The organism is Pseudoalteromonas sp. GutCa3 (assembly GCF_002836155.1).
Taxonomy (GTDB): Bacteria; Pseudomonadota; Gammaproteobacteria; order Enterobacterales; family Alteromonadaceae; genus Pseudoalteromonas; species Pseudoalteromonas arctica.
On record NZ_PJBK01000022.1, the window covers coordinates 1 to 115,343 of the forward strand.

The window sequence follows — 115,343 nt, forward strand, 5'->3', positions numbered from 1 at the left end:
GTAACTAGATGCCCTATGAAACATTTTTAGATGACTCTACTTCGCTAGTTGAATTTACACGTATTTACTTAGCTGTTTTTTATACTTTTGTTGCGGGGTTTTATACATTTAGAATTATTTATAAAAATCGAGATACACCATCAGGCGTTATTTATCCCGGAGATAAGTTTTGTACTAGTTGGTGGAACCATATGGTTTTTAAATTTTTCAGGGCTGCTATTTGGTTTATATGTGTAATTAGAGTGTTTGTACCTGAGTTAGATAGCTACCTTGGGCTATTCCCAATTCTCAATGGCTGGCCAGGTGTATTATTTGGCGATATTTTATTGAGTGCAGGTTTTATTTTGACGATGTTTGTACATTTTCATATGGCGGCACTTTGGCGTTCAGGAATTGATCCTAAGGGACCACATGAGCTTAAAACATCAGGACTATATGAATACTCTAGGAATCCGATGTATTTAGGTGTTGTAGCTGCACAGGTGGGTTTCTTTTTAGCCTTACCTAGTATATTTAGTTTGACTTGTTTGGTTATTGGTTTTATAGCTATATATAGACAGACGTTAGTTGAAGAAGCTCATTTAGCTCATCGCTTTTCAATACAATATAAAGAGTACAAGCACCTAGTCCCTCGCTGGTTATAGCTTGGGATTAAGCTTTAAATACATGAAATTTTAACGCAAGAGTAAAGAAGTGTTCTGTGTTGGCTTGCTAAAATCTAGCAAGATGGACATAAATCAGATCACTTCTTTTTGTTTTATACCAATTCGCTTAATTAAGTGATCTATTTTGAGGATGGAAAAACGTGTTGATAGCTAGGCAAAAAATTTGCTATTTAGTTGTTCTAAATGAGAATTTTTTAACACAGGTAGCGACACATTTAGCCCCGCAAAATGATTAAGTATTATTGCGGATTGGTATTATATACTTTTTCATAAACTCTTGTTTAGTAATTGCCTTTGAAAAAATGTAGCCTTGAATATAATCGCAAGCAAGCAGCTTTAATAGGTCATACTGTTTTTGTGTTTCAACACCTTCCGCTACCACCATTACATCTAGGTTGTGAGCCATAGTTATAATAGCCTTCACGAGAGCAATACTATTATCGTTTGATTCAATATCGCTTATAAATGAGCGATCTATTTTTAAAATATCTATATCTAAGCGCTGTAGATACGCCAAAGAAGAATAACCAACACCAAAGTCGTCAATCGCTATGTCTATATTAATAGTGCTTAAGCGTTTTAATTGTCGCTGTATTGACGAATCTGGATCCATTAAGGTATTTTCAGTGACTTCAATTAAAATAGTGTTGGCGGGTAGTTGGTACTTTTTACTTGCAACAATCCATTCATCCACCCAGCAACCAGCGCGGTCAATTTCAAGAGGTGATGTATTTACACTGACTTGAATTGTCTTTTCACTTAAAACATTGAATAGGACGGTATCTTGAATTGCTTGAGATTTTACCCATTGGCCGATATCGTTTATCAATCCGTTTTTTTCAGCAACAGGTATAAATTCATTGGGCCCTATTAGGCCTCGTTCAGGGTGGTTCCAACGAATAAGGGCTTCAGCTTTAGGTACTGATTTCCCATCAATTGAAAATATAGGTTGGTAATATAATTCAAATTGGTTTTTTACAATTGCAGTGCGTATCTCTTCTATCAGGCGACGCTTCTCTGTGGCTTTTTCTTCGATAGCATAGGAGAAAAACTCATAGCGATTCCGCCCTTTATTTTTAGATAAATACATCGCTTGATCAGCACGTCTAACAAGCTCTTCTACTGTTAAACCATCAGCAGGGAAAAACGTTAAACCTATGCTTGCGGTAACATAGACTGTTTCTTTTTTTATTTTAATGCTCTGCATTAAACTACTTTTTACAGCTTCGGCAATTTTTGATGCTTCATCAGGGCTACTTACACCCTCTAAAATTAATGTAAATTCGTCTCCACCTAAGCGTGCTACTGTATCTTTTGTTGTTATACAGCTTTGCAGCCTCGTTGCTACCTGGTGTAATAATAAATCACCGTAGTCATGTCCAAGGCTGTCGTTTACTTCTTTAAAACCATCTAAATCTATAAATATAAGTGCGAATTTCATTCCCTTAATACTTACTAAGCTTTGTAGTTTCTCGTAAAAATACCGTCTATTTGGTAAATCGGTTAACCCGTCTTGGTAAGCATATTGTTGCAACTGAATATTTGCATTTTCAAGTTCATTAGTACGAAGCCTAACTTGGTTTTCTAATGAGCTTTCTCTTTGCTCAATGTTGTATAGCATATCGTTAAAACAAGAAGTTAACTGTCCGACTTCATCTTGTGATAGTTGTTTAGCGCGTAAACTATAATCATGTGACGTTGTTATTTTATTTGCTGTTTGTGCTAAATATAAAATAGGGTTTAAAAAGCGGCGCCTTAGCAAAAGGGATAAAATGAGGCTGATAGCAAAGGTAAAGACCATCAAAATCATTATAAATTTAAAGTAAAAAGTGATTCTGTCTTGAATGTAACTGTTGTTAGCGCGTATTTTTAATACGCCATAATCATGCATATCGAGCTGAAGGGGGGTATTAACCTCAATGCTTTGTTCTATTTCTTCATTTTCGGCTTGAGCAATAACAAGTTGTTCACCAGTCATACTCGTTACCATTATACTAATAACATCTGAGCGTATAAGTATTGGGTTTATAAGCTCTTGTACTGCATCTATATCATTAAACATAAGTGCAGCAGTTATATTGGGTGAAAGCATTTTAGACAGCGACCCCAGGCTTTCTATTTGTTCTTCTTTAGCGCTGGTGATTTCATAAGCACTAAATACAATGGTTACTGTAGCGGTTGATACAAGTGCGACACTCATTAAGATGAATAATAATTTTTTGCTCATTGTATTTAATGCAAATAGTTTTTTCATTGCATTACCTATCTATAACGCGTGCAAGTCGTAGTACTTTTGAACTCATAGTAATGCCTGCATCTTTAAGCTGTTGTGGTGCAATTTCAAAGCGAATTTTACCACTGGAAAGAAAGAATCTGATATGGCCGCCATTTTCAATAAATGAGTCTGTTTCACCAATGACCATAATATTTTTTAGATCTAAAGGAGTTATGTTTTGCCACTGAGCAAATGTATCTGAGGTGATAAATAGCATGTTACACGCAGATGTTGTGACTTCATCAAGAGTGACTAATTTATTATGTAAAGGTAATTTTTTTATAGTGCGATTTTTTAGAGCGGTGTTAGCCACATCAATAAAGTATTTATCAGGGCTACAAATAGTAAATTGATCAAGGGGCTCTAAATGAGAATCCCAGTGTCCAAAACGTGCAAAGTTATACAAGAAGCCTGCTTTTAGCATGTATTCTTTTTCAACAGCGTCAACGCTGGTACTTAAAAGTACCAAGGCTATTAAGCTTCTGTGAATTAGACTTCTTAATTTAATCATCTAATTAGCTTAGAAATTTGCTGAAATTGTAAACGTAATACATTCATCAATATAGTTTGGTAATGTATAGGTTTCGCGCGTATTACTGTACTCAATATGTGAACCTGAAAATAGGTTTTTACCCGAAACAGCAGTAGACCACACAGGAGTAGCCTGCCAATTCCAACTAATATCTAACGTTGTGTAATTATCAGTATTATATGCATTTGAGTTTACTGCTCGTAATGTCGCAAACACGTTATGGTTGGTTAAAAAAGAATAATCGGCTTTTGCAAATAACTGCCTGTTTTTAGAGTCATACCCGATAGCGGGCTCTACTCTAGGAGGTAAATCGTAGTTATAGTCGGTGTAACTGTAACCAAACTCAGTATTGAGATTATCAATTGGTTGCCATGATACTACTAAGTCGAACCCTTTAGTGGTTGTGTCTGCTACAGATGCAAAGTCTAAATCTATACGAGTCATTGTTAGTGCTTGAAATACTTCTGGAATTCTCCCTGCTAGAAATAAATCAAGTATAGGAGTGAATTGTTCAGCATGCGTATTCATATCAATAACCGCTACGTTTTTAGCATCGGTATAATAAGTAGAAAGATCTAATGACCAATCGTTAGCAGTAAAACGGTAGCCTAATTCATAAGATAGATAGTTTTCTGATTTAACTTTGTCATTACCATTTAGGTAGGTTGCAATTCGGTAGTCGTCTATTTGGTCAAAGCCTGAACTTAAACCGGTAAGATCTTTAATTTCTGTACCATTAACTTTAAAGTTGTCGTTAAACTCAATTAATGTTGGTGTACGTACACTTCGCGATATTGCGCCCCAAGTAAGGTGGTTATCTACTGGTTTGTATATAAGTCTTGCTGATGGTTGATTTTCCCAGCCAGTTAAATCGTTATGATCAAGCTTAGTACCAATAATAAAGTCGAGAGTGTCAGGAGTAACATTGTATTGAGCTTGAACAAGTGCACCATATTGTTTGAGGCTATCAAAGTTTTTATCGCTATCTAAAAATACGCTTTCTGCGAAAGATATAGAATTGTATCGGTAGTTCAACCCCCAATCTAACTGTAGAGATTGATATATAAAATTCATTTGATAATCAATATCTATCGATTCAAAGTCTTCTTTAATATAATTTTGAGAGCCATTTTGTTTAAGCCAAGAAATTTGTAGCATTTGATTCGCATCTGGCGACATTCTGTTTTCAAGGCGCGCCATTATGCGCGAGTCTGTTCGCTTTAAATCATCTGAAAATGAAATGTTTTCGTTGGTTTCATCGACAACACCTCGGTAGTTTTGGCCAAGTGTGGAATGAGTTACATCACCCTGAAGTAGCGCAGACCACTCATCATTAGGGGTAAAGTCAGCTCTAAAACCTAAAGAATTTTGCTTAGTTGTGTCGTTAGGATCGAGTGAGATCCCTTTTTTTGATTCATTAGCATCTTTTAAGTGCCCATACACACGGTAGCTGCCTATGTTACTTATATCACCACCGTAGCGAAGATTAGCATCAACATTTATTTGATTACCAGTTGTTACACTTGCGTGTCCACCGCGAGTATCAATACTATTTTTAGTAATGATATTAATAACGCCATTATTTGCGTTACTTCCCCAAAGTAATCCGCCTTGTCCGCGTATAACTTCAATACGTTCAATATCGTACAAAGGAACGTTGAGTGTTTCCCAATAAACAGCGGCAAACTTTGGGGTATATAAGCTTTGTCCGTCAATCATAACCAATAATTTGCTTGAAAAGCGAGAGGCAATGCCTCTTGAGGAAATAGCCCATTGATTGTTATCGAGCTGACGGACAATTAAACCCGGCACCATTTTTAGTGCTTCAGGTACTGATGTAGCACCAGATTTAGTAATTTGTTCTTTACTTAATACATAAATAGATGAGGCGGTATCAAATGCTGATTGTGCTCTTTTCATCGCAGAAGTCGCTTGCACATCCATACCCATTAAAGCATCAAGATCGAGATCTTCATCTTCAAACGGCTCAGCCGTTATAAGAGGGCACACAAAAAGTAATGGCCAAAATAAACGTTGTGATATTTTCACCCAAAAGTCTCCTGCGCAATCAAAAAATCAAAAACAATGACTGTTTTTGTAATACATGTGATATCACACAATATTAACATACATTAACAGCGTAAAAGTATAAATGCGATTAAATCAAAACAACTAATTTTGTAGTAGTTAAAAATTTAACTTCGGCCAATAAAACAGTAAAATTTAAAAAATAAAGTAGATACATTTTATACAATTACATTTATTAAAGAGTCAAAAAATAGAAGTCACTGAGAGTTATATGATTATACTATTTAAAATTTAGTCTATTTTTGAAGGACTTCAAAGTATTTTGCGCTTATTGATTATTTAACTTTGCATATCATGCTTTTACAAGGGCGATATTAATTATACGTGCACGATTAATCTAACTTTGTATTAACTATTATTGTAGTTTCAATTACCTTTGCTTTTATTAAAGGTATATAGAATACTTAAATTCGCTTGGTTTTGCTTTGAAGGCACCAAAGTATGGAAAAAAATGAATTAATTAATGTAGAAGAAGTACTCGATTTAATGCTTGATGCCGTTTGTGTAGTAGATAAACAAGGCACATTTGTTTTTGTAAGCGCAGCATTTGAGCAAATATTTGGTTATACGGCCGACGAAGTTGTAGGCACAAAAATGATTAATTACGTTTACGAAGGTGATCATTATAAAACGCATAATGCCGTAACTTCGCTGTTGTCTGGCGAAATGGTGAACCCTCGCTTTGAAAACCGTTGGATGAGAAAAGATGGTCAAGTAGTTCATATATTATGGTCTGTTCGTTGGTCAGAGCAACATCAAGTCAGAATCGCTGTCGCGCACGATATAACTGAACGTAAAGTAATGGAAGATCAACTCCATTATATGGCACGGCACGATGTGTTAACTGGCCTACCAAATCGTTCTTTATTGATGAATCGATTAGAAAAAGTAATTATTAGTGCAACTACAAACAACACATTTTTTTCTTTACTGTTTATAGACATAAATGGCTTTAAAGCAGTAAACGATACTCACGGACATGAAATTGGCGATAAGCTTTTATGCGCTATAGCAAAAAGGCTTTCAGCGTCAGTAAGGCATTACGACACAGTAGGGCGTTTAGGCGGAGACGAATTTTTAATTATTTTAGATAACTTAAGTTCTAGCCACGAAACTGTCAGAATCAAAAATAAAGTCCTCACTGAGTTTAAAGCCGTCTTTAAGTTAGATGACGTACTACTAAATATTTCACCCAGTATAGGAATTGCAAACTACCCCGAGCACGGCCAAACAGATCACGAACTCATAAAGTATGCTGATCAAGCTATGTACAAAAATAAGCAACGAGGCTTAGATAACGTAACCTATTTACCTCAATAACTAAGCTGAACTATCACCTTAGGTTAAACAATAGTCACAGCGTCCTTAACTACAATGCCTTACTTGCCGACATATTTTTTAATATCGGTTTGCCAGTGCTGCGCTAAAAAATCTATAAATGCTCTTACAACAGTTTGTTGGTAGTTCCTTGATAAATAGGCTGCCCACAAATCATGTCCAGATGATAATGAAGGCGATTATCGTATCGGCAGTAATACATTTTTTACTAATGATGCAGGCGAAAGCAAGGTATCGGTCACTGATTATGCAACCGCAATGATTGATGAAGCGCAAAATGCGGCGCACGTTAATAACCATATTTGTATGCCTACTAATATGGTTACTAATCAAAAGCGTTTGATTATTTAGATATAACAATACTGGCTCACAAGGTTAAAATAATTTAATCTGAGCGTATTAATACTTATTAAATTATTTGCCTTATGAGCCTTCTTTTTTCTCTTGCGTTAGCAAGCCTTCCCGCTTTACCAGAGCCAGTTGCTAATAATGCTGTGGCTAAAGTTACAGTACAAAACCAAACCTATTTTTTAAGCTTTATGGGGCTGGGGCGCGATAAACAATACTCGTCAGTGCATAACAAAGTGTGGGCGCTTAAAGTTGGCGATTCACAGTGGCAATCTAAAACTGGTGTGCCTTCAAGCTTGCCACTAAAAGGGCGCTTAGCAAGCACCGCAGTCGGTTTAGGCGAGTACGCCTATGTGTTTGGCGGCTATACGGTAGCAGAGGATCATACTGAAGTTTCAAGCCCCGACGTATATAAGTACGACGTAATAAAAGATACCTACACTCATCTTGCGAGCATGCCAGTACCCGTAGACGATAGCGTAGCGCTGAGCTACAAAGCGCGTTACATTTATCTAATTAGCGGTTGGCATAACGATGGCAACGTAAACTTAGTGCAAGTGTACGACACGCAAAATAATACATGGCAACAAGCCTCGCCATTTTTAGGTGAGCCCGTATTTGGCCAAGCTGCTGCAATTAGCGATAATACCATTGTTATTTGTGATGGCGTTAAAACACAAGCTAATCCTGATTCGCGTCGCTCGTTTGCAGGTGTAGCGCAGTGCTTAAAAGGCACAATAGATTCAACTAACCCACAAAAAATAGATTGGCGTACGTTGCCACATCCAACGGGCAGCGCTCACTATCGAATGGCAGCTACCAGCTATAACGGCAATATTTATATGATGGCAGGCTCTAATAACCCATATAACTACAGCGCAATAGGCTACGACGGCAAACCTGCACCAGCAAGTGACCATGTTTGGCGCTTTAGTATCGAAAAAAACGAATGGCAGATTTTATCACCAGTTGAAGTAAAGAGTATGGATCATCGTGGTTTACTTGAGCACAGCGGTATTTTATATCGAATTGGCGGTATTGATAACAGTCAGCAAGTAAGTGCTAACGTACTCGGTTACGAGGCGCCAAAGTGAACACCCTTTACATTACCGGAGCGGGAGTCAGCGCAGCCAGTGGTATTCCCACCTTTAGAGGGGAGGATGGTTATTGGACCATTGGCAGTAAAAATTATACGCCTATGGAAATGGCAACGCGCGCAATGTACCAAAATGCCCCTAAAGAATTTTTAGCATGGTATTACCATCGCTTTGCAACGTATCGCAACCATGGCCCAAACGACGTACACCATTGGCTAAGTGACAAAAACCTAATTACTCAAAACATAGATGGGCTTGATGGCAAAGCGGGTAATAAAAATTACATTGCTATTCATGGCAGGCTTGATCAAATGACCTTATTTCATGAGCAAGGTGAGCCAGCCACGCCACTTGCCACCCCGTGGGATAGTGTAGAAGAAAGCCGCCTGCAAGAGTCTCTTTTTGAGCTATTTAATATTCAACACCAAACGCCTGTGCTAAACCATTCATTTAAGCCCTTTGTTTTATTATTTGACGAATATTACACCGAGCTTTACAGAATAACAGAAGCACAACAGCGTATGCTCAACGCCGATAAAATTGTATTTATGGGCACCTCGTTTAGCGTTAATATTACGCAAATGGCAATTGAAATAGCCCGAAATTACGACATTCCTGTTGAAGTGGTTGACCCTGAGCCTGCACATATTTTGCACGCTAACGTCACATATAAAAAAATGAATGCATTAGATTACATTCAATCTAATTAATAAGTGCTATATTTTAAAGGGATTGATAATGTTTTCTTAAATATTACAATCTCTTTATATAATATTAACGAGTCAAAAATGTTATTATTATCCTGATTATAACAATACTAAAGAGATCTGAATGAGCGACTTAACTGCAATAGCAAACTTGTCCATTTTACTTGTAGAGCCTTCAGAGGTTCAGCAAAAAATAATAATAAAATCGCTTTTAGAAAGTGGTGTAAAACAAGTTGAAACTGCATCTACACAAACACAAGCGCTTAGCTTATTAGCAAGTTATCACCCTGATCTAGTTATAAGCTCTATGTATTTATCTGACGGGACAGCCGACTCACTATTGCAAGAAATAAGATCAAACCCTATCACCGAGCATCAACCTTTTATGCTTATATCGAGCGAGCGTAATAAAAAATACCTTGAGCAATTACGCCAATCAGGTGTGCTTGCTATTTTGCCTAAGCCTTTCAGCGCAAAAGCCATTACCCGCGCTCTTAAAGCAACTTTAGATATTATAAGCGAAGAAGAAGTAGAACTTGATCATTTTGACGTAACATTACTAAGAGTGCTTGTTGTAGATGATAGCCGCTTTGCGCGTAAACACATAATACGCGTACTTGCGGGTATGGGAATACCTGCCCCGGTAGAAGCTGTAAACGGTAAAGAAGCTATTGAGCACTTAAACAACCAATCGTTTGACTTAATTGTAACCGACTACAATATGCCAGAAATGGACGGACGAGAACTAACAGAAACCGTTAGAGGCTCAAATAGTTACTCACATATCCCTATTTTAATGGTGAGCTCAGAGGCAAACGAAACGCACCTAGCAAATATAGCTCAAGCGGGAGTTGATGCTATTTGTGATAAACCGTTTGAACCAGCCACAGTGCGAGAATTATTGTTTAAAATAATGTCTTAAAAGTAAGTACAAGCGTAGGACGGTAGGACGGTTATTATTTGGCCTACGCTTATCTTTAAAATACATTTACTATTACAGTTTTCCTAATCTATAAATGAGTAATGCAGTTTTTTTAATGTTTTTATCAAGGCTGGTTAAATCGGCTGTTTCGTTTTTAGTGTGCGCGCCGCTGCCCATTAAGCCCAAACCATCAAGCGCCATATCAACATGGCTTGCCGCAAACGAAATATCTGCAGCGCCTGCATTACGTGGGTTTGCTGCTACTACTTTGTTGAAGCCTAAATCATGGCTTGCGTCGCTGTATAATTCTAATAGCTTTTTATTGCCATCAGTTAATGCCATTGGCGGGTAACCGTCTTCAAAAATAAGCTCTGCTTTACTGCCATTTAAACTGTTGCTAGCAATAAGTTGCATTGATCTTTTTGCGTTTTCTAATTGTTTTGGTGAAAGTGCGCGTAAATCACCTGCTACATGCACGGTTTGTGCTATTACATTACTTTTACCAAACGCCGTTGCTGACGAATTAGCACTGTCGTAATCGGCATTTGTACCGCCTACAATAAGCCCCGGGTTAAACGTTAAATTAGGTTGCGTGGCAAGCTGCTCTCTAAAATCATTTAAAATACGTGATGTCTCGTAAATAGCGCCATAACCAACGTTTTCGCTAAATATTTGCGAAGAATGCGCCGCATTTGCCGTTACGTTTAGCGTCCAACCGGTATAACCACGGCGCGCCGCCATGGCAGTTTTAATATTGTTATCGCCATTTTCATAACCAAGCGCTACGTCAGCCCAAATTGCCGCATCAACAATAGCTTGTTTAGATAAGCTAAGCGGGCGACCGCTGCTTTCTTCATCGCCGGTTAGTAACACTTTTATGCTTACATTTTCGAGTAAATTAAGGGCTTGTAAGCTTTTAAGTGCAGTAATTATTACCGTGTTACCGCCTTTCATATCGGCAACGCCTGGGCCACTTGCGGTGTTTTCATCAAGCTGTTTGTAGGTAGTAAAGTTATCATTTTTGTCAAATACCGTATCTAGATGGCCGATCATCAGTATTTTTATTGCATCGGGATCATTACTCTCATGGGTTGCTAATACATGTCCTGCGCGGTTAAACGCACTGCCATCAAGCCATTCTACTTTAAAACCTATGGCTTTAAGCTGCTCGCTTGTCAGCGCACCTACTTTTTTTACACCTTCAATATTAAGCGAACCGCTATTAATATTTACGGCTTGCTTTATTTCTTGCAATGCTTGGGGAATGTTTTTATCGACCTGTTTTACTATTTCACGCTCATTTTTGTCAAGCGCAGCATGGCTTGTAAGCGGCAAGGTACTAGCAATTGTGAGAATAAGTGCATGGCTAAATTTTAAAAATGACATAACAGCATAATAAGTGAGAAATAAGAATATTTAATATGAAGTAAAAATCCAGAGTATTCAATAGAAGTAGGTTGCGATTTTTAACTAATTTTATAAGCAATAACGAGTTACAGGTTTAAGGGGGAATGCGTTATTGGTTTAAACACAGGTATTTAAATATAACCACTTAACTAATAATCAACCTGTGCAACTAAACAGCAATTTGCCTGATATTACTGACCTCCACCATTTTGTATTTTTGCTACATTTAGAAAAGTTGAGACTGAACTAACTGTTTACAAATACTTATTTTATAGCTAGGGTAAAACCATTGTAATATAAGAACATTTGTCATTTTTAGGCGACAAATGTCGTAGACTAAATTGTAAGATTTATAGGTATAAACAATGAGTAACTTAGTTGTATTAATAACGGGTGCTAATAGGGGAATCGGTTTCGAATTAGCCAGACAATACCTTATAAATGGATGGACAGTAATTGCTACCTGTAGAGATCTAGAAACGGCGGTTGCTCTAGTTTCATTGAAAGGTAAGTTTCCAAATAAATTGTCTATTGAACTAATGGATATCACTTGCCCTGAAAAAATTAAGACGTTGGCAAGTAAACTTAATGAGGAAAATATTAAATTAGATTTAATAGTAAATAATGCGGGATATTTGGATCGAGAAAACACAAGTATCCATACTATTAATTACGCTAATGCCGAAATGTGTTTTAAGGTGAATTCACTTGGACCACTATATTTAACTCATTGCTTTTTACCTTTAATAAATAAAAAACGCTTATGTAAGATAGCCGTTATTTCTTCTGCTATGGGATCTTTGTCGCTAGAACAAAGTGTGGATTGGTATGGTTATCGAATGTCTAAAGCAGCAGCCAATATGCTAGTAGTGAACTTATCACAAGAACTTGTTAATGATAATGTGGCTGTGGTAGCTGTTCACCCCGGTTGGGTTCAAACCGATATGGGTGGCTCTACAGCAAGTGAAAATGTTGTAGATTCGGCTCTTGGAGTTATGAACGTTATTCTGAATTTATCTATTGATAATACGGGAAAGCTTTATAGTTTTAATGGTGATGAGTTACCGTTCTAATAAATATAACAACACGCTATGAGGTGGATAACTAGTAAAGTCAGCTATTAATTGCAAATTTTAAAACTGCTGAGCCTCTTCGTTTTAAGGCTATTAAATACGTCAATTCATCGTAGGGTGTTAACGCGGTTTAAGATCCATAACCCATTCATGCAGCGCTCTAGGTATGTAAGTGAGAAATAAGAGTATTTAACATGAAGTAAAAATACACAGGATTCAATAGAAGTAGATTGTGATTTTTAACTAATTTTATAAGTAATAACGAGTTACAAGTTTAAGGACCATGGGGTGTACGCATTATTGGTTTAAACACAGATATTTAAAATATAACCTGTTAACTAAGTAGCCATTATTACAACATAGCAATATGTCTTATATTACTGATCTCCACCATTTTGGGGTTTTGCTACATTTAGAAAAGGTAAGGCGAATCTAACTAACTGTTTACAGTTGTTTATTTTATAGCTAGGATAAAATCATTGTAATATAAAGACATTTGTCGGTTTGTAAAACGACAAATGTCGTAGACTAAATTGTTATGTTTGCCAGTACATCAGGAAGCTGAGATTAAAATGAAAGTAAGTAATCCGTTGACGATTATCGCTATATTTGCAGGGCTGGCAGAAACGCTTGCAACAGTTGCTCTTGTTAAACTTCCGCTAGAAATACAACAAATATTTGTCTATTTCGTTATAGCTTTCCCGTCTGGAATCGTCTTGCTTTTCTTCTTTGTACTTTACTTCAAGAACATCGTTTTGTACGCACCAAGTGATTTTGATGATCAAAATCACTACCTCGAAGCAAATCATATTAAGAAAACATTAAATGAGCGCGTTGATGAAATATTTAGTGAAATTAATAAAAATGGAACAAGGCTGACCAACGAAGAAATTGAAAAAGCAAAGAGTAGTTTGGGAGACAGCATTGATAAAACAGTGGCTATATCAAACAGAGAAAGAGACATTCTTGAATTACTCGAGGACGGCCCCGCGTCGCTGGACCGTATTGCTAACCATGTAAATACAAGTCATCAATCAACGGCCAAATTACTCCATAAATTAGACCAAAATGGATATCTTGAGCGTGAAAAAGATGCGACAGGAAATATTACATGGTCACTTGGAACATAACAAACGGCTGCACCGGAAAAATTTCCGCTGTCACCTTTTGTGCAAAAACACGCACAAAAGCCGCCATCAAAAATTTGCTCGGTGAGCCGGGCGTTATAACTCAAGGCCGAAATATTGAGATACAAACACTTCAAACCTCTAATTCACAACTTTACACACTCTTTTGTTGGAGGATGTAATTATCTTGATGATCGTTTTATCTTCGAAGATCTGTTTGACTTAGCGAAGACTAGAGAAGGTAAAAAAGTGATTATTAATTGGCTACCAATAACTGATAGTCATGACTCTGAATTGAGCGAACGTGTGAAAGCTTCGATAGGTTTTTATCAACAATGGCTACCTAAAATGGCAGCGAGCCTAGATGTAGATATCGTGCACTTACTAGATTACCGAACGGAAGTGTATTTGACTAAACATAGAAACATAAATGTGAAAGCTATAGCTCATGATGATAGAGGAAGAGAATACGAGTACTTTGTAGAATGTTGAGTTATAACAAACACATTAAACCTGACTCCGCAAGCAGGCCGGTTTTTGCAAAATTAACGGCGCAAAAAAGCGTCCAACTTGCTCCGCTGTTTATGCGAAGCGTTAGCAATCAGCAGGAAATAATGGTCACTTGGAATTTTAAGAGTTTAAAAAGCCGTATCCAAGAGCAGGTATCTGATACCCAGTATAAGCGTTTAGATCAATACATGAATGCGTTTGATTGGAAAGGTAAAGCTGTCGGATTTCACTTAAATGAAGCACATGTTTGTTTTGAAAAGTTCAGAGATTGTAGCCTTGATAACTATATAACCCTGATGAATAAATTGGTTAATAATGTTCCTTTTCCAGAGTTTCATTCAGCTAAAGCTCATAGAGAAGTATCGATTGTTTCAGCTGCAATGATGGTTCACAGTCTACCAGAAACACTTGCTCAAATATTGGTCGTATGTCTTCAGTTGCCAGCTGAAGATATTCATAAAATATCTGTTTATTCAGTTCGTAAGTCCATGAAGCAATCTAAGATCAAGGAAAAGTTCATAAATTTAATAAACTCTGATGAATATCGCTATATTAATGCATTTGTAAATACTTCAAAGCATATAAGTTTAGTTAAACCGATGTATTCATTTGCTTTCGATGGAACGACAGTTCATAGCATAGCTTTTGATGAGTTTTCATTCAAAGGCACTAATTTTAAGTCTATAAGGGACGAAGTGCTTATTGATTATATACAAAAGTTAAGGACTGCATGTGTAGAAATCGGAGCTGAGATTTAACACAAGCAGCTATCAGGTTTAACATTATTAACATTAAACCTGACAGCCCGAACTCAACCAAGCAACATTTAATTAGTCGGCATTAAATAAATCTCGCGTACGCTGTTGCGCTGGTTTGCTTCAATGGCAAAGAGTACGGCGTCGGCTACATCTTGTGGGTCGAGTTTGTCGGGTTTAGCTTCATCAAAAAATGGGGTGTTTACCATGCCTGGTGCTATGGTTGTGCAGCGGCCATTCCATTCGCTCATTTCCTCAGCTAAGTTTTGTCCAAAGCCATAAGCAAACCATTTAGTTGCACCGTAAATAGAGCCACCAATTGGCTTACGGCCAGCGGCAGAGCTGGTTAATATAAAGTGACCTTTATTTTGGCGTAAATGCGGCAGTGTTAGTTTTGCAGTCCATAGCAGCGCTTTAATGTTTATGTCGATCATGGTTGACCACTCATCTGGGTCACCTTTTTCGGTGCCAGCGGTTGAAACACCCATGCCTGCGTTAGCAAAGGCTACATCCAATCGGCCAAACTTTTCAATGCCTTTTGTTACTACGTTTTCAAGTGCGGTAAAGTCTGTGGCATCTGCAGCTACGCTAAGTGCGTTATTTGAGCCTAATGACTCAACTAATTTAGTTAATTTGTCTTCGCTTCTGGCGGTTAAAATGACTTTGTGACCATTGTTAACCAGCGTTTTTGCGGTTGCTTCGCCAATACCGCTTGAAGCACCTGTAATGAGGACTATTTTTTCTTTCGCCATGATTATTTCTCCTATGTTTACATATTCAAAATTATGAGAATAGTTTTACTAATGAGTTGGTCTTAAATGTATTTCTCTGATGTTATTGCGCTGATTTGCCTCAATGGCAAATAACACAGCATCGGCAACATCTTGCGGGTATAACTTGTCAGGTCTTGCTTCATCAGTAAAAGGGGTATTTACAGCGCCTGGGGTGATGGTTGTACAGCGCCCATCCCACTCACTAATTTCTTGTGCTAGGTTTTGAGAAAAACCATAAGTAAACCATTTGCTTGCACCGTATATAGAGCCTTTAACAGCTCTGCGACCAGTTGCTGAGCTAGTAATAATAAAGTGTCCTTTGCTTTGGCGTAAATGCGCAAGCGTTAGTTTTGCAGTCCACAATAGGGCTTTAATGTTTATGTCGATCATGGTTGACCACTCATTGGGGTCGCCTTCTTCAACTCCTAAAGTGTCTAGCCCTTTACCTGCATTAGCAAAGGCAACATCCAAACGGCCAAATTTTTCAATGCCTTTAGCAACAACGTTTTCAAGCGCGGTAAAGTCGGTTGCATCTGCGGCTACGCTAATGGCGTTATCTGAGCCCAACGACTCTACTAATTCAGTTAATTTATCTTCGCGTCTAGCGGTAAGTATTACTTTATGACCATTGTTGACCAGCATTTTTGCGGTTGCTTCGCCAATACCACTTGAAGCGCCGGTTATGAGTACTATTTTCTCTTTTCCCATAGATAACCTCTTTTGTGAACATTGAAAGCTTAAAATAACCATACCAATAAACGATTAACCTATATTGAATAGGGGCTATAAATTAGCCGTAAATAGGCGGGCTTTACGTATCAAAAACCATAGTTTTAACGGTATTTTTAAAGTTGAAATAAGTGATTAAAAAAGATAGGTTTAAATTTTTTATTCTATATACTCGCGCCACTTCTTTTGAAGTCGGTTTTTATTAGATTTAACCATTATTTTGCTGAGTTTCAGCCACATTTATCGGAACAAACATGAAAGATAAGCTTTTAGCGTTTTGGCAAAGCCATTCAGAAACAATCATCACTTTAGGGTACAAAGTGATTTTAGCGTTGGTGATTTTAGTTGCGAGTGCCTTAATTGCACGCTCGGTTAAAAAGGCGATTAAAAACTCTAAATCGCCATTAAAAAGGGTAGATAGTACGCTACTCCCGCTTTTATCGAGTATTGCTGGTTATTTAGTTTATATAATTGGCGGGCTATTTATTTTAGATATTTTTGGCGTTAATACGGCAAGCTTAATTGCGCTAATGGGCGCTGCAGGTTTAGCGATTGGTTTAGCCCTTAAAAATACGCTGAGCAATATTGCTGCGGGTATTATGCTGCTAATACTCAGACCTTTTAAAATAGGCGACTTTGTTGATGCCAGTGGCACGCTTGGTACTGTGAGTGAAATAAACCTGTTTACCACGATTTTTAAAACCACCGACGGTCTTTATATAGCATCGCCTAACGGCAAAGTATGGGGTGGCAATATTAAAAACTTTACCCGTAACGGCAAAAGACGAATGGACATAGTGGTGGGTATTTCGTATGCCGACTCTATTGATGTTGGCTTAAATGTACTTAAAGAATTAGCAGCATCAGAGAGCCGATTACTTGCAGAGCCTGCTCCTAAAGTAATGGTGACTTCAATAGGCGAAAGCGCAGTAAACATTCAATTACGTGCGTGGGCTGTTAATGGTGATTATTGGCAAACCGTGTGGGATTTAAATAAACGTGTTAAAGAAGCAATTGAAGGCGCTGGGCTGAGTATTCCGTTTCCGCAGCGTACGCTGCATTTATCGGAGTCGATGGCGTCGGCAATAACTGTTAACAAAGATGCTTAAATATGTATTAACATAAACATAAACACGAATAAAAATAGCGAGCCTTTGCTCGCTATTTTTGTATTAGCCTTTGTGCTGACGAGGTATTAACCTTCTAATTGAAAGTCGTACACTGAGCCTAAATTAAGTAGCTGCGTTAGCTCATCAAGTGCTTGGTAGCTTTCGGTGAGTAGGGCTGAATCTGCAAAGTCACTTGCGCCTAATTTGTCGCGGTAGTTACGTTTTGCCCAGTCACACAGTTGTGTGTATTTAGTATCAGTTAAAATAACCTCAGGGTTTACTGCAGCAAGTTCTTGCTCGTTAAGGGCTACACGTAAACGCAAGCAAGCTGGGCCGCCGCCATTTTGCATACTTTGGCGTAAATCAAAAAACTGTACTTGGTTTACTGGGTTATCAGCCATAATCATTTCTTCAATGTAGGCGTTAACCGCGCTGTTGCGTTTACACTCTTGTGGTGCCACTAACAGCATTGAACCATCTTCAAGGCTCACTAGCTGGCTATTAAATAAATAACTACTTACAGCATCGGTAATGCTTACTTTATCGGTAGGTACTTCAATAATGTAAAATTCTTTATTGCCCACATACGCTTCGCGAATATCTTGCAGTGCCAAAGCTTGGTTTAAAAATGCTTGCTGGTGGCACAGTAATACGTTGGCGTTACCTACTGCAATTACATCGTTATGAAACACGCCTTGGTCTATTACGTCTGGATTTTGCTGTAGTAAAATTTGGCTTGAATCTTTTAAGTTATGTAAGCGACAAATTGCTTCTGAGGCTTCGAGTGTTTGCCTTGCAGGAAATTTAGCTGGTTTTGGTAATTGGCTATTAAACGCGCTGGCACCAAATACAAACATTTCAAGGCCTTGCTCGCCGTGGCTGTCACAAAAACGAGTATGGTTTGCTGCACCTTCGTCGCCAAAAAAGCCTTGGTCGGGCAAATGGGTATGATGCGCAAAGTATTTGTCGTTGTTAAACATCGCTTTTAATAAGCGTGTAGTGGTTGCAGGCTCTAATGAACGATGAAACTTATTATTTAAATTAGCTGAAGTAAAATGTACTTTGCCGTCGGTTGTATCAGGAGATGGCGATACCGTAGCGGCATTGGCTGTCCACATTGCTGACGCTGAATAACACGCGCGTAATAAAATAGGATCTGCTTTAAATGCTTTATGAATTACTTGTGCATCGTTACCGGTAAAGCCTAAGCGGCGCAGTACGTTTAAGTCGGGGCGCGCATGAGGGGCAAATACACCTTGAGTTAGGCCTTTGTCGTGCATGGCTTTCATTTTTTCAAGGCCTTGAAGCACTGCCTCTTGAGGATTTGAAAAGCTTGCTGCGTTATTTAACGAGGCAACATTACCATACGATAAACCAGCGTAGTTGTGAGTAGGGCCAACTAAGCCATCAAAATTAACTTCCAAAGCGTGCATACACGTTCCAACTAAAAATTTTCAATAGGGTGCAACAATACAACGCAATAGGGTTGCTTGCAAAGTTATAAACGCAGTGTTTTTACTAATTTTTGATGTTTTTAAATGGGGAATTTATTACAAGGGGGATTGTTTTTATATTGAACGATTAATTTGAAGTTTAACTAAAATGTACATATAAATTTCATAGTGTGTAAAAGCTTAGCCTAAAGTAGGTTTATACATTTAAGCTTTATGCCAAGCCTTTACACAATACGATGTTACTTAACATAGGCGCGCTCTTTATCAGCGGTTGTATGGGTATTTGTTGGATCATTAACTTGCCAAACGCTAATGTCTAAACGCCATAAAAGATAAAGGGTATGGTATAAATTGAACATGGTTTTTCCTTGGTATTTTCACTGAACACATCAGTGTATAGGAAGAAGTATGCCAACATTAACTTGAATATTTTATGAATAAAAATCAGGTATTTAGTATTTGAGTGTAAATACATACTTAAGGATTAGCACCAAAGAGGTGAAGTATTACTAAAAGATGCACCAGTGTGGTGTGTTTTTAGCAAAAAGCCCTGCAACTATTGGGTCACTTAAATGTGCAAGGCTTTTTTAAAAATGTAGTCACTTAAAAAGTAAATTAGCGGCCTACTTTTCCTTTTACTAAAGGCTCGAACGACATTACTTTAAACTTGCCGTGGCTTTGATTTTTGCCATTATTAAGCACTGGAGAATTATGTAAATCGTCAACGGTAAAGTATATTTTATGATCGGCTCCGTAGCTAAAGCCATCAGGCCAGCTTAAGCGTTCGTCCTTAAATAATACTTCGTAGTTGCCAGTGGGTTTAACTACGCCAATTGCGCCATTGGTTATGTCGGTTACATATACGTTACCGCCGCCATCAACAATAATACCGTCTGAAATTGGTTTAGTGCCGTAACGCGTAACTTTGTCTTCAAGTGCTTTAGCCGAAAGGCTCTCGTTATTTATATCGCTGGTGGCAATGCGGTAAACCGACGTGCCCGACATAGAGCCAAAGTAAAGCCAGTCTTCGTTAGGGTCAAGCGTAATTGGGTTAACACCTAAGCGAGCAGGTTGTCCGCCAAGGCTCATTGTGCGCCCATCAATAACCATATCGACATTTTCGGCTGTGGTGTAATGGCTATTTTGTAATACTCTGCGTGCGACACCTGTTTTAAGGTTAACCGTAATAATAGCGGCTTGGCTGCCTTGGGCTGTGTCGGCAATGTATACAACGCCATGCTTATTATCGATGACTAAATCGTTTAAAAACGAGGTGTCGGTAATGGTCGGTTTAGCCAGATAAATAATTTTATGTAGTTGCTCTTTGTTTGTATCCCAACCTACTAAGCGCCCAGCGTGATCGGGCCCTGAAGTGTCGAGCATCCATAAAACGCCATCGCTTGATACGTTTATACCAAGCACATCGTAAAAACCTTTACCGTTATTGTACGCGTATGCCCATTCTTCATTAGGGTAGGGCTTAGTTGTACCATCGCTTAAAAGCTCCATAATTTTTTGCTTTTGGCCAAAAAAGCCATGCACAGATAAAAACTTTCTGCCGGATGGGGTAATAGCAATGTTGCCCGGTGGGTGCTGCGCATCAAAAGTGGCTACTGTTTTTAAATCAGCATTTTGGTTAGCAGTATTAGCAGTTACTGCGTTACTACCTAAAAGTGCCGTGCTACACGCCGCAGCTAATAGTAATTTTTTAATATGAGTCATTTTTAAAACCTTTTAAAACACGTTTATTGTTTAAAAATTAAGAGCCTAATCGGCTAAGTCGTTTACTACTAAATCGAGCAGCTGCATCAACTGCTTCGCTTGTTTTGCATCTACACTATCAAATTTACATAAAATATTTTTAGGGATATCGGCTGCTTTTAATTTAAGTGATTGGCCATGCTGGGTTAGCTGCACTAGGCGTTTGCGTTGGTCGTGCTCATCTTTAATAACAGCTAGTAATGATTTGTCGCTCATTTTTTTGAGTATTTGGGTCATTGCACCGCCGTCTATCGCGGTTTTATCTTTTAGCTCGGCAATTGTTATTTCGTCTTGCTCCCACAGCGCCATCATTACTACGTATTGCGGGTAAGTTAAATTTAGTTTGCTTAAAGGCTCGCGATACGCACGCGCAATGCTGTTAGATGCCATATATAACCGGTGGCATAACTGATTTTTTAACTTTAATTGCTCAAACGGCATAACGTTATCCTTTATTTCGATGCATGTTATTTTAATTTGCATGCAAAGTATTTGCAATCTCTAATTACTTGTTCTATTATTTTGCACACAAACTAAATTGATTGATGTTTTTAAACTTTGGAGTTCATTATGAATGTATTACAAAACGTAGCTTACACTGCAAAAGCAACTGCAACTGGCGGCCGTGAAGGCGTAGCTAAATCTGATGATGGTCGTTTAGATGTAAATTTATCGACACCTAAAGGTTTAGGCGGAGACGACGGACAAGGCACTAACCCAGAGCAATTATTTGCCGCAGGTTATGCAGCATGTTTTATTGGCGCACTTAAATTTGTAGCAGGTAGCGAAAAAATAGATTTACCAAGCGACACACATATTAATTCACAAGTGTCTATTGGTGCTATTGAAGGCGGTTTTGGTATTGCAGTAAAACTTGCTGTATCACTAGGTGATATGGATAAAGCTGCAGCGCAAACGCTTGTAGATAAAGCACACCAAGTATGCCCATATTCAAACGCAACACGTGGCAATATTGAAGTAGAGCTTTCAATTATTTAATAACTAAATAAAGAAAAGTTATAAAAGCACACAACGACAATTAGTCGTTGTGTGCTTTTTTGCGTTTAAGGCATAAAAATTAAATATACGATAAAACGTATATTCACTATTCCATATGTTGTTATTTTGTTTTATTGTGTATGCACTAACACAGTGAGGACAGTATGGAACAATTCAACCCACTCCAATTTTATAAATGCCTAGCGGACGATACGCGTTTAAAGGCAATGCTATTAATTAGCCATCAAGAAGAGCTATGTGTATGCGAACTGGTTGCTGCACTTGAGTTAAGCCAGCCTAAAGTGTCTCGCCATTTAGCGCAGTTAAGACAATGCGGATTATTGAGCGACCGAAAACAAAATCAATGGGTTTATTACAGTATTAATAAAGCCCTGCCAGAGTGGGCTAAAAATGTGTTAACGCAAACCCTGACTGCTAACCCTTCATTTTATCAAAACGATTTAACGCGCTTAAATGTTATGGGTAATCGCCCTGAACGTATTACTAGCTGCTGTAACTAACTAATAAATTAACTTATTAAAGGTATTTAATTATGACTATTAAAGTAGGTATTAACGGTTTTGGCCGTATGGGACGTTTAACACTGCGTGCAGCAGTTGATTGGCCAGAAATAGAGTTTATTAAAGTAAATGATGTAGCGGGCGATGCTAAAACACACGCACATTTAATTGAGTTTGACTCAGTGCACGGACGCTTAGCGCAGCAGGTTACTAGTGATGATAATAGCTTTAGTGTGGGTAAGCACACGATTGCAGTTACCAACAACAAAACCATAAATGAAACTGATTGGTCAGATTGCGATGTAGTAATAGAGGCCAGCGGTAAAATGAAAACCACTGAGCTGTTAAATCAATATTTAGCGCAAGGTGTTAAGCGTGTTGTGGTAACAGCACCAGTAAAAGAAGACGGTATTTTAAATGTAGTAATGGGTGTAAACGATGACCTATATAACCCAAGTGAGCATAAAATTGTTACAGCTGCTTCTTGCACAACTAACTGTTTAGCGCCAATAGTAAAAGTACTCCAAGAAAAAGTGGGTATTAAGCACGGCTCAATGACCACTATTCACGACATTACTAATACCCAAACGATTATAGATGCCCCTCATAAAGATCTACGCAGAGCGCGTTCATGCGGTACTAGTTTAATACCAACAACAACAGGCAGTGCAACAGCCATTACGCATATTTTTCCTGAGCTTAAGGGTAAATTAAACGGCCATGCTGTGCGTGTACCTCTTACTAACGCGTCAATTACCGATTGTGTTTTTGAGCTAGAGCGAGGTGTTACACAAGATGAAGTAAACACTTGGTTTAAAAATGCTGCAAATAACGAGCTTAAAGGTATTTTAGGTTATGAAGAAAGACCGCTTGTATCTATAGATTATAAAACAGATCCACGTAGTTGCACCATAGATGCGCTTTCAACTATGGTAATTAACAACACTCAGCTTAAATTATACGCTTGGTATGATAACGAATGGGGTTATGCAAACCGTACCGCTGAGCTAATGCTTAAAGTTGCACAAAGTGATGTGGTTTAATCTCGTTTTAAAAGGTTTAAATTCATGCTTGCGCAGTTAGCTAATTTACCAAGCTCTATAAAACAATATTTAATAATTACCGGTAATTACTGGGCATTTACCCTTACTGATGGCGCACTAAGGATGCTGGTGGTGCTGTATTTTCATCAGTTGGGTTATGGTGCATTTGCGATCGCCATGTTGTTTTTGCTTTATGAAATTTTTGGCGTAATCACCAATTTAGTAGGTGGTTGGCTTGGGGCACATTTAGGGTTAAATAAAACCATGAATGTAGGGCTTGGGCTACAGCTTGTAGCTTTAGCCATGCTTTGCGTTCCTGGAGATTGGCTAACCGTTGCCTATGTTATGGCAGCGCAAGCACTGAGTGGCATAGCTAAAGACTTAAATAAAATGAGCGCAAAGAGCGCCATTAAGTATTTAGTACCACAAGACGATGCAGGGCAAAGCCAATTATATAAATGGATTGCCATACTTACGGGCTCTAAAAATGCGTTAAAAGGAGTGGGCTTTTTTTTAGGTGGCTTGCTACTTACCGTATTTGGTTTTGTGGGGGCATTAATAAGCCTAATTGCTTTACTTAGTGTTGCGTGGGTTATTAGTTTAATTTTTTTAAAAGGCGATATTGGTAAAGCTAAAAACAAACCTAAGTTTAAAGAATTATTTTCTAAATCGCGGGCAATCAACTTACTTAGTGCAGCGCGTTTATGCTTATTTGCGGCGCGCGATGTATGGTTTGTGGTTGCATTGCCGGTTTACTTAGCCGCTCAGTTTAACTGGGATCACTGGTGGGTAAGCGGCTTTATGGCTTTGTGGGTAATTGCTTATGGATTGGTGCAGTCGCAAGCACCGCGTATAACAGGGCAAAGTGATTCAAACTCACATTCAGTCAAAAAAGCGTATTGGTGGGTTGCTCTATTAAGTGGCGTAACTGGCATTTTAGCGTTGTTGATGCAATTTGATGTAGCGGTACATTTTACGCTTGTAATCGGCTTACTTATTTTTGGTGGTGTATTTGCTGTAAATTCATCGCTGCATAGTTACTTAATAGTAAGTTTTGCTAAAAACGATGGGGTGTCGCTCGACGTTGGCTTTTATTATATGGCCAATGCGATAGGGCGTTTGCTTGGTACGGTGCTTTCTGGCTGGGTTTTTCAAGTATATGGGCTTAGTGCGTGTTTATGGGTAAGTGTATGTTTATTAATTGCAGCCTCAATTACAACGGCACGTTTGGCTAAACTTTAAAAAACTCAACGTATTGTATTAAATTCAATTTGTTTAACGATATTCATAGCTTCGTTGGTTAGATCTACTAAACTGTATCAGTAGTTTTAATTTAAAGGGTGTGATGAATGCGAGAAATATCGTTAGCAAAAAAGTTACTCTGGCTAAGTGTCGGTAGTATATTTATAACTGTACTAGTGCTATCAGGCATTTTGTGGTGGCAGTTATCATCAAGTAATAAGCAGTTAGCGACCAAATCCGAAGAGTACATTATTGTAGAAGTAGAAGAAAAGCTTAATGCTCATGCGGCTGGATACGGAGAAAAAATTGCTGGCTTTATTAATGAAGCTTACCGTGTTCCTTATTCATTAGCGGCACTACTTGGCGATGCAGCAAAACAAAGCACTTTAGACCGAGATACAGTTGTCAGTATAAATAAAGCGGTTTTAGAACAAAACACTCTCTTATCATCTATTTATTCTCAATTTGAACCAAACGCTTTTGATGGGCAAGATTCTCAATATCAACAAGGGTATAAGCATTCAGTAGATAGTGCTGGTACGTTAGAGGTATATATAACTCGCGATCAAAAAGGCGTAATTGAACAACAAAAAGTAGCGAATGCTGCCGATAAATATATTACCTCTTTAAATGAATTTGGTATTCGCGAAGCGCAGTGGTATTTGTGCGCAAAAGACACACTTAAGCCTTGTATTATGGAACCGTATTTATACGAAATCCCATCGGGCGATTCGGTAATGCTAACTTCGTTAACCGTGCCTATTTTAAAGTCAGGCCAGTTTATTGGTTTAGCAGGCGTTGATTTAACTCTACCAACCTTTCAAGTAATGACTGAGCAGCTTTCTAAGCAGCTTTACAATGGTCAAGCTAAAGTAACCTTATTAAGTGATTTAGGTTTAGTTGTAGGCAGCAGTCATTATAAATCTAAATTAGGGCGCCCAATTAAAGAGGCTGTTAGTTCTACTATATTTAATGATATTGAAAAGTCTAAAGGGCAAAGCGGTATTTTTAAAACAAATAGTGAATATTTAGTAAATTATCCAATTGATATAAAACTAGCAAACACTCAGTGGTCATTAATCATAGAAGTACCTACAGACCTAGCACTTGCAGGGCCTGAAGCGCTAGAAAAAAACATGCAAGAAACAGCAGCATCACTCGGGTTTATTATTTTAATTACAGGCTTAATAATTGCTGTGGTTGCTTTTGTTATTATGAAATTAGTAATTGCAGGTGTAATAGCGCCGCTACAACAAATTCAACAGCGGGTTGATAACCTCGCAAGTTCTGAGGGTGATTTAACGCATACATTGCATGTTGATAGCCACGCAGAACTTATTGCATTAGCTGGTGGGTTTAATCGATTTTTAGCAAAACTACGTGATTTAATTTCTGAACTAAAAGCGGTGTCTGAGCAAACTAAACAGCAAGGCGAAATAGCACAACACATCGCTATTGATACTAAGCATAATGTTCAATCTCAATTTCAAGAAATTGAAAGTGTGGTAACGGCTATGAACGAAATGAGCGCAACAGCACTCGAAGTAGCCAGAGCATCAGAGCAATCAGCCCAACAAGCCGATGAAATAAATAGCTTGGTAGTAAGCAGTGAGTCGAGCTTATCGTCAGCGATGACACAAGTTAAAACGATGTCTGAAGAAATTAAAGAAGCTAACCAAGCAGTTGAAAAAGTCGCTTCGCGTAGTAAAGACATTACGCAAATATTAGATGTAATTCGTACTATTTCAGAACAAACAAACTTACTTGCACTTAACGCAGCCATTGAAGCTGCGCGCGCTGGTGAGCATGGGCGAGGCTTTGCCGTTGTTGCTGATGAAGTACGTGCACTCGCTTCTAAAACGCGTTCATCAACAGATGACATAAGCCAGTTAATTGATAGTTTATTATCTGAAGTGGGTAACGCATCTACCGTTATTGAAAAAGGCGTAGTACGTGCACAAAATGCCGTTGATGAAACATCAGTAGCTTTTGATGCTCTGCACAGTGTTGTCGTTAAAGTTGATGAAATAACCAATCAAATTACACATATTGCCACCGCTGCTGAAGAGCAAAGCTTAGTGACTGAAGAAATAAACCGTAATTTAACGCTTATATCTGATGCCGCATCGCAGCTTGCTGACTTATCTACACAAGCAGGAGATAGCAGCGAAGCGCTTAATGCACTTGTTGCCCAGCAAGATAATGAGCTAAATAAGCTTAAAACGTAACTTATAAATTAAGTTTTAAGCACAAAAAAATGGCCAGTTAATACTGGCCATTTTTATTTAGTAAAATAAGTATGACTTATTGAGAATGCGCGATAACTGCTATTTATAACTTTTTAATCAACATAAACATTTGGTTGATCATTGGCTCAGCAAATTGCTCTACATTAGGACGATTAAAATAACCGCGTAAACCTGTAAATTGCACCTGAAAAAAGCGCGCATATTCAACAGCGGTCAACGTATTACTTAACTCACCTTTGTTTATTGCTTTTGTAAACAACTGCGTTAAATAAGCTTCAAATTGAGCTGTTAAATCTAAGCTTAACTCGTATAGGTTTGAGTCTTTTTCTGCAAATTCACTGTTTGCTTTAACCAGCATACAAATAGCGCTTGGGCTGCAATCTTTTGTTTTAATTACCACGTTTTCAACAAATGCACGTAACCCACCAAGTACTGTATCTGCACTTGATAGAAACCCCTCTATTTGGGTTTTCATTTGTACTGTGTAATCTTTCAGCGATTCGCAGTATAGCCCTTCTTTAGAGCCAAACGCAGAGTAAATACTACCCGGGCGCATATTAACGGCTTCTTGTAAGTCACGCGTTGAGGTTGCATGAAAACCTTTTTGCCAAAATAGCTGGCTTGCAACGCGAACTACATTATCGCGTTCAAATTTAACCTTATTAGCCATATCATTCTCAATCAATTTGAACATTTGCTCAATTTTAACTTGAACAGTCGCTCAAAATCAAATACTATGTGTCTCGAAGTTACTTAAAACTATTAATTATTAGGAGCTAACCATGGCCGAATTTACTTTATACACTCAAGAAAACGCACCAGAAGAAGCAAAACCGTTACTAGCTGATTCAGTAGCAGCATTTGGTATGCTTCCTAACTTACATGCAGTAATGGCTGAAGCACCAACATTACTTAAAGGTTACCAAGTACTGCACGAGCTGTTTCAAAAAACATCATTCAATGCAGAAGAGCTAACAGTAGTATGGCAATCAATTAACGTTGAGCACGCATGTCATTACTGTGTTCCTGCACACAGTGGTATTGCAGCGGCAATGAAAGTTGATCAAGGTGTTGTTGATGCACTTGTAAACAAAACACCACTTGAAAACCCTAAGCTAGAAACTCTTCGTGAAACTACACTCGCAATGACACGTGAACGTGGCGTGATCAGCGATGAGCAAATCGAAAAATTCTTTGCAGCAGGTTACGGTAAGCAACAACTACTTGAAATTATTGTAGGCTTGTCTCAAAAAGTAATGAGCAACTACACTAATCACCTTGCTGATACACCAGTAGACGCTGCATTTAAAAAATACGTAAAATAAATACGATTTTATAAATGACAAAAGGCAGCCTAGGCTGCCTTTTTTGTGTTTATAAATCGCGGCTATTTAAATTTTACCGTTTTTGTACTGTGTGTATAAATACGTTGTTCGGGCTTTGTCCACTCACCCTTTTTAAGGTAAGAGGTCGATACAATAAATTTATCGTCTTTTAAATCACTAGTAGATTTAACCTTAGTCACTCCCTCTTTACTGCCTGTTACTTCCTCATAGGCTACAAACTGAGTAGGGCTTAATACCGTTATTGTGCCTTTAGTGTAAAATCCTGCCGTAGTGAAATAATAAAATACGAGTGACTTCTTTTTGCTATCATAAAAAATCATCGACTCACCGCCATACTCACCCTCGTTAATCGAGTGCATGGTACGAATAGCTTTACCGTTTAAAGCGCGTTCCCAACGGCCAACATCTTGTATTTTTTTAGCGCCTTCTGGTACTTTAAAGTCTGCTTGCCACGTTCCTAAGTAAGGTTTAAACACTTCTAGCTCTTTATCAAGGTTACTGGCATTTTCATTAGCAAAGCTACTAAATGTGCATAAACATAATGCGAAGAATAGCGATTTAAAATATGTCATAATTTGGCTCTCGTTGTTAGGCTCTTATAAGCCCAGTATAGGTGATAATTAATTGATAAAGAAAATATTAATCACATTCTCATTGCTTTATTTAGCTGCCATTTGGTTAGCTTACCCGCTGCAATACTTACCTGTTTATATACCAATATATGTACCTGGTTATATAAGTGTATTAAGTGCTATAACTTTTTTAATGTACGCGTGGGATAAGCGACAAGCTAAGCGTTCTTCACATACAAAAGTAAACCGCACGCCAGAGCGTACACTGCAACTACTTGCATTATTTGGAGGATGGCCGGGGGCATTACTTGCTCAACAATTACTTCGTCATAAATCGCAAAAGCGACGTTTTATTATTGTGTTGTGGTTATGTATTTTAATTAATATTGGTAGTTATTTCGCAGTAGGATATTTGTGGCTTTATGAAGGATTTAATATGCCTTAGGCCAGTTATTAAATTAACCAGGCTAAGGCATATAAACTAAAACGTACTGAGAAGCTTATTGAGCCGATTGGCTTGCTTCCATTGTATCGAGTTCAACAGTTAGTATTGTTTTTTTATCAACTGAAACCCATTTTCTGTAAGTAAGGTATCCTGCTTTGCTTACTTCAATATCGTATTTACCTTCTTTAAGCTCAATACCAGCTTTGTAAACAGGGTTGATATTCATAATACGAACGCGAGCATCAGCAGGGTTAGTAATAACTGTTAATGAAATTGGTGCAGCTACTTCCTCTACTACAACTTGAGTCTCAGTAACAACTTCCTCAACAACTTGTTCTGTTTTATCAGTTGACGTTGTTGAACAACCAGCTAGTAATAATATTGCTGCAAGTGCGCTTAAATTTTTCATCGGTACTCCATTAGATCATTGTAAAAGTGTTGAGTGTCACGAAAAATCTGGGGAGAGTATATCTAACTCGTCGTCCTTGACCTTCGTTTTAAAATAAACTGGCGGATAGTTTAATATGTATCCGCCCTGTATTCAATTGCCGTAATTCTAATATCTTAAAGCACCTTTCTATAAGTAGCTAAAAGGGGATTTTAACTCATTGATATAAAATTATATATTAGAGCATACTATCTAAAGATTGCGTTATGGCTTCGCTTCTCTCTACTAGTTGCTCAGCAGTTCTATACATTTTTCGTTTCATTAATGTATTTGCCATCGTTATGTATCTTCTTGATAGCTCCTGTTTTAACTCAACCAAAAGGGAGAAATCTGCAGGTAATTCATTCGATTCTAAGTTAACTAGTTCTTCAAATTCAAGTAACTCTTTATAGTCTTCTATTTTATCTAGTTGCGCGCTATAGCGTTGAAATCTTGGTTGATAAAATACAACAGCATCAGATGTAGGAAAGTTTACTTGTTCACCTTTATCTATTATCTCTTTGTATGCAGTTAATGCATCAATAGCTGATTCTCTTTTTAATAAATCGCTAAAAAGAAGCTCTGCTTTTTGGCTGTCAGTAAATATCGCTTTACCTACACTCAGTAGCGCTTTTTGCGAAACTACATCATCACTTTCAACTGCTTGATTAAGTGTTAATTTGAAATTTTCAAAATGCTCTGGTGAAGGTTGATATACATATGTGCTATCAACTTCGTTAAGGTCTTTAATTAGTTGGGGGATACTATTGTTGTCAACTTCGTTATAACGGGATTGCTCCAGCAGTAGATTAATTCTTGATGTTATATCAAAAATTATAGACTGGCGTTCTCTAAGAACACTTTCTAATTGCACAGAAAGCGTTTCTGAATCTGGGTAGTACTCCAAAGCTTTAGAATAGACTTCAATAGTTTTATCAAAATCTTTAAATTTATTAGCGCTATTATTTGTTCTACTCGCCCTAGTGTCGAAGCTATCTAATATACTAGTTTGATTAACTCTCAATAAACCTTGTTTTAAGACTTCGTATTGTGGAGGGATTTCTCCTAGCTTATCTAATATTTCAGGTCCACTCCATGACATCCAAGTTTCAACTTGTTGGTTGATAGCATTCGCGTTATCAAGTTTTGCCTGTAATTGTTTTGTACTGCCATTATTCGAAACATGGTATTGGCCTGCAAGTACAGCTAAGACAACTGAAATAGCAACTAAGGTAATAGTCGGTTTTAAATTAGATTTAAGTTTATTTTGAATTGGTAGTAAGGAACTCTCACGTTGTGATGACTCTAGTGATAATGCCTTTTTTAAACTTTTCCAAAGCCAAATAGGACAATGACTAGGACGTGAAGCTGAAGTGTTTTTCGAAAGCTTATCGGCAGAAACTCGGTTAAAAGGGTGCTTACTGCTAAGTAGCTCAAATGCGATACATGCAAATGAAAACACATCATCTTTAACAGATGCTTCAGCGCCACTTAGTTGCTCTGGGCTTGCATAAGTTGGGGTATACCCACCAATTGTACCTAGGTCTGTATTACTATTAACTGCGTAAGCATCTTCTATGCTTTTATGTTTCGCTATTCCGAAGTCGAGTACCTTAAGATTACCATTACTATCGAATATTATATTAGATGGTTTAAGGTCATTATGTATAACGCCTCTAGAGTGAGCATAGATAAGCGCATCTGATAACTGTTCCAAAATCACTTTGGCTTTTTTGAACGCCATACCAGAGGGCTTATTTCTTTTTATTATTTGCTCTAAAGTTTCACCTTCGATGAGTTCCATTGTCACATAATATAAATCGCCATCTGAATCGGCTGAAAATACTTTAACGATACTAGGGTGGGAAAGTTGCTGCGTTTTAGCTGTCTCATCTTTTAAGAGTGAAATTGCTTCTTCCGAATTTGAAAACTCTTCCTGCAATACTTTGATTGCAACAAATGCTTCAGAGCGGCCTGCGTTTTCTAAAAAAGTATCTCTAGCACGGTATATGTAGCACATTCCACCTTGACCAATAAGCTCTTCAACTAAGTAGCGATTAGATATTTTCTTACCAAGTAGATTTATTTTATTTTTAGGTAATGCTTTTTTTGAACTAGAAGCAAGTGAAGCAATCTGGGTTTTATCGTTAGAATTATTAGTACCGCTCATTATAAATCCTTTTATTGTGTTAATTTAAATAATTGCAAAGGTGTTTTTGTGGTTATTATCAATTTTCCCTCTGATATTCGCATGTATTTTTACAAAAAATGCTTATTATAGCAATGTTTCAATTGTTGAATATTTACATCTATACTCACAGCCCAACACCTTTTTACTTCGATATGATTTTCTCTATGCTTTTATAATTTAAATACTAAACTAAAATAAAAGAACGATTAGATAGAATGTAAATTAAAGGGGTTATCCGGTTTTAGAGCTATGCAGAGTTATATGGAAAGAAAAAAGTGGAAGGCACGTATTAAAAGCATAAAAGTAGATAACATGAGTTAAACAAGGCGCACTATAAAATCATTATTAGCGCTATTTATTAGCTGCTTTTAAGATTAAAGGGAATTAAGTCTCTGTTTATATATTAATTTCAATGTTGACAATAGTTTCGCTTGTACTTTATCCTAGCGAAATTGTAGATTTATGGGACTAACATATCAAATGGAACTGATACTAAACATAACTAGTTATCATAGACTCTCACCTGAAATTGAAGCTTCTAAGACAGTAAAAGATACGCTTACATTCGGCCGCTCTGAGTCATGTGAATGGCATCTTCCCGATCCTGAAAAAATTATATCTAGTAGGCATGGTAAAATAGAAAAAGAAGGTGATTCGTTCTCTATTTACGATAATTCTACTAATGGTATTTATATAAATTTTGGTGTGTCTCCCCTAGGCCAAGGCAATAAACAACGCCTTTCAGACAATGATGTGCTTACAATAGGTGACTTCCAGATTGAAGTTAAATTAGTTGAGCAACAAACAGTTGCCCCTTCACAAAGCCATAAAGTTATACCTAGTAACCGAAATGATGATAAGCAATTAGAAACACAGGCTGATTCTTTTTCACAATCACATAGCTTTTTAAATGACTCTATTTTAGATGAGTCGATGCCTACTGTTTCTATGGTTCAAAGTGATTTTTCAAATTCAGGGAACCAAATACCTGAAGATTGGGATGACTTATCTCGTTTGATGAATAGTGAGCATCATGTTACCGAAAATAAAAATGATGTAATCACAGAAAAATTAGAAATGCCGATTGCTCCCTCGTCTGAAAAAGCAATACCAGAAGTAAGGCATATCGAACCTACGCCCCAACGTGTACAACAAACAGAGCCACAGAGTGATTCGTCTTTATCTGATGCATTTTTGAAAGGGCTAGGAGTTAAAGCTGAATTACAAAGCTCACTTAATACAAAAGAGCTTTGGTATGAAATGGGCCAAGGTTTGAATCTAATGCTTAATGAGCTTATGGAGTCTCTGCGTCAAAGAGCGCATGTTAAAAGTCAATTAAGATTAAACCATACAATGTTTCAGACGCAACAAAATAATCCATTGAAATTTTCTGCCGATATAGATGATGTTATTCAGAATTTATTCATAAGGAATAGTGCAAGCTTCCTTTCATCTAAGGAATCTATAAAAGAAAGCTTTATAGATACACGTAGACATGAGCATGCTTTACTAGCAGGTGCTGATGGTGTTCTTAAAGGGATGTTAGCTCAAGTTTCTCCTCAGCACATTAGTCGCCAGGCAAATGAAAGCTCCAATGTACTTAAAATTATCCCCGGTCAACTCGAGTCTAAATGTTGGAAGTTATATCAGAGTTTACATGATGATCTTTCGCAAGAAGTTAATTCAAAGGGGGCGCTGGCTCTGTCGGATGATTTCTTAAATGCATATAATGATAAAATTAAAGATACGCACTAGGAAGGAATGAAATAATGCATAAAGTTAAGCTCTACTTAATGAGTTTTAGTTTATTATTTTTAGTATTAGGATGTTCAACAGTTAATAGAATTGTTCCAGCATCTACAGATTTAAAAATCAATGTTTCTAAAAATGTAAATCCGGACACATCTGATAGACCATCACCAGTAGTGATGAAAATATTTGAGCTTAGTTCCAGAACCATTTTTGATACACAAGATTTCTTCAGCTTATACGATACACCTGAAAAAATACTTGGCCCCGATTTACTTAAAAAAGATGAGCTTGAATTACAACCAAACTCAGTACAAAAATATAAAATGAGTCTGAATCGAAATACTCGTTACGTAGGCGTAGTTGTCGCATATAGAAATATTGATCAAGCAAGGTGGAGAGCTGTAATAGAAGTTGATCCAACAGGCTACGATGATATTGATGTTAATGTAGAAGCAATTGCTACATACATGAGAGAGCAATAAAAAAGGATTTTAAAATGGGTGATAACACTCGTGTTGCATGGACTGAAGGGATGTTCTTAAGGCCTCAACACTTCCAACAATCAGATAAACATATTTCTAATGTTATTAAGCAAGTTTGCAGCGGTAACCTTGCTGATCCGTGGGGAATACTTGAAATTGCTATTGATACAGAGTTATTAAATTCAGGTCAGTTTGCAATTGAAGCTTTATCAGCCATAACACCTGATTTAATGCCTATTGACATGCCACAGTCTACATCTCTTCCTGAACCATTAGTTGTTGGAAAAGATGTGTATGATGAGATTGTTTATTTGGCAATACCTGCTTTAAAAAATAGCGGGATTAATATTTCAGCGCCCGAAGAAAATATTGTCACTCGTTATAAGTTAAATGACTTGTCGGTAAGCGATGACTTTATTGGTGCGCAATCACAAGAAATTATTCAAGTAGCAAAAATATATAGCAAATTAGTTTTATCTTCAGACGATCATTCTGGTTACATACTACTTCCTTTAGCAAGAATTTTAGAAGTAAGTAGCGAAGGCCAAATCAAATTAGATAGCAAATATATCCCAGCTTCTTTGAAAGTAGGGCAATGCAAGCCCCTTCTTGGGTTAGTTCGTGAAATAGGCTCTATGATAAAGCAGCGCTCAGAAAGTATCGCTGTGCGGTTATGCCAAGGTTATGCTGGTAGTACTTCTGTTGCTGACTTTATTATGCTTCAGACGCTAAATAAGTATGACGCTGTTTTTGATAATTTATTATCAGTTAACAATCTACATCCTAATGTGCTTTATATTAGACTTATTGAGCTTGCTGGTGAGTTATCTACCTTCAGTACAGTTAATAAGCGAGTTCCTAAACTTCCTAAATATGATCATAAAAATTTAGGACAAGTCTTTAGTGAAGTCGTTAGCTTTTTATATCAATCCTTAAGTCATGTAATTGAGCAAACTGCAACTGAAATTAAGCTTGAGCAAAGTAAGTTTGGTATTTCATTTGGAGCGCTAAAAGATAAATCAGTGCTTAACTCAGCTCAGTTCATTTTAGCTATCAAAGCAAGTGTTCCGCATGAAGAACTTCGTAAGATACTACCTTCACAGATCAAAATTGGCAGTGTAGAAACAATACGCGATTTGGTAAACAATCAAATTCCCGGCATAACAATTAGTAGCTTGCCAACAGCCCCGAGACAAATTCCTTACCATGCAGGTTTTCATTATTTTGAATTAAACAAACATGGGGAACATTGGGAAAAACTTCGTTCGAGCGGAGGTATTGCTATTCACTTGTCAGGTAGCTACCCAGAACTTCAATTGAGCCTTTGGGCTATCAGAACTTAACTTTTAAAAGGAAGAGTTTCAATGGACGAAACCATTATCAAACCACGCCCTGGTAGACGAGGGCGTGAGACATCAAATAATACAAATATTAATAGTGATGCAGATAAAACGGTTATGTCGGTTGAGTCAGCATCGACTAAACTGCCAAGTAATACAAAAATATCTATATTTAAAAACCCACTTTTAGAAGCTGCAACAGATTGCTTCTCTATTGTTATCTCTATTAGTCAATCTGTAGAAATGACTAATTTAGCTGCTTTAAAACATCGCTGCGTAGAAGCAATAAAACGTTTTGAAATGGAAGTGCGTAATCAACATTTATCTAAAGATGTGATTAACAATGCACGTTACTGCTTGTGCGCAATACTCGACGAGTCTGTATTAAATTCAAAATGGAGTTCAATGGAATGGGCTGATGAAAGCTTGTTGTCTACCTTTCATAAAGAAACGTTTGGTGGTGAATATTTTTATACTCTTTTAGATGACTCACTTTCCCAACCACAAAAAAATGAACAATTTTTAGAGTTACAATATCATTGTTTAAATCTAGGTTTTAAAGGTAAGTATAGGCTAGATACAATCGGCGATAACAAAGTAGAAGAGTATCGTTCGCAGATTTACCATTTATTGAATCAACTCAATGGACCTGTAAATAACAAGCTTTCACCAAATTGGAAACAAAGAGTAGCCGCAGGTGTTGAGCTTAGAAATCAAATACCACTTTGGGTTATTTTTTCAGTTTTAGGGCTAGTGCTATTAGCTGTTTACTTATTTATTAACATGAAATTAAATGATGAAGTTTTTTCAGTGAATGAAAAATTGTCAATAATTCACCCTTTAGCAAATGATCAGACTGTTGATAAAAAAGATCAGCAATTATTAGTTTTAGAGCAGTTATTACAAACTGAAATAAAAATGGGGATTGTTGAAATAAACAAAACTCATGATCGAATTAGAATTACTATAAACAGTGAAAGCTTGTTTAACCAAGGTGACTCAAAATTATTACCATCATTTCAACCTATATTAGAAAAGCTAGCGCTTAGTTTAGAAGGTACAAAAGGACGTATATTAATTACTGGTCATACAGACGATACTCCAATTAGTACAGATAGATATCCATCCAATTGGCACCTTTCTCTTGCTAGAGCTACTCAGGTAGCTAATTCTATGGCAAAAAGCACGAACCTTAGCGGCCGTTTATGGCCTGAAGGAAAAGGCGCTGCAGAGCCAATTGCCAGTAATTCAGATTCAGCTTCTCGGTCATTAAACCGACGAATTGAAATCGATCTATTATTTTAATGAGGCTGAAATGAGTTTCTCACAAAAATTTAAAAAAATGACTTACGCGCTTACATCACGCACTGCAATGCTGATCATTGGATTTATTGCTTTATCATTATTAATTTGGTTTGGCGGCCCTTTAATTGCAGTTGCAGATTATGTGCCTCTAGCGAGTATAGCTTCCCGGCTGCTTACTATTTTATTTGTACTACTAATATTCTCAGTTTCAAAAATATATAGTCTAGTTCAGCAAAGTAAAAGAGACGAAAAAATGGCTGATGAGTTAATTGATAGTGATGACTCAAACAGTAATGAAGTAAATGAAGAAATTACGACTTTAAAAACAAGAATGAATGAAGCTATAGACTTGTTAAAAGACGTAAAACTGTTTAAAGGTAAAAATATTTACCAGTTACCGTGGTATATAATGATTGGGCCACCTGGAGCTGGCAAGACCACCGTAATACATAACTCTGGTCTAGATTATCCTTTGAAGGATAAGCTTGGTGTAGATTTAGTTCATGGTATTGGTGGGACTCGAAACTGTGATTGGTGGTTTACTAATAAAGCTGTATTAATTGATACCGCAGGAAGGTACACGACTCAAAATAGCCATGCAAAACATGACTCTAGAGCGTGGGAAGGCTTTTTAGGCTTACTGAGAAAGTACCGTCCTTTGAGACCAATTAATGGTGTGATGATCAGTATGGGTATCTCAGAGTTGATGAGTCAAACCAAAACTGAGCGAAACTTGCATGCACGTGCAATTAAACAGAGGCTTCAAGAACTTCAAAATCAACTAGGAATGACATTCCCTGTATATGTTATTTTTTCAAAAGTTGATTTAATAGAAGGGTTTAGAGAGTTTTTTGGCGAATTAACAGAAGAAGAATGTGAGCAGGTTTGGGGCGTAACTTTTGAGCTGGATTTGGCAAAAGATACGCAGGTTGAAGCTTTTAATAAAGAGTTTCATTCTTTAATTTCTAAATTAACCGAAATGCTTAATCGTCGACTTATTAACGAGCGTAATCAAGCTATACGAGCTAAGATTTTTGAGTTCCCTAGGCAGCTTAGAGTGTTGCAAGGCGTAGCTGATGGGTTTTTAAAAGAAATTTTTACTCCTAATGCATATGAAGAGTTACCAATGTTCAGGGGCGTATATTTAACAAGTGCGACCCAAGAAGGTACACCATCAAGTTTCTTGAATGATGTTAATGCCGGAAAAACAGATTATATAAACCAATCAAAAAGTTTTTTTATAAAAAATGTTTTGGAAAGCGTTATTTTTCCGGAGCAAAACTTAGCAAGTACTAACAAACACCATGATAAACAAAATAAATGGTTACGTATCGCGAGTATCTCACTTGCTTGTGTTGCTTTGTTTGGCTTTTCAATTTCATGGTATTTTAGTTTTGCTTGGAATAGCAATTTAATTTCTGCAACAGAGGAAGCCGTCACAACATACCAAGAGCTAGATTCAGCTTCATTTGATAGAAATAACTTATTAGTGTTAAACGATAGGCTAAATGCATTAAGAGACTTACCAGCGAGCAATTCAGATTTATTTAATGTGCAAGACTCTCCTTCATTTGGTTTTAACAAACTAAATGAAATTAGAGAATCATCTGTTAATGCATATGACCGTTCGTTGCAAACATATTTAGAACCATTTATAAGTAACACGCTGATTAAAGAGATGGAGGCTCATCCTGAGCATTTAAGTTATTTATATGAAACGTTAAAGTGTTACTTAATGTTATTTCAGCCTGAGTATTTTGATAGCGAAGATATTACTGTTTGGTTTAGTGCTTACTTAGAAAGAAGTTTACCTGGTGATAAGAGCATTCAAACCAGAAATGAATTAATGGGTCACATTACTGCATTATTAGGGAACGGTATAAATCAGAGCGAGATTGATAATCAGGCAGTACGTAATGCGCGTACTGAATTAACTAAACTTCCTATTGCTGAAAGAGCATATCAACGTCTTCAAGCTGACTTTTTAAATAGTAGTATTCCACCATTTAGATTAACTGACATTATTAGTTTTGAAAGTGCGCAAAAATTTACTTTTAGAAATAATGGGGAGTTAACAAGAAGTATTCCTGGCTTATATACATTTAATGGCTTCCACGGCATTTTCAATGTAGAAAAAAGTAAAATGCTTGGTAATTTAATGGCCAGTAGTTGGGTATATGGTGAGGAAGCTTCGGGAACTTATGATATTTCAAAAGATGAAATTGAGAAGAAATTAGAGCAACGTTATTTTCAAGATTATATATATTATTGGCAATCGTTTTTGGATGACTTAAGTCTAAACCAATATAGCTCTCCATCGGAAGGTGTAAATATTACTGATGTATTAGCGGGTTCAGAAGCTCCAATCAAAAACATTATAAGTGCCGTGCAAAAAAATGTTCAGTTAACAAAGCTACCTGTATCTGAAAACCAAAAAGCAGCCGGTAAAGTTGCTGCTAACGCTGCAGAAATAGCAATGCAAACGAAGGCTAATAGAATTAAACGTTTTTTACCTAATGAAGCCCCTAAGTTTGATATTAAATTACCTGGTCATCAAGTAGAAGAAGCATTTGAAGATGTTATTAATATTGATGCACAGCAGTTAGATAATATTCAGAAAAACTTGAGAGAACTGAATATTTATTTAACAAAACTAGATAGAGGCGATCAACTTAAATACTCAATAAAAGATCAAATTAGTGGAAAGAGTAAGCCAAGTTTTATCCGTCAATTAGAGTTTCAGAGCCGTGACTTACCTTACCCGTTTAATAGCTGGTTATTAGATATAAGTCGAGATACGAGTAATATCACAAAAAATAGTGCAAACAGACACTTAAATGAAATTTGGAAAAGCAAAGTTCTACGAGAATACAATGCAGCGATTGTAGGAAGGTACCCATTTTCTCCACAAGCGGATAAAGAAGTTAACATGAAAGACTTTACTCGCTTCTTTGGACCAAATGGAACGATAGACAGCTTTTTCAACAGTTATGTTGCACCTAGTGTAGATATAAGTTCAAGCCCATGGAAATTTGAAAAAGACATTGGTATCAGCAATGAAACACTAAAAATGTTTGAGCATGCTTATCAGATCCAAACTGCATTTTTTGACCGTGGTAGTGATACACCAAGAATTGAATTTGGGTTACGACCACTTGAACTTGACCGTACAGTATCTAGTTTAATGATAGAAATTGATGGACAGTCTATGACTTATCGTCATGGTCCACTGAAAGTGACTAACTTTATTTGGCCTGGAGCAACGGGGCAGAGCAAAACTCGTGTTGTATTTACCCCTCCTAACGGTGGCCGTTCTATGAATACAACTTACCTTGGAGAGTGGTCACTTTATCGTATGCTAGATGAGCTGAGTGCGACACGAAGTAAAACGCGAGAAGACTTACAGCTACATTTTTCACTTATGGGAAATAATGCAAAAGTAGAGTTATTGCCTAAGTCAATTAGACACCCATTTTGGAATACAAGTGTAGAGAAGTTTTCATGTCCGACGCGATTATAAATATTGGTTACCTTGGCAAAGTCCCATGCTTAGGGGATTTTGTACAAGATAATGTTTCTAAAGAGTTTTCTGAACACTGGGAGCAATGGCTACAAGCTGCCATTGCTGTCAGCAAGGAGCAGCTTGGTGATATATGGCAGGATAATTATCTAACTGGCCCTGTATGGCACTTTGCTTTGAGCTCAAATATAGTTGGTGATACTGGAGTGATGGGAACACTTATTCCAAGCATGGATGCCGTTGGCAGGCACTATCCTTTTACTGTATTGAGTTATACAGACCATGCACCGATTGAAGTTCTAAACTCTGGTGTATTTTCTTTAGAGTATGAAGACGCTGTTTTAAAAGTACTAGATGGATCTGTCGATCTTTTTTCTTGGAGAAAAGAGCTCGCAAAAACTATCAAAATGGCTCCTTCTGAAAAGAAACAAGTTAATTTTTTTGACTCTCTAGACAAAAATAAACAAGGTGAAGCATTTGAGTTTTCTGGCACAGAGCTTACCAACACCATTTTGCAAGATGCGATGCATGCCATACTCTACAAAAAGCATGGCGATTATAGCGTTTGGTGGACACATGGGTCATGTAATATAAAGCCGATGGTGGTTATAACTTCCGCCTTGCCACCGGTTAATCAGGTCGCTGCTATGTTAGATGGACGATGGAAACACTGGGAATGGAATTATACACAGGTAAAAAACAGTGATAAGTAATAAATTTAGTACAAGTTATGCTATTACCCATCGAGGTGTTGTTAGGCAATTAAATGAAGATGCTCACGTTGAAATTAATAGTCACAACGTATGGGTTGTTGCTGATGGTATGGGTGGGCATGAGGCCGGAGAAGTCGCTAGTCAATTAGTTGTTGATGTTATTAGGGCTAAAGTTCAGGAACTTGATTTAGTTGATCTTGATGTATCTCACATCGTTAGCGCTATAGAGAACGCTAATAAACAACTAAATAACTATAGTTCGCAATATTTAGATAACAAAACCGCTGGTAGTACCGTGACGGCTCTTTTTATAAAGGGCGGAGTGTACTATGTGATTTGGGTTGGTGATAGTCGGGCTTATTTATTACGTAATGGGAAGTTTGAACAAGTTTCACGCGATCATAGTCAAGTAAATGATTTAATTGATGAGGGAATAATCTCAATCGAAGAGGCAAAAGATCACCCTCTTTCAAATGTAATTACTCGCGCAGTCGGCGTAATGGATGAAGTTAAAGTAGACGTAATTAAAAACGAACTTAAAACAGGTGATATATTTCTTTTATGTTCGGATGGCCTTACAGGTGAATTGTCAGATGACGATATACGCTTATCATTAGAGCCAAGTAGTATTATAGACTCAGGTATGGCTTTAATGCATTCATCGTTAGTTAGAGGCGCTAGAGATAATGTAACGTGCATTTTAGTTAAGTATGACGAAACAAAAAACAATCTCCATGGCGAAATACTTAATATACAAGATGAGGCAACCATTCCCTTATTTACAAAATAGGGTCTAGTTAGTTTTTTGTTTTATTAGCACTATTTAAAAGTTTTATGTTTAAAGTATTCATGCCCTAATTGTGTTTATACATTTGTAATAACTAATGTATAAACACAATTGTAACTGGGCTTGTAATTTAATATAAAGAATGTAATATGAAATCCGCTCTGCTTTATTAGAGTTTTATGGATAATTATTAGGACGACGGAATGTTTTTATTAGAAGAATATATCTCCCCTATTTCAGACACAGAGATTGCAGGTATTGATCCTCGCTCAGATGTCTCTCCTACGTCTACTTATTATGCCTTAAAAGATTTACGCAATCAGTTACGAGCTGCTGAACGTAATGCTTTGGTTGACGAGCAAGGTATCTCATCGCTTTCACGCGATTGGTTACCGCTTTTAGAACAATGCAGCGAAGCTATAAAAACTGAAAGCAAAGATATCGAATATTTAGCATGGCTTATAGAAGCCTTGTGTCGTATTCATGGATTTAAGGGTTTAGCATTTGGTTTTAAAGTTGCTTATAGCTTATTAGAAAACCATTTTGAGTCTTTATATCCAACTTTAGATACTGATGATGATATTTCAGATAAAGTTTCAGCGCTAGTTGGTTTAAATGGAACCGCTGGGGAAGGGACTTTAATAATACCGATCAAAAGTATTTACCTAACTGACAGTGTTAGTTTAGATGCTTTTTCTTTTTGGGAATACCAGCAAGGCTATGACATTTCTCGTTTAAACGAGGAAAAAAGAGAGAAAAAAATAGCGCAAGGTTCTGTTGATTTTGAATTAATAGAAAAAAGCGCAGCAGAAACGAGTACTGAATTTTTTCTTTCTCTAAAACAAGATATTGAAGACTCAATCGAGGAGTTTTCGATACTTAGTGATGTTATGGATAAAGTTACAGATCAACCTCAGCCTACTTCTAATATAAAAAAAGCGCTCGAAGTTGCACTTGCAGCAGTTAAACATATAGCAGCTGATAAATTGGAAGCTGCTGAAATTGCTTTAGCAGAAAAAAATGCGGAAGAAGAAGATACTGATACAGGCGGAGATGATAATTCGGTTGAAGTGTTAATCGAAAAATCGAGTAGTAATGAGATTAACTCTAGAGAAAGTGCGATTAAAAAATTAAAAGAAATCGCTACTTTTTTTAGAAAAACAGAACCTCATTCACCAATGTCATACACGATTGAACAAGTAATTCGATGGAGCGAATTGTCGCTACCTGAGTTATTAAATGAATTAATTACAGATAGTGATGCTAGGACTGGGTACTTTAAGTTGTCTGGCATTAAAATCAGCGAAACTGAAACATAAGTAAAAGGAGTTCTCAATGAGTATCCATGATAAATTAAAACGAGTTCGTAAGCCTAGAGTACATATCACTTATGATGTGGAAACTGAAGGTGCAGCGGTTAAAAAAGAATTACCATTTGTTGTTGGTGTGATGGGGGACTTTTCAGGAGATAATGCTGATGCCTTAAAACCACTTAAAGACAGACGATTCATTCAGATAGATCGTGAAAACTTTAATGATGTTTTAAAGCGCATGAGCCCTTCTCTTAATTTATTAGTCGACAATACATTAAATGATGATGGTTCTCAGTTTGACGTTAAACTTAACTTTAAATCAATAGATGACTTTGAGCCGGCAGCAGTTGTAAACCAGGTTGAGCCATTACGTAAGCTAATGGAAACGCGCAACAAGCTTCGCGACTTAATGACAAAAATTGACCGTTCAGAAGAGCTTGAAAACGTTTTAGAAGAAGTGCTAAGTAATACTGCAAGTTTAGACTCTATTGCTAAGGAACTTAAATTAGAGGAGACTGAAAAATGAGTACAGAACAATTAAGTACAGAGTTAGAGTCAACTACTGAAGTAAGTTCATCTTTACTAGAGCAAGCCATTGGTGCAACAAAACAGACTGATGCAAGCCGAGCTGAAGAATTACTTAAAACACTGACTGAAGAAGCCTTAAAAGGTACAGTTCAGTGGAACAAAAATATGACTGTGACGTTTAATGAAGCAATTCAATTAATCGATCAAAAAATATCAAAGCAATTAAGCGTTGTTATGCACAGTGAGCAATTTCAGAAGCTTGAAGGCTCATGGCGTGGTTTACATCACCTAGTGATGAACTCAGAAACAAGTGGCACACTTAAAATCCGTGTTTTAAACATGAAGAAAAAAGAGCTTCATAAAGATTTAAGTAAAGCCGTTGAATTTGATCAAAGCCAAACGTTTAAGAAAATATACGAATCTGAATTTGGTACACCTGGTGGCGAACCTTATGGAACTATAGTTGGTGATTTCGAATTCACTAACCACCCAGAAGATGTTGAAGCATTAAGCTTAATGTCTAATGTTGCTGCTGCTGGCTTTTGTCCATTTATTGCAGCATCTTCACCTTCGTTATTTGGTTTCGATAACTGGGAAGAGCTAACTAAACCTCGTGATTTAGAAAAAGTATTTGAATCATTAGAATACACTAAATGGCGCTCGTTTAGAGACAGCGATGATTCTCGTTTCGTATCATTAACAATGCCTCGTTTCTTATCACGCCTTCCATACGGCGCAGCTTCTAAGCCTGTCGAAGAGTTTAACTACGAAGAATTTGAAGTTGAGCCTAAAGATGGTCGTTCAGTAAGTACTGATAATAATGATTATTGTTGGAGTAACGCTGCATACGCAATGGCTACAAATATGACAAAAGCTTTTGCTCAATACGGTTTCTGTACAGCAATTCGTGGTGCTGAAGGCGGTGGTAAAGTTGAAGGTCTTCCTACACATATTTTCACTAGCGATGATGGCGACCCAGATCTAAAATGTCCTACTGAAATTGGTATTACGGATCGTCGTGAAGCTGAGTTAAGCAAACTAGGTTTCTTACCTCTGTGTCACTATAAAAATACTGATTATGCAGTGTTCTTTGGTGGTCAAAGCTGTCAAAAACCACAAATTTATTCTACGCCGGATGCAACAGCTAACGCCGCAATTTCTGCACGCCTACCTTACTTAATGGCAACATCTCGTTTTGCTCATTACCTTAAAGTTATGGCTCGCGACAAAATCGGTAGCTTCATGGAAGCAGAAGATGTTGAATCTTGGTTAAACCGTTGGATTCTATCGTATGTAAATGCGACAGAAGGCGGTGGCCAGGACATCAGAGCACGTTACCCTTTGGCTGATGCAAAAGTATCTGTTAAAGAGATCCCAGGGCAACCTGGTGCTTACAATGCTGTAGCTTGGTTGAAACCATGGCTGCAAATGGAAGAGTTAACTTCTTCTTTACGTCTTGTAGCTAAAATTCCAGAGATTGGTTAATTAACCAATCTTAAGCGTTAAGGATAATGCAGTAGAATGAATCACGAAGAGTTTTCATTTATAAATCAAGACTTCGCTTTTCAACAAAAGTCGCAGTCTCGAATAAGTGATAATGAAGCTTTGCTCGACAGGTTTTTAAATGAAAAAAACCTTGATAAAGCATTATTATTATGGCTTGAAGGCTCTTCTGATTCTCCTATATCTTGGAATAAAGAATCCCTAGGTCCGTATCTACAACGTGTAATCGTAGAACTAGACCAACTCATATCAAATCAATTGAATATCATTATTCATGATAACCGCTTTCAAAAATTAGAAGCCACTTGGCGTAATTTATGGTGGTTGTTACTGCAAAGCGAACAATACGATAAAGAAAATAAAGTTAAAGTTAAGGTGCTTAATTGTGATTGGGCAACATTGTCTAAAGATGTTAACAAAGCGATTGACTTTGACCAGAGCTTGTTTTTTCAAGTACTTTATCAAAGCGAATTTGACAGCGCCGGTGGAGAGCCATTTGGAGTTGTAATAGGTGACTACGAAATAACAAATGCATGTTCTGCAGGAACTGTCTATAACGATATAGATACGATTAAAGAAATATCCAGAACAGCTGCCGCCGCATTTGCCCCATTTATTTGTTCTGCTTCACCTAACTTGTTTGGAGCTGATTACTTTTCTGATTTAGGGTATTACTCAGATCTTTTTAATCACTTTGAACAACCAGAATATGTAAAATGGCAAAGCTTTCGAAAGATGGAAGAGGCTCGGTTTGTTGGCTTTACGTTGCCGCACATATTAGTTAGACCACCGTATAGTAATGATGGTAAGCGCCATCAAGATTTTTATTTTAAAGAACAAATTATCGACCCTGAGACCGATATGCTTTGGGGAAATGCCTCATATCAGTTTGTATCAACAATAATAAGAGCTTACTGTGAAAGTGGATGGTTTGGTCATATTCGAGGAATTGAACCAGGAAAAATATCCAAAGGGTTAGTAACAGGGCTTGCTCGCGATAGTTTTGCAAATGATATATATCAAAAAGAGGCTAAGCCTCCTTTAAATTTACTAGTTACAAGTAAGTTTGAAAAACAGTTTTCTGAACTTGGTTTTATTCCAGCTTCATCAGTGACTAATACTGAACATGTTGTTTTTTATAGCAATGCATCAGTGCAAAAAACAAAAAACTATGACTCTAGTGCTGCGAATATTAATGCTCGCTTATCATCAATGCTGCAATATATTTTATGCGTATCGCGTTTTGCCCATTATTTGAAATTATTAGCGCGTGACCGTGTTGGTTCTTACATTTCAGCACAAGCTTGCGAGAGAGATTTACAAGCTTGGATAAATAATTACACAACAGCATCAGATTCAGCTTCAGAGCATATTCGAAGTAAATACCCATTAAGTAACGCAAGAATAAAAGTGAGTGAGAACAAGGCCAACCCAGGTCATTATTTTTCTGTTTTACAGTTACAGCCACACTTTCAATTAGATCAGATGGTCTCTAGTATAAAATTAATTACTGAGCTCAGTCCTCATCATAAAATAAAGGAATAGTAATGAAAAAAATACATAACTTAATTCGTGAGGGGAAACTCACTGATGCACTGTCTTGTTGCGCTACGGAGCTTCAAGATGAACCTCTAAATTTTGATATTAGAAGTGTTTATGCGGAACTACTTTGCATTAATGGCGAACTTGAAAAAGCCGATAAACAATTAGATTTCATGGTTCAAAAGAACCCTGAATTTGCTGTGGGAGCTGTAAATCTTCGCCATTTAATTCGTGCGCAACAATCAAGAGTTGATTTTTACCAAGGTAAAGGCATTCCTAAGTTGTTTCATGATGCAGATGCGTTAGATACTATATTCTTGAGAATGCACGTTGCTCTACTTGAAAATGAAGTTGATGAAGCTGCAAAATTAGCAAAAGAAATGGAAGAATTGAGAGTTCAAGCGTCACAAAGTGGTACTTCAGTAATTAGAGACCTTGATGACAGTTTAGGTCCTTACTTAGAAGTATTAGGAACTAATGGTGAATTTTATTTAGCTAACTTTAATGAAATTGAAACATTAAAAGTTGAGCCTAATGAATCACTACTTGAAAGTATTTGGCTAAGAGTTGAAATTACAATTAAAGATGGTGGTCCCTCAGGTACTGCGCACTTACCACTTGTATACGCTAATTCAAATAGTGAACTAGAAAAGCTAGGTCAAGTATCTGACTGGGAAGAATTACAAGATGAATTTATTATTGGTAAAGGAATGAAAATGTTATTCGTTGATGACGAAGCAATTACAATCCCGAACTTAAAAATAAACGTTTTAGAAACAGCATAGTCTGATTTGATTAATTATGATTGAGCATAAACAACAGCTTCAAGCATCTATTTTAGACAGGCTCATTGATGATGAGCCTGACTTTCAAGATGCACCTTCTCGTACAGAGGGAATAACAATTAGTGAACTGAGGAAAAATGTACGAAGAGATATTGAAGCACTGCTTAATGCTCGGATTCAATGGCATACATGGCCATCACAATACGACGAGTTAGCAACGTCTTGCTTGTCGTATGGTTTGCCAGATTTTTCTAGTATGTCAGTGAGCTCTCATGAAGGGCGGACTTTGTTGTGTGAAACAGTTAGAAATACAATTTTAAAGTTTGAACCTAGGTTTCTTGAGGTCGAAGTATTTACTGACGACGAAGTCCCCATTAATCGCGTACTAAACCTTAGAATAAACGCACTTTTATACGCAGACCCTGAGCCTGAATTTATTAGTTTTGACTCTGAAGTTGAACCCGTTAATTTGGGTATGAAAATTATTGAGGCATCTTTATGAACGATGAATTATTAAAATATTATAATCGTGAATTAGCATTTGTGCGTCATCTAGGTAAAGATTTTGCCGATAAATATCCAAAGGTAGCTGGGCGCTTAAAGCTTAGTGAAGATCATATTGAAGACCCTCATGTATCAAGATTAATTGAATCATTCGCTTTTTTGACAGCAAACATCAGGCAAAAATTAGATGACAGTTTTCCAGAGCTAACAGATGCTTTACTAGGACAAATGCTGCCTGATTATCAAGCTCCAATTCCTTCAATGTCGATTGTTAAGCTAGAAGCTGAAAACCTATCTACTACGGGGATAGTTATTCCCAGAGCCAGTGAAGTAGAAACTAACGTTGAGTCAATGAAGCAGTGTAAATTTCAGACGTGTTATGAAACATATTTATGGCCTGTAGAAATCACAAGTGCTCAATTTGATAACAGCCCATTTGTGGCGCCAAAACCAAGGTGGCATGAAAAAGCTAAATCAATATTTAAACTTGAGCTAACAGGGGAGTACAAAGGTGTATCTCTTGCTGAAACAGGGCTGGAAAAATTACGCATTTTTATTAATGGTCAATGGCATCATACTTTAAAAGTTTACGAGCTTTTATTTAAGCATTGTATCGGAATTGCTATTGATAACGGTGAAGAAGGGATTAAATACTTATCCAAAAATCAACTTAAAGCCGTTGGTTTTGATGTGAATGAAGCTGTTGTCCCTTACTCTAAGCGTTCGTCTGCGGGTTATCGCTTATTGGTTGAAAATTTTACTTTCCCAGAAAAATTCAGGTTTTTTGAATTAGACGGAATTAAATCCTCACTACCAAAAAAATCGAATCAATGTACCTTATATTTTTATCTAGATACTGAATCTGCAGAGCTTGAAAAGCAGGTTGATAAGAGCATGTTTTTACTCGGCTGTACGCCAATTATTAACATGTTCGAGCAAGAGTTAGAGCCAATACGTCCAGAAATAAGTGAATACGAGTATAAATTAACACCGCGCTACATGGACTCAGAAATTTCAGAGGTTATCGGTCTTTCAGAAGTTATCGCTTTTGACCATAAAGGTAACAAGCAGGTCGTATCGCCTTTTTACGGGCAAACACACCCTAAATATCACGGACACGATGATTTATTTTGGCATATTCGCAGAGAAACGGCGTCATGGGCAGGTGGCTATGTTGAGTCGGGCACAGAAACATTTTTGTCACTTGTTGATGCTACGTTTGAGAATAGCGCAATGGCTTACGGAGAAGGCAATACAGTTTTAACCGTACGTGCAAATTGTAGCAACAGAAACTTACCAGCCAGTATGCCTTTTGGTGATGACGAGTTGGGCTTACTGATGCCTGAACGTGGTGATGTAATTAAAAAAATACGGTGTTTAATTCCATTTACTCATGCCGTTAGACCTATATTAGCTGATGCAACCCGGTGGCAATTAGTGAATCATTTAACACTAGATGCTTTTAGTGGTGATGACGCGTGTAAAAAGTTGAAGGAAGTACTTCGACTATATGATTTTAGAGCATCACCACAAACTAAGGGCATGATTGATAACATATATAGGGTTTTAATTAAACCATCAACAGCAAGAGTGGTACAAAGTGGCAGAGTAAGTTTTGCAACAGGAAGCGATATTGAAATAACGTTTGCTAATGATGATTTTTCTGGCAGTGGTATGTTTTTCTTCGCGACTATACTTGATCATTTCTTTGCACAGTTTTCTGCAATTAATAGCTTTACTCGTGTGAGCTTGAGACTGAAAGAACAAGAGGAATTATATTATCAATGGCCAGCTAGAGTAGGCGATAGTCCTCTTTTATGATTAAGCATATTATTTCTCAAGCATCACAAATAGATTTTTACAAGGCTGTTTTTATAATAGAAAACCAGCTTAAAAAGCATGGCTTAGAACATAGACATGTTGGTTACGATAGCAATCCAAAGCAGGAGCTTATTAGGTTTACTGCAACACAAAAATTTGGCTACCCAGGTAATGCAATTACCAAGTTAGAAGAGACAAGTTTTGAAGATGGATTACATAAAGTAAACATGCAGGTCTCATTTATGGGATTAACGGGATGCTCAGGCGCTTTACCTCAGTTTTATAGCGAACTAGTAATGCAGCGACTTCGCTACAAAGACACAACGATGCGTGACTTTTATGACATGTTTAATCATCGTCTAATTTCGTTGTATTACAGAGCGTGGAAAAAGTATAAGCCATCTCTTAATCATGTAAATAAAGATAAAAACAAAGACCCCTATACACAAATACTAGGGCTTTTAAGCGGTGGCTATAACGAACACCAACTTCACTTTTCGGGCTTGTATAGTCGTAAAATAAGAAATGCCTCTGATTTAAAAAGTATTTTATCTTCTTATTTAGGCTGTGACGTAACGATTAAGCAAATGATTGGTCAATGGCACGATCTCAATCCACAAGAACAAACACGCTTGGCAAGTCAGACTCTTTATGAAGGGCAACATGCATGCCTAGGTGTTGATACTGTTATTGGAAATAAAGTCTGGGATATTTCGTCAAATATAGAGGTTCACATTTCTTCAAATGATCCGAGCAAAGCCAGAGCATTGTTACCAAAAGGAACATTGTTCGAATTAACAAATAAAATAATTAAAGATTATGTAGGAAATGCAGTTCAATTTCGTTTAGTGATTGAATCTAACTTTGACGAGCTAGAAGCTGCAACACTATCTAAGAATGATTGCCAACTTGGCGCAAATAGCTTTTTAGGCGCCCGTAAAAATACATTAAACACTAACCCTACTAAGTTATCGTTTAAAGGATAATTAAAATTAAAAGGAACAGCGTATGTCTTCGATGACACTGAATAAATTAGTTGAAAAATTGAGTCCTGATTGTAGAAAAAGTCTAGAAGCGGCTGTTGCAATTTGTAATAGCAGAAGTCATTTTACAGTTGAATTAGAGCATTGGTTGCTTGCTATGATTGAACAAAAACTTGATGACGTTAGGCTTATATTTGGATCATTCGATATAGATATCGACAAAGTTCAACAAGATCTGAATCACTCACTAGAGTCTTTAAAAACCGGCAGTGAATCTTCACCTAGTTTATCAGTTCACGTGACTAGCTTATTAAAGCAATCATGGTTGAGCACAAGTATTGAATTTACTGACAATCAAATCCGTAGTGCGTACGTTATTTATACACTAACTAAAGATGATACGCTCTCTAGTTTAGTAACTCGTTGTAGTAAGCTTTTTAATAAAATAGAACCAGGGCAGTTATTACATGCTTGGCCTGAAATTGTCGCCCAGTCAGAAGAGCGAAATCAATCGGTCCAAGGTGCAACAACGCAAACAAGTTTAAATTCTAAAACGCCGAGTCTAGATCAATTTACTGTCGATTTAACAGCGCAAGCACTCGCCGGAAAAATAGACCCTATCCTTGGGCGAGACTTTGAAATTCGCCAGATGGTCGATATTTTAACAAGACGCCGTCAAAATAATCCAATACTTACAGGTGAAGCGGGTGTTGGTAAAACAGCAGTTGTAGAAGGTTTGGCACTTAGAATCGCTCAAAAAGATGTGCCAGCTGTGCTTCAGAATGTAAAAATTCATAGCCTCGACTTAGCTTTATTACAAGCAGGTGCAGGTATGAAAGGCGAGTTTGAAAACCGCTTAAAATCTTTAATTAATGAAGTTAAAAACGCAGTTAACCCAGTGATTTTGTTTATTGATGAAGCGCATACCATGATTGGCAGTGGTGGTGCAGCTGGTCAAAACGACGCGGCTAACTTATTAAAGCCAGCTTTAGCGCGTGGCGAATTACGAACAATTGCAGCTACAACATGGGCTGAATATAAAAAGTTTTTTGAAAAGGATGCCGCGTTAACGCGTCGCTTCCAAGTTGTTAAGGTTGAAGAGCCAACACCAGAAAAAGCGGTAGCAATGTTGCGTGGGCTAGTTCCAGTAATGGAGCGTCACCATAAAGTATTTATTTCTGAGCAAGCACTAGAGAGTGCCGTTCACTTATCGCATCGCTATATAACAGCAAGGCAGTTACCAGATAAAGCAGTCGCTTTGCTTGATACAGCCTGTGCACGTGTTGCAATGAGTCAAGCATCTACGCCAAGTACGATTGAACAACTAGTTAACCGTTTGAGCGAGATAGAAACTCAAGTGTTGATGTTAAAGCGTGAACAGAAAACAGGATTAGATCACTCAGAACAGCTAGACTTTTTAAAAGTAGAGTTAGTGGATATTGAGAAGCAACTACAGCCGCTAAATGAGCAGTTTATCGTAGAAAAAGAAATTGTTACCGAATTAAATAAAGCGCTTGAGTCTATTAATTCTCAAAGTGACGACTCATCAACTGAAATGCTAGAAAAATTAAAGGAGAGTAAACAGAAGCTAGCTTCTTTTGAGCACAATATGGTGCATTGGCAGGTTGATGAAGAGTTAATTGCACAAGTAATTTCGGATTGGACAGGTATACCTGTAGGTAAAATGCATGAAGATGAAATTCATGGCATTTTAAATCTAGCAAATCAGATGAAGCAGCGTGTAGTAGGGCAAGATCATGCACTGGACTTAATTGCTAAGGTTGTACAAACGTCTCGTGCTCAATTAGCTGATGAAAGCCGTCCAAACGGTATATTTATGCTTGCCGGACCTAGTGGTGTCGGTAAAACTGAAACAGCACTTTCACTAGCTCAAGAAGTTTATGGAAGCGAAGATAACGTAACAATTATTAACATGTCGGAGTTTAAAGAAGAGCATAAAGTTTCTTTATTACTTGGCTCGCCTCCAGGTTACGTAGGTTATGGTGAAGGCGGGATTTTAACCGAAGCCGTAAGAAGGAAACCTTATAGTGTTGTACTTCTAGATGAAATGGAAAAAGCACATCCTGGCGTTCAAGATATTTTTTACCAAGTGTTTGATAAAGGTACAATAAAAGATGGTGAAGGCCGAGACATCGATTTTAAAAACACAATAATTATTATGACCTCGAACGTGGGTACCGATACCACTATGAGCCTATTTGAAGATGAAGAAAGTAAGCCAAGTATTAAAGGTTTATTAAAAGCACTACAAGATGACTTGTTAGGATCATTTAAACCTGCATTTTTAGGGCGAATAAACGTAATACCTTACATCCCATTAAGTGATGATATTCTGACACAAATTGCTGCTCTTCAAATAAATAAAATAATTAAGCGTGTTAAAAAGCATTATGATGCAGAGCTTACTTATAAAGATGACGTGATTGAGTATATTATTGCTAACTGTCACAATGCAGGTTCTGGTGCACGTAATATACATACTATATTGCAAAATAAAGTATTGCCTTTATTATCAGAAGTATTGTTATCGAGTGTTGTAGAAGGTAATAAAGTTAATAGTATATCGTTATTAGTTAAAGATAATGAATTTGAAGTTGAGCTAAATTAAAGTTTATTAAAATATAACCAAGTTATAGGTTGTTTCTTTAGTTTTAGGGCATTATAATTTTGTCGTCTTAGGTAACTACATGGAATTTTTGAGACATTGTCTTCATCTAGGGAAAGGAGTTCTGAAGACCTTTTCATTGCTGTTATAAAGATAATGATTTCAAAGGAATTTTGGGAAACCAAAGTAAATAATCCAGTATTAATGGATAACATTGTTTAATTAAAAGGAGCATTATCAAATGCAAGCAAATACATATTTAAAATACGGTTCAATCAAAGGCGAAACTACAGCTGAGTCATTCAAAGATTTAATCACAGTATTATCTCTTGATTGGAATATTAGCCGTGAAATTAGCTCAGCGACTGGTACAGCAATGGACCGTGAATCTAGCTCGACTCGTTTAGGCGACGTAACAATTACTAAACTTCAAGATAAAGCATCTCCGGATCTTTTCAAAGAAGCTACAATTGGTAAGGGTTTACCTGCTATTTTCCATATCACTAAACAAGGTGATAAAGTTGAAGAAATCATGAAAATCGAACTAACAGATGCAATGATTTCTAGCTACTCTGTATCAGTACAGAACGATCGTCCAATCGAAACAATCACTATCAGCTACACAGAAATGATGATGACTGTTACTCCTACAGACGACAAAAATAACATTACTGCTCCACTTGTATACGGTTACAGCGGTGTTAAAGGTCAACAAATGTAATATTTGTTGCCTAATAGTAGCTCTGGGCATTGCTCAGAGCTTTTTTTGATCTTTAGGACAGGAAAAGCAAGGAATGCAAAAAGCAACACAAGACAAAAACGTAATTCAAATTAGCACCCCTGCTGGTAAAGATGCCCTCTATTTAACTCGTTTTGTTGCCCAAGAGGCAATGTCAGATCTATTTGTAATGTCTGCCAATATGTACACTATTGGAAAGCAAATAGCGCATGAAGATTTAGTTGGTAAACCTGTATCTATTAAAGTAAGAAATGCAGAAGGCGGTGGTGAGCGTTATTATCACGGTATTGTTAGTCATTTGGTTTCAAATGGTAGTCGTACAGCTGATGTTGACGAGCAAAAAAATTATATAGATTATCAAGCGACTATTGTTCCTTTCGCAGCGTCTATGCGAAATCGTAAAAACAGCCGCATTTTTCAAAAGAAAACAATTAAAGATATTTTTGCTGACTTATTTGGCCAACATAACGTTGCCTTTTCAGATAAAACGAGCAAAACCTACCCTAAATATGAATATTGTGTTCAATATCAAGAATCTGATTTTGATTTTATTCAACGCTTACTTCAGCACGAAGGTATTTTTTACTTTTTTGATCACACAAAAAGTAACCATACATTAGTTTTAGCTGACGATATTACAGCTTATGAAGTGTGTGGCGAGGCGAAAGTAGTTTATTCAACAGGTCACCTTAGTGAATCGCATGTGTCGCGCTGGCAAGGTGGTTTAAGCATAGCGCCAGGCAGCTTTAAACGTGTAGGTTATGACTTTAAACAGCCATCAAGATATCCTGACGGCGAACAAGCAAACCCTGAATTGCCAACTCAATCAGTATCTGAAATATTTGAATATACTGGTGAATCTGAATGCCACCCTCGTGCAGCAAGTATGGCGTCGGTGCAATTGGAGTCGCTTCAAAGAGATATGAAGTTATCTAGTGGTAAAAGCGATTGTCGTTCATTTACCGTTGGTAAACTATTTGCTTTTAAAAAGCATGAAGACCCAAGGCTTGAAGGTAAAACATTTGTTATTACGTCAATGATGACATCAATAACAGTACCAAATCAGTCTGGCGCCCAACAAGGCTCCGCAGAAGAAGTTTACTCAAATCACTTTGAATGTGTACCAAAAGAAATACCTTACAGAGCACAAATTAATAAGAAAAAGCCTGTAATAAATGGTGTGCAAACTGCAATAGTAACCGGTGATAGCGCCGACGAAATAATGATAGATCAATTTGGCCGTGTAAAAGTTCAATTTGATTGGGACAGAGAAGGTAAAAAAGATTCAAAGAGTTCATGTTGGATTCGAGTATCACAAAACTGGGCCGGGAAAAAATGGGGGGCATTTTTCTTTCCCCGAGTAGGCCAAGAAGTATTAGTTGATTTTATAAATGGTGACCCAGATCAGCCTATTATAAGTGGTGCAATTTATAACGCTGATTTAATGCCTCCATATGCATTGCCTGCAGAGAAAACGCAAAGCGGTATTAAAACGCGTTCAACTAAAGAAGGTGGCGCAGATAACTTTAACGAACTTAGGTTTGAAGACAAAAAAGGCAGTGAGCTTGTATATATACAGGCCGAAAAAGATAAACAGCTTTATGTCAAAAATGATCAAAATGACAAAACCGATCACGATCATAATATTGAAATAGGTAATGACCGTAAAGCAGAAATTGCTAATAATGATAGTCTAAAAGTAGCTAAAAACCGTCTTGCTGATATTGGTGAAGGCGATACTTTAAAAGTAGGCAAAACTTTAAATATAGAAGCAGGCGATGAGATTGTTATTAAAACAGGCTCAGCACAAATTAAAATGAGTAGCAGTGGCAATATAACTATCGAAGGCACTAATATAGACATTAAAGGTAGTAATATAAAAGTTGATGGCAGTGCTATTACTTTATCTGCTGGTGTAATTAAATTAAATTAGTGTGATTATGGAAATAATAAGTAGTTTTCAAAGTGGTCTTAGGAATGGCATAAATAACAACGGGCACGTTGTATACTGTCGTTATGGCTTGCCTCATTTAATATGTTTACCAATTAACAAGCCAAATGATCCATTGCTAAATCCTGCATTAAATCATTTAAAGGCGATGGATGGCTATTACGCTCAACAGTTTTTTATATACTTGCATACATCATTAAACAGTGAAAATGTTACTTCAGTATTATATCAATATGCAATGCAAAGTATGGTGGCGCTTTCAGATTATACTAAGAGTGAATTAATTGAAGAGTTATCGCTTTTAGTAAAACAAAGTAAATTATTAATCATCCCATTATACGAATAGCATTAATCAAATATAACTAGACAAGGAGTCTAAATGGGTAAGCCCGCAGCTACAATTGGTCACATGCATGTGTGTCCTAAAACAACAGGTACTGTGCCTCATGTTGGCGGCCCTATTGTTTTAGGCTCGACCAATGTATTGATAGGAAGTATGCCAGCAGCGCGTAAAGGCGATATGATGGTATGTATAGGGCCACCTGACAGTATTAAAACAGGCTCTGGCTCAGTTAAAATTAATGGTAAACCAGCAGCAAGAATGGGAGATGATAGCTCTCATGGCGGAAAAATTGTTGTTGGAAATCCTACCGTTTTGATCGGTGGCTAATTTGCTGTTTAACTATATAAGTAATCACCAAGATCAATTACTCATTATTAGTAATGCTCAACTTTGTCCGTTTACTTCTGTAGGGTATGTTAAATCGTTAAAAAAAAGGCTGTTAGAATCATCTTGGTTAAAGGCTAAACGTAATAATTTAAGCCATGAATTTATAATACCGACTTTAGAGCAGCTTATTGACTTTGTTCAAGACGGCTGCAGTGAAAATGTTATTGCGCAAGGTTGTGTTGAAATAATGGCAAACCTACCGCAAAACGTAAATATTAATTTTATCAATGACTTACTTGATGAACCCAAATTAAGTGTATTAGCAAAGTCTATCATATGTAAGGTTTTACTTCAGCAACATAGCCTTAATTTAATACCTCTAATTAATATAACTATTTTACTTTTAGCGCACACCCCCAAAGCGAAAGTATCAAAACAGGCACTCGATTCTATAAAGAGTATTTTAGTTGTAACCAGTAAATCTGATACAAAAAAACTAATCGATATTTTTGATAACCTTAACCAATGTGAGCTTGTTAACTCACCGTTAATGTCACTTTTTTTATTATCTCTTAGTTCAGAACAAGTTAACGCCGTCAGTAATCATGCAAGCAATATATTATCTGTAGCTGGCACTTTACAAGTGCTACTGCAAAGTGGTTTTGTAAAATTCATACTGCTTGCTAATACAGCTTTGCATACAGTAGAAAAGCCAGAGCAAATAGTTGCGCTAATGAAACGTACTTTAGGTGAAAAGTTAGACTTACTTGTCAACTTTGAAATACAAATGCAAGCTTGTAGCGGTGATCTACAAGCATTCACAGCTTTTCAGCAACAATTGCAGCTTAACTGGCCAGCTTACGAAAATGAATTATCGTCAAAAAGGTTACTCGCTGGTAAAGCATTGAATGAACATTTAAATGCGATACAAATGTCTGCTATGGATTCATACAGCCAAGCAGTTTTTAACTTATACACATATAATCAATATGTTAAAGCTAAAAGAGTAAACGTTGGAGCACCGGTATGAACGCTTTTAGTTTAATGGTTGATTACTTTTCGTTTCCAACAGCTCAAAGTGTTGACGATTTATTATACGGTGACGAAACAAGTAGCTTGAGTGAAGTTAATTGGCAATCTTGGGAAGTGTGTATTTACGATTGTATCGTTAAATCAAAAGAGTTGATGGGCCAAGTAAAAAATTTAAATGCCCCCTTAATTTGGCTTTTACCTGCGTTGTCGTATCAGAGTGAGCTTAAACAGGTGCTCCAAAGTAGTTTACAGCAATTATATCCAGAGCATGCTCAACACTTTTTGTTTTATGGTGCGTCTAGTGTGCACTTTGCTGTTGGTTTGGCTAAAAAAAATGAATGGGTAAAAGTGAATGTAATTGCGATTGATACAATCTATAAAGCGAATAAGCAAGGGCAATATAGTTACCAGGGTATTGGTGGAGCAGTTACAACCCTTGAGCAGCAAGCAACAGGTTGGGCGCAAATAAGCAACGAAATAGTGCCCTCGGTAGACTTTATTAAACATAATCAATTAAATGGTATGTTTACTCGGTTAGCTGATCAAAGCCAGCAGCTCATTGATATTATCTTCGCCCCAGGAAACGGTGTTAACCCAGAAAGTGAAGTATGGTTAAACGAGTTACAATTGCTCAGTAATTTAATTAATGAGAATACACAATATGAGCTACCTTGTTACAAGCTAGGTCAAATAGGTGCACTTGAAGGGTTAGTGGTATTGTATCAATTAACAACCAGCCCCACTATCGAAAGTCATTGCAAAAATGCATTGATAATTTCGCAAGAACAAGCAAAGCACCAAGGGGCTGCATCATACTTATGGATAAGTGAGGAAGTACACAACTAATGCAAAGTAATCCAGTTGTTTTACAAGGAACAAGTTACTCAATTTGCCTGACTGCTGGTGCTGCAAAGGCGCCTTCAGGTTATGAAGCTGTTGTAACTAATAATACAGTAAGTGCAAGTAATTTAGTCGATCAGATAAGTGAAACGCTTACAAACGATCCCTCTAAACGTCTTGATGCTATTAAATTACTTATAAGTATAGGTGCTGATGCAACAAAAGCTGACGGACAACGTAAAACTGCTAATTCACTTATAGTCGCGATTGCTGCTGGTTCTATCAAATGTTTCCGTGAAAAAGTTAAGTCTTCAATTCAAGTCAATGATAACACTAACAGTGGGGCTGGAAATAAAAAATCAAACAATAAAAATAACGCTACAGCCTCAGGTAAAAACGCCTCTCAAGCGCCCGCTAAAAATACGGGTGGAGCAAGTAATAGCACTGCAAGCGAAGAGTCAATTACAAATCAAGAGTGCCGTTCAGATCCGGTATCAATGCTCTCTGGCGAAGAAATCCTACCGCTTATAGATTTTACCCTAGCAGGCAGTCGCCAATTAGTGTGGCGACGTTTGTATCGCTCATCACATGCTGATGTGTGCACAACAATGGGTAATGGTTGGCGCCATGATTTTATGGCAAGCCTTAGTGAGCATTACTTGTCGCCACCAAAAGTAGGCCCTAAGCAAAAAGGGACTTACTGGTTAGAGTACCAAGACGAGCATGGTGCTAAACATAAATTTGAAAAGGTAAAACCTGGCCAATCAAGCTATCAGTTAAGTAGTAACCTTGCGCTACATTACCAAACAAATGGTAAGCAAGTACTTGTAACGCCAGACGATCAACACCTTACCTTTAAACCAGGCGAAAGCGCGTGGTTGCTTGAAAAAATAATTAACGAAAAAGGCCAAAGCATCGCGTTTTATTACGATGCAAAAGAGCGGCTACACCGTATAGAAGTAAACAAAGTACGTGGCTGTATTATTAGCTACAACGCGCAAGGTTTATTATGCAAAATAGCAGCGTACCACACTGACAAAAATAACAAACAGCAATTACTTTCGCCATTGCTTGCAAGCTACGAGTATGATGAAAACAAAAACCTTGTTCAGTCAACTAATCAGCAAAACGAAACTGAGCGCTACGCCTACAACGCCGCTAATTTATTAACAAAGCGTACCCGAGCCAGTGGCTTTAGCCACCATTTTGAGTGGGATAGCTATTCACCGAGTGCTAAATGTATAAAACAATGGGGCGATAACAACACTTATACTTACCAGTTTGAATACAACCTTGAGCGCGGCGAAACAACCTGTATAGACTCACGCGGTCATAAAGAGCACTTTGTACATAACGCACAAGGTAAACTGGTAAAACATACCGATCCTAACGGCAATGTTTGGCAATATACATACAATGCGCAAGGGCAAAAGCTCAGTGAAATAAAGCCAGATAGCAGTACAACGCGCTATAACTACACACCTTATGGCCAATTAGAAACACTAACGCAGCCAGATGGTAGCCAAACACATTTTGCCTACAACCAACTTGGGCAACGTGTATTAACTACCTTACCTGATGGCCAAACCATTACGCGCAAATACAGCGTGGCTGGCTTATTACAAAGCGAAACCTTTGGCGATGGCCGCACTACGTTATACAGCTACGATAAGCTCGGCCAGTTAACCCAGCATATTAATAAAAACGGCCAAATCACTAAGTTTATTTGGAACGAGCAAGGCGAGCTATTAGCAAAACACCACAACGATGAGCTAATACGTTACAGCTACGACAGCCTAGGCCGCGTAAATGCCACACTTAATAACGCAGGCTTACTCACTCAATATAAATACAATGAGCACGGCCAGCTTACACAAACAATTGCCTTTGATGAAAAAGAGCCTGAAAATAAACAGTATCAATACTTTAGCTACGATGAAGCTGGGCGATTAATTAGCTCGCAAAATAGCAAAGGCGACACCACAGAGCAACACTTTGAAGGGTTAAGCCAACCGCATTGTGTTATTCAGCCCGATGGCAGCGCACTGCATTTAACATACGACAAAGAGCGAAACTTAACGGCCATTGAGCGAAGCGACGGCCACGTATACCGCATAAGTTACGACGCTAACGAAAACCCAACGCAAGTAACTGGGTTTGATGGGACGCTACAGCAGTATAAATACGATGCCTGTAACCGCTTAGCCTCAGTAACACAAAGCAACAAACGTCACGTGAAAATAGAGCGCGACAGCCTAGGCCGTGTAACTGCGCAGCATGCAAGCCTTGCAAGCGACGCTCATATCGTTAATAACGCCAATTACTACCGCTACACAAAGCAAGGTAAAATTGCCCGCGCCCACAACGCGCAATCAACACTAAAACAACGCTTTGATAAAGGCGGCAGGCTATTGTGCGCTGAGCAAGTTAATAACCAGCAGCAAGCACATACCCTAAAGTACAGCTACGACGAATACGGTAGAAGGCAAACCCTGACACTGCCAGATTCAACCACGCTTAAATACAGCTACAACCAGTTTGGCCAGCTAAGCGGTATTAACTTACTCCAAACTAACAGCAAAGAGGTTGAGCTCGCAAAGCCGCTTGTAACATTAAGTTACGACAGCCAAGGTAATATTAAAACCCAGCAGTTTGGTAACAGCATTACCCTTACTCAACAGTTTGATGTATTTAACCGCTTAACGCAGCAACAGCTTACTCACCCAGCGCAAGCATTATTTGATACCTGTACGTATAACTACGACAGCGTAAACCAGCTCATTGCCCGTAAAAACGAAGGCGTAAGCAGCCAAAATATCAATTTTGAATACAACAGCCTCGGGCAGTTAATACAGCAAACACAGGCAAGCTCACGCGCTGATATAACCACACACTACCAGTGGGATAGCTTTGGTAACCCGCAAAGTCAGACTGTTCAATCAAACGCAAGTGATGCAGGCATTAGCGGTACAGACACTAGTGATACAGGCGAGCAGGGTACAAAACATGATGCAGTCAGTAACGAGCATACAGCCAGTTCTTCTATTGATTTAACACACGCCACCCATAGCGAATACAATGAGTTAGCGCCAAATAGTAGTGAAAATAGTAGCAACGCAGACTCAGTAGTAAACAATGAAGGCACTAACAACACCACAATAAACAGTGCTACCGACGCCGACCGCCTAACACACTTTGGCGACAGCGACTTTTACTACGACGAATTCGGTAACCAGATACGCGAAACCGGCAAAGGCATAAAAACCCGCCGCGAATACAACGCGTTTAACCAGTTAAGCTGTTTTAATAGTAACGGCACGCTTACCCAATACGACTACGACCCATTAGGTCGTCGTATCGCCAAGCACACCGAGCATGGAAAAATTGATTACATTTGGGATAACGACCAGTTAATCGGTGAATGCCAACACGGTGAATATACCTGGTATATCAACCTGCCAAATCAATTTCACCCAGTAGCGCTAATTAAACAAAACGAGGTGTACTACTACCACCTAGACCAGCTTAATACCCCACGCTTTGTAACCAACAACAAAGCAGAAGTTGTATGGGAAAACCAAGCCGATGTGTATGGCTACGAAGAGCCCAATCAAGAGCCAGAAGCCGATACTAAAAACAGCTTCGCTCAGCCAATTCGTTTTCAGGGGCAGTATTTAGATGAAGAGAGCGGCTTACATTACAACCGCTACCGCTATTACAGCCCAAAACAACAGCGCTTTATAAACCAAGACCCGATTGGTTTAGTGGGTGGCATAAACCATTACCAATATGCACCGAACCCAGTGAATTGGGTCGACCCGTTTGGGTTGTGTAAAATAAATGATAATAGTTATGAGTTGCGCAAAAAGAAATTGGCGGAAAGTGCTGGAGAAATGACAACACTCGATGCATTCACATATGAAGATTCTCTTGGTGAGCCTTGGGATAAGGCTGCAGTAAACGAGAATTGGATCGATGAAAGGCAGCAGCTCCATAGTCAAATTTTGGATTCAACAATATTAGATGCTTTAGGAAAAGTACAAAGCTTAGTCGGTGCGCCCGCTATACATGCAATGCGTGGAAATACAGGAGCCGGAAAGTCTAGATTAATGAAATCTGGTGTTATACCTGAGCTGGCTCGAGGGGATATACCTGTAATTAATCCCGATGATTTTAAACCTTTGTTGATTAATGAAGCAAAAAAAGATGGTACTGAACTAACACATAACCAAGTTCATTGGGAGGCTGCAATGCTTTCCGACAAACTTAAGAGTGAGCTGTTAAAGGCGAAACACAAGGAAAATGTACCATCTATTATTGTTGATAAAAGGCTTGGGGGGCTTTATGAAATTGAAAATCTTCATGAGGAAGCTGTTAACACTGGACGACAACTCAATGTCTTTGATGTAGATGCCCCGCTGGAAATGTCTTTATTAGGAGTGCTTCTACGAGAGCCCGGTGGAGAGGATCCAATAGTGCCATTCGATGTAGTTGCGGGAGGGTTTCTAGCAGCAAGAAAAAATAGAAAAGAATTTATAAATTATTATAGAAAAAACCCAAGTATAGGACGATATGAACTGTATGCTACGGCTCAAAATGGAGATAAGGTATTGGTTGCTAAGGTTATTGAAGGTGAAATCTTAATTAATGATATTGAGGAGGCTACTAAATTGACTTCAAATCCACAAGATGAAATTCAAAACCTAGCAAATACAATTATTGACGATAACGAAATAGAACGATTAACAGCTGGTTTCCCAGAAGGTGGATTTAAATCCGATGCTATAAAGACCTTAAAAAATAATAAAGGGTTGACTTGGGAGCAAGCTGTAACTTTGCATGGAAAGGTTTAATGATATGAATAAAAATAAAATTTCTAAAGAACAAGTAGAAATGAGGAAAGCATTCGAAGAGCATCTCGATAAACAATTTATGGAAGAAGAACAGGAATTTGATAAGCAAAAAGAGAAAGCTTCTTTGATAGGTAAAGAACCATTTAATTTGCAAGAGCTAAAAAAAAGCTGGAGCTTTAGATATGAAAATAAACTGAATGAAGAGCAAATTAATAGAGCAATGCAAGAAATCGAAAGAGATTATTACTTAGCAGGAAAACGCTTTATGACAATGGAACAATATGGCAAACATTTGATGGAAATGGAACTATATCGTTGAATGCAATTTAAAAATGACAGGCCCATCTGTTTTTATTTTATAGAAATATTGGGCTATTACTGGGAATAAAAATACCAAAAGCTGTTTGGCATGGTAATACGGGTAAATGAAATATATGCATCTTAGTAATAAACTAAAAGGAATTAGCTAATGTTTGGGAATGAATACCAACGCCACAAAGAAAGACAGTTAAAAGTTCGACTTAGTCATGAAATAAATCAAGCAAGGCTATTTAAAGATATTGACAAACTTCCGGGGTTGACTGGCGCTGGGGTTATGTATATTGACTCAAGCTTTACGGTTGTAGAGTTGAGAGCTTATAGTGGCTCATCTTTAACTCGTCCGAAAATAGTACTTCGCGAACAACCAAAAAATATGAATCAGCAAGAGTTTGCAGGTCATTTGAAAAATAGTCAGAGTAGTGCACGAGAGTCACGTTTAGTTGGTGAGGTTGCCGGTACAGTTTTAAGTTGTAGTGCGGCTGTGTTAGGCTGGATAGTCGTTTTTGGTAGCGCAGCGGCGATCCCAATTTCTGGCGGAACAAGTTCTGCCGTTACATATTTAGCAGTGGCTGCCAGTACGGCGAGTTCACTTCAATGCATTAACGGTGGCATCAGAACCTATAACGAAAGCGTAAACCCTGAATTAAACGACCTATATGACTCTAAGGAATGGTATCAGAATGTAACTATGGCGCTTGATGTAGTTTCATTGGCTGGAGCTGCAGCTGCCGGTGCTGCAACTCTAAAAGCAGTTAAACTACTAAAAGCAAATACCAATAAAACTACCGAGGCTCTTCTAAAAGGTCTTTCTAGTAGTGAAAGAAAACGTTTAACCCAAGATATAATTAGGTTGAATCACCCTGGCGTTTCTAACCAAGTATTGAAGAGGATGATCAGAAGTGGACAATTCCCTAAGCGCTATAGCGGTGTTCAAATTACCCAAGCATTGAGATTACAGCTTAAGGATACTATAGGCGCATCTTTTAGTTTTGGGGGAAGTGCGTTATCTGGAACGGTGAATTCACTTGCAATTGGAATATATGAGGAGTTGAGTAAGTAGTGTCTAAAAACGATGAGGTATTTCTATTATTTCCACCATGGAAGCTTTTACGAAGGTTTCTATTAGTAACAGTGCTCTTACTTTTGGGTACTGTATACTCCGGAATGACTGTGTTAACGCAATACTTTGATGCAGATCCTGAGTGGCTGTTAGGCATTTTATTTTCTACAGGGATAGCATTTTGCCTTATAAACTTTAAAGTAAGCCAAGGCTCTTTTTTTTACGCAAATATATTAAAATTCTATGCTTTATTTTTAGCTGTGATTTGCTTACCAACTTTTATAATTTTAGAAGGTAATGGGTATTATATTGCAACAGCTATCAATATAGCCTTTATGTTGCTCTCTTTTTATTTAATTAAAGGAGAAAAATACCAAGGTCTTATTAAATATCAGTATGATTTTTTTAAAGATATAAAAGACGCTCGTGCTGCTGTCGAAAAAGAAATGGCAAAAGGTAACCGAAGGAACAAAAAGTAATAAATTTTATTTACCTTTATTCAATTTAGAACTCTAGGGAGCTATAAACGCCTAAACTAAGGCGCTATAGAAATAATATGGAACAACAAAACCAACAAATATTAACCAATCTCGTTTACGATATATACGAAAACCCGACTTTAATAGAAGAGCATCAAGTGCTTATAAAGCCCTTGTTGAGCGATTTAGTTGCCACTGCACCAGCTGGGTTTGAGGGCATGGCGACGATGATTAATACCCATATTTCTAATGGGTTCAAATTTAAAAATCCTAAAATACAAAAATTTGAACTTGAGTCGGGGCTTTTAAAGCTTAAAACGTATTTTCAAAAAATAAACTTATAACACCCTTCATAATTACACACTCAATTTTTAACATTAATGCAGCACTTTTGCTGCATTAGTTTTTTCTCATTAAGGATGATGTATGAGCCTTGTTACCACCAGTATTTTAATGCTGTTTTTTACTCTGATAATTTTTGGCAGGCAGTGCTTTATTTAGGAGGTGTATGCCTGTTAGGTTTAATGCTTGCCATTATTGTAAAACACAAAGCTAAAAAGCGATTAACAAGGGGTGACGCTATTGGGTTTACTGTTGCCAGCTTTGTATTTTTTTGGATTATAAAATGGATTATTGGTGGGGTAGCGTATCTTTTTACCGAAAATGCATCGAATGCCACACCGGCCGACTTAGGCCAGCAAGCTTATTCATCAACTTCAGGTGATCTTTTTAACTGGGACTATTTATATTATCAGTTTTGGCCAACGTTATACATTTTACTTTTTATGCTAGCCACATTAGCTATAAAAATAATAGAAAGCCGGTTTAATAAACATTCACTTTCAGGCTCGTTTATATTATTGAGTGCCGTTTTTGTAGGCGTATCGCCGTTGTTCGGTAATGCTTTTATTTTAGGCGTTATTGCTAACTTTTTTATATTTTTTGTTGTGTGCACGGCATGTATAGAAATTGATAAAAAGAGCGATCCTTCAGCTGGTGCTATTAGTTTTATATATGGTTTTTTGCTTGTGGGCGGTATCGCGTTTAGTAGTATTGGTAAATTAATATATACGCTATTTTATAATTAAATTACCGATTGTTTTTTGATTGAAAAACATGCAGTATTTAGTATGTTTACTTACTTTTTAGTATGAGCATGATTAGTGTAATTAAATAGCCATATACTTGAAGTAATGTATAGCTAAGGCTTGGGAGAGTATTTGCTTTGTTTTTATCGCGTTTAAAGGTTTTTTTATTGGTAATAGTGACGATTACCTTAGTTTTTTTTACTACTACACAGGCTTTTGCAGATATGTTTGGCTTTTCGAAAAAGCATAATTTTATTTTGTCAGCATCATTAAATGGTGAGCTATTAAATAACGGTCAGCCAGTTGCTAATACCGTTGTGACGCGAACGCTAACTTACGGCGATGAATATACTGATGAAGCAACAACAGACGATAATGGGCATTTTTCTTTTCCTGAAAAAACAATTAAAACATCTAAACCTTCAAACATGTTTGATAACGAATCATTGGTTCAGCATGTTTATTTAGAAAATGGGACACCTGAAGGCGTTGTTCTTTGGTATGTCACTATTTCGCTACATGAAGATAGCGATACATTAAGTGAGCTACTTAAAGGTTTAGTTTGCGATATTTCTAAAGAACCCCAAACGTACGATATACCTATTAAAGAGGCGCCAGAGCATGTTTTTACAATTTATGGCGCATGTAAAATTTAACTTTTAGCATACTCATTTAAAGGGAATTTTATGAATACTTTAACACCTACACAAGCTGTACAAATAGCCACTCTTGCTTATAAAGCAAAAAGTATTAAAAGCACAAAGCTGCTAAACAACTCTTTACATCCATCCTTACGTGGTAACTTTAACTTTGGTGTAAATCAAGACGCCGTACAAGGCATATCAGGTGGTTTTTTTTCTCACCTGTTTGGCTTGAGCACTGGGTTTGGGTTATTGGGGCATGGGCAGGGGGATTTTCAAGGTGATTCTGTAATAACTATAAGAGGTACAGCGTCTTTACGTGATGGTTTAACGGATGCTAACTTTGGTTTAAGTGGTGGTTCAAACGGCAGTATGGTGCATGCGGGTTTTAATAAAACGTTTTATTCTATGAAGCCTGCAATACAAGAATTTGTATCAGCAAATGTCCGAGATAAAATGACAGGCTGTGTACATGTGGTTGGCCATAGTTTAGGTGGAGCTTTAGCCGCATTGTCGGCAGATTGGATCAAAGCTGAATATTCTCTACCCGTAAAGCTTTATACGTTTGGCTCTCCTCGGGTTGGTTTAGAACCTTTCTCAAGGGCGACGACATCAAGACTCGATAAAATATATCGTTGTACCCACGGCGCAGATCCTGTAGCTAAAGTGCCTTTATGGCCGTTTTCGCATGCACCTTATAATGGGCAAGAAATTCGGCTTGATAACGGGCAAGGTTTAAAAGGCGCTGCTCACAAGCTTAACGGCACACCAGGTTATATTAATACAGCAAATAGTAATGATTGGAATAACTTAACAGTAAAAGCAAACCACTTTTTGAGTACTCCAGTACGCTTAAAGTTTGAAGATAGAAATCAAGCTTCATTTGGATCTCAGTGGGCTGATAAGCTAAATGCAGCTCTAATTACGTTATTAAAAGATGCAGGGTACTACAGCGCAGTTGCAGCTCAAGCTGCAATTGGAACAAGCTTAACATTCTACGACATGCTTTCTCGCACAGTTAGTCAAATCGCAAAGGCTTCGGCTTCGTTTGCGGCTCAAACATTAGGGTTACTTGGGCACATGTTAGCGTTTGTAGGTAAAGTTATTACGGGTGCTGTTGAGCTCACTTACAACTTTATAAGAAGTGTTTTTGATGACACTTTAAAAGCTTTATACCGCGCCGCGAAAGATGGCCTAAATGGTTTAGATTAAATTAAAATACTATTTAGTAAATTATACGGCTAGTTATTACCGACCGTTATGCTTTTTACTAATTCATATCCGTTTTACGATTGATAATTAAAAGTATTACTGCGTAATATTCTCCTCTTAAATAGTCGCCTGCTTATGCATCGTTAACCTGCATGCTAAGCAGCCGCGTCCTATACGTCATATATCAACGATGAGTTAATCGCATAGTAGAATTAAAGTGCTTTTAATTCTGTAAAGTAATCTGGAGCATATGCCATATTTATCTTTTACTACGTTTGAATAAACGTTAAACACTCAAACGATTAACTAATACCACTCACAAAGCAGCTAAATGTGTACAAATATAAATACGAAAGGGATTTTTATGATCACTACAAGGTTGGTTGGTGTAACTTTAACACTTATTTTATTAATACCAATGCAGGGATGTGCAGATATGTTTAGCCTTTTTAATAAGCAAGACGTTACGTTGTCGTTGTCTATTAAAGGCAGATTATTAAGCAATGGTGAGCCTCAACAAGGCGTTACAGTGACAAGAGAGCTGATTTACGGTGATACTTATATTGATGAAGCCAAAAGTGATAACAATGGTTACTTTTATTTCGATAATAAAACAATACGTAGTTCAAAGCCTTCAAACATGTTTTTTAATAGCTCTTTGCTACAGAGTATTTATATTAAAAACAAAAAAGATGAAGATTCAATCTTGTGGTATACCACAATACAGTTCACTGAAGAGCAAGCACTGCTGTCTGATATATTAAATAACTTTGAATGCGAACTTAGTGAAGAGGCTATAACGTACGATATACCGATAAAAAACACTGGTCAATTTTATACAGTTTATACACGTTGTAAGTTATAGAAATTAGTGAGAAGTTTGATAAAGCCACTAATGTTCATCTATTAGTGGCTTTAATATAATGATTAACGTTTTAACTGTGCTTCTTTTTGGTTTAGTAAACGAATTATAGGGTTTTGCTCTAATATTTTACTTTTCAAAATATAACCAATAATTAGTCCAGCTATAAAGCCACCAATATGTGCGCCATAATCAATGCCATCAGGGCCTGTTACTGCACCAAAAATGTTAAATCCTAACCAAATAGCAAAAAACCATACTGCAGAAAGTTTCTTCTGATAAATTATAAACATAAAAGTAAGACTTGCGTGTCTGAACCACATTAAATACATGCCAAATAAACCGGCTATAGCGCCACTTGCGCCCACACCTGGAATTGTAGACATTGGGCTTACAATGTAGCTTGCAAACGATGCTAGAAGTCCACAGACTAAATACCACAACAAAAAGCGTTTATGACCTAACACGTCTTCTAAGTTATCGCCAACGATGTATAAAAAGTACATATTGCCAACTAAATGCATTATAGAGCCATGTAAAAATACGCAAGTTAATACAGTCCATAGCTCATTACCTTTGCTTAAATCTGCAGGTGTCATAGCAAAGTTATCAATAACATAGCTAAATGAGCTTGGATTTAAAAAATAAAGTACAAAAATCAATGTATTTAAAACAATAAGGCCGCGAGTTACCCAAGGAGTCTTTTGTGGTTTAATATTATATTCAACAGGCATTTGCGTTAAAAATTGGAACAGGTAGGTTTTCCAACTCACTTTTTGATTTAGCTCGCCTAAACTCGCTTTTATTTCAGGGCTTTTTTCAACACTTTCAAGTTCGTCTTTATCAATCCAAGTACCATCGCAGTGTCTACAAACATCAATTTCGGTATGAAAAGCTTCCAGTAAGTGAAAACGTTCTAAACTTTTTTTACAATCAGGGCAGTCAAGCTCAGAAACGCCTAATGGCTCACCAAAGTGAGTTTCAAATTTATCACCTTCTGGGCCGTTATTTATCTCGGAAATCATGCGATTTACTTCATTTTTTTCGAACCATAAACCACCACATTCACGGCAAATATCTATTTCTTCACCCTGATAATTGGTTACTTCTAATGGGTGATCTTTACAATGTGGACAGCTTTTAGTTGGCATTTTTAAGTTCCTTTAACGAACCAACAGAAATATCATTCTGCTGTAATTCCATTTTTAATTGTTTAGCGCTATTTTTTAAAGCCGGGAGTGTTTGAGTTTTAATTAAGTTTGTTATTTTTGCTAATTCGATAGAAGCCTGTTTAGCTGATATTTTTCGATTTATTGCGGCATTTATGACAAAATCAGCTCGAGAATAAAATCGACGTATTCTAGTTAAAAATTCACTTGGTGTTTCAAGCGTAGTAGGAGAAAACTGCATGGTTTTCCATATGTACTGCTCAAGTGTGGGTTTAAAAAATTCCATTTCTGATTTTGGTGGGTTCTTCGCTAAGCGTTCTGCATACTCAGCTACCGTGTTTGCGTTATCATTAACTTCGTCATAGAGCGATGTACGTAAATAGTAGTTATCTTCCATTTTGCTAAATGAATCAAACTTAAGCGCTTGCTCTAAGCCGCTTTGAGCCGCCAAATAAACACCAAAGACAGTAGAAATAACCATAAAAAATTGATTTAACCAAAAGCCAGTGCTTTTCAGTTCTTTATGATCAGCTGTTTTAAGGGCTTGCGAAAATTTTTGAGTAACTATAGGTGGTTTTTTATTGTTTTCTGGGATGTGACTAGTTGGTTCCAACAGCTCGTTCCTTGAATAATTGCTTCCTTTTTAGGCGTACAAGAATACTTAAAAATTAACCAGTTAGCAATATAGCCACTCGTATTGAATATACTTTTAACGTATTTACCTATATCTACAAGTAGTCACTTAAGTATGGCTTAGCTTAAATACTTAATAAAGAGGGTACTTAAGCTAAAGCTATTTTAAACTGTCTAATTAAATCATCTAGCGAAAAAGTTAAACGCGAGTTCATGGCTCAATATGCATGGCTCTATATTAATGAATAGAGAGTTTTTGTAGTGCCTGAGGCTATTTTGTTAGTAAAGTAACGTATTACCAATAAACGGACTAAAAAAACCTTCTTTAATAACTCAATAATGAGGCGTAGTTAGCCTTTATATTTAAGGCGTTGTTGGCCCAACGCCTAAGAGGGGTATTTATTTTTGTTATACAAAAGTGGAGAACTTTTTACACAGGCAAAGACTATGTATTTAAAAGCACAGCGCCGCTTTTATTTTCGCCTAAATGATCATCTTTATTGTAAATTGGGCAACTTTTAAGTGATAAGCAACCACATCCTATACAACCGTCTACTTTGTCGCGCAGGCGTTGCATATGCGCAATTCGCTCATCAAGTTGCGCTTGCCAATGTTTTGAAAGTGCTGACCAGTCTTGTTTTGTTGGTGTGCGGTTGTCGGGTAGGGTAGCTAAGGTGTTTTTAATCTCATCGAGCGTAATTCCCATCGCTTGAGCTGCTTTTATTACAGCTACACGGCGTAATACATCAGGTTTATAGCGTCGCTGATTACCATTATTTCGCCAGCTCTTAATTAAAAACTTAGTTTCGTAAAAGTGAAGAGTAGATACTTTTACACCACTTCTTTTTGCTACATAGCCAACGGTTAGGTTAGCTTCGATTAACTTTTTTTGTCCTACTGGCATTATTTTAATCCTTTAGTTGACCTCAATATAACTTGAGGTTTTAAGCTTCTACCACATTAAAAAAGGAGCTAACTAAATGCAACAAAAACTTGAGCGTAGTACTGTTATTATTTATTCAAGCGCACGAAAAAACGGCAATACCACAGCCCATGTTAATAGCTTTGCCGAGCAAAATGATGTGCGTGTAATATGCTTAGATGCTTATAAAATAGCGCCGTACTGCTATAACAAAAACTATAAAAATGATGACTTTTATGCTGTGTTTGAAGCACTTTTAAAGTATGACCATTGGGTGTTTGCTTCGCCAGTTTATTGGTACAGCACCACGGTACAAATGAAATTATTTATCGATAGAATAACCGATTATATGGACGATGAAGCATTAAAACCTAAGCTTCGTAGTTTACGCAGTAAGCATTTTTCAGTGCTTTCTAATGCGTCATCAAGCGAAGCCCCCGGCTGTTTTGTAGAGCAGTTTAAAATACTTTTAGTTATTTAGGTATGCAGTTTATTAACCATAGCCATAAAAGTACCCAAAAGGTTGCTTAAATTGCAGCCTTTTTTGGTTGTCTCTGGTAGTTTAGTAATAATCTTAAAAAAAACAGGATTGTTTTATGAAATATTTACTATTGTTAGTGCTGCTTTTTAGCCCTTTAATATATGCAACAGAGCAACCAATTAAGGGGTATGGTAATTATTACAATGTCCCCGAGCATGATGAAATTAATGACGCTACGGTATTTAAAATAGCATTTGATGTTGCTGATGGCGCTAAAGAAGGCGCGCAAAATAATTCAATGAATTCGCTAGCGCGTTTTATTAACATGCATATAGCGCATGGCGTAAAGCCTGAAAACATACAACTTGCATTAGTTGTGCACGGCAGCGCAAGTGTTGATGTGTTAGCTAATAGCGAATATAAAAAACGCTTTAACGCTGACAATAAAAACCAAGCGTTAATTGAGCAGCTACTAGCAAACAACACTAAAGTGTATGTTTGCGGGCAATCTGCTACTCACTTTAAAGTAACGCCAGCGCTTTTAATTGAGGGTGTAAAAATGTCGCTTTCAGCTATGACCGCTCACGCACAACTTCAACAGCAAGGCTATACGCTCAACCCATTTTAATGACTCAAATAATAAAAAATATTCTCTGCTTTGGTGATTCAAATACATGGGGCTTAGACCCTGTAACGGGTAAACGTTTTGATGAAAATACCCGATGGACATCGCTATTAAATAAAAACTTAGGGCGTGGCTTTAACGTAATAGAGGCAGGGCAGCCTAACCGCACGTTAGTGCATAATCCACCGTTTGATGGCGTGCTTAATGGTGTTAGTTATCTAAAGCCTTACTTGGATAAGCATGAGCTCGACTTTATTATTATTGCCCTTGGTACAAACGATCTTAAAAAACGTTTTAATTTAACACCTAATTTAATAGCAGATGGCTTAAATGATTTAATTAACTCAATACATATTTATTATCAGCAAGGTAGTACTTTAAAATCCCCTAAAATTATTATTGCTAGCCCACCTAAAATAAGAATCACTGAGCAGTATTCGCGTATTTACGAAGGTGCAGATACAAAAGCAACAAAGCTCTCTAGTGCATTTAAAAGCGTTGCGGCTAATAATAAATGTACTTTTATTGATTTTAATACATTTATTAATGTAACAGCCGGTGATGGGCTTCACTTTGAAAGTAATCAGCATTTAACGCTAAGTGCTAAAATTACTCAATTGGTTCAAAATTCATTCAATAATTCTTGAATCTATCTGTTTGAATTTAATGCGACTTATGCAATCATCTAATAAAGTAGTGATATAAATTAACAACTTCGAGATGCTATGAAAAAGTACCAACAAAAATCTATTATAGCCATTTTAACCGGAGGGTTAGTTTTTGTAACTGGCTGTTTTATCTTGCTCAATTTTGCAGCGCAGCAGTTAACAGCACAAACAAAGTATGATGCTGAATATATTCTCGGTCATGTAGAAGGTGCAATTGCAGAGAGGCGTCGAATTCTTACCCCATTAAATAAGCTTGCGTTTAAACAGTGTGATAATACAACTCTTCTTGAGATGCGCCGCGCTTTATTTGACGCAAAATATGTAATTGATATAGGCTTTTTTAAAGATAACCAGCTAGTTTGTACTACTGGCGCAGGCTTATTAAGTAAACCAATTAACGACAAACAGCCTGACTTTATTCGAGATGATGAACAGGTGAGGGTTCGTTTTGAGCCAGAGCTTTATTTATTATTATTTAGTGAGCGCCCTATGGAGGTAATTATAGTCAGACAAGGGGACTATAATTTAATTATGCAGAGCACGCCCTTTACCAACATCGGAATTACTGCGCCAGATTGGGAAGTTATTTATAAAACACCAAATACTTTGCATCATTTAGCAGGTAAAGAGGGGCTGTACCAGCAGGTAAAAAACAGCGTTTTCTTTCCTTACGAAACTAACTCAGTTTGCAGTTCTACAAGTAGTCAATATTGTGTAGTAGTGCACTTGCCTTGGAGTCTGTTTTTTTCTAATAATCACTTATTATTAATAATTTCGTTAATTTTAACCTGTTTAGTGGGCATATCGAGTGCGTTAATAGTTGATGCGAGAATTGCTGCACGACGCTCTACTAATCAGCGTATTCGTAAAGGGCTTAAAAAGGGATCATTTTATTGGACTTACCAGCCCATTATTTGTTTGCAAAGTGGCAAGCTGATTGGTTGCGAGGTACTTGCACGTTTTGAAGATAAGTACGGTGCTTTATTTCCAGATGAGTTTATTCCGGTTATTAGAAAAAATAATTTAACTTGGACTTTTACTGAGGCAATGATTGCTACCACAATAAAAGAGTTAACCTTTATAGAGTTATTGCCAGAAGGCTTTAAAGTGTCGCTTAATATATTTCCGTGTGATGTAGAGCTGGGTAATGTGTCGTTACTGCCGCAAATTATAGAGCTTACCAACTCACGCTTTATTATTTGTTTAGAGATAACTGAAGACGAGTACCTTGATACAAGCATTGCGCATGCTCATTTTAGAACCTTAGTTGAATCGGGATTTAACTTATCATTAGATGACTTTGGTACGGGTTATTCGAATTTAAGAAACTTACAAAACTTGAGCTTTCATCAACTTAAAATTGATCGTACGTTTGTTCAAGATATAGCAACTGAGGGCTTAAAAGCCTCTATGATCCCAAATATTATGGAACTTGTGCATAAGTTTAATTATACCTGTGTGGCAGAAGGGATTGAAACCACTGAGCAAGAAGCTATTTTAAAAACAGCGGGTGTGCATTATGGACAAGGCTGGAAGTACGGTAAGCCCATGACGGCGTCTAAATTTAAAAATTATATAACTAATCAGCATTTTTAGATCTCAGCTGCCATACTAAACGTATCGGTATGAAATTTATAAATATTAGGTTTATTATTATCAAATTAACATTAAGTGCTTTTGCATTTTTATTACTTAGTGCGTGTACAACACAGTATCCAAACCAGCAATTAACAGGTAAGCAGTTTCCAAGCATTAGTGGCGAAAGCTTAGAGCAAAGTATGGTGACTATACCTAGTGATTTTAAGGAAGATAAAACACTACTGCTCATTGGGTACAAGCAAGACAGCCAGTTTGATATAGACCGTTGGTTAATTGGTTTAGATATGGCGGGCGTAACGCTCCCTACATACGAACTACCAACCATTGCCGGCATGGCACCACGTATGTTTAGCACATTTATAGACAGCGGTATGCGCAAAGGCATCCCTAAAGAATTATGGGGTGGGGTAATCACTATTTATAAAGATGGCGAGACAGTTCAAAAGTTTACAGGTAATCAAAGCCCAAATAACTCTCGTGTGGTACTTATAAATAGCAGCGGCGAAATTTTATATTTTTATGATCGAGGTTTTTCGGTTGATGCGTTAAATAAATTAAAAGCGAATATTGAGTAGCCTTTAAATTCATTTGTTTAGGTTAATTAAAGTGAAAGGGAGCGAATGCTCCCTTTATATTGTATTTTATTTAAAACGCGTAACTTACACTAAAGCGCGTTGTACGAGGCATAATGTAACGACCATTTGGTGCATCAGCATTACGTGGATCACCTTCTGTAATGCCTTGCTCATCCGTTAAGTTATCTATTGCTACTTGAAGCTTGATGCCCTCCATTGGTTCTAATATTAAACCTAAATCAACTTTTTCGTAGCCGTCGAGTGTTACAGTGTTTTCGTTATTGCCAAAGCGATCATCAACCGCTGAAAGCGTACCGTATAAAGTTGCATACATACCTTGTAGCTCAAAATCGTAACTTGGCGTTATACGTACTTGCCATTTTGGTTGGCGCTGCGACTGGTTACCATCGTTTGTTGGGCTCTCTGTAATTTCAGCATCTTGTAATGTCGTATTTAAATTAACAGAAAAACCAGAATCATGATTAAAGTTGTAATCAAGCTCTATACCGTATGCTTCGTTTGTTAAAATTTCTGCTGGTACGCCAGGTCGTCTTACAAATGTGTCGCCTTTAACTTCATTTACAAATACGGTTGCATAAAAGTCGGTTGATTCAGTAATTAACTTATAGCCAAGCTCGCCTTGAGTTATTTCTTTAATAAGCTTTTCGCCGCCTTCGTAAGCATCAAAGTTATCTCTAAAGTCATCAAAGTAAGGCATTTTATAACCACGGTTAACACGGGCAAACACACCCATATCATCATTAATTGAATAGTTTAACCCTGTAGTCCACGATGTTTTACTTTCATCATAGCTAACGGTTTTAGTAATAATACCGTCAAGGCCCTCATCTACACTGTATTCTACTTCGTGGTTTTCTTGACGTACGCCAACATCAAGTGTAAACGCATCAGCAAATTTGTATTCACCGGTGACATAAAACGCGTTAGTGCGCGCATCACCTGTTGAGCTTATGTCGTAGTTAAAATCACAACCATCGGTGTTTTGATTACATTCAATCCCAGCCAATGCTTCGCCACCTGATTCAAGTACATGGTATGCAGTGTTACCTAAGCTCCACCAATCTTTTGCTGAAGTACTTGCAGTGTAATATCCAAAGGTTGTTGATAGGTCGCCAAATTTTTTCGAAAAAGCTAAATCATTAGTAAATGAGCTGATTTCTTTAAGTACTACCCATCGACCAAGTTGTTGGACTGGGGTATCGCTTGCGTATTCAGTGTTTGTAACTGCTCCAAATGCAGTTTGGCCGTTATCAGCAACTGCTCCAACCGTTGTTGCTGAGCCACTAGGTACTAAACCGTAGGTATTTGCATCGCCTTTGGTAATGTTAAAGCGATCTGAAAAATGCCAACCACCTTTTAGCTCTAGCTTAATACTACCGCCCGAAACATGGCCGTCCCACCCTCTGCCATCACCTAGGTCAATATCAAGTGCTTGTGCATCGGGGCCTGTAAATATTGTTGCTTGACGATTTAGCGTACCAAGTTGCGTATATTCTGCGTCAATACCATCAACATTAAGGGGTGTTGGTAAGTACCATGCACCGTGATCGTCTGTTTGGCGGGTATAAAAGTTAAGCTCACCGTTATCTAAATCTTTAGTAATGTTGATTGTAAATTGGCTCCCCTTTTCAGAAGTAAAGCCCGCATCACGAATACCCGGTGAGCTTTTTACGTAACCGCCAACCATAAAGTATAAATCGTCAGTAATTTCACCACTCATCACAGCATCAACTCGCTGTAAGTCGTAATCAGAAGTTGTGTATTTAAATAAGCCTTCTGTTTCTTCGCCACCACGTTTTAATCTAAAATTGGTTGTTAATCCTGGTTGTCCGTTAGATAAAACAGGATTAGGTCCACCACGCAGGGCTTCTACTGTCTCAATGGTTTCATCAACACGAAACATTGATGAGTTCTCTAAAAACGATAAGGTTGATGCTGGGTAAATTGGTGAACCTTCAATACTTAGCGTTAAAAATGGGGCATCCCCACCGCCAGGAAAACCACGAACAAATACATTCGCACCTGACTCACCACCTGAGCTTTCTACCCAAACTCCAGGTATTGCTTTAAATAAGTCAGCGGTGCTTTTTGGAGACAATTTAATAATTTGTTCACTATCGATATTAGTTACCGCATAGCTAGCATCTATTTTTCTTATTCCAACACCTGTGGGTGTTCCTGATACTACAATACGCTCAACTTTTTGTTTTTCTTGTGCTTGCTCTGCAGCAAATGCGCATTGAGTGCTAAGCGCTAAAGTAATGGCACACGCTAGTGTACTTTTTGCTTTACTGATTTTCATGTGTGTGATCCCGTTTTTAGTGTATTAAACAGTGTATTACTGCAGTCTTTTTACTAAAAATCATTGTAAATAGGCTGTGTATATTGAAACCTTAGAGATAAATGCAAACGTTTGCAATATTTATTTGTAAATTATTTATGAATTTATATAGTTTATTTATTGAGCTTATTTATATGTTAAACACTTTTTGGGTCGTTGTTCGCGCCAGCAAAAAATAATAATGCTATATTGTCAGCGAGTTAGATAATTGTATTGATCAGTGGTAAGCGACTATTTAGGAAGATCATGAATAACAAAAAAATTAAATTAACTGATTTAGCGAAACTAGCAGGCGTGTCTACCTCTACAGTTTCGCGTGCGCTTAATGATAATCCGCTAATTAAGCAAGAAACCCGCGATAAACTTCAGCGCTTAGCTAAAGAGCATAATTTTAGTCTTAATACGGCTGCAAGTCGGTTGCGGACACAAAAAACCAATGTAGTTGCGGTTATAATTAACCTTGACGAACAAACAGAGCAGTCGATTAGCGATCCGTTTTTACTTAAAGTAGTGAGCGAAATTAATCTTGCACTTAATCAGCAAGGGTTAGAGCTTTTACTATCTAATTCAATCATGGCGCAAGACGATTGGGCTAATTATTTTATTAATAGCCGCCGTGCAGACGGTATTATTGTTGTAGGTCAAGGTAAAAACCAAACCAATATAGAAAATGCAGCTAACGCAGGTATTCCGCTGGTGGTATGGGGAGACCCTAAAACACCTAGCAACTACCCCATTGTAGGAAGTGACAATTACTTGGGAGGCTTGCAAGCAACAACGCATTTAATAGAGCACGGAGCTAAAAACATTGTATTTTTAGGCGACCCAGAACATGGTGAAATTAGTGAGCGTCATAGAGGGTACTCTGCCGCATTAGCATCCCATAAATTAGAGCAACATGTTGTATCTATTGATATTACAAGTAGCTCAGCGTATCAATCAATTAACCAATTACTGCGTGAAAAAGGCCTTTATTTTGATGCTATAGTTGCATGTAGTGATATGGTTGCCTTAGGTGCCATGAAAGCCTTAAAAGAGCGTTATGTAAGCATTCCTAATGATGTCGCTCTAGTAGGTTTTGATGATATTGCTATGGCCGACATTAGCCACCCTTCATTATCAACTATCCGACAAAACACACAGTACGCAGCCACGCTATTAGTTCAAAAGTTGATGCAGCAACTAGCTGGTGAAAAAGTTGAATCACAAGTAATTGATATTGAACTGATTACCCGCCAATCAAGTAAAAGATAGTTTATAAATCATGTTGAGTTAATGTTAAATTTAAAATGCAAACGATTGCATTGAGGGCTATTCTAAACTAAACTCAAACCTCACTGATATAAACACACACTGTGTATGCACTCGTTATGGGCATACAATAAAGGTCGTTATAGCGTTTAAATAACGCTGTAAAGCGAGGGCAATTATGAGTAAAACAAAAGTCACACTGGCAATTGCAGCAAGTTACTTTATTTTCGCTATTTTGTTAAATAGCGTGGGCACCGTTATTTTGCAGGCAATAAATACCCTTGGGGTAAGTAAAACAGAAGCTTCAGTGCTTGAGGGGTTTAAAGATTTATCCATTGCGATAATGTCATTTGTAGTGGCTTCGTTTATTCCTCGCCTAGGCTATAAACTGGCTATGCTTGGGGCACTTACTGTTGTTGCCCTTGCTTGTGTAAGTACGGCTTTAATTAGTGACTTTTATGCGTTTAAAATTTTATTTGCCGCCATTGGTTGTGGCTTTGCTGTGGTTAAAGTGTCGGTTTACTCTATTATCGGCCAAGTGACAGATGATGCAAATAGCCACTCTTCATTGTTAAACACCATTGAGGGCATTTTCATGGTTGGTGTGTTAAGTGGCTATTGGATTTTTACTGCTTTTATAGATCCAAACGATTCAACCGCGTGGCTCAACGTTTATTACTTGCTAGCAGCTCTGGCCCTAATCGTTATAGCGAGCGTAATTGCTGCGCCTATAAAGCCCGCCATTATAAGTAAAACTAAACGCTCCTGTTGGTTCGATTTTATCGCCATGCTTAAGCTAACATATCAACCGTTGGTACTCATATTTATAATTAGTGCTTTTTTATACGTATTAATTGAGCAGGGCGTAGGTACTTGGCTACCCACATTCAATAATGAAGTTTTAAAACTTCCTATAGCTATTAGTATTCAGCTGGCCAGTATTTTTGCTGCGGCACTTGCATTTGGGCGCTTAGTAGCAGGGCAAGTACTTAAACACATTCACTGGTTTGTTGTATTGAGCAGTTGTTTAATTGCGATGGCCGGCCTCATACTTATTACCCTACCGCTTACTGAGAATGTTACTGAAAATACAGTAATTAGCTTATTTGATGCACCACTTGCTGCATTTATTTTACCGTTAATTGGTTTTTTCATGGCGCCTATTTATCCGGTACTTAACTCAGTTATGCTCAGCGCTCTTGAAAAACATCGTCATGCCGCTATGACTGGCTTAATTGTAGTTTTTTCAGCACTTGGTGGAACAACAGGCTCAATAATAACTGGTTATGTATTTGAGCACTTTAGTGGCCAGCATGCGTTTTACCTTTCTTTGGTTCCCATTAGTTTGATTTTTATTAGCGTGATTTTTTTCAAAAAACGAACCGACGCTATCTCACAACACGCAACGACAGCTTAACAGTAAGGAAAGTTATGAGTTTTTTTGACAGCCAATTATTTAAAGATGTTCAAATGCAGCATGTATTTAGCGACTGTAAAACATTCGCAGATGCAATTGCGCGTGTTAATTGGCAAAGTGCATGTAAAAGCTATGAACAATTAGCGCCTTTAACTAATACGCAGCTTAGTGAGTTTGTAAACGCACACTTTATTACTTCCCCAGTGCTAGCAATGGGCACTGAGGCTGATACGTCATCGGTTAAACATTATATAGACTCGTTATGGAGTGGCCTTAGAAGAGAGGCGGATACCCCGAAGCAAGATTCATTACTAGCACTAAAGCACAGCTATATTGTGCCTGGCGGGCGCTTTCAAGAGATTTACTATTGGGATAGTTATTTTACAGCATTGGGCTTAATCGATGCAGATAAAGGTGATGTAGTTGAAGATATGCTACTTAACTTTGTCGATTTAATTAACGATTATGGTTGTATTCCAAATGGTAACCGTCGCTATTATTTATCACGCTCGCAGCCACCGGTTTTAGCACTCATGGTCGAGTTATTATGGGAACATACGCATAGCAAATCACTCAATACGCAATGGCTTGCTATGTGTGTTGCAGCACTTGAAAAAGAATATATATTTTGGATGCAAGACGCGCAGTTGCTTTCGAGTGATTTATTGGGCTCAAAGCGGGTAGTAAGAATGCCTTGTGGTGGTGTTTTAAATCGTTATTGGGACGATGTAAGTGAGCCAAGAGCAGAGTCATTGCGTGAAGATTTAGCGCTAGCGGAAGGGTTGGCGAAGGAGAAAAAATCTGATTTTTATCGTAATATTCGCGCTGCATGTGAGTCGGGTTGGGACTTTAGTTCTCGTTGGCTTGGTGAGTCTAATTTACTAAGCTCTATTCAAACAACTGATATTGTTCCTATAGATTTAAACTGCCTTATGTATAACTTAGAGAATCAATTAAGCAAATTCTTTCAATTGCTCGGCAATAGTGAACAAGCAGAGCATTACCAATTACTTGCCAGCAATCGCAAGGCGCTTATTAATGCTTACCTTTGGAATGAACCAACCGGTTTTTTTGTTGATTATAACTGCCGTACAACGGCTCAATCTCCAATACTTAGTGCAGCGGCAACTACTGCTTTATTTGTTAATTTAGCCAGTAATGAGCAAGCAATCAAGGTAGCTACAATATTAGCCAATGAATTTTTAAAAAAGGGTGGTATTGTTACAACTATTACTCAAACGCCTCAGCAGTGGGATAGTCCAAATGGTTGGGCTCCACTCCAATGGCTTGCGGTAAAAGGGCTTAATAACTACGGTATTACTCAATTGAGTACACATATAATGCAAAATTGGGTAAATATGGTTGAGCAAAATTTTGCAGTAAATAAGTGCTTACTCGAAAAATACAATGTGTGCACACCAGCGGTTTTAGCCAGTGGTGGTGAATATCAAGTACAGCAGGGTTTTGGTTGGACTAATGGCGTAACGACTCGATTTTATAAATTACTAAACTACTAATCCGATCTGTTATTTATCTTACAAAAGTAATTGTAAAAACAAAGGTAATGTAGGTTATGTATTGATTTAAAAGGTTTTTATCTGTTTTAGGGTGAGAGGCGGTAGCTTTATTTTAATACCAAAATCTCATTGTAAGTTGTATTTGATTTAGGTAATGTAGTGTAAATGTTTCAAGGACGAAATTTATGCCCCATAAAAATTCAGTATTTGTAAAAACAACGTTTCAATCATCTTTTCATTCACACAACTACACCGCTATTTTAAGAACATTACAAGCTTTGTTTGGTGATATTAAAATGGACGAAGTTATTCCTAAAGCTGAGCAGCGCACAAATTATGATTTGTTTTTAATCGATGGTGCTAAAAGCAAATGGCAAGATCTCATTCCCGCAGACCTTATTTGTTTAGCTAAACACTATAGTGTTGTTATCTTTAATGTTGATAAAGAAGATGTGTGCGAGCAAAACTTATTGCTTAACCATTTTAATGGTGTTTTTTATAAATCTGATGCGCCAGAAGATATTTTTAAAGGGTTAGTTCGTGTTGATACTGGCGAGCTTTGGTTTACGCGCAAAGTAATTTCAAAAGCTTTTAACGACATTTTAGCCGTGGCATCGTCATTTAATAACCTACATGACGACATTGAATTAAAGCAAGACGACTACGATCATTTAACAAAGCGAGAAAAGTCCGTTATTCATTTAATTGCACAAGGTGCGAGTAACAATACAATTGCTGATAAGCTCAATATTAGCGACCACACTGTAAAAACACATTTGTACAGTGCGTTTAAAAAAACTAACTCACGCAACAGGGTGGAGCTTGCTAATTGGGCACAGCGCTATATATCTGTTTTGTTGCCAATGGCTAAATAAGAGTAAAGCCACCAAGACGTTATTTAAGTTATTTAAGTAAAAACCTTATCCTCTAGATTTTTTATAAGAGTTGGGTTAGCGAAGTACTTTCAACTCACTAACCACACAACCTATAAAGGCTACAATATGTAGCCTTTAGTTAATTCAGGAAATCAGTTTACGCCGATTTTTTAGCCCATAAGCCTTTATCAATACCTTTTGTTATGAGATCTGTGAGTGCTTTTTCTATTGCTTGGGTAACACAAATACTCATAGGTTCATTGTCGCTAAAGCCAGCTTCTGCTTCTGCTAGTCGTTTGTAGCTTACGTATCTAAAAAAGCCTGCACGCATTTCTTGGCTAAGTACTTTTTTGCTGGTGGCTACACTTAGTAGTACTTGTCCAGTACGAACATCAACAGCGCGTAAGTATATTGAAATAGCATCTTCGCGGTAAAGCTCTGATGCGCCTATACCAAAGTATTCCATACCCAAACCACCTGTTTTTACATTAGTGTCGTAGCTTATGATACCGCCCTCTAAAATGATTTTTGCGGTTGTTAGCGGAGGTAAATCAGCTTGGTTAGGATTATCGGCTTGGCCCGCACGAATAATTTTTCGCTCAGTTAAAATGTTTTGTAAACCTTCACGCTCTACCGGCGTAAACCAATCAGATTCATGTAATGCTTGTATGAGTATTGAGTTAGCACCTTGAGTAACGGCAGTCGAAAATGAGCTAACGTTAGTTTGTGGCTTATATTGACCTGTTTGATCTCTAAATGAGTAAACAGATACCGGAATACTGCCAACAGGTTTAGGTAAGTTTTTCAGATCTGCGAATAATTCGGTTGGCTCTAAACTAACTGCTTTTTGTTGCGATGGTGGGATTAAGTTCCCTAGGCTCGCACAACCGCTCAATCCTATTAATATTATTGTTATTAGTAGTTTATACATTATCCAAACCTCGGTACTTCAATGATCACCACGGTGTCATCAATTATATTTGTTATTCTTACTGTAATAGAATCAGTTGTGCTGGTTATAACTTCAATTTGATAATCGCCACTCATAAATATGGAGTCTTGATTGAAAAGGCTATCTTCTATGTCCTCACCAAATGCCATATCGGTAATTTCTCTTACCATACGATTTAAATAGGTGCGCTCTAGAGTTTCTTGAAATTGTTCAGCGTAACCTTTTTCTACTACCGGTGCTTTATGCTTGTTTTGAGCTTGGGCTTTACTCAACAGCATATTTGCATTGAGTGGGTTACCACCAAAGCTTGGGTTAATTGGGGTGTAAATTATTTCAGTTGCTGCTGCTGAAAAGCTTAATGTTGTTATTATTATAAGGGCTATATTTTTCATTTTACCATCCATCTTTAGCCATATCGGGTGTTGACACTGCCATGTTTTCGCGAGCCATTGCATCTATCACTGTATAAACAGCCTGCTCCACACGCTCATTTAAAGGCTCTAGTCGTCTACCTAAATAAGTTGCGTAAACAAGTTGGTTATTCATTATTAACGACAGCTTTGTGCCTGCTTTTGGAATGACCGTTTCTTTAATTTCAATGTTAAAACCAGCAGTTGAAGGGAGATCTCGCCAGTAATTAGAAAACTCAAAATAGAACTGATGACCAAAGCGGCTAATACTCCTATCAAGTAGTAGGCCGTCAATCTCCAACTCTTCAGCGGCATAAGATGCGGGCATTAAAAACAGAGAAAGCGTAAGTAATAATACTTGGTAATGGTTTTTATTATTATGCATAACTAAATGGGGAGAGTTGCTCTCCCCAACCTCAATAATTACATTTGAGTAATAGAAGTCACGTTACCGTCACCAATTTGGGTCACTGAAACAGTGCTGTTGAAACCAATTACGGCGCCTTCAACAATGTTATCGTTACCCATTTGAGTTACGCTAAACGAAACGTTTTCGCCACCTACTAAAAATGCAGGTTGCTCCATTCCAACTACCCAGTTACCTTCGCCAGTTTGTGAAATATCAATGCTGTGGCCATTACCTTCAACCATCATATCAACTACGTTCATTTCACCTGTTTGAGCTAGGTCAATTTGGTTCATGTTGCTATCTAAAATACCTGCAAGTGTAACCATGGCTTCGTTTTGAGAACCATTTTGCATAATATCGATATCGTTGTCGTTTGATGTTAGAGATATATCAGGGTATGAAGACTCAACAACAGCAGTGTTTTCTTGGCCAGACTGAATAACGTTAACGTCATTTTCAGACCCATTAAAGTTAACAACGTGTGCTGAATTTGATTCACCTACTTGGTTAATCATAAATTCGTTATCGGTACCTAAAACGCCCATGTAAGCATCATTTAATAAGCCAACTTGTGTAGCCGTTAATTCATTATCGTCACCAATAATATCAACGGTTGTTGAGTTGCTTAAATCAACCTGAGTTACTGTAACTTCGTTGTTTTGACCTTCGAATAAGTTTGATTCGATAGTATTTAAAGAACCTTCTTGGTCTAAATCAATTTCGTTTTCATCGCCTAATACAGCTACAAATGTTACTGCGTTAGTATTGCCTTCTTGTTCAATTGAAAGCTCATTTGCATCGCCTAAAATATCAGTGAAGGTAACAGTATTACGATCGCCGTCTTGTTCAATATCAAGCTCGTTATCGTTGCCTTGTAAAGAACTCACTTTGAAGGTATTCCAGTAACCGTTTTGCTCAAGACTCAGACTATTCTGATCGCCCATTACAGAGGTTAATTCAGCTTCATGCCACTCACCTGTTTGTAATGAACTGATTTCGTTGCCATTACCTTTCATATCTAAGTTGTAAAACCAATGACCACCAGTGCCTTGCTCTACATCAACGATATTGTCGTCACCAACAATCATGTTGACAGCTTCGTTGTTTACAAAAAAGCCTTGGCCACTTTGCAAAACATTTAGGTAATTATTATTACCAGTAACTTCGGTAATTACACCGTTGGCAACGCCATCTTGGGCATATACTTGCTCGTTGTTGTTACCAATTGTTGTTACGCCAACATAATTACCTGATTGTAATTGAGTAACTTCTGTTGTGTTCTCGTTTCCAGTAGTCGAAACCTCAATAGTATTACTATCTCCCTCTTGCATTAAAATCGCGGTGTTATTATTTTGCGATTGCGCCAATGTCATTGAATTAGCGGTGCTAAGTATAGATATTTTTGTACTAAGTTCTGAGTTTGATGCTGATTTGTTGTCGGTATCTGCATATGAGGCAAAGCTGGTACCCATTGCTATTGCAACAGCACAACTTAAAAGTGATTTATTCAACTTCATTATTTTCTCCTTGAAATATTAAAATCAAATACCCTAAATGTTATAGGTTTTAATAAGGTATTTGTTGTTTCAGCATGCCGTGCCGATATATTTTTTGTGATCCGCTTGCGTAACTTTAGAAGTAGGTGAAGCGTAATATGTGACTATAAATAATTAAGTTTTAATTTGTCATAAATATTGAACTAACAAAGTTTAAGCTCAGATTCATAATCACCCATTAACTGTATTCCCCTATTTCATTTTCTTAAATCATCATTTTTTACCAAATAATTAACCTTTTATTATCATCGGTTTATGTGTGTAACTGGTGGGTTTTAATGTAATAGTAAGCAAAAGCAGTAAAAAAGTTTGACCCTATAATGGGTAAGGCTGTAATGGGGCAGTTCATTATAATGACTGTGTTTAGTGTTTTTTTTATAGCCAAACTGGTCAAAATTTATGATTTTTAATTCTTTTTAACTTTTTAACTTGTCAAATATCGTATTTACTAGTTTGCTTATAACTTGCCACGTGATCCCTTGTACTTGAAATAGTGAACAAACCCGCTTAGTGCTTCTAAGCTAACCCAACTATGGATAGAACAATGAAAACAAAATTATCTATTATTACGCTTGCTTTACTACCTTGTTTGGCTTCGGCTAAATTACCTGATGCAGGAGCTCTTCCACAAGCAGCTGCAAGCAGTGACTCTGTTATTGTTAAATATAAAAAAAATGCAACACCCCAAATGCGTAAACAAGCACGAAGCTTGGTTAAAGCAAAAATTACAGATTTAAATAATGATGAAGTTGATGATAACTTCACATCATTATTCTCAGGTCGCCTTGCTAAATTTAAAGTGTCTGGCATGAGCACTAAAGAAGCTATTGAGCGTTTAAAGTCTCATCAAGCTATTGAATATGTTGAGCCAGATTACCGAGTAAGTATTGCGAGCGCACCTAACGACCCTCGTTTTGATGAGCTTTGGGGTCTAAATAATGAAGGTCAGACCGGTGGTACGGCAGACGCTGATATTGATGCTGTAGAAGCGTGGACTATTTCTACTGGTAGTCGTGATGTAGTTGTTGGTGTAATCGATACAGGTATTGATTATAGCCATAGCGATTTAGCGAGCAATATGTGGGTAAATACCTCTGAAATCGCAGGCGATGGTATTGATAATGACGGTAATGGCTTTATCGATGATATTCATGGTATCAATGCGATTACCAATACTGGCGACCCTATGGATGATGAAGGTCACGGAACGCATGTGTCTGGAACTATAGGTGCGAGTGGTAATAACTCTGTGGGTGTAGTGGGTGTAAATCATGAAGTATCACTTGTTGGTTGTAAGTTTTTAGATGCAGCAGGTAATGGATCAACATCAGATGCAATCAAGTGTATTGATTACATGGTTGGCCTAAAAAACTCTGGTGTTAACATCCGCGTATTAAATAATAGTTGGGGTGGCGGTGGCTATAGCCAAGCGCTGGCTGATGCAATCGAATCAAGTGAAGCTGCCGAGCTACTGTTTGTAGCTGCAGCAGGTAACGACACTATTGATAACGATGTAAACCCACATTATCCATCAAACTACGAAAATGCGAGTGTTCTATCGGTTGCAAGTACTAACCAAACTGATGATATTTCGTGGTTCTCTCATTGGGGCTTAACCAGTGTTGATATGGGCGCACCAGGTACTGCTATTTTATCTACTACACCGGGTGAAAGTTATGCATCGTATTCTGGTACGTCAATGGCAACGCCGCATGTTGCTGGCGCAGCTGCGCTAGTTTTATCTATTAATCCAGAGTTATCTACTCAAGAACTTAAAGATTTATTAATGAGCTCGGGCGATGCTAATGCTGCACTGCAGGGGAAAACGGTAGCCGGTACGCGACTTAATGTTAACCAAGCACTTATTGATGCGGATCCAACTCCTGGTTTTAAAATATCAGCTAGCCCGCTTACCCAACAAATTATAGCTGGAGAGGCTACAAGCTATACATTTACAATTGGCTCAATTGCCGAGTGGGATGAGGAAGTAACGCTTGAATTATCAACAACATTAGGTGGTGCTTATTTATCATCACTTACAGCGCGCCCTGGTGATGACGTGATACTAAATGTTGAAACCGATACTGATACTCAGTGGGGAGATTACGAGTTTACCGTAACTGCCACTGCGGGTGATATTGTTAAACAGCAATCGGTTGAATTAATGATACAACCATTAGGGTTAAATGACTTTACCTACAGCAGTACTGGTAGCGTAGCAATTCCAGATAATTCTCCACAGGGGATTAGCTCAGTAATTAATGTTTCTGATGATTTAACCGTATTTGGCACAACCGCCGATGTTGATATTACTCATACTTACTCTGGTGATTTAGTTGTAAAACTAATTTCAGCACAAGGTACAGAGGTAACATTGCAAAGCAATGTTGGTGGTAGTAACGATGATATTGTTAAGAGCTTCACGTCTAGTGCATTCAATGGCGAAGTAGCAAATGGTGACTGGACTCTTCATGTAGAAGATACTGCAGCCGCTGATACAGGCACAATTAATGGCTGGTCACTTACGCTTAGCGCTATAGGCGAAGTAAGTGCACAACCGCCACGTGCAGGCTTTACTGTTGATACGCAAGGTTTAACAGCCTCGTTTGTAGATACAAGCAATGATGCCAATAACGACATTACACAGTGGAGCTGGAGCTTTGGCGATGGCGCTACATCAACAGATTCAAGCCCTGTGCATGCATATGCGCAATCGGGTAGTTACGATGTAGAACTAACTGTTACTGACAGTGAAGGTAATACAGATACATTTACCCAAGCCGTTGTTGTAAGTGACGTGACCCTTGAACTGAACTTAAAACGCGCTAACAAAACACGCCTAGGTACGATGCGTGTAGAACTTAGCTGGGAAGAAGTTGGTGCAGAGTCATTAAGCGTTTACCGTAATGGTGAGCTAGTTGATACCACTGCAGATAATGGACGCTACCGTGATTACGTACGTGGAGCTACATTACCATCGTACGATTACCAATTATGTGTAACAGAAAATGTGTGTTCGAATATCATCACCGTTTCTTTTGAATAAATTTCACTACTCCTAAAGTAATTTAAGCCCAGCTTTGCTGGGCTTTTTTATGTTTTAAAAAATATAAACTATGCTTTTTTATACGGGTGAGTTTTAAGCCAGTGCTCGGCTATTTGTTCACGCGTGGCAAACCAAACCTGCTCATGCGATCGGGCATATTCTAAAAACCGTGCTAATGCTTTTATTCTTCCTGGTCTGCCAATTAAGCGGCAATGTAAACCTATCGACATCATTTTAGGGGCGTTTTCACCTTCAGGGTCACCTTCTTCATAAAGCGTATCAAATGCATCTTTTAAGTAATTATAAAACTGATCCCCTGCATTAAAACCCTGTACGGCAGCAAAGCGCATGTCGTTTACATCGAGCGTGTAGGGCACAATGAGTTGTGGCTTACCTTCCTTAATACTGTAAAAGGGCAAATCGTCGCTGTAATCGTCGGCGTCATATAAAAATGTGCCATTCTCAACTACAAGGGCTGCGGTATTTGGGCTAGTTCGGCCGGTATACCAGCCTTTGGGCTTTTTACCTGTAAGCTTTTTAATGACGTCAATGGCTTGTTGCATATGTTCGCGCTCGGTTTGTTTATCTATATTTTGATAATTAATCCAGCGCAGGCCATGGCTTGCAATCTCGTGGCCTGCTTCAACAAAGGCTTTAGCTACATCGGGGTGGCGCTCAAGGGCCATCGCCACTGCAAAAATGGTGACCGGTATATCGTATTTTTTAAATAAACGCAGTAACCTCCACACGCCCGCGCGCGAGCCATATTCGTAAATAGACTCCATGCTGATATGGCGGTCTTCTACATGGGGAGCACTGACTATTTCTGATAAAAACGTTTCAGCGGCTGCATCACCATGTAATACACAGTTTTCGCCGCCTTCTTCGTAATTTAATACCACTTGCACGGCAATACGTGCTTTATTGGGCCAATTTGCATGAGGCGCATGTGGGCCATAACCAATTAAGTCTCGTGGGTAGTTTTTAAATTGCTCGCTCATTTTATTGCTCCTTTTTAAGTGCCGTGAGCCAAAACTCGAGCGTTTCGCGCTCTGTGTTAGTCATTTGGGTCATATTAGCCAGTGGCATGTCTTTGGTTATAACCGCGCGGGTATGAATAAGCGTGCTGGATTTTTTTACATCACTAATAGAGTCGAGCTTAAAGCCTAGCGGCGCTGTTTGAAAAAGCTCAGAGGTAGGTGTTTCACTATGGCACTGCGTACAGTGTTTGCTGATTATATCCCACGCTTGTGCGTCGGTAATACTTGCTTGTAAAGGCGCGTTTTCGTCTGCATTTGTTGTACTGCTGGGCCAAGGTGCTATTGCCAACATAAGGGCAAAAAATGCTGCAATACCACTTATAAGTACTGAAGGTTTATTAACGCCTTGATGTTTTAAGTTAAAGTAATGGCGTATCCACATACCAATACCAAACAGCGCAATTAAAATAAGCCAGCCAAAGTTGTGGCTATACGTGTAAGGAAAGTGATTGCTAAGCATAATAAATACCACAGGTAACGTGGCGTAGTTATTATGAATAGAACACAGCTTTGCCTTTAAACCTGGGAGCGATTCGGGTATACGGCCGGCTTCTACTTCACTTACCATATAGCGTTGCCCTGGCATAATAATGTGATACACATTGCCAACCATACACGTGCCAATGAGTGCGCCTACATGAATATACACAGCGCGGTCGCTAAATAATTGATCAACCCCAAAAGTCCACAGAGCTAATAAACCAATAACTACAGCAATAAACACTTTGCCGTTTTCAACCAGCGGGGTTTTACACAATAAACGATAAATACCATAACCTAAGCCAATAAAACCAAGGGATGCCCCAATAGCTGCAAATTTACTTAGCTCACTTTTACTGTTATCAATTAAGTACACATCGGCGCCAACATAATAAAGTAAGCTAAATAGTAATATACCGGTGATCCAGGTTGTGTACGCTTCCCACTTAAACCAATGCAGGGTATGAGGCATTTGTTCAGGGCCATTTTGATACTTAGCCACTTCATAAAAGCCACCGCCATGCACGGCCCATAAATCGCCTTTTATGCCTTTATCTATTTTCCATTGCGGTGGTGTTTGTAGGTTGTTATCAAGCCATGCAAAATAAAATGAAGCGCCAATCCAGGCTATACCAGCAATAACATGAAAGTAACGCAGTACTAAATGAGCAAGCTCAAATAAATAGTTTTCCATAACGGTTAAGCCTCTTCTAATACCGGTGAGCGGGTGTCTGAAAATTGATTGTTATCATCGCGCTTATACACACTTTTACCCATAATGTAGGTTTGCTCAACGCAGCGGTCGTCGCCTAACATCATCATTGCAAATAGTTTTTCATGTAGGGTTTTGGCATGTTGTATTCTAAATTTTAAAAACGAAGTTGCCGAACAATCCATTACAATAAAATCGGCTTCACAGCCGGCTTCAAAATTACCAATTGTTCCTTCTAAATCGAGCGCTCTAGCACCGCCGAGTGTTGCTAAATACAGCCCTTTAAATGCTGAAAACTTTTGACCTTGTAACTGTTGGATTTTGTAAGCTTCGTTACCTGTTTGTAGCATAGAAAAGCTTGTTCCTGCGCCTACATCGGTACCCATGCCTACGTTTATGCCGTGCTCTTCACAGGCTTTTAAATTTAAAAGTCCTGAGCCTAAAAACAGGTTTGAGGTAGGACAGTGCGATATAGCCGCATTGTTATCTGCAAGACAGCAAAGCTCGCGCTCAGATAAATGAATGCTATGGGCAAATACCGAGCGTTTACGTACCATTTTAGCTTGCTCGTACACGCCTAAGTAATCCTCGGCTTCTGGAAATAACCCTTTAACCCATTCGCACTCGTCTTTGTTTTCAGATAGATGAGTGTGCAGGTAGGTGTCTGGGTATTCTTCAAGTAACTGAGTGCATTTTTGTAATTGCTCAGGGGTTGATGTGGGGGCAAAACGTGGTGTAACTGCGTAGCTTAGCCTGTCAACATTGTGCCATTTTTTTATTAGGGCTTTGGATTCGTCATAGCTTGTTTGCGCGCAATCAGATAAGTCGTCAGGGCAGTTACGATCCATCATTACTTTACCGGCAATCATCCGTAAATTGCGTTTTTGTGATTCTTTAAAAAACGCATCAACCGATTGCGGGTGCACAGTGCCAAATACAAGGGCAGTGGTTGTGCCATTACGCAGTAGCTCGTCTAAAAAGCGATTAGAGATCTCTTTTGAATAATGCTTACAAGTGAATTTTTTCTCTGTCGGAAACGCATACTCGGTTAACCAACTTAGCAGTTGCTCGCCGTACGCCCCCACCATTTCGGTTTGTGGTAAGTGTATGTGGGTGTCAATCATACCAGGCATAACCAGTTTGCCATCGTGGCGGATAACACGCGCTGATTTATCAATTGTTGGCAGTATGTCTTGCTCGTAACCAAGTTTAACTACTTTGCCGTGCTTGATAACTAATGCGCCTTTTTCAAAAAAACGATGGGCGCTTTCGCCAGCAATGGCAGGGTCGTCAATAAAGTCGAGTATATCGGCACAAACTACTGTTAAGTTATTATTGTTTTGCGTGCTCATTATTAGCTACCTCTGTATGTAGAGTAGCCAAACGGGCTAAGCAACAATGGGATATGATGATGTTTAGTATCTTGTAATCTAAACGTTATTTTCGCCTCTGGGTAAAACGCAGGGGTAGGTTGATTTTGGTAGTAGCTATCTAAATCAAATACTAGCTTATAGGTTGCAAATTCTACTTCTGTATTTAGCCAGTCGGTAATTCGCCCATCGGTATCGGTTGTGCCTTGGGTTAGTTGTACCCATTCGTTATTTGTAAGTTTAAATAGCTTAACAGTAACGTTTGCTGCTGGTTCTCCGGTGCTGGTATCGAGTATATGGGTGGTTATAGGGCTTTTGTTCATAGCAGTGACTCCAATCTTATTTTTGTTATTTTGGCTTGTTCGCCCGCGGCTATATTAAGCTCTGTACTGCGGGTGTTGTGTATGCGCTGCTCTATGAGTTCAAGCATTTGTTCGGCCGTTTTACCGGTGGCGCACACAATAAAAATAAAGCCAAACTTGCTCAGGTACTCTTTATTAAGAACGATCATTTTGGTAAGTACGGCTTCGTTTGCTTTGCTCATACCCGATTGCTCATGCCCCGCTTTTTGTGCGGTAGCAGCGTATTTTTTGCTAAGGGTTGATAAGTCACCTATTTGCGGGTGGCCTTCAAAGGCAGCTAAATAGTCGCTCTCGCTAAGGCTATCCCATATGCTTTTTGCGCATTCAAACAGCTGTTGAGCACTTTTAAATGGCATTGCTTTTACCATGGCTGCCACCCAGTTAGGGGCCGCGCAGCAATGCTCAAGTGCTTGTTTTGCTTGTGCATCATTTAGCGTATTTATTTGTAAGCTACTCATGCGCCTACTTCCTCCTGCGTGGTGCTAATTAAGGCATTTTTTAGTGTGCGCCACTGCAAGCCTTGGCGTTTTGGCGCTTGGGTTTGCATAGCCTGATAAAGGGCAATTAGCTGTCCACTAATCGAAATAGCCACTTCCATTGGTAATTTGCCCGTAATATTTTTTAGCCCAACAGGGCAGGTCATTTGCTGTATTTGATCGGCTGTAAAATCGCGATGTGCTAGGCGTTGTTTAAAACGTTTTGCTTTAGTGTCAGAGCCAATAACGCCCAGCCAATTGGCATCAGCGCGTTTAATAATGGCTTGGGTGAGTGCAAAGTCGAGCTGGTGGTTATGGGTAAGTATTAAGTAGTTATTAGCTTTAGGCGCACGCTTTACTTGTTCTGTTGGCTCTTCATCAACCACTTTTACTACATTAGTTGGCATAGCCTGTGGGAATACATCTGCGCGGCTATCTATCCAGCGTATGCGAATAGGCAGTTGTGCCAATATACCAATAAGCGCTTGTGCTACGTGGCCTGCGCCGTAAATATCTAAAGTAAAGCGCTCGCATTGCATGCATTCAAGCATAACGGTGGCAGCCCCGCCGCAGCACTGGCCTAAATTTGCACCTAGGTTAAATTGCTCAATTACTTGGGCGGCTTCGCCTTTGGCAAGTAGTTCGCGGGCTTTTTCTATTACTACGTATTCAAGGTGGCCACCGCCAAGAGTGTCGTAAATATGCTCGCCGCTTATTACCATTTTAGAGCCTGTGCCGCGAGGGGTTGAGCCATTTGTGCCAAGTACCGTGGCAATTACATAATTAGTGCCGCTTTGTTCGTGCTCGTTTATAGCCTGCGCCCAGTTTTGCGTATGAAAACCCTGAAACGACTCATTTAAATTAGTCATGTTGATGCTCCTTAAACCAGCTAGCGGTTTGCTCAATTGCACTCAATACTCGCTCTGGGGTTGCGGGTGTATCCAGTGGGGCTGTGTATTTGTAATCAGCCACACTGCTTATTGCATTACGAATAGCGCTCCATACACTAAAGGCCAACATAAATGGCGGCTCGCCTACGGCTTTTGATCTAAATACGGTGGTTTCTGGATTTGCTGAATTATAGAGATTGACGTTAAATTCGGCGGGTGTATCGCCAATGGCTGGTATTTTGTAGTTAGCAGGACCAAAGCTTGCAAGCTGGCCTTTATCATTCCATTGTAAGTCTTCGGTGGTAAGCCAGCCCATACCTTGTACAAAGGCGCCTTCAATTTGGCCTATATCAAGTGCTGGGTTAATTGAGCTGCCTACATCGTGCAGTATGTCAACGCGGGTTACCGTGTTTTCGCCAGTTAGCGTATCTACTTCTACTTCGCTGAGTGCTACGCCGTGAGCGTAGTAAAAAAATGGGCGGCCTTCGCCTTTGGCTCTATCGTAATGAATTTTTGGTGTGGCGTAATAACCGGTAGATGAAAGCGATATACGATTCATGTAAGCAAGATTCGCAAGTTCGCTAAAGCTAATTTCCCCTTTACTAAAAGTAATGAGGTTATCTTTAAATGTAATACTTTGGCTGTTTACTTCAAAGTGCTCGGTAATAAAGTTTATTAAGCGCTCTTTTATTGTGTTTACTGCATTAAGGGCTGCCATACCGTTTAAGTCGGTACCGCTTGAAGCCGCTGTTGGCGAGGTGTTTGGTACCTTGTCGGTACGCGTAGCACTAATACTTACCGCGTTAAAATCGACCCCAAAGCCGTGGGCCACAATTTGCGCAATTTTGGTGTTTAGTCCTTGGCCCATTTCGGTGCCGCCGTGGTTTAAATGTATAGAGCCATCGCTATATACATGTACTAATGCACCAGCTTGATTTAAGTGTTGTACCGTAAACGAAATACCGTATTTAACCGGCGTCATTGCAAGGCCTTTTTTTATAATAGGCGATGTGGCATTAAATGCTTTAATAGCATTTTTACGTGCCCAGTAGTCACCTGACTCTTCAAGCTGGTTTATCATATCTTTTAAAATATGTTGCTCTACGGTTTGATGATACGGCGTGGTATCGCGGCCTTTTCTGTATAAATTGAGTTTTCTGATCTCAAGCGGATCTTTACCTAATTTGGCTGCTATATCGTCCATTATTAGCTCGCCCATAATCATTCCTTGCGGGCCACCAAATCCTCTAAATGCGGTATGGCTTACGGTATTTACTTTACAGCGATTACCCTTAATTGTGGCGGCTGGGTAGTAGTAGGCGTTATCGGCATGAAACATGGCGCGGTCTACAATTGCATCCGATAAATCTGGCGAGTAGCCACAAAACCCATTTACGGTAATGTCGGCACCTTTTATTAAACCATTTTCGTCAAAACCAACATGGTATTGATTATAAAAAGGGTGGCGTTTACCGGTTAACTTAAAATCGTCGCTGCGGGCTAGGCGCATTTTTACTGCGCAGCCAAGGTGGTAAACCGCTAGCGCTGCAAGGCATGCCCATGGCGCGCCTTGGGTTTCTTTGCCGCCAAAAGCACCGCCCATACGGCGGGTTTCTACGTTTACAAAGCTAAATGGCTTTTTTAAAATTTTAGCAACTAAATGCTGCACCTCAGTAGGGTGTTGCGTAGAGCACTGAACATGAATGCCCCCGTCGTTATCAGGTTGCGCCAGCGCTATTTGGCCTTCTAAATAAAAGTGTTCTTGCCCGCCTATGTTTATTTCGCCTTTAAGCTGGTGGGCTGCGTTATTAATGGCTTGTTCGCTGTTACCACGGTTAAGTGAATGGGGCGGCCTCACCCAGTGCTCTTTGCTAATGGCTTCTTTAATATCAAGTATGGGCGTAGTTTGCTCGCACTCTATAACCACCAAACGTGCAGCGCGGCGCGCTATTTCATAGGTGTCGGCAACTACTACCAGCACAGGTTGTCCGTGGTATTGAATTTCATGACTAGTGAGTAATACATCACCAGGAAATACCGGGCCAATATCAAGCTTACCGGGTACATCTTCGGCCGATAAAATACGTTTAACGCCTTTAACTGCCAGTGCGAGACTTGTATCAATTGATTTAATAAAGCCGCTTGTAACAGGGGCGAGCACTGGGTAGGCATGCAGGCAGCCGTAAGGCTCAGGGTTATCGTCGGCAAAATTTGCACTGCCACAAACTTGTTTAATAGCGCTTTCGTGATATTTAGATTGCCCAACGCTACCACCTTGGGCTTTTAGTTTATCCATTTCAAAGTGACGCATGTGAGATCCTCGTAATGGCAATGTTGTTATTGTTGCGTGCTTGCGGCTCACAAAACTCAATACCAATGCGTTGTAATAAGTTTTTGCTTACCGTAATGCGATAATGCCCACTGCTTCTTACATCGCTCATGGGCGTAAAGTCATCGTTAATAGCCGTTGCTGCGTCTATAAAACTACTTACTTGTAATGATTGAGATACCAGCTTTTGCTCAATATGCTGCGCGCGCTTAGGAATAGCTGCCATACCGCCCATAGCGCAGCGGGCTTGAGTAATCATGTTTTGTGAATGCTCTATAGCAAGCACCAAACACACGGTAGATATATCGTCTTCAAAGCGTTTTGATATTTTATGACAGGCCAGTTTTAGCGACTCTGGGCGCTTTGGGATGGTGAACTTACTAATTACTTCATCGCTTTTAAGAACTGTTTTTTTGTAATCAATAAAGTAGTCGGCAACTTTAATAGTGCGCGAACCAGCGCTGCTTAATAAATCCATTGATGCATTAAGAGCGATTAAAAGTGGAGCGGGATCGCCAATCGGAGAGGCATTCCCTATGCTGCCACCTAGTGTGCCGCTGTTACGTACTTGGCTTGATCCTAAGCGTTCAAATAGCTCTTTTGACTCTGGGTAATGGTTATAAAATGCCTCAACAAATTGGCTATAAGGTAGCGCTGCACCTATGTGTAACTCACCGTTATTATCTGCCAAGGTGCAAAGATCCTTTACTTGGCTAAGGGAGATAATTACATCCGGTAAGAGCATGTTTTGGCTAAGCTCAATGGCAAAGTCGGTGCCACCAGCAACTAAATGTGCATAAGGATAAAGCGCTTTTAGCTCAACAAGTTGTTGGGCAGTTTGTGGTAAGTAAAATTTGCGAGGACCATTTTTTAAAAATGGAATATCGTCATCATATTGCGTATTAAGTGATCCTTTAAATTGGGCGGCCATTGCTGAGTACGGTTCAGCTTTACGTTCATAGCTATAGGCTTTTTCGGCTGCAAGTAATATAGGGTTATAACCTGTACAACGGCATAAGTTACCGCCAAGTGCATGAATAACCGCTTTTTTACCAGGGTACGTTGGCTCATTAATATAAAGAGCCAACAAACTCATTATTATACCGGGCGTGCAAAAACCACATTGCGAACCATGGCACTCCACTAGTGCACGTTGTACGGGGTGTAAATCGGTTAAGTTTGGGTATAAGCCAGTAGTCACAGCCTCTACCGTTACTATATGTTTTGCATGCGCATTACCTAATAACAATAAACAGCTGTTCATTGTTTTGTATTGCCAACTAGTTTGCCCGTTTGCATTTATACGCTCTTCACCCACTAAAATTGTGCACGCACCACAGTCGCCAGTTGCACATCCTTCTTTGGTGCCCACTTTCCCTTTTTTGGTGCGAAGCCAGTCCAAAATGGTGAGACTTGGCGAACATTCTTGTACTTCAATTGGCGTGTTATTTAATAAAAATTGAATCACACAGACCCCCTTAATTTTTATAAAGCCCTGATACATAAAGGCTTGGCGTATGTTTTTTCTTGTTGTTTGCGCACGGGTAAGAAAAATACTTTTTCATCTTGGTAAGTATATTGCAGTTACCATGCCATTGTTGACCGGTTGGTCAGTTGATGTTTTGAGTAGGCTAAATTGCTCATTAAGTACAAATAGGCCCTAATAATGAATAATAAATACCGCCTTACTATGCAGGGAATGACAAAGCAGTATCCCGGATGTATAGCCAATAATGACGTAACCTTAAAAATTAAGCATGGTGAAGTGCATGCCTTATTAGGTGAAAACGGTGCAGGTAAAAGCACATTAATGAAAATGCTTTATGGTGTGGTTAAACCTGACCAAGGGGACATGTTTTTTAATGGCCGTATAATGAATATAAAAGACCCTGCTGATGCGCGTGATTTAGGCATTGGAATGGTCTTTCAGCATTTTTCGTTATTTGAAACACTTACGGTCGCCCAAAATATTGAACTAGCGTTAGGTGATTTAGCAGGGCATAGCAGCACGCTTGCGGGTCGAATTACAAAAACATCAACACGTTATGGTATGCCATTAGACCCCCATAGACTGGTATCAACACTTTCAACTGGCGAGCGCCAACGAGTAGAAATTGTTAGATGCTTATTATTAGATATTCAGTTACTTATTTTAGACGAACCCACTTCAGTACTGACTCCACAAGAAGTCGATGCATTATTTAAAACCCTAAAGTCACTTAAAAAAGAAGGCTGCTCTGTGCTGTTTATTAGCCATAAACTGCACGAAGTGATTGAGTTATGTGACAGTGCGACCATTTTGAGAGGCGGGAAAGTAAGCGGGCATTGTATTCCTAAAAACGAAACTAGTGAGTCAATTGCTAGGCTGATGGTAGGCGACAACACGCCAATTAGTAACCAAACTCGCAGAGCTTTGGGTACTGCGGATTTTTTAACCGTTAATAATCTAACCACCGCCGCACAAGCATTATTTGAAACACCCCTTAAAAACATTAACTTTGCAGTACAGCAAGGCGAAATAGTGGGGATTGCGGGTGTTGCTGGCAACGGACAAGAAGAGTTATTAAAAGTGCTTTCGGGGGAGCAAATTCAAGCTAGTAGTAGCGCCATTAAATTTAAAAATACCGTAGTTGATGCACTGTGCCCGCTAAAAAGGCGCCGCCTTGGGCTTGCATGTGTGCCAGAGGATAGGCTTGGGCGAGGAGCTGTGCCCACTATGGATTTAGCACAAAATGCACTGCTTACTAGTTTTGATAATGGGCTGGTTAAAAATGGCTTTTTAGTAAAACAAAAAATTACTGAGCTTGCTAATAAAATCATTACAAAATACAAGGTTAAAACGCCAAGTTTTCGCACTCATGCAGCTAGCCTTTCAGGTGGTAATTTACAAAAATTTATTATTGGTCGCGAGGTAGAGCAAAGCCCAAAACTACTCGTTATGTCGCACCCTACTTGGGGTGTAGATATAGGCGCACAAGTGGCGATACATGAAGCTATTTTAAAGCTTCGCGACGAAGGGTGTGCGGTACTCGTTATTTCAGAAGATTTAGACGAACTTTATAAAATTTGCGACCGTATTGGCGCAATTTGTGATGGCAAACTGTCTCCCATTTTAAATACCGATACCGTACCGCTTGTGCAGTTAGGGCAGTGGATGGCTGGCGACTTTAGCGATGTTTTTAATAACCAGCCTAAAGTACACACACCACAAGGGGCACTCGCATGATTAAGTTAGAACCACGTGTTGAACGCTCACCAGCTTGGAGTTATCTCTCTCCTGTTTTAGCTATTTTACTAACATTAATAACCGGTTACGTGGTGTTTGCCTTATTAGGGCATGATCCTTTAAATGCCTTGTATACATTGCTTATAGCACCTGTTGCCGATTGGTATGGTGTAACTGAGCTACTTGTAATGACCATTCCTATTTTGCTATGCGCCTATGGCTTAGCGCTTTGTTATAGAGCATCGGTTTGGAATATAGGCGCAGAAGGGCAACTGCTTATTGGTGGTGTATGTGCAAGTGCTGTAGCCGTTAACTTTGTTGATTCAACAAGTGCTTTTGCAATGCCACTTACATTACTCGCTGGTATTGCTGGTGGCATGTTGTGGGCGGGGCTTGCTGCTTTTATGAAGCTGCGTTTAAACACCAATGAAATTTTAGTCACCATAATGCTCAACTACATAGCAGTAAATGTATTGCTGTGGGCTGTTCATGGGTCACTCAAAGATCCTCACGGTTATAACTTTCCTGAAAGTGCATTGTTTGGCGATAGCACGCTATTGCCTGTTTTATTCGACGGTACTCGATTGCACTTAGGCCTGGCGTTTGCGTTATTAGCGCTATGCGCCACATGGGTGTTTATTAGTAAAACCTTTATAGGCTTTCAAATACAAGTACTTGGGCTTGATGCATCCGCGGCCAAAATGGCGGGTTACAAGCGAGCATTATTAATTACGGGAGTGTTAGTTATTAGCGGTGGCTTAGCGGGGCTTGCTGGTGCGGGCGAAGTAGCAGGGCCTATTGGACAGCTGGTTCCACAAATATCACCTGGTTATGGCTATGCCGCCATTATTGTTGCTTTTTTAGGGCGATTGCACCCAGTAGGAATTACGTTTGCGGGCCTACTAATGGGGCTTATTTATATGGGAGGTGAGCTTGCGCAAATTAACATGGGTTTACCAAACGCCATTACCGGTATTTTTCAGGGGTTAATGCTGTTTTATTTACTCTCGTGCGATGTGCTTATTACTTATCGCCTTAGATTTTCGCTGCCATTTAAACAACAAAAAGCGCAGCCAATACATATTGCACAGGAGTCTTAAATTATGGATTTAGATGTAATTACTAATATTTTATACGCCACTATTCGTACAGGCACCCCCTTATTGCTGGTGGCGCTGGGTGAAATGGTATGCGAAAAAAGCGGCACCTTAAATTTAGGGCAAGAAGGCATGATGCTTTTAGGCGCGGTGGCAGGGTTTATAACCATGTACCAATGCGACAACCTATTTATTGGTTTTACGGTAGCAGCTTTGGTTGGTGTTATGGCCTCACTTATTTTCGCTTTTGTAGCGCTTAATTTAAATGCTAGCCAAGTGGCTGCAGGTTTGGCGCTGACTATTTTTGGTACTGGCCTTTCGGCATTTTTAGGTGCCGACTATGAAGGAAAAACCATTAACGCGTTACCTACTTTAGCAATTGCAGGGTTTGAGCATATTCCGGTATTAGGCAAAGCGCTATTTTCGCAAGACGCCATTGTGTATTTAAGTTGGAGTTTAGTGCTTGGTGCGTATTTGTTTTTTAAATACCACAGAGCAGGGCTTGCAGTACGGGCTATTGGTGAAAACCCAAGTGTGGGTAATAACTTAGGTTTACCTGTAATGCGTACACGTTATTTAGCCGTTATGTTTGGCGGCGCACTGGCTGGTATTGCGGGCGCTTACTTGTCGTTGGCTTATACACCACTTTGGACTCAAAACATGACGGCAGGGCGAGGTTGGATAGCCCTTGCGCTCGTGGTATTTGCAAGCTGGCGTATTGAGCGCGTAATGCTTGGCGCTTATTTATTTGGCTTTGCCAGCATTATGCACTTAGTTGCACAAGCGTTCGGTTTAGCGGTTGATTCTAACTTATTAGCCATGCTGCCTTATGGTGCAACACTTATTGTACTGATTATGCTCAGTAAAAATAAGCAAAAGCTAAAAATGTACGAACCCATGTGGCTAGGTAAACCTTGGCACAAGGGTCATTAAATTAATTACAAAATCAATAAGGTAAATCACCTGCTTCAACAGGATATTAAAAATATAACACGGAGAATAACAATGAAAAAACTTATAACAACACTCGGGGTTGCATTGAGCTTGTGCATAAGCGCATCAGCTACTGCAAAAGATAACGTAAAAGTAGGCTTTGTATATGTAAGTCCAATTGGTGAGGCCGGTTGGACGTATACACACGATGTAAGCCGGCAGTACCTAGAAGACAAATTTGGCGACAAAATAGAAACTACTTTTGTTGAAAGCGTACCAGAAGGAGCCGATGCTGAGCGTGTTATTACGCAACTAGCCAAAAGCGGGCACGATCTAATATTTACAACGTCGTTTGGCTACATGAACCCAACACTTAAAGTGGCTAAACGGTTTCCTAATGTAAAGTTTGAGCATGCTACAGGCTATAAACGCGCAAAAAACGTAAGCACTTACTTTGATCGCATTTACGAAGGACGCTACCTAACAGGTGTTATTGCAGGGCACATGAGTAAAACCGACAGCATTGGTTATATTGCTGCGTTTCCTATTCCGGAGGTAATACGCGGTATAAATGCATTTACGCTTGGCCTGCGCTCAGTAAAGCCTAATGCAAAAGTAAAAGTAGTGTGGGTTAATAGCTGGTTTGATCCGGGTAAAGAGCGCGAAGCTGCCGATAGCCTTATAGATCAAGGCGTTGATATTATAACTCAACATACTGATTCACCTGCACCATTGCAAGCAGCTGAAGCCGCTGGTATTTACGCTATTGGCTACCACTCAGATATGAGCGGGTACGGTAAAAAAGCACATTTAACGGCAGCGGTTCATCACTGGGATGAATTTTATGCAGAGCGCGTACAGCAAGTACTTGACGATAAATGGCAATCGCAAGATATATGGAAAGGGATAGGCTCAGGGATGACTCGCTTAGCGCCGCTAAGTAAAGACATTCCAAGTGATGTAGTAAGTGAAGTAAATGCTATTTCAGAGAAAATTGGTAAAGGTGAATTTCATCCATTTACTGGCCCTATAAAAAATCAGCAAGGTGAGCTGGTTACAACAGCTGGGCAGACTATTGATGATAAAACCTTACTCGGCATGGACTTTTACGTTGAAGGCGTAGAAGGGCAGCTTAAATAAACGCAGACGTATTTGAATTTAAATAGGGCAGGGCGTTAATACCTTGCCCAAGTTTAAGCGCTAAAAGGATATTGACCATGTCAAACCAAGAAGCTATTTCAGAAGACATAATTTACGCGGTAGATGATAAACCAGGGCTAACTGAATCATTTTTTGCTGCACTACAGCACGTACTCGCAAGCTTTGTAGGCATTATTACACCCACACTTATTATTGGTGGGGTGCTTGGCCTAGCTGCTGAAATACCATATTTAATTAGTATGGCGTTGTTTGTATCGGGTGTTGGTACGTTTATACAAGCGCGCAGAGTAGGGCCTGTTGGTTCTGGACTTATATGTGTGCAAGGCACCAGTTTTGCTTTTTTAGGCACTATTTTGGCCACAGGCTTTACTGTTAAAGCTACGGGTGGCAATAACGATGAAGTACTCGCTACTATTTTTGCTGTGTGTTTTTTAGCGGCCTTTGTAGAGATATTTATTAGTTTTTTTATAGAAAAACTCGGCAAAGTAATTAAGCCTGTTGTTACCGGCGTGGTTATTACCACTATAGGCGTCTACCTTATAAAAGTGGGTATGACCGACATAGGCGGCGGCCAGTGGCTATTAACTAATAAGCCTGACGAGTTTGCCTCACCAAGTAACCTAATTGTTGGTTTTTCGGTTGTTGCTTTAGTGGTGCTGTTTAATGCAAGTAAAAACCAATGGGTAAGGCTAACTGCCGTGGTTGTAGCCATGATAGTAGGTTGGATACTGGCTGTTATATTAGGAATAGCCAAATTTGAAGTCGGCGAGTTTGATTTAATCGCCATGCCAATACCGTTTAAGTACGGTTTTAATGTTGATTTTGGTGCACTGATAGCCTTTGGCTTTTTATACCTTATAACAGCAATTGAATCGACAGGCGATATTACTGCCAATTGTGCTGTTTCTAAGTTACCTGTTAGAGGGCCTACTTACTTAGCACGCATACGCGGTGGTATTTTAGGTGATGGCGTTAACTCGATGATTGCGGCCTTATTTAACACTTTTCCAAATACTACTTTTAGTCAAAACAACGGGGTTATTCAGCTAACAGGTGTTGCCAGCAGGTACATAGGCCTGTGGATCGGCGGTATTTTAATCATCCTTGGTTTATTTCCTGTGATTGGCGCTGTATTACAAAATATACCTAAACCCGTTTTGGGCGGTGCAACGCTTGTAATGTTTGGCACCGTAGCAGCCGCAGGGGTCAAAATACTAGCCAGCGAAAAAATAAATCGCAGAAGTTTACTTATTATTGCGGTGAGTTTGGGACTAGGGCTAGGTGTTAGTTTTGTACCAGAGTTGTTTACAAACGCACCTAAGTTGGTTACTGCCATATTTGGAAGTGCAGTGACGGTATCGGGTATCACCGCAATAATAATGACGTTGGTACTACCAGAGAATTACTCAGCAAGTACAGATCATCTTAACTAAACTAATAAAAATCATTAAAGGGATTAACAATGAAAATCAAAATAATAAAAAATATAGCGTTCGTAACTGCAATTACAATGTGCTCTACAGGTGTATCGGCTAAAGAGCTTTGGTCTGATTTTAGTATTACCGCAATGACAGGAGCCGACTACCTAGAGCCATTTTCAGGGGAGGAAGACGACAGAAGTGTGGTAACCATTGAGCATGCATCGGGCCATACTTGGGGCAGTACGTTCTTTTTTATGGATAGACTAAGTAATCCCGATGAAGTGTATGGGGAGCTAAACATAAACCCTACTCTTTACAAGCCGCAAGATAGCTTTGTTAAAGAGGTGTTTTTAGGCCTACAAACAGAGTATGGCTCGGGAGATACGAATCAAAATAACTATTTATTAGGGGGCGGTGTATCACTTGATGTACCTGGCTTTCAGTATTTTAATGTGGCTTATTATCGTCGTTTTCAAGATGAAATAGGTATAGAGCGTGAAGATAATAACCAAATAACAGTCACATGGGGCTATAACAAAGGTAACTTTAGATACGATGGCTTTTTAGATATTGTAGATAGCACCGACACAATGTTTGGTAAAAGTGAAGGTGGCTTTAACTTTACCTCACAGATTAAATACAATATTGCACCTATGCTCGGCTTAGATACAGGCCGCCTTGATGTGGGTATTGAGTATGTTTATTGGAAAAATAAATTTGGTGTAGATGGTCAAACAGAGCACAACCCAAACCTGTTGGTTAAATGGCATTTTTAACAGCTAATTGAATGGTATTTAATTAATAATTAAAGGCTACTTTTTAGTAGCTTTTTTATTTGATAATCTTAAATAATTGAATGGCTTAAATTAGTTGTGTTAAATTACTTTTTAATAACACTATATGGATTTTGTTTTCATGGACTCTGAAATAGACTTTTCTACCTACACTTTAGATGAGCTTTACTCATCAGCGAGAGCTATAGATCGCGAAGCCTACCCAGATCGAGCAAAAGAAATAGACGACTTAATTAAAACGCGAGAAGCACAGAGCCCATCTGAAAATGTTGTATCAAAACTAGCAGGAGAAAAAGCAACGCGCTCAGATAGGCTAGTGGCTGCTATTGTTGATGGCATTTTAGGTGTTGTTTGTTTTATTCCTGTATTCATGCTCGTAGGGTTTGATAATTTAAGCCAACCAACACTTACTTTATCTGGAGGTTTGCTAGGTTATGGCATATTAAGCACGTTAGTGCTTCATGGTTACCTTATGTACCAACGCGGACAAACAATTGGTAAATCTTTAATGTCTATCCGTATTGAAAATTTAGACGGTACACAAGCAAGCTTTACTACAATTTACTTTAAACGCATGCTTTCTATGCAACTATTATCACTAGTCCCTTCGGTAGGTCAGTTTATAGCTGGTTTTGTTAATCCATTATTTATATTTGGAAAAGATAAACGATGTTTACATGATCATTTAGCGGGAACAAAAGTGAGTTATGTAGATTAATCAGGATATTAATTATGGCAGCTTTGCCCGGATTTAAGTTTGATTAGCAAAAGTTACAAAATGGCGTATTTCACTAAATTGGTAATATAATTAATAAACCTTACCGATTGTTTTTTGACTAGTAACCAAGGATGATTATGAAAAACAACACACAGCTAATTTTAGCACTAGCGGCTTCTTTAATTTGTTACTCAACATATATATTATTCATTGGTTTTCTTACCGCAGCGAAAATCAATGAGGTGATACATGAGAATGTTTATAAAAACAAACGAGTTTGATAAACTGGCAAGGCGTTACGCATGTATTAAATGTGGTACTTGGGTGAGCATAAAAGCCCAAAGCTGTAAGCAGTGCCAGCATAGTTTTACTAACAATGATAAAAGCTCAATGCAAACACTCTATAATCAAAATAAAGAGCAAAACTGGCAACATACAATATTGCCTATTATTTTTGTGATATTGGTAATAGCTTTATTGCTCATTTAAATTTTGCTTAAGATTTAAAAGTGCTCGACTGCAACTCTGTAACAAAATCCCTCTGTACTTTAACGTGTAAAAACTACTCATAATTAAAATAATTACTCTTGTTAAGCCTTCTCTAAATATCACATAGCTAATGTTTTTTAATACATATAATAAGTTTATAAATTTCAATTGCTTAAATTATAAATTTATTTGTATTCACTCGTTTTTTTGGCACGTAAGTTGATACAACTCCTTATAAATTTTAAAAAGGAATTACCATGACTGCTGAATACTTTATGGTACTAGGGTTACTCGGTGTTGCATTTTTTGCTGTTGCAGGGGCATTGCTTGGGTATGAAAAAAACATTAGTGGTTTTGGCGTCGTAGTGGTTGCAACCGTTACAGCATTAGGGGGCGGTACCCTCAGAGATATACTTTTAAACAAACCGGTATTTTGGATTGCTACCCCGGAGTATTTATATTCAACCTATGGGGCTGTTATAGCAACAATTGCATTTATTCGATACTTACCGCGTGTTAATAATTACTACTTTTTATTAGTAGACGCTGTTGGTATGGCGCTATTTAATATTATGGGGATAGAAAAAGCACTCATTAATGGCTCTGGCATGGTGGTCGCAATTACCATGGGCATTACTACAGGTATATTTGGTGGTTTAATACGTGACGTAATTTGCCGTGAGGTACCAACTGTTATGCGCAGCGAACCTTACGCCTCTGCGTGTTTAGCGGGTGGTGCAGTTTATGCTGCTTTATTTAGCCTTAATGTAGATTACATTTGGTGTATTTTAGGCTCATTTTTCACGACTATTTTTTTAAGATTAGGCTCTTTGCATTGGGGTTGGCATTTAACTATTTTCAGAAAAAAAGACTTCAGAGATCAAAGCGACTAATCTTAGCTACGAGTAGCCCGCGTTTGCATGTAGTACTCGTAATTATCCTCACCCGTTATAGTAAAACCCAGCCGCTTATAAAGTCCTAATGCTGGGTTGTTTTTAAGTACTGTGAGTTTAATCGGTTTTGACTGCGCACTTGTAATAACTTGTTCAATAACCGCTTTCCCATACCCTTTATTTTGATGCAGTGGATGTATTTGTAATTGCATTATTTCAACGTATTGAGCGTGCGTTTGGTATTTTAAAGTACCAATTGGTACCTCATTTATAACTATAAGATGGGAGCAGTCATATTGGTCATCAAGCCTTAAAACATGCTGTTGCTCAGTTATACCAATCCGCAATAATACTTAATCATTTTGCGGGGCTAAACGTGTCGCTACCTGCGTTAAAAAATGCTCATTTAGAACAACTAAATAGCGAATTTTTTGCCTAGCTATCAACACGTTTTTCCAGCCTCAAAATAGATCACTTAATTAAGCGAATTGGTATTAAAAATAACCCGGCATTTTCTAAGTGTTCAACCATAGTCAGTTTTCTGAGGCTTAATAAGTAGTCTCGGTCTGAATATGCTGCCTTTATAAATTTAAAAACCATAGTGCTCCCTTGCAACAGCCTTAATGTTTATATTTGTAGAACGAACCAAAATAAGTGCGCAGTATTAAATGTGTAAGCCAAGCTAACAAAGGCAATACTACCAATACCCAAGTGCTTTCCACCAAAGCCCGCCAATAATTCCCCATACACTTAAATTAATAACGCTCATTATAAGGCCCATTACCCACCAGTCTTTTAACGATACATAGCCTGAGCCAAACACTATGGGAGAGGTGCCTGTTGCGTAATGCGTTAACGACATCATCAGTGATGAAGCGCCAGCTAACAGTAAACCTAAAAATAAAGGCGGAGCGCCAAGCGCCAAACCTGCGGCGTAAAATGCGGCAAACATAGCAGTAATATGTGCTGTGGTACTGGCAAAAAAGTAATGAGCGTAAAAATACACAGCTACCAATATAATGGCCGATACAATCCAGTCAAAGCCCAGTTGCGCAATATTGCTCTCAACAAGTGTTGAAAACCACGTTACCAAACCTAGTTTATTTAAAAAAGTGGCCATCATTACTAATGCTGAAAACCAAACAACGGTATCCCACGCAGACTTTTCTTTAAGTACATCGTCCCAGCTTAATACACCAGTCACTAATAAAACCGACAAACCTAAAAAAGCCACTGCGGTTGTGTTAACCGCGTAGTCAGCCCCTAAAATCATTGCGGGTACGCCGGCCCATAAAACAAGCAGCATAGCAAAAACACCCACCATTATTTTTTCGCCGTAACTCATTGGGCCCATTTCAGTTAATTTAGATTCTGCATATTTTTTAGCGTCGGGCGTACTTTTAACTTCAGGTGGGTAAATGGCATAAACAACCAAAGGCACAAGGGCAATACATAGCAAACCAGGAACAAGCGCTGCCAGCGCCCATGTACTCCAAGTAATACTGATATTTGCACCGGTAGCATCAGCAATCAGCTTTACAATTAGAGGGTTTGGCGCAGTCGCCGTAATAAACATAGCTGATGTAATAGGGTTTATATGGTAGCTCACTAAAGCAAGGTAGTGCCCAATTTTACGAGATGTACCCTCCTCAGGGGACGAGCCAAAGCTTGTTGCTATCGACTTCATTATTGGGTGAATAATAGCGCCGCCTCGCGCGGTATTACTTGGCGTTACAGGCGCTATAACAAGTTCAGAAAGTGCGAGTGCGTAACCAATACCAACTGTTTTTTTACCAAAAAGAGAAATAAAATTATAGCCAATACGATTTCCCAAACCAGTTTTAGCTAAACCCCGAGAAATAATAATAGCAATACCAATCAACCAAATTAATGAATTAGAAAAGCCACTTAATGCATCTTTAATAGCGCCAGATGGGCTGTCATTAGTTACGCCAGTTAACGCAACAGAGGTAATAGCTAAAATAGCAATGGCGCCGATTGGCATTGCTTTACCAATAATGGCAACAACAGTACCAATAAATAAAGCTAACAAATGCCATGCGTTTTCGGTAACACCTTGCGGGGGCGGTACAGCAAACCAAAGTAGTAAAACAATGGCTATAGAAATCAGTCCAGAGGTAACTCGAATATCAGTACCCTTCATTAAAAATGTCCCTAAGTTTTAGAAATGCATGCATTCTGTGTATTGAAAAGGCGACGTTATTCTACTTCATTTTATAATAAAAAAAATGACGCACATCATATGAATATTAGACTTATTTAATTTTATTAATAAAGAGGTAATAAACCATAAACTAAAGTGATTGATTACATTACCCTATGAGAGCTTACGTTGTGCTTAATCAACTCTTATATTTTTAAGAGTTAGCTTGAATTGTTTTATCGACTAGCAAGGTCTTTGTAAGTCTTAACGAATACTTGGAAATACAATGAACTTAAAATTAACCAACAACGTGATTACTTTTTTATTAGCGAGTAGCTTTTTGTTACTTGGCTTATCGTTTGCGCTAGGAGCAAACCCTAATACGTTAACGGCTACGTTTAGTTTTTATGGCGTTGATTCGCTAATGTCTGTATCTGCATTAGGTTTGATTAGTGGCTCATTTATGGTTGCTTTAGCGTTTGCCACCGTGCTCGCTCACCTTAAGCTAATGAAACCTACGCCAGCACTTTTACTTGCAGCAATTATAAGTTTAGTAGCATTACTTACCTTGTTTGCCAGTAACCGTTGGATGGCTCAACTTGGCGGCTTTCCAATCATTGGTAGTGGGCAGGGCATAATTAAATACTTTGCTGTAGTGCCTTTGTATTTGTTTTTATTTTATAAAGACAAACTTACCGACAAACAACACGTACTTTTAAACTTTATACCGGTTGCCATGGTTTTATTGTGGATTGGCGGCATGAAGTTTTATGAGTTTGAAGCAAAAGGCATTGTAAGTTTAGTAGAAACCTCACCGTTTATGTCATGGTTATACACGGTATTTAGCGTACAAGGTGCATCTAACGTGATTGGCGGGTTTGATGTATTATTTGTTGTGTTATTGGGATTAGGGCTATTTTTAAATAATAAAAAGCTAATTATTGTAAGTGGCTTAGCATGTTTAAGCGTATTTATGATGACCCAAACATTCTTAATTACCGCAACCGATGCATTTAGTTCTTCCACTTTATTGGAGCGCTTAGGGCAGTTTGTAATTAAAGATCTTTGGTATATAGCCAACCTTGTTGTTATTGCTTTTTTAATGATTTTTAAACCGGCTAAATAAAGAGGACGTCATGATCAGTTGCAACCAATACGACTACATCGAAATTGCCTGTATGCACCATTTAAGCATTGAGCTTATATTAAAAAATGGTGATGGTGTATGTGGCGTAGCAACTGACACAAAACGCAGTGCTAATAGAGACGAATGCATAGTTGTCAACGTAAATAGCGAGCTGCAACTCATTGTGCTCACTACAATTAGTGTACTTAAAGCGCGTGAGAGAAATCCATACTTTGACCACGTGAACTTTGATGTAAAGTAAATACCTCACTCATTCGTTTTAATCATAAGCACCTCAGCGAGCCTGTATCATTAATATGTTAAGGCTCGCTTTATTTGGCCAATGCTTTAGCTCATATGTGCTAAATGCACAAAGCCAAAATTTTCCTATTACTTTTACCTCTGTTTTATAATCGAGTTTTTCCACCAGATAAGGCTAAACGCCAACTATTAAAGCGTATAACAATGCTAAACCTGTATAAGTAAGCCTCAATAAGCTTTTGTGTAGCGTTTGGTATTCGTACGTATGTTATTTATGGTTGTAAAGGTAGCTACATAAATAAAGCTCTATTTTTGTTTTGTCCAATAGCATTATTAAACACCGTTTTGGTGAAAAATAACAAAGGTATTTTTATAACATTATTAATAACTTGTTTACATTAAGGTCGTTTAGTGGAATTATTGAACACTGTAATATACGCCGTTTTGGAGTGTTATAACCTCCCAAAGTGGTGTTCGATAAGTTGTTATATGCCAAGGGAGTTTTTAAATGGAATTTGAAATTTGGTACTTAGTCGTAGGTATTGCGATGCTACTCAATATAGTTGTTTCTATATTTTTGGTGCGCCGTGATGATTTGGAAACCTTTCAAAAAGGTGCGCAAATATTTATTGTATGGCTCATACCATTTGTAGGGGCGCTAGCTTTATGGATCTTTCATCGGAGTCAAGATGATCCGTTTACTAAGAGTAAAGGTCCAAATATTAGGTCATCACATGATTATACAGCTGGCGGTGATTAATATGGCATATAGCAAGCCAAGCCAGCGGGAATTTTACTCGCTGAAAAGCGCTCACAAAATCCCCTGCTTGGGGCGTTATATTTTTCAAGTTTAGAGTTTAATTTAATAAGGAAGTTGTTCATGTCGAATTCAGAACGTTCAAAAATGGCTATCAATTTAGATAAGGTTTACTGTCCAAAGTGCGATGAGAAAATGCCAGCTTTACGTATACCCGAAAATATTCAGCAATTAATGTGGGGTGGCTGGACTTGCCCAAAATGTGATTGCAAAATGGATAAGTTCGGTAAAGAAATAGTTGAGTAAATAAACATATAACAAGTCTAAACTCGCTTCTTAATGAAGCGTTATGTCACTACGTGAGAAGAGATGATGAACAAGGAAACTATAGGGAAATACGTCGCAGTTTTGGGATTATTGCTTTTCTGGGCACCACTTTGGGGAATTGTTGATTCGTATTTAATTATGTCCTCTTCATTTCAAGAGATAACGCTGTTTGGAAATAATGAACCTAAAATACCACAAGAAGAAATGTCATCAACAGCTTTGTCTACAGTAACAGGGTTCATCTTATTTTTAGTTGCGCTTTGCTTTTTAACATTTTCCGTTGTGGGCTTAAACTATCGAACTGAGTGGCTTTTTTGGGCACTAATAATATATTCAACATTGTTACTCTTCATGTTCCCTGTTGGTACAGTGCTAGGAGTAACTGTGCTGGCAGCGCTAGTTTTAAACAGGAAAAAATTTGGACTTGACGGTGACGCTATATAACAAAACCATTAACCGGATTAGTACAAGAGCGCCACAAATCGGTTATTGCAGGCGTTAGCTTTCTAAGAAGGTTTCGAGTTGAGAACAATATTTAGCTTTATTTTAGCCTCTTTAGTTGTTGCATTTTTAGCGCCAATGGCAATTGAAATGAAATTTACTATTATTCCTTTTGGTATATTTATTTGTACGTTAATAGTTGTTCTAATTTTGGTTCCAGTAACAGCATTTCCCATTTATAAATTTATCACTAAAAGTTGTGATTATTCGCTAAATACAGTGCTCAAATCTTCAGTTATATCTACTTGCTTAGTTTCTTTCTTTTTTGTTTTCCCTTCAGGTTTAGATAGCTCAATTATTAATGGTAAGGTATTGGTCGAAAATGGTTCAATTACGTTAATAGGTTATGGATATAGCTTTTTACAATTGTTTTTATTTTCTATAGTAGGTCTTGTTGCTGGTATTGTATTTTTCGTTTCAAAAATAGAGTTAAATAAAAGCTAAAGAGTTAGGATGAAATTCATTCTAACTTTACATAAATAATATTTTATATCAGTTGGTTAGGTTTTATTTGTGACGGTGCGTCACGCAAAAAGCTGAACTACAATGAAAGAAAGAGTAAAAAGCCAAACCACACTAAACTTTTCCGTAATAGCTTCCAAAACGCCAATTAAAACAACAGCTAACTCTTTTTATACTCCACGTGAAATACAGTAAAAGATTGAACCAAAATAGGAACTCAGCTATGGTTTGTTTATCAATAAAAACAAATAAAAAACGAGTTAATCTACAGGCTCGTTATAATTCAAATCTGATAGGTGTTTATGCGTTATATATATTTTTTCTTACTATTATTTTTAAGTGGTTGTGCTTCAGCCCCAAGAGATGCTTTAACTTTTGACCAGGTACAGCTACCTCAACCAAATGAAGAGCTAAGTGTTTTAGTATTCCATAGGTTGCTTACCCCACCAGCAGCATCAGATATGCGTGTAAGTATAAATGATAAAAAAATTGTAGCACTACCAAACAATACTTTCTCTTACATAAAATTACCGGCGGGTAATTATGATTTAAAAATTAGCTGGAGCCCACTCACAGGAGTGTGGAGTAATACAAAACAGCTAATAATTGCACCTAATCAAACTAAATATTTACAATTAAATAGCAGTGTTTATACGGCAATGGGTGTTGAACTTGGTTCGAGTAAACACGATCCATCTAACAAAGAGGCCGCAGAGACCTTGTTAAGAGAATGCTGTAAATATATACAAGCTACTGAACTCTAATAGTTGCTTAAATGGACTTCTAATAGTTAGCTTTTTTGTTCGTACCTAGCTTATTTTAACTAGCTATTTGTCGCCGTTAAATTGAGGCGTTGAGATTTTAGAATTACTTCTTTTAATTAAATCTGGCTGTTAGAGCTATTCTACAGCCTCGTTGTATTACTAAAGGATTATCGTGAAATACTCTAGGATTATACTCTTTTCAGTAGGGTTGTATTTATTGCTAGTTGCTTTATCAACAATAGCAACAAAGATTGTTGGCTTTGATGAGATGACTCAAAGTACCTCATTAGCTTTTACTTATTACGTCCTCGGATTTGTAACCCCTTTAATCGTGTATTGTTACTTAGGCTATAAGCAAACAGTGGGTCCCTATAAACAAGCCTTTTTAGTTTCGGCGGTTTATTGGTTTATTAATCTAAGTGTCGGTGCCTTACTATACATTTTGTTAGAGATATCAATGGAGGCTTTAGTATATTTGGTTTCGGCTTTGCTGCATGTTATTGCTGTTTTATTAGGGACATTACTTGGTATTCAATTACGTCGTAAAATAGTTGAGCGTAAATAAACAAATCGTAAAGCAGAGCAAAAACAGCTGGTTTTTGCTTTTTCACCCTAACCTTAGATAACAACCTTACGGCCTATTTATTGGGCATAAGTAAAAAAGGAATTTGAATTTGCTATTCGATTGGTTTAGCTCTGAAAAACCCAATGTTTATTTAGGGTCGTTAGCTGTGGCTAATAACAGCCATTTTTCTAAAATAGAGTCGTTTTTTTATATAACGGGCGATTCCCTACAAGATCATATGCACAAGAAGCTTGAAGATATTTTTTGTCTTCACAGTATTTCGTCTATTAAAGAGCCTAAAAAATCAGATATTGGTTTAGATGTTGTTATAGTTACTTTGCATGGTGGTGATGCATTCACTATAGATTTTGATACAGCTGTTATTCCGCTATTTTGGCGACCAAAAGTTAAATTAGTGTCGCGCTTGTATAACATTAAACACAACAAGACGATTAAAACGTTCAGCGTTTCTAAATCTGTTACGTGGCGTCAATTTATTGCTAAAAAATTTGGCTTAAGAGGTTTTTTTCGTTGGGGTCCTTTGTATCATAACGAAGACATGGAAATACTGTTGTATAAAGCATGCTACGAGTTATTAAAT

General features: G+C 38.2%; 106 protein-coding genes and 1 pseudogene (1 of these 107 running past the window's edge). 76 read left to right on the top strand and 31 right to left on the bottom strand.

Annotation, left to right across the window (positions count from 1 at the left end):
- Positions 1 to 8 precede the first annotated feature (8 nt).
- Positions 9 to 644, top strand: coding sequence for a methyltransferase family protein (locus CXF64_RS03445; protein WP_101216284.1), 636 nt, complete (start codon positions 9 to 11; stop codon positions 642 to 644).
- A gap of 253 nt (positions 645 to 897) precedes the next feature.
- Here the strand turns inward: CXF64_RS03445 and CXF64_RS03450 are convergent, their stop codons facing one another.
- The 3 genes from CXF64_RS03450 to CXF64_RS03460 are packed head-to-tail and all read right to left on the bottom strand — an operon-like array spanning position 898 to position 5,521.
- Positions 898 to 2,919 (bottom strand): putative bifunctional diguanylate cyclase/phosphodiesterase, encoded by a 2,022-nt coding sequence (locus CXF64_RS03450; protein WP_101216285.1) that lies wholly within the window; start codon positions 2,917 to 2,919, stop codon positions 898 to 900.
- 4 nt (positions 2,920 to 2,923) lie between these two features.
- Positions 2,924 to 3,451: a YfiR family protein gene (locus CXF64_RS03455; RefSeq protein WP_101216286.1), complete on the bottom strand. Its 528-nt coding sequence runs from the start codon at positions 3,449 to 3,451 to the stop codon at positions 2,924 to 2,926.
- Positions 3,452 to 3,460: 9 nt separating this feature from the next.
- Positions 3,461 to 5,521 carry a TonB-dependent receptor plug domain-containing protein gene (locus tag CXF64_RS03460; protein ID WP_101216287.1) on the bottom strand — a complete coding sequence of 687 codons (2,061 nt, stop codon included), beginning with the start codon at positions 5,519 to 5,521 and terminating at the stop codon, positions 3,461 to 3,463.
- 480 nt (positions 5,522 to 6,001) lie between these two features.
- On the opposite strand from CXF64_RS03460, the gene CXF64_RS03465 reads away from it, so the two are divergent.
- From CXF64_RS03465 to CXF64_RS03485, 4 genes are all read left to right on the top strand, one after another.
- On the top strand, positions 6,002 to 6,880 hold the full coding sequence (locus CXF64_RS03465; RefSeq protein ID WP_101216288.1) for a sensor domain-containing diguanylate cyclase: 879 nt from the start codon (positions 6,002 to 6,004) through the stop codon (positions 6,878 to 6,880).
- A 443-nt stretch (positions 6,881 to 7,323) separates the two neighbouring features.
- Positions 7,324 to 8,340, top strand: a complete 1,017-nt coding sequence (locus tag CXF64_RS03475) for a Kelch repeat-containing protein (protein WP_101216289.1) — start codon at positions 7,324 to 7,326, stop codon at positions 8,338 to 8,340.
- A complete protein-coding gene (locus CXF64_RS03480; protein WP_101216290.1) occupies positions 8,337 to 9,053 on the top strand; it encodes an SIR2 family NAD-dependent protein deacylase in 717 nt (238 codons plus the stop codon). The genes CXF64_RS03475 and CXF64_RS03480 overlap by 4 nt, the downstream gene beginning before the upstream one ends.
- A gap of 121 nt (positions 9,054 to 9,174) precedes the next feature.
- Positions 9,175 to 9,972, top strand: a complete 798-nt coding sequence (locus tag CXF64_RS03485) for a response regulator transcription factor (protein WP_101216291.1) — start codon at positions 9,175 to 9,177, stop codon at positions 9,970 to 9,972.
- 72 nt (positions 9,973 to 10,044) lie between these two features.
- On the opposite strand, the gene CXF64_RS03490 is transcribed toward CXF64_RS03485, so the two are convergent.
- Positions 10,045 to 11,358 (bottom strand): M20/M25/M40 family metallo-hydrolase, encoded by a 1,314-nt coding sequence (locus CXF64_RS03490; protein WP_101216292.1) that lies wholly within the window; start codon positions 11,356 to 11,358, stop codon positions 10,045 to 10,047.
- A 386-nt stretch (positions 11,359 to 11,744) separates the two neighbouring features.
- On the opposite strand from CXF64_RS03490, the gene CXF64_RS03495 reads away from it, so the two are divergent.
- From CXF64_RS03495 to CXF64_RS03510, 4 genes are all read left to right on the top strand, one after another.
- Complete coding sequence (locus CXF64_RS03495) at positions 11,745 to 12,452, top strand: SDR family oxidoreductase (protein WP_101216293.1); 708 nt, start codon at positions 11,745 to 11,747, stop codon at positions 12,450 to 12,452.
- Positions 12,453 to 13,024: 572 nt separating this feature from the next.
- A complete protein-coding gene (locus CXF64_RS03500) occupies positions 13,025 to 13,582 on the top strand; it encodes a winged helix-turn-helix transcriptional regulator (protein ID WP_101216294.1) in 558 nt (185 codons plus the stop codon).
- Positions 13,583 to 13,696: 114 nt separating this feature from the next.
- A complete protein-coding gene (locus CXF64_RS03505; protein ID WP_101216295.1) occupies positions 13,697 to 14,071 on the top strand; it encodes a hypothetical protein in 375 nt (124 codons plus the stop codon).
- Positions 14,065 to 14,847, top strand: a complete 783-nt coding sequence (locus CXF64_RS03510) for a hypothetical protein (protein ID WP_101216296.1) — start codon at positions 14,065 to 14,067, stop codon at positions 14,845 to 14,847. Before CXF64_RS03505 ends, CXF64_RS03510 begins: the two co-directional genes overlap by 7 nt.
- Positions 14,848 to 14,915: 68 nt before the next feature.
- Here the strand turns inward: CXF64_RS03510 and CXF64_RS03515 are convergent, their stop codons facing one another.
- The gene (locus CXF64_RS03515) at positions 14,916 to 15,596 is read right to left on the bottom strand and encodes an SDR family oxidoreductase (protein ID WP_024597443.1); all 681 of its coding nucleotides are present in this window, start codon (positions 15,594 to 15,596) and stop codon (positions 14,916 to 14,918) included.
- A gap of 48 nt (positions 15,597 to 15,644) precedes the next feature.
- Positions 15,645 to 16,325 (bottom strand): SDR family oxidoreductase, encoded by a 681-nt coding sequence (locus CXF64_RS03520; protein ID WP_101216297.1) that lies wholly within the window; start codon positions 16,323 to 16,325, stop codon positions 15,645 to 15,647.
- A gap of 275 nt (positions 16,326 to 16,600) precedes the next feature.
- Between CXF64_RS03520 and CXF64_RS03525 the strand changes: the two genes are divergently transcribed.
- Entirely contained in the window at positions 16,601 to 17,455 is an 855-nt protein-coding gene (locus CXF64_RS03525; protein ID WP_101216298.1) for a mechanosensitive ion channel family protein, read from the top strand.
- Between the two features lie 86 nt (positions 17,456 to 17,541).
- On the opposite strand, the gene astB is transcribed toward CXF64_RS03525, so the two are convergent.
- The 3 genes from astB to CXF64_RS03540 all read right to left on the bottom strand — a co-directional run bounded on the left by astB (position 17,542) and on the right by CXF64_RS03540 (position 21,111).
- Positions 17,542 to 18,888 (bottom strand): N-succinylarginine dihydrolase, encoded by a 1,347-nt coding sequence (astB, locus tag CXF64_RS03530; protein ID WP_004334492.1) that lies wholly within the window; start codon positions 18,886 to 18,888, stop codon positions 17,542 to 17,544.
- A 636-nt stretch (positions 18,889 to 19,524) separates the two neighbouring features.
- Positions 19,525 to 20,631, bottom strand: a complete 1,107-nt coding sequence (locus CXF64_RS03535; protein WP_101216299.1) for an L-dopachrome tautomerase-related protein — start codon at positions 20,629 to 20,631, stop codon at positions 19,525 to 19,527.
- Positions 20,632 to 20,676: 45 nt separating this feature from the next.
- Positions 20,677 to 21,111, bottom strand: a complete 435-nt coding sequence (locus CXF64_RS03540) for a MarR family winged helix-turn-helix transcriptional regulator (RefSeq protein ID WP_101216300.1) — start codon at positions 21,109 to 21,111, stop codon at positions 20,677 to 20,679.
- 129 nt (positions 21,112 to 21,240) lie between these two features.
- On the opposite strand from CXF64_RS03540, the gene CXF64_RS03545 reads away from it, so the two are divergent.
- The 5 genes from CXF64_RS03545 (at position 21,241) to CXF64_RS03565 (ending at position 26,703) form a co-directional block, all read left to right on the top strand.
- Positions 21,241 to 21,669 carry an organic hydroperoxide resistance protein gene (locus CXF64_RS03545; protein WP_024608437.1) on the top strand — a complete coding sequence of 143 codons (429 nt, stop codon included), beginning with the start codon at positions 21,241 to 21,243 and terminating at the stop codon, positions 21,667 to 21,669.
- 164 nt (positions 21,670 to 21,833) lie between these two features.
- Complete coding sequence (locus CXF64_RS03550; protein WP_101216301.1) at positions 21,834 to 22,190, top strand: metalloregulator ArsR/SmtB family transcription factor; 357 nt, start codon at positions 21,834 to 21,836, stop codon at positions 22,188 to 22,190.
- A 32-nt stretch (positions 22,191 to 22,222) separates the two neighbouring features.
- Positions 22,223 to 23,233 carry an ArsJ-associated glyceraldehyde-3-phosphate dehydrogenase gene (locus CXF64_RS03555; protein WP_101216302.1) on the top strand — a complete coding sequence of 337 codons (1,011 nt, stop codon included), beginning with the start codon at positions 22,223 to 22,225 and terminating at the stop codon, positions 23,231 to 23,233.
- A 24-nt stretch (positions 23,234 to 23,257) separates the two neighbouring features.
- Positions 23,258 to 24,475, top strand: coding sequence for an organoarsenical effux MFS transporter ArsJ (gene arsJ, locus CXF64_RS03560; RefSeq protein ID WP_101216303.1), 1,218 nt, complete (start codon positions 23,258 to 23,260; stop codon positions 24,473 to 24,475).
- Between the two features lie 107 nt (positions 24,476 to 24,582).
- Positions 24,583 to 26,703 (top strand): methyl-accepting chemotaxis protein, encoded by a 2,121-nt coding sequence (locus tag CXF64_RS03565; RefSeq protein WP_101163123.1) that lies wholly within the window; start codon positions 24,583 to 24,585, stop codon positions 26,701 to 26,703.
- A 103-nt stretch (positions 26,704 to 26,806) separates the two neighbouring features.
- Here CXF64_RS03565 and CXF64_RS03570 read toward each other — a convergent pair whose 3' ends face one another.
- The gene (locus tag CXF64_RS03570) at positions 26,807 to 27,394 is read right to left on the bottom strand and encodes a TetR/AcrR family transcriptional regulator (RefSeq protein ID WP_101216304.1); all 588 of its coding nucleotides are present in this window, start codon (positions 27,392 to 27,394) and stop codon (positions 26,807 to 26,809) included.
- A gap of 112 nt (positions 27,395 to 27,506) precedes the next feature.
- On the opposite strand from CXF64_RS03570, the gene CXF64_RS03575 reads away from it, so the two are divergent.
- Positions 27,507 to 28,049, top strand: a complete 543-nt coding sequence (locus CXF64_RS03575; protein WP_007586212.1) for a carboxymuconolactone decarboxylase family protein — start codon at positions 27,507 to 27,509, stop codon at positions 28,047 to 28,049.
- Between the two features lie 62 nt (positions 28,050 to 28,111).
- Here the strand turns inward: CXF64_RS03575 and CXF64_RS03580 are convergent, their stop codons facing one another.
- The gene (locus CXF64_RS03580; RefSeq protein WP_101216305.1) at positions 28,112 to 28,642 is read right to left on the bottom strand and encodes a hypothetical protein; all 531 of its coding nucleotides are present in this window, start codon (positions 28,640 to 28,642) and stop codon (positions 28,112 to 28,114) included.
- A gap of 52 nt (positions 28,643 to 28,694) precedes the next feature.
- Here CXF64_RS03580 and CXF64_RS03585 point away from each other — a divergent pair, with 52 nt between their 5' ends.
- Complete coding sequence (locus CXF64_RS03585; protein ID WP_101216306.1) at positions 28,695 to 29,087, top strand: DUF1294 domain-containing protein; 393 nt, start codon at positions 28,695 to 28,697, stop codon at positions 29,085 to 29,087.
- Between the two features lie 55 nt (positions 29,088 to 29,142).
- On the opposite strand, the gene CXF64_RS03590 is transcribed toward CXF64_RS03585, so the two are convergent.
- Both CXF64_RS03590 and CXF64_RS03595 read right to left on the bottom strand, forming a co-directional pair.
- Positions 29,143 to 29,496: a PEGA domain-containing protein gene (locus tag CXF64_RS03590; protein ID WP_024607356.1), complete on the bottom strand. Its 354-nt coding sequence runs from the start codon at positions 29,494 to 29,496 to the stop codon at positions 29,143 to 29,145.
- A gap of 217 nt (positions 29,497 to 29,713) precedes the next feature.
- Positions 29,714 to 31,684, bottom strand: coding sequence for a serine/threonine-protein kinase (locus CXF64_RS03595; protein ID WP_101216307.1), 1,971 nt, complete (start codon positions 31,682 to 31,684; stop codon positions 29,714 to 29,716).
- Between the two features lie 501 nt (positions 31,685 to 32,185).
- On the opposite strand from CXF64_RS03595, the gene tagH reads away from it, so the two are divergent.
- From tagH to CXF64_RS03750, 31 genes are all read left to right on the top strand, one after another.
- Positions 32,186 to 33,460: a type VI secretion system-associated FHA domain protein TagH gene (gene tagH / locus CXF64_RS03600; protein WP_101216308.1), complete on the top strand. Its 1,275-nt coding sequence runs from the start codon at positions 32,186 to 32,188 to the stop codon at positions 33,458 to 33,460.
- 14 nt (positions 33,461 to 33,474) lie between these two features.
- The gene (gene tssJ, locus CXF64_RS03605) at positions 33,475 to 33,939 is read left to right on the top strand and encodes a type VI secretion system lipoprotein TssJ (protein ID WP_024607353.1); all 465 of its coding nucleotides are present in this window, start codon (positions 33,475 to 33,477) and stop codon (positions 33,937 to 33,939) included.
- A gap of 14 nt (positions 33,940 to 33,953) precedes the next feature.
- Entirely contained in the window at positions 33,954 to 35,282 is a 1,329-nt protein-coding gene (gene tssK, locus CXF64_RS03610) for a type VI secretion system baseplate subunit TssK (RefSeq protein WP_101216309.1), read from the top strand.
- A 21-nt stretch (positions 35,283 to 35,303) separates the two neighbouring features.
- A complete protein-coding gene (gene tssL, locus CXF64_RS03615; RefSeq protein WP_101216310.1) occupies positions 35,304 to 36,584 on the top strand; it encodes a type VI secretion system protein TssL, long form in 1,281 nt (426 codons plus the stop codon).
- Between the two features lie 10 nt (positions 36,585 to 36,594).
- Complete coding sequence (gene tssM, locus CXF64_RS03620) at positions 36,595 to 40,104, top strand: type VI secretion system membrane subunit TssM (RefSeq protein WP_101216311.1); 3,510 nt, start codon at positions 36,595 to 36,597, stop codon at positions 40,102 to 40,104.
- Positions 40,086 to 40,817 carry a type VI secretion system-associated protein TagF gene (gene tagF, locus CXF64_RS03625; protein ID WP_101216312.1) on the top strand — a complete coding sequence of 244 codons (732 nt, stop codon included), beginning with the start codon at positions 40,086 to 40,088 and terminating at the stop codon, positions 40,815 to 40,817. Before tssM ends, tagF begins: the two co-directional genes overlap by 19 nt.
- Positions 40,807 to 41,607 carry a PP2C family protein-serine/threonine phosphatase gene (locus tag CXF64_RS03630; RefSeq protein WP_225305707.1) on the top strand — a complete coding sequence of 267 codons (801 nt, stop codon included), beginning with the start codon at positions 40,807 to 40,809 and terminating at the stop codon, positions 41,605 to 41,607. Before tagF ends, CXF64_RS03630 begins: the two co-directional genes overlap by 11 nt.
- 200 nt (positions 41,608 to 41,807) lie before the next feature.
- Complete coding sequence (tssA, locus tag CXF64_RS03635) at positions 41,808 to 42,923, top strand: type VI secretion system protein TssA (protein ID WP_101216313.1); 1,116 nt, start codon at positions 41,808 to 41,810, stop codon at positions 42,921 to 42,923.
- A 16-nt stretch (positions 42,924 to 42,939) separates the two neighbouring features.
- Positions 42,940 to 43,443 carry a type VI secretion system contractile sheath small subunit gene (gene tssB, locus CXF64_RS03640; RefSeq protein WP_024607346.1) on the top strand — a complete coding sequence of 168 codons (504 nt, stop codon included), beginning with the start codon at positions 42,940 to 42,942 and terminating at the stop codon, positions 43,441 to 43,443.
- On the top strand, positions 43,440 to 44,930 hold the full coding sequence (gene tssC / locus CXF64_RS03645) for a type VI secretion system contractile sheath large subunit (RefSeq protein WP_024607345.1): 1,491 nt from the start codon (positions 43,440 to 43,442) through the stop codon (positions 44,928 to 44,930). Before tssB ends, tssC (CXF64_RS03645) begins: the two co-directional genes overlap by 4 nt.
- A 36-nt stretch (positions 44,931 to 44,966) precedes the next feature.
- Positions 44,967 to 46,493, top strand: a complete 1,527-nt coding sequence (gene tssC / locus CXF64_RS03650; RefSeq protein ID WP_024607344.1) for a type VI secretion system contractile sheath large subunit — start codon at positions 44,967 to 44,969, stop codon at positions 46,491 to 46,493.
- 2 nt (positions 46,494 to 46,495) lie between these two features.
- Positions 46,496 to 47,275: a type VI secretion system accessory protein TagJ gene (locus tag CXF64_RS03655; protein WP_024607343.1), complete on the top strand. Its 780-nt coding sequence runs from the start codon at positions 46,496 to 46,498 to the stop codon at positions 47,273 to 47,275.
- Positions 47,276 to 47,291: 16 nt separating this feature from the next.
- On the top strand, positions 47,292 to 47,777 hold the full coding sequence (gene tssE, locus CXF64_RS03660) for a type VI secretion system baseplate subunit TssE (protein ID WP_024607342.1): 486 nt from the start codon (positions 47,292 to 47,294) through the stop codon (positions 47,775 to 47,777).
- On the top strand, positions 47,774 to 49,600 hold the full coding sequence (gene tssF, locus CXF64_RS03665; RefSeq protein ID WP_024607341.1) for a type VI secretion system baseplate subunit TssF: 1,827 nt from the start codon (positions 47,774 to 47,776) through the stop codon (positions 49,598 to 49,600). The genes tssE and tssF overlap by 4 nt, the downstream gene beginning before the upstream one ends.
- Positions 49,597 to 50,586 carry a type VI secretion system baseplate subunit TssG gene (gene tssG, locus CXF64_RS03670; protein WP_024607340.1) on the top strand — a complete coding sequence of 330 codons (990 nt, stop codon included), beginning with the start codon at positions 49,597 to 49,599 and terminating at the stop codon, positions 50,584 to 50,586. Before tssF ends, tssG begins: the two co-directional genes overlap by 4 nt.
- A 22-nt stretch (positions 50,587 to 50,608) precedes the next feature.
- A complete protein-coding gene (gene tssH / locus CXF64_RS03675) occupies positions 50,609 to 53,212 on the top strand; it encodes a type VI secretion system ATPase TssH (protein WP_101216314.1) in 2,604 nt (867 codons plus the stop codon).
- Positions 53,213 to 53,450: 238 nt separating this feature from the next.
- Entirely contained in the window at positions 53,451 to 53,930 is a 480-nt protein-coding gene (locus CXF64_RS03680) for an Hcp family type VI secretion system effector (RefSeq protein WP_024607338.1), read from the top strand.
- 73 nt (positions 53,931 to 54,003) lie between these two features.
- Complete coding sequence (locus tag CXF64_RS03685) at positions 54,004 to 55,881, top strand: type VI secretion system Vgr family protein (protein WP_101216315.1); 1,878 nt, start codon at positions 54,004 to 54,006, stop codon at positions 55,879 to 55,881.
- 7 nt (positions 55,882 to 55,888) lie between these two features.
- The gene (locus tag CXF64_RS03690) at positions 55,889 to 56,245 is read left to right on the top strand and encodes a hypothetical protein (RefSeq protein ID WP_024607336.1); all 357 of its coding nucleotides are present in this window, start codon (positions 55,889 to 55,891) and stop codon (positions 56,243 to 56,245) included.
- A 33-nt stretch (positions 56,246 to 56,278) separates the two neighbouring features.
- Positions 56,279 to 56,569, top strand: coding sequence for a PAAR domain-containing protein (locus CXF64_RS03695; protein WP_024607335.1), 291 nt, complete (start codon positions 56,279 to 56,281; stop codon positions 56,567 to 56,569).
- A gap of 1 nt (position 56,570) precedes the next feature.
- The gene (locus CXF64_RS03700) at positions 56,571 to 57,599 is read left to right on the top strand and encodes a hypothetical protein (protein ID WP_101216426.1); all 1,029 of its coding nucleotides are present in this window, start codon (positions 56,571 to 56,573) and stop codon (positions 57,597 to 57,599) included.
- On the top strand, positions 57,596 to 58,447 hold the full coding sequence (locus CXF64_RS03705; protein WP_101216316.1) for a hypothetical protein: 852 nt from the start codon (positions 57,596 to 57,598) through the stop codon (positions 58,445 to 58,447). Before CXF64_RS03700 ends, CXF64_RS03705 begins: the two co-directional genes overlap by 4 nt.
- The gene (locus CXF64_RS03710) at positions 58,447 to 63,294 is read left to right on the top strand and encodes an RHS repeat-associated core domain-containing protein (RefSeq protein ID WP_101216317.1); all 4,848 of its coding nucleotides are present in this window, start codon (positions 58,447 to 58,449) and stop codon (positions 63,292 to 63,294) included. The genes CXF64_RS03705 and CXF64_RS03710 overlap by 1 nt, the downstream gene beginning before the upstream one ends.
- Positions 63,295 to 63,298: 4 nt before the next feature.
- A complete protein-coding gene (locus tag CXF64_RS03715; RefSeq protein WP_133120258.1) occupies positions 63,299 to 63,613 on the top strand; it encodes a hypothetical protein in 315 nt (104 codons plus the stop codon).
- 150 nt (positions 63,614 to 63,763) lie between these two features.
- Positions 63,764 to 64,675 carry a hypothetical protein gene (locus tag CXF64_RS03720; protein ID WP_101216319.1) on the top strand — a complete coding sequence of 304 codons (912 nt, stop codon included), beginning with the start codon at positions 63,764 to 63,766 and terminating at the stop codon, positions 64,673 to 64,675.
- Positions 64,675 to 65,154: a hypothetical protein gene (locus CXF64_RS03725; protein ID WP_133120259.1), complete on the top strand. Its 480-nt coding sequence runs from the start codon at positions 64,675 to 64,677 to the stop codon at positions 65,152 to 65,154. Before CXF64_RS03720 ends, CXF64_RS03725 begins: the two co-directional genes overlap by 1 nt.
- Before the next feature lie 77 nt (positions 65,155 to 65,231).
- On the top strand, positions 65,232 to 65,498 hold the full coding sequence (locus tag CXF64_RS03730; RefSeq protein ID WP_101216321.1) for a hypothetical protein: 267 nt from the start codon (positions 65,232 to 65,234) through the stop codon (positions 65,496 to 65,498).
- Between the two features lie 144 nt (positions 65,499 to 65,642).
- Positions 65,643 to 66,242, top strand: coding sequence for a hypothetical protein (locus CXF64_RS03735; RefSeq protein WP_133120260.1), 600 nt, complete (start codon positions 65,643 to 65,645; stop codon positions 66,240 to 66,242).
- 137 nt (positions 66,243 to 66,379) lie between these two features.
- Complete coding sequence (locus CXF64_RS03740; protein WP_197112983.1) at positions 66,380 to 66,898, top strand: DUF6795 domain-containing protein; 519 nt, start codon at positions 66,380 to 66,382, stop codon at positions 66,896 to 66,898.
- A gap of 30 nt (positions 66,899 to 66,928) precedes the next feature.
- Positions 66,929 to 68,095 carry a lipase family protein gene (locus CXF64_RS03745; protein WP_101216324.1) on the top strand — a complete coding sequence of 389 codons (1,167 nt, stop codon included), beginning with the start codon at positions 66,929 to 66,931 and terminating at the stop codon, positions 68,093 to 68,095.
- 364 nt (positions 68,096 to 68,459) lie between these two features.
- On the top strand, positions 68,460 to 68,960 hold the full coding sequence (locus CXF64_RS03750) for a transthyretin-like family protein (RefSeq protein ID WP_231620569.1): 501 nt from the start codon (positions 68,460 to 68,462) through the stop codon (positions 68,958 to 68,960).
- A gap of 62 nt (positions 68,961 to 69,022) precedes the next feature.
- Here the strand turns inward: CXF64_RS03750 and CXF64_RS03755 are convergent, their stop codons facing one another.
- The 3 genes from CXF64_RS03755 to soxR form a co-directional block, all read right to left on the bottom strand.
- A complete protein-coding gene (locus CXF64_RS03755) occupies positions 69,023 to 70,108 on the bottom strand; it encodes a rhomboid family intramembrane serine protease (protein ID WP_101216325.1) in 1,086 nt (361 codons plus the stop codon).
- Positions 70,098 to 70,739 (bottom strand): hypothetical protein, encoded by a 642-nt coding sequence (locus CXF64_RS03760; RefSeq protein ID WP_101216326.1) that lies wholly within the window; start codon positions 70,737 to 70,739, stop codon positions 70,098 to 70,100. Before CXF64_RS03760 ends, CXF64_RS03755 begins: the two co-directional genes overlap by 11 nt.
- A gap of 465 nt (positions 70,740 to 71,204) precedes the next feature.
- Positions 71,205 to 71,663, bottom strand: a complete 459-nt coding sequence (soxR, locus tag CXF64_RS03765) for a redox-sensitive transcriptional activator SoxR (protein ID WP_101216327.1) — start codon at positions 71,661 to 71,663, stop codon at positions 71,205 to 71,207.
- Positions 71,664 to 71,739: 76 nt separating this feature from the next.
- Here soxR and CXF64_RS03770 point away from each other — a divergent pair.
- From CXF64_RS03770 to CXF64_RS03790, 5 genes and pseudogenes are all read left to right on the top strand, one after another.
- Positions 71,740 to 72,212: pseudogene (locus CXF64_RS03770) on the top strand (flavodoxin family protein).
- 65 nt (positions 72,213 to 72,277) lie between these two features.
- Positions 72,278 to 72,790 carry a DsrE family protein gene (locus CXF64_RS03775; protein WP_101216328.1) on the top strand — a complete coding sequence of 171 codons (513 nt, stop codon included), beginning with the start codon at positions 72,278 to 72,280 and terminating at the stop codon, positions 72,788 to 72,790.
- 8 nt (positions 72,791 to 72,798) lie between these two features.
- Positions 72,799 to 73,434, top strand: a complete 636-nt coding sequence (locus CXF64_RS03780) for an SGNH/GDSL hydrolase family protein (protein WP_101216428.1) — start codon at positions 72,799 to 72,801, stop codon at positions 73,432 to 73,434.
- Positions 73,435 to 73,512: 78 nt separating this feature from the next.
- On the top strand, positions 73,513 to 75,051 hold the full coding sequence (locus CXF64_RS03785; RefSeq protein WP_101216329.1) for an EAL domain-containing protein: 1,539 nt from the start codon (positions 73,513 to 73,515) through the stop codon (positions 75,049 to 75,051).
- Between the two features lie 29 nt (positions 75,052 to 75,080).
- On the top strand, positions 75,081 to 75,629 hold the full coding sequence (locus tag CXF64_RS03790; protein ID WP_198551129.1) for a hypothetical protein: 549 nt from the start codon (positions 75,081 to 75,083) through the stop codon (positions 75,627 to 75,629).
- Between the two features lie 70 nt (positions 75,630 to 75,699).
- Here the strand turns inward: CXF64_RS03790 and CXF64_RS03795 are convergent, their stop codons facing one another.
- Entirely contained in the window at positions 75,700 to 77,952 is a 2,253-nt protein-coding gene (locus CXF64_RS03795; RefSeq protein WP_024591994.1) for a TonB-dependent receptor, read from the bottom strand.
- Positions 77,953 to 78,237: 285 nt separating this feature from the next.
- Between CXF64_RS03795 and CXF64_RS03800 the strand changes: the two genes are divergently transcribed.
- From CXF64_RS03800 to CXF64_RS03815, 4 genes are all read left to right on the top strand, one after another.
- The gene (locus tag CXF64_RS03800) at positions 78,238 to 79,245 is read left to right on the top strand and encodes a LacI family DNA-binding transcriptional regulator (RefSeq protein ID WP_007378432.1); all 1,008 of its coding nucleotides are present in this window, start codon (positions 78,238 to 78,240) and stop codon (positions 79,243 to 79,245) included.
- Between the two features lie 175 nt (positions 79,246 to 79,420).
- Positions 79,421 to 80,659 carry an MFS transporter gene (locus CXF64_RS03805; RefSeq protein ID WP_024591993.1) on the top strand — a complete coding sequence of 413 codons (1,239 nt, stop codon included), beginning with the start codon at positions 79,421 to 79,423 and terminating at the stop codon, positions 80,657 to 80,659.
- Positions 80,660 to 80,673: 14 nt separating this feature from the next.
- Positions 80,674 to 82,176 (top strand): trehalase family glycosidase, encoded by a 1,503-nt coding sequence (locus CXF64_RS03810; protein WP_024591992.1) that lies wholly within the window; start codon positions 80,674 to 80,676, stop codon positions 82,174 to 82,176.
- A 185-nt stretch (positions 82,177 to 82,361) separates the two neighbouring features.
- The gene (locus tag CXF64_RS03815; RefSeq protein ID WP_101216330.1) at positions 82,362 to 83,051 is read left to right on the top strand and encodes a response regulator transcription factor; all 690 of its coding nucleotides are present in this window, start codon (positions 82,362 to 82,364) and stop codon (positions 83,049 to 83,051) included.
- A gap of 157 nt (positions 83,052 to 83,208) precedes the next feature.
- Here CXF64_RS03815 and CXF64_RS03820 read toward each other — a convergent pair whose 3' ends face one another.
- From CXF64_RS03820 to CXF64_RS03835, 4 genes are read right to left on the bottom strand one after another with little or no spacing between them, the layout of a single operon-like run.
- Entirely contained in the window at positions 83,209 to 83,982 is a 774-nt protein-coding gene (locus CXF64_RS03820) for a CsgG/HfaB family protein (protein WP_007584410.1), read from the bottom strand.
- On the bottom strand, positions 83,982 to 84,407 hold the full coding sequence (locus CXF64_RS03825) for a curli assembly protein CsgF (RefSeq protein ID WP_007584408.1): 426 nt from the start codon (positions 84,405 to 84,407) through the stop codon (positions 83,982 to 83,984). Before CXF64_RS03825 ends, CXF64_RS03820 begins: the two co-directional genes overlap by 1 nt.
- Positions 84,397 to 84,798 carry a curli production assembly/transport protein CsgE gene (locus tag CXF64_RS03830; protein WP_007584407.1) on the bottom strand — a complete coding sequence of 134 codons (402 nt, stop codon included), beginning with the start codon at positions 84,796 to 84,798 and terminating at the stop codon, positions 84,397 to 84,399. Before CXF64_RS03830 ends, CXF64_RS03825 begins: the two co-directional genes overlap by 11 nt.
- A gap of 38 nt (positions 84,799 to 84,836) precedes the next feature.
- A complete protein-coding gene (locus CXF64_RS03835) occupies positions 84,837 to 86,339 on the bottom strand; it encodes a curlin (RefSeq protein ID WP_007584406.1) in 1,503 nt (500 codons plus the stop codon).
- Between the two features lie 583 nt (positions 86,340 to 86,922).
- Between CXF64_RS03835 and CXF64_RS03840 the strand changes: the two genes are divergently transcribed.
- A complete protein-coding gene (locus tag CXF64_RS03840; RefSeq protein WP_101216331.1) occupies positions 86,923 to 89,424 on the top strand; it encodes a S8 family serine peptidase in 2,502 nt (833 codons plus the stop codon).
- A gap of 68 nt (positions 89,425 to 89,492) precedes the next feature.
- Here the strand turns inward: CXF64_RS03840 and puuE are convergent, their stop codons facing one another.
- Genes puuE through xdhA form a run of 8 tightly spaced genes read right to left on the bottom strand, consistent with a single transcriptional unit; the run spans position 89,493 to position 98,551 of the window.
- The gene (puuE, locus tag CXF64_RS03845) at positions 89,493 to 90,425 is read right to left on the bottom strand and encodes an allantoinase PuuE (protein ID WP_101216332.1); all 933 of its coding nucleotides are present in this window, start codon (positions 90,423 to 90,425) and stop codon (positions 89,493 to 89,495) included.
- Position 90,426: 1 nt separating this feature from the next.
- On the bottom strand, positions 90,427 to 91,638 hold the full coding sequence (locus CXF64_RS03850; RefSeq protein WP_101216333.1) for a urate hydroxylase PuuD: 1,212 nt from the start codon (positions 91,636 to 91,638) through the stop codon (positions 90,427 to 90,429).
- A 5-nt stretch (positions 91,639 to 91,643) separates the two neighbouring features.
- A complete protein-coding gene (gene guaD, locus CXF64_RS03855; RefSeq protein ID WP_101216334.1) occupies positions 91,644 to 93,008 on the bottom strand; it encodes a guanine deaminase in 1,365 nt (454 codons plus the stop codon).
- Between the two features lie 2 nt (positions 93,009 to 93,010).
- Complete coding sequence (gene uraH, locus CXF64_RS03860; RefSeq protein ID WP_101216335.1) at positions 93,011 to 93,349, bottom strand: hydroxyisourate hydrolase; 339 nt, start codon at positions 93,347 to 93,349, stop codon at positions 93,011 to 93,013.
- Complete coding sequence (gene uraD / locus CXF64_RS03865; protein ID WP_101216336.1) at positions 93,346 to 93,846, bottom strand: 2-oxo-4-hydroxy-4-carboxy-5-ureidoimidazoline decarboxylase; 501 nt, start codon at positions 93,844 to 93,846, stop codon at positions 93,346 to 93,348. Before uraD ends, uraH begins: the two co-directional genes overlap by 4 nt.
- Positions 93,843 to 94,733, bottom strand: coding sequence for a xanthine dehydrogenase accessory protein XdhC (xdhC, locus tag CXF64_RS03870; RefSeq protein ID WP_101216337.1), 891 nt, complete (start codon positions 94,731 to 94,733; stop codon positions 93,843 to 93,845). Before xdhC ends, uraD begins: the two co-directional genes overlap by 4 nt.
- Positions 94,726 to 97,065: a xanthine dehydrogenase molybdopterin binding subunit gene (gene xdhB, locus CXF64_RS03875; protein WP_101216338.1), complete on the bottom strand. Its 2,340-nt coding sequence runs from the start codon at positions 97,063 to 97,065 to the stop codon at positions 94,726 to 94,728. Before xdhB ends, xdhC begins: the two co-directional genes overlap by 8 nt.
- The gene (gene xdhA / locus CXF64_RS03880) at positions 97,052 to 98,551 is read right to left on the bottom strand and encodes a xanthine dehydrogenase small subunit (RefSeq protein ID WP_101216339.1); all 1,500 of its coding nucleotides are present in this window, start codon (positions 98,549 to 98,551) and stop codon (positions 97,052 to 97,054) included. The genes xdhB and xdhA overlap by 14 nt, the downstream gene beginning before the upstream one ends.
- A 198-nt stretch (positions 98,552 to 98,749) precedes the next feature.
- On the opposite strand from xdhA, the gene CXF64_RS03885 reads away from it, so the two are divergent.
- From CXF64_RS03885 to CXF64_RS03925, 9 genes are all read left to right on the top strand, one after another.
- On the top strand, positions 98,750 to 100,309 hold the full coding sequence (locus CXF64_RS03885; RefSeq protein WP_101216340.1) for an ABC transporter ATP-binding protein: 1,560 nt from the start codon (positions 98,750 to 98,752) through the stop codon (positions 100,307 to 100,309).
- Positions 100,306 to 101,409, top strand: coding sequence for an ABC transporter permease (locus tag CXF64_RS03890; protein ID WP_101216341.1), 1,104 nt, complete (start codon positions 100,306 to 100,308; stop codon positions 101,407 to 101,409). Before CXF64_RS03885 ends, CXF64_RS03890 begins: the two co-directional genes overlap by 4 nt.
- A gap of 3 nt (positions 101,410 to 101,412) precedes the next feature.
- Positions 101,413 to 102,339: an ABC transporter permease gene (locus CXF64_RS03895; protein ID WP_024600002.1), complete on the top strand. Its 927-nt coding sequence runs from the start codon at positions 101,413 to 101,415 to the stop codon at positions 102,337 to 102,339.
- 72 nt (positions 102,340 to 102,411) lie between these two features.
- Entirely contained in the window at positions 102,412 to 103,479 is a 1,068-nt protein-coding gene (locus tag CXF64_RS03900; RefSeq protein WP_101216342.1) for a BMP family ABC transporter substrate-binding protein, read from the top strand.
- A gap of 77 nt (positions 103,480 to 103,556) precedes the next feature.
- Positions 103,557 to 104,933 (top strand): uracil-xanthine permease family protein, encoded by a 1,377-nt coding sequence (locus CXF64_RS03905; RefSeq protein ID WP_101216343.1) that lies wholly within the window; start codon positions 103,557 to 103,559, stop codon positions 104,931 to 104,933.
- 29 nt (positions 104,934 to 104,962) lie between these two features.
- The gene (locus tag CXF64_RS03910) at positions 104,963 to 105,697 is read left to right on the top strand and encodes a DUF5020 family protein (RefSeq protein WP_076924303.1); all 735 of its coding nucleotides are present in this window, start codon (positions 104,963 to 104,965) and stop codon (positions 105,695 to 105,697) included.
- A gap of 139 nt (positions 105,698 to 105,836) precedes the next feature.
- A complete protein-coding gene (locus tag CXF64_RS03915; protein ID WP_101216344.1) occupies positions 105,837 to 106,433 on the top strand; it encodes an RDD family protein in 597 nt (198 codons plus the stop codon).
- Positions 106,434 to 106,682: 249 nt separating this feature from the next.
- Positions 106,683 to 106,922 (top strand): hypothetical protein, encoded by a 240-nt coding sequence (locus CXF64_RS03920; RefSeq protein ID WP_101216345.1) that lies wholly within the window; start codon positions 106,683 to 106,685, stop codon positions 106,920 to 106,922.
- Positions 106,923 to 107,179: 257 nt separating this feature from the next.
- Positions 107,180 to 107,815 carry a trimeric intracellular cation channel family protein gene (locus CXF64_RS03925; protein WP_004334621.1) on the top strand — a complete coding sequence of 212 codons (636 nt, stop codon included), beginning with the start codon at positions 107,180 to 107,182 and terminating at the stop codon, positions 107,813 to 107,815.
- 2 nt (positions 107,816 to 107,817) lie between these two features.
- Here CXF64_RS03925 and CXF64_RS03930 read toward each other — a convergent pair whose 3' ends face one another.
- Together CXF64_RS03930 and CXF64_RS03940 are read right to left on the bottom strand one after the other, a co-directional pair.
- A complete protein-coding gene (locus CXF64_RS03930) occupies positions 107,818 to 108,162 on the bottom strand; it encodes a GNAT family N-acetyltransferase (protein WP_101216346.1) in 345 nt (114 codons plus the stop codon).
- Between the two features lie 350 nt (positions 108,163 to 108,512).
- The gene (locus CXF64_RS03940; protein ID WP_010553576.1) at positions 108,513 to 109,979 is read right to left on the bottom strand and encodes a DASS family sodium-coupled anion symporter; all 1,467 of its coding nucleotides are present in this window, start codon (positions 109,977 to 109,979) and stop codon (positions 108,513 to 108,515) included.
- Between the two features lie 286 nt (positions 109,980 to 110,265).
- Between CXF64_RS03940 and CXF64_RS03945 the strand changes: the two genes are divergently transcribed.
- The 9 genes from CXF64_RS03945 to CXF64_RS03990 form a co-directional block, all read left to right on the top strand.
- Entirely contained in the window at positions 110,266 to 111,105 is an 840-nt protein-coding gene (locus CXF64_RS03945) for a DUF417 family protein (protein ID WP_101216347.1), read from the top strand.
- 10 nt (positions 111,106 to 111,115) lie between these two features.
- Positions 111,116 to 111,367: a Rho-binding antiterminator gene (locus CXF64_RS03950; RefSeq protein ID WP_024591967.1), complete on the top strand. Its 252-nt coding sequence runs from the start codon at positions 111,116 to 111,118 to the stop codon at positions 111,365 to 111,367.
- Positions 111,368 to 111,874: 507 nt separating this feature from the next.
- A complete protein-coding gene (locus tag CXF64_RS03960) occupies positions 111,875 to 112,126 on the top strand; it encodes a hypothetical protein (protein ID WP_024591966.1) in 252 nt (83 codons plus the stop codon).
- 120 nt (positions 112,127 to 112,246) lie between these two features.
- Entirely contained in the window at positions 112,247 to 112,429 is a 183-nt protein-coding gene (locus CXF64_RS03965) for a hypothetical protein (protein WP_024591965.1), read from the top strand.
- A gap of 66 nt (positions 112,430 to 112,495) precedes the next feature.
- Positions 112,496 to 112,894: a hypothetical protein gene (locus CXF64_RS03970; RefSeq protein WP_024591964.1), complete on the top strand. Its 399-nt coding sequence runs from the start codon at positions 112,496 to 112,498 to the stop codon at positions 112,892 to 112,894.
- A 78-nt stretch (positions 112,895 to 112,972) separates the two neighbouring features.
- On the top strand, positions 112,973 to 113,395 hold the full coding sequence (locus tag CXF64_RS03975; RefSeq protein WP_024591963.1) for a hypothetical protein: 423 nt from the start codon (positions 112,973 to 112,975) through the stop codon (positions 113,393 to 113,395).
- A 320-nt stretch (positions 113,396 to 113,715) separates the two neighbouring features.
- Positions 113,716 to 114,177: a hypothetical protein gene (locus CXF64_RS03980; protein ID WP_024591962.1), complete on the top strand. Its 462-nt coding sequence runs from the start codon at positions 113,716 to 113,718 to the stop codon at positions 114,175 to 114,177.
- A gap of 217 nt (positions 114,178 to 114,394) precedes the next feature.
- Positions 114,395 to 114,742: a hypothetical protein gene (locus CXF64_RS03985; RefSeq protein ID WP_024591961.1), complete on the top strand. Its 348-nt coding sequence runs from the start codon at positions 114,395 to 114,397 to the stop codon at positions 114,740 to 114,742.
- Positions 114,743 to 114,851: 109 nt separating this feature from the next.
- On the top strand, positions 114,852 to 115,343 hold the 5' portion of the coding sequence (locus CXF64_RS03990) for a hypothetical protein (RefSeq protein ID WP_024591960.1). The gene runs 21 nt beyond the window's last position; only the first 492 of its 513 coding nucleotides appear in the window; the start codon lies at positions 114,852 to 114,854; the stop codon falls past the right edge of the window.

Coding starts and splice junctions, on each gene's coding strand:
- CXF64_RS03900 (WP_101216342.1), top strand. CDS start 102,412: ATGAAAAAACTTATAACAACACTCGGGGTTGCATTGAGCTTGTGCATA.
- CXF64_RS03535 (WP_101216299.1), bottom strand. CDS start 20,631: ATGACTCATATTAAAAAATTACTATTAGCTGCGGCGTGTAGCACGGCA.
- CXF64_RS03755 (WP_101216325.1), bottom strand. CDS start 70,108: ATGCCAACTAAAAGCTGTCCACATTGTAAAGATCACCCATTAGAAGTA.
- tssF (WP_024607341.1), top strand. CDS start 47,774: ATGAACGATGAATTATTAAAATATTATAATCGTGAATTAGCATTTGTG.
- tssH (WP_101216314.1), top strand. CDS start 50,609: ATGTCTTCGATGACACTGAATAAATTAGTTGAAAAATTGAGTCCTGAT.
- tssL (WP_101216310.1), top strand. CDS start 35,304: ATGGACGAAACCATTATCAAACCACGCCCTGGTAGACGAGGGCGTGAG.
- soxR (WP_101216327.1), bottom strand. CDS start 71,663: ATGCCAGTAGGACAAAAAAAGTTAATCGAAGCTAACCTAACCGTTGGC.
- tssK (WP_101216309.1), top strand. CDS start 33,954: ATGGGTGATAACACTCGTGTTGCATGGACTGAAGGGATGTTCTTAAGG.
- CXF64_RS03525 (WP_101216298.1), top strand. CDS start 16,601: ATGAAAGATAAGCTTTTAGCGTTTTGGCAAAGCCATTCAGAAACAATC.
- tssB (WP_024607346.1), top strand. CDS start 42,940: ATGAGTATCCATGATAAATTAAAACGAGTTCGTAAGCCTAGAGTACAT.
- tagF (WP_101216312.1), top strand. CDS start 40,086: ATGTCCGACGCGATTATAAATATTGGTTACCTTGGCAAAGTCCCATGC.
- CXF64_RS03775 (WP_101216328.1), top strand. CDS start 72,278: ATGAAATATTTACTATTGTTAGTGCTGCTTTTTAGCCCTTTAATATAT.
- CXF64_RS03445 (WP_101216284.1), top strand. CDS start 9: ATGCCCTATGAAACATTTTTAGATGACTCTACTTCGCTAGTTGAATTT.
- CXF64_RS03545 (WP_024608437.1), top strand. CDS start 21,241: ATGAATGTATTACAAAACGTAGCTTACACTGCAAAAGCAACTGCAACT.
- CXF64_RS03565 (WP_101163123.1), top strand. CDS start 24,583: ATGCGAGAAATATCGTTAGCAAAAAAGTTACTCTGGCTAAGTGTCGGT.
- CXF64_RS03745 (WP_101216324.1), top strand. CDS start 66,929: ATGAATACTTTAACACCTACACAAGCTGTACAAATAGCCACTCTTGCT.
- uraH (WP_101216335.1), bottom strand. CDS start 93,349: ATGAACAAAAGCCCTATAACCACCCATATACTCGATACCAGCACCGGA.
- CXF64_RS03540 (WP_101216300.1), bottom strand. CDS start 21,111: ATGCCGTTTGAGCAATTAAAGTTAAAAAATCAGTTATGCCACCGGTTA.
- CXF64_RS03940 (WP_010553576.1), bottom strand. CDS start 109,979: ATGAAGGGTACTGATATTCGAGTTACCTCTGGACTGATTTCTATAGCC.
- CXF64_RS03800 (WP_007378432.1), top strand. CDS start 78,238: ATGAATAACAAAAAAATTAAATTAACTGATTTAGCGAAACTAGCAGGC.
- CXF64_RS03550 (WP_101216301.1), top strand. CDS start 21,834: ATGGAACAATTCAACCCACTCCAATTTTATAAATGCCTAGCGGACGAT.
- CXF64_RS03915 (WP_101216344.1), top strand. CDS start 105,837: ATGGACTCTGAAATAGACTTTTCTACCTACACTTTAGATGAGCTTTAC.
- CXF64_RS03965 (WP_024591965.1), top strand. CDS start 112,247: ATGTCGAATTCAGAACGTTCAAAAATGGCTATCAATTTAGATAAGGTT.
- tagH (WP_101216308.1), top strand. CDS start 32,186: ATGGAACTGATACTAAACATAACTAGTTATCATAGACTCTCACCTGAA.
- CXF64_RS03555 (WP_101216302.1), top strand. CDS start 22,223: ATGACTATTAAAGTAGGTATTAACGGTTTTGGCCGTATGGGACGTTTA.
- CXF64_RS03910 (WP_076924303.1), top strand. CDS start 104,963: ATGAAAATCAAAATAATAAAAAATATAGCGTTCGTAACTGCAATTACA.
- CXF64_RS03960 (WP_024591966.1), top strand. CDS start 111,875: ATGGAATTTGAAATTTGGTACTTAGTCGTAGGTATTGCGATGCTACTC.
- CXF64_RS03830 (WP_007584407.1), bottom strand. CDS start 84,798: ATGCATAATAATAAAAACCATTACCAAGTATTATTACTTACGCTTTCT.
- CXF64_RS03520 (WP_101216297.1), bottom strand. CDS start 16,325: ATGGGAAAAGAGAAAATAGTACTCATAACCGGCGCTTCAAGTGGTATT.
- CXF64_RS03655 (WP_024607343.1), top strand. CDS start 46,496: ATGAAAAAAATACATAACTTAATTCGTGAGGGGAAACTCACTGATGCA.
- CXF64_RS03890 (WP_101216341.1), top strand. CDS start 100,306: ATGATTAAGTTAGAACCACGTGTTGAACGCTCACCAGCTTGGAGTTAT.
- CXF64_RS03750 (WP_231620569.1), top strand. CDS start 68,460: ATGATCACTACAAGGTTGGTTGGTGTAACTTTAACACTTATTTTATTA.
- CXF64_RS03730 (WP_101216321.1), top strand. CDS start 65,232: ATGGAACAACAAAACCAACAAATATTAACCAATCTCGTTTACGATATA.
- CXF64_RS03485 (WP_101216291.1), top strand. CDS start 9,175: ATGAGCGACTTAACTGCAATAGCAAACTTGTCCATTTTACTTGTAGAG.
- CXF64_RS03815 (WP_101216330.1), top strand. CDS start 82,362: ATGCCCCATAAAAATTCAGTATTTGTAAAAACAACGTTTCAATCATCT.
- puuE (WP_101216332.1), bottom strand. CDS start 90,425: ATGAGCGAGCAATTTAAAAACTACCCACGAGACTTAATTGGTTATGGC.
- xdhB (WP_101216338.1), bottom strand. CDS start 97,065: ATGCGTCACTTTGAAATGGATAAACTAAAAGCCCAAGGTGGTAGCGTT.
- CXF64_RS03885 (WP_101216340.1), top strand. CDS start 98,750: ATGAATAATAAATACCGCCTTACTATGCAGGGAATGACAAAGCAGTAT.
- CXF64_RS03510 (WP_101216296.1), top strand. CDS start 14,065: ATGTTGAGTTATAACAAACACATTAAACCTGACTCCGCAAGCAGGCCG.
- xdhC (WP_101216337.1), bottom strand. CDS start 94,733: ATGACTAATTTAAATGAGTCGTTTCAGGGTTTTCATACGCAAAACTGG.
- CXF64_RS03495 (WP_101216293.1), top strand. CDS start 11,745: ATGAGTAACTTAGTTGTATTAATAACGGGTGCTAATAGGGGAATCGGT.
- CXF64_RS03785 (WP_101216329.1), top strand. CDS start 73,513: ATGAAAAAGTACCAACAAAAATCTATTATAGCCATTTTAACCGGAGGG.
- CXF64_RS03515 (WP_024597443.1), bottom strand. CDS start 15,596: ATGGCGAAAGAAAAAATAGTCCTCATTACAGGTGCTTCAAGCGGTATT.
- CXF64_RS03450 (WP_101216285.1), bottom strand. CDS start 2,919: ATGAAAAAACTATTTGCATTAAATACAATGAGCAAAAAATTATTATTC.
- tssC (WP_024607345.1), top strand. CDS start 43,440: ATGAGTACAGAACAATTAAGTACAGAGTTAGAGTCAACTACTGAAGTA.
- CXF64_RS03570 (WP_101216304.1), bottom strand. CDS start 27,394: ATGGCTAATAAGGTTAAATTTGAACGCGATAATGTAGTTCGCGTTGCA.
- CXF64_RS03805 (WP_024591993.1), top strand. CDS start 79,421: ATGAGTAAAACAAAAGTCACACTGGCAATTGCAGCAAGTTACTTTATT.
- CXF64_RS03475 (WP_101216289.1), top strand. CDS start 7,324: ATGAGCCTTCTTTTTTCTCTTGCGTTAGCAAGCCTTCCCGCTTTACCA.
- CXF64_RS03710 (WP_101216317.1), top strand. CDS start 58,447: ATGCAAAGTAATCCAGTTGTTTTACAAGGAACAAGTTACTCAATTTGC.
- tssJ (WP_024607353.1), top strand. CDS start 33,475: ATGCATAAAGTTAAGCTCTACTTAATGAGTTTTAGTTTATTATTTTTA.
- CXF64_RS03680 (WP_024607338.1), top strand. CDS start 53,451: ATGCAAGCAAATACATATTTAAAATACGGTTCAATCAAAGGCGAAACT.
- CXF64_RS03840 (WP_101216331.1), top strand. CDS start 86,923: ATGAAAACAAAATTATCTATTATTACGCTTGCTTTACTACCTTGTTTG.
- CXF64_RS03595 (WP_101216307.1), bottom strand. CDS start 31,684: ATGAGCGGTACTAATAATTCTAACGATAAAACCCAGATTGCTTCACTT.
- CXF64_RS03895 (WP_024600002.1), top strand. CDS start 101,413: ATGGATTTAGATGTAATTACTAATATTTTATACGCCACTATTCGTACA.
- CXF64_RS03715 (WP_133120258.1), top strand. CDS start 63,299: ATGAATAAAAATAAAATTTCTAAAGAACAAGTAGAAATGAGGAAAGCA.
- tssE (WP_024607342.1), top strand. CDS start 47,292: ATGATTGAGCATAAACAACAGCTTCAAGCATCTATTTTAGACAGGCTC.
- CXF64_RS03980 (WP_024591962.1), top strand. CDS start 113,716: ATGCGTTATATATATTTTTTCTTACTATTATTTTTAAGTGGTTGTGCT.
- CXF64_RS03455 (WP_101216286.1), bottom strand. CDS start 3,451: ATGATTAAATTAAGAAGTCTAATTCACAGAAGCTTAATAGCCTTGGTA.
- CXF64_RS03490 (WP_101216292.1), bottom strand. CDS start 11,358: ATGTCATTTTTAAAATTTAGCCATGCACTTATTCTCACAATTGCTAGT.
- CXF64_RS03465 (WP_101216288.1), top strand. CDS start 6,002: ATGGAAAAAAATGAATTAATTAATGTAGAAGAAGTACTCGATTTAATG.
- arsJ (WP_101216303.1), top strand. CDS start 23,258: ATGCTTGCGCAGTTAGCTAATTTACCAAGCTCTATAAAACAATATTTA.
- CXF64_RS03925 (WP_004334621.1), top strand. CDS start 107,180: ATGACTGCTGAATACTTTATGGTACTAGGGTTACTCGGTGTTGCATTT.
- CXF64_RS03825 (WP_007584408.1), bottom strand. CDS start 84,407: ATGGATGGTAAAATGAAAAATATAGCCCTTATAATAATAACAACATTA.
- CXF64_RS03810 (WP_024591992.1), top strand. CDS start 80,674: ATGAGTTTTTTTGACAGCCAATTATTTAAAGATGTTCAAATGCAGCAT.
- CXF64_RS03950 (WP_024591967.1), top strand. CDS start 111,116: ATGATCAGTTGCAACCAATACGACTACATCGAAATTGCCTGTATGCAC.
- CXF64_RS03970 (WP_024591964.1), top strand. CDS start 112,496: ATGAACAAGGAAACTATAGGGAAATACGTCGCAGTTTTGGGATTATTG.
- CXF64_RS03820 (WP_007584410.1), bottom strand. CDS start 83,982: ATGTATAAACTACTAATAACAATAATATTAATAGGATTGAGCGGTTGT.
- CXF64_RS03705 (WP_101216316.1), top strand. CDS start 57,596: ATGAACGCTTTTAGTTTAATGGTTGATTACTTTTCGTTTCCAACAGCT.
- CXF64_RS03690 (WP_024607336.1), top strand. CDS start 55,889: ATGGAAATAATAAGTAGTTTTCAAAGTGGTCTTAGGAATGGCATAAAT.
- CXF64_RS03945 (WP_101216347.1), top strand. CDS start 110,266: ATGAACTTAAAATTAACCAACAACGTGATTACTTTTTTATTAGCGAGT.
- tssM (WP_101216311.1), top strand. CDS start 36,595: ATGAGTTTCTCACAAAAATTTAAAAAAATGACTTACGCGCTTACATCA.
- CXF64_RS03835 (WP_007584406.1), bottom strand. CDS start 86,339: ATGAAGTTGAATAAATCACTTTTAAGTTGTGCTGTTGCAATAGCAATG.
- CXF64_RS03795 (WP_024591994.1), bottom strand. CDS start 77,952: ATGAAAATCAGTAAAGCAAAAAGTACACTAGCGTGTGCCATTACTTTA.
- CXF64_RS03580 (WP_101216305.1), bottom strand. CDS start 28,642: ATGACATATTTTAAATCGCTATTCTTCGCATTATGTTTATGCACATTT.
- tssC (WP_024607344.1), top strand. CDS start 44,967: ATGAATCACGAAGAGTTTTCATTTATAAATCAAGACTTCGCTTTTCAA.
- CXF64_RS03685 (WP_101216315.1), top strand. CDS start 54,004: ATGCAAAAAGCAACACAAGACAAAAACGTAATTCAAATTAGCACCCCT.
- CXF64_RS03695 (WP_024607335.1), top strand. CDS start 56,279: ATGGGTAAGCCCGCAGCTACAATTGGTCACATGCATGTGTGTCCTAAA.
- CXF64_RS03790 (WP_198551129.1), top strand. CDS start 75,081: ATGAAATTTATAAATATTAGGTTTATTATTATCAAATTAACATTAAGT.
- CXF64_RS03920 (WP_101216345.1), top strand. CDS start 106,683: ATGAGAATGTTTATAAAAACAAACGAGTTTGATAAACTGGCAAGGCGT.
- uraD (WP_101216336.1), bottom strand. CDS start 93,846: ATGAGTAGCTTACAAATAAATACGCTAAATGATGCACAAGCAAAACAA.
- CXF64_RS03850 (WP_101216333.1), bottom strand. CDS start 91,638: ATGGAAAACTATTTATTTGAGCTTGCTCATTTAGTACTGCGTTACTTT.
- tssA (WP_101216313.1), top strand. CDS start 41,808: ATGTTTTTATTAGAAGAATATATCTCCCCTATTTCAGACACAGAGATT.
- CXF64_RS03575 (WP_007586212.1), top strand. CDS start 27,507: ATGGCCGAATTTACTTTATACACTCAAGAAAACGCACCAGAAGAAGCA.
- CXF64_RS03905 (WP_101216343.1), top strand. CDS start 103,557: ATGTCAAACCAAGAAGCTATTTCAGAAGACATAATTTACGCGGTAGAT.
- CXF64_RS03500 (WP_101216294.1), top strand. CDS start 13,025: ATGAAAGTAAGTAATCCGTTGACGATTATCGCTATATTTGCAGGGCTG.
- CXF64_RS03720 (WP_101216319.1), top strand. CDS start 63,764: ATGTTTGGGAATGAATACCAACGCCACAAAGAAAGACAGTTAAAAGTT.
- CXF64_RS03590 (WP_024607356.1), bottom strand. CDS start 29,496: ATGAAAAATTTAAGCGCACTTGCAGCAATATTATTACTAGCTGGTTGT.
- guaD (WP_101216334.1), bottom strand. CDS start 93,008: ATGAGCACGCAAAACAATAATAACTTAACAGTAGTTTGTGCCGATATA.
- tssG (WP_024607340.1), top strand. CDS start 49,597: ATGATTAAGCATATTATTTCTCAAGCATCACAAATAGATTTTTACAAG.
- astB (WP_004334492.1), bottom strand. CDS start 18,888: ATGCACGCTTTGGAAGTTAATTTTGATGGCTTAGTTGGCCCTACTCAC.